Raw genomic sequence first — 115,343 nt, forward strand, 5'->3', positions numbered from 1 at the left:
TTCTTCAATTGGAACGGAAACAGCTCCCGGTATATGCGCAGTTTCATATTCATCTCGTGGCCGTACATCCAGAAGTGTGACTTCCCCTTTTTCCATCCGCATTGCCAATTCTTCCATTGTGACTCCTTCAACATCTGAGAATTGACCCAAAAATTGCTCCTTAATATGCTGAACTTCAATTAACTGCTTTTCAGACAGGTCATACAGTGAATTTAAAAAGTGCAAAACAGATGAATCAGAAAGTTCATAATACACAAAGTTTCCCTGCTTTTTGGATTGAACCAACTTAGCCTGATATAGAGTTTGTAGATGCTGAGAAACATTGGCAACGGACATCGAAGTCATTTTAGATAGAACTTCAACTGATTTGGGTCCTTGTATGAGAATATCAAGAATTTCCAACCTTTTCGGGCTGGACAAGCATTTTCCGATCCGTGCGTATTCGGTGAAAAGACCATCTTTGAAATCTCGTTCGTTCACCATCAAACACCCCATTAATTAAACTATTCAATTAACTTCTTTAATGATGAAATTATAAATCTTCCTTTTTTTCGTGTCAATTCTGAAATATATTCAGTTTTCACGCAAAAAAAGCCAGCTGCATGAGCTGGCAAATATCCATTTTCTCCTTTATTCCACTTTCAGACTGACTTCTCCCTGTAACTCCCCATCCGCTGAGGCTTGAAGCAACAGCTCACCAGCCACATCCCCGGATTGTACAATCACAAGACATCTTCCTCTGTGTGTTCGTCTCTCTTTCCCCTTGTAGGGTTCATCACTGGTGAGATCTCCATTGTCTATTCCAAGGATACGACCATCACCATGCAGTTCAAAGCTCAAATCAACATCCTGGTTGGGTACAACAATCCCATGTTGATCTATAACGGTTACTTCCACATGAGATATTTCATGCCCATCAGCAGGGAGAATCGCCCGATCAGCCTCCAATTTTAGTGCATAAGGAAGCCCAGCGGTGGTCAGTTCATGCTCACAAACTTGCTGATTCCCATTACGGCCTATAGCTCGGATTTTGCCTAGTGTATAGGGAAGCTCCCATAGGATTAAATGATTAGAGTAATGGGTCAACTTTCTCTCACCGTATGATTCCTCGTTCACGATCAATTCTACGCTCTCACAATTGGTAAATGTAACCAACCGTATCAGTTTTCCTGCGTATTCAGGAAATGTCCAGTGATCTTCCATAGTCGGCGATTTCCAGTGCATTGTCCATGTGGGATTATATTCCGATTTCATATGATCGTTAAATACGGCTATGTGCACAACTGGCTGATCAGACCATAGACTTTGTTGGAGATAAGATACAGGTTTGCGGAACCCACATGTGTCGATCAGTCCGGAGGACCATCCTTTAGAGGGGTAGCTTGTTTCTCCCAAATAGTCTATTCCACTCCAAACAAATTGACCGATCACATAATCATGATTAGCAACATCAAACCAGGGATTCAGGGACAAATAACCTTTAACCCGGTTATCTTTACCCCGATAATATGGGAATGTCTCTGTTCCAAGGATAAGTGTATCCGGCATGGCTGCTCTATAGTGCTCATACCACTGCTCCTGATAGTTCAGCCCTAGCACATCCACTCGTTGTGCCAGCAGCTTGGTATGCTCCACCTTGGCCTCGATCGGACCATCACGCAAGCTGATTGGTGTATTATGCGGCTCAAGCGCACAGGTAACAGGCCGGGTTGGGTCTTTTTTATGGCAAAAGGCAACGAGTTGCTCCAGCATGTTTAGCATGGACGGTTGGCCTTGGTTCTCCACTTCATTACCAACGCTCCACATCAAAACACTAGGATGATTCCTGTCTCTAACAAGCATGGCCTCCAGATCCTTTTCCCACCATTCATCATATAGATGCTCATAGGAAAGAGATTTCCATTTATCAAAAGCCTCATCAACCACCAAAAAACCCATCTGATCACATAAGTCTAGTAATTCGGACGCCATAGGATTATGAGCAAAACGGATTGAGTTACAGCCCATTTCCTTCAGCTTCTCTAGCCTTCTCTTCATTGCTGTATCATGATAAGCAGCTCCCAGGCAGCCTAAATCATGGTGAATGCACACTCCCTTCAGCTTCAAGCTGCTTCCATTCAACAAAAATCCTTTTTGAGAATCGAGGATCACTTTTCTTATACCAAAAGGGGTACGATAACGATCCACCTCAGTATTGTCGCAATAGATCGTCGTTTGGGCTTCATAGAGCACTGGATGGTCCGGTGACCATAATTCCGGCTCTAAAACTCGTGTTTTCTGCTCAATTTCCTCTGATTCTAAGCCTGCAAGGATTACTCGGTTTTCAATTTTCCCTTTTAGTTGTCCCTGTGAATCCAATATTTCAGTCATAATCGTACACTCTACGGCATGCACATGATGATTACTTACCTGGATTCTGGCACTCACCTTGGCTTCATCTGGTGAAATTTCAGGTGTGGTAATATAAGTGCCCCATTCGGTTATGTGAAGATAATCCGTATAAATCAGCCAGACATTACGATAAATACCGGCCCCTGAATACCATCTGTCAGGTGGAAGAAGCGTATTGTCCACTTTGACGGCAATTACGTTCTCCTCATCCCACCGAATATATGGAGTCAAATCATACTGAAAGCTAACATATCCATAGGGCCGCTTGCCCACAAAATGCCCATTGAGCCAAACCTCACTATTACTGTGAATGCCATCGAATTGTATGTATACGCGCTGTTTTGGAGAGGAGGGCTTCACATTAAAATGTTTTCTGTACCACCCGACGGACCACCTGGGCAAATAAGCTTGATTGCCGCCATACGGCATATGTGGATCAAACGATTTTTCAATACTCCAATCATGAGGGAGATGAAGGTCCCGCCAATGCCCATCGTTATAATCTGTCTTCTCAGCACCTGTGTAGTTGCCCTCTACGAATTTCCAATCTGTTCTGAACGGCATAATCACTCTGCTTCCCATTATCTTGCCTCCATTTCATAAAGTAGATGAACGGATATAAACAACAGTGCGGGATGATCATCATAGGTATGTTCTCGCTTACAATATTTCAAACACAGGGCGATCCTCAACAAAGTAGACGGGGAGCGTTGGAAATTGGAGGGAAAGTGTATCAGCAAGATACTTCATACCAGACGCTTCACTCTCAGCATGTCCCAGCATGATAAGTGCTTTATTTTGCCTTTGATAGACAGCGTCTTTCACATATTCCGGTGTTTCCCATTCGGGCCCTTCACCAGCAATGACCAGGTCTACATTTTCATGTAGAAATAATGGTATGGCTAGTTCACCACCTCCCCTATATCCGACTAAAATTCCCACTCGTTCACACGGCATGGATACCTCGCCAGCTACTCGTACATAACGAATATGAAGTTTGGCTTTCATATATTCAGCGATCTTCTTAACTTCCATAGCCGGAATAGCCAAAATGGCGGAAGAGGGCTGCTGTTTCACAACGTAAGGATGCCAATCAAGCGCCTGAAGAAGTCCAACCATCACTCCATCTGGCTGATAACGGTGTATGGTGTCATGAAAACGATAAATCCCTACGCCTGAGTCGGCGACCAGGCGAGATTTGTGCAAATAGACAGGATCATGTAGTAAACATTCCTGGATACCGTGATGGCTATAATACATACCTTCATGCGTAATAATAAAATTCGCGCCAAGCGAAATAGCTTGTTCTATTACATATTGTGACGCGCAGAAAGCGGTTACAATTCCTTGAATCTCAGTATCCCTAAGCTCTGGGTTAAGCAGATCTACGGTCGTATTGGGTATGTCTATTCCCTTTGTCAGATGAATCACCATCTGCCCCATAGTCATGATCATACATGTATCCCTCCCCATGAAAAATATGTATCAATTGTACCATTTTATTCTATCATGGGGCCTATTATTTCTAGCAAAACAGCCAGCTCCAAGGGAGCTAGCTGTTTTTGCGAATGCATCTATTTTTTTATTTCAGAACTCCCAAAATGGAGTCGATTCGCTCTTTTGCTCCTCGCCAAGATGCCATGACCGGGAATGCATATTGCTCTCTTGCTCTCAAATTCCATGGATGAGGAATACAAAGCACCTTCTTCCCGTCCTCCAGCGCAGGCACTAGATTATGGGGACCATCATCAATCAGGAGATCATAGTTAATCAGATTCTTTCGTTTACATGGGAAAAAGTTCTCCATCGGAATGAATGGCATATGCCTTTGAAGCCAATTCCATTTCTCCACGACGGTTTTTGGTTCTGCCGCTGTCACAATAATGACATCAAAAGCATTGCAAAGCTTCTCCATTTCTTCTACAACATACTCGTCATACAGCTCAAGTTCCTCAAACAAACCCGGTCGTCCATAAAATACATCATGTGTGCTTTTGGGATGACGTAGATGATCGGTGTTCCAATCTAACATGTCTTCATAATGAAGCGGATGAGTGGGAAATTCACTATTGTTATGGTATATAGCCCGTTTGACGAGATGACAGATCGTATCGTCCATATCGACTGCTATGATTGGTTTTCTCATCATCTGCCCCTATCTATTCTGGTAAAAGTATTACGAGAATATCATACAACAATTTAATACCGGGGTGAAGCTTGGCATGGGCTATACTGTCGGTTCCTCAGATGACTTCTGATAGGCAACCAAACATATTGTTAGGTTAGTTTATATTCAACAAAGCAATCATGAAAATTAGTTAGGTTTTATTTTAATATTTTTAGCTAAATTACCAACGTAAAAAATCAAGAAAACACATCATAATAGAGAAAGAATCCGTCATAAAACCTTTAAAAATCACACTTTAATAAGATTTCCATACAGATATACTCCAAAATAAAAATAAATCAAAAAAATCAATTGAATAACAAATTCACAAATGATAGAATAACGAAAAATAACTCCTTCAAAAATGGAAGCGCTTTATTATGTGTTTAGCTTACTGCTATTTACATACTTACATACCTACTCCACCTCTATATAGCAGGAAGTTGAATAATATATTTTAGGGAGGAATAAAAGTGAACGCATTGTTAAGAAAAGCATTATTCTCTGGACTCGCTGGTCTGCTTATCATGATTGGTTTGGGGGGATTCTTCTCCAAGGCGCAAGCTGCTTCAGGATTTTATGTAAGCGGTACCAAGCTGTATGACTCTACAGGCAAACCGTTCGTTATGAGAGGCGTCAATCATGCTCACACTTGGTACAAAAACGATCTTTATACTGCTATCCCAGCAATTGCTAAAACAGGTGCTAATACAGTCCGAATTGTCCTTTCTAACGGAAACCAGTACACCAAGGATGACATTAATTCCGTGAAAAATATTATCTCTCTCGTCTCCAACCATAAAATGATTGCTGTACTTGAAGTTCATGATGCTACAGGTAAAGACGACTATGCGTCTTTAGATACAGCAGTGAATTACTGGATTAGTATAAAAGATGCTCTGATCGGCAAGGAAGATCGGGTTATCGTGAACATTGCGAACGAATGGTATGGCTCTTGGAATGGAGGCGGTTGGGCAGATGGGTATAAGCAAGCGATTCCCAAGCTAAGAAACGCAGGTATCAAAAATACGCTCATCGTCGATTGTGCAGGCTGGGGACAATATCCTCAATCTATCAATGACTTCGGTAAATCTGTATTTGCAGCTGATGCTTTGAAGAATACGGTATTCTCCATTCATATGTATGAGTTTGCTGGTAAAGATGTTCAAACGGTTCGAACCAATATTGATAACGTTCTGAATCAAGGGCTCCCTTTGATTATTGGTGAATTTGGCGGTTACCATCAGGGAGCAGACGTCGACGAGACAGAAATCATGAGATACGGCCAATCTAAAAGCGTAGGCTGGTTAGCCTGGTCCTGGTATGGCAATAGCTCCAACCTTAATTATCTTGATCTTGTGACAGGGCCTAACGGCAATCTGACCGATTGGGGTCGCACCGTGGTAGAGGGAGCGAACGGGATCAAAGAAACATCGAAAAAAGCCGGTATCTTCTAAAAAGACAATAAGAATATAAAAAGGCTCATGGTTGAACGACCATGAGCTATCTATTTTTAATACTTTGTACTAAAGTCTTCGCTGAGCGCTTCTGATCTTGCATTCCCTGATTTACAGGGTGATTTTAATTTCATACACAGGTACGATGCTGACCGTGCCAATATCCGCGATTCGTTCCTCCGCAGTCTCTTTCCAGCCAGCCATGGTCGTATTGCTGTTTAGAACCTTGCCCTTTCGAATTGGAGCAACGTATACGTACATCCCTCGCTCGATAAGCCGATGTTCAAATGATTTCAAACCTATTTCCCAGGTTGTGTGGTTACAGAAATTATCGTGAATCAGTTCACCGTCAATAAATGCATAACCAATGTCTCCCGTATAATCGATACGCAACAGAGCCTCTTTGATCCCATTGAGGGCATTTATTTCGAAATCAAGAACGAATTTATCATGGTTCACCCTTTTCAGATTAAATTGTATTTCTTTCTTAGGAACCCTTAACAGATACGTTGTAAATAATTTACTTTCTGTTGTTGTAAACAACTCTCCACCAGATATAGATGTGATTAAGTCGTCAAAATCCGGGAATACACTCAGTGCTACAATCTCCTGATCTGTTGATTCCAGTCTTATCTCATCTTCGGATACAAGTAAATTGGCACTCGTCAAGATAACTCTGTCCCGACCTTGCAGGTTAACCTTCCAAAACTCCAAGCTTTGTTCATCAGTCATCGTGTAGATGGCGACTTTTAAGCCACTTTCAAATACCAGGCGGATAAGACTCTCTTCCTCTTCAGCAATCTGAATGATCGTATTCCCATCCAATTGTTCTATCGAACCTTTGTCGATTGTGGCACTGATGATATCTTTTGACTCCAATGCATACGTTCCTTTCATCCCGTCCGGTACAAAGAAAAAATAATATATTTCTCCTTCCTCTTCTATCCTTGTTATCAGCTGTGCTGTTGCATATTTGAGCTTTATTCCATCCAAATTGAGGTTAAATGGCAATATAGCGAAGCTATCACGTCCTAACGTTAGTTCACCTTGACTAGGGATTACAATCGTTTCCTCAGCCAGCTCGATGCTTACATTAAAATCGCACAGGTCATGATTTTCAACATGGTCCTGGAAATTATTTAGAAACAGGTAGCCTGACCCGGCACTGGAGCGCACCGCATATCGTAAGGTATCCACATCATAAGGGTTCATTCGGGACGTGTCCTCTGGCAGTATAGTCTTCGTCAGAGAGAATTGCTTTTGAAATGTTGAAAGAAAATAATGCTGCAGCTTTGTTCTTCGGTATGACTCCCTGATCTGACCAAATTCTCCGATCATGGCATTAAAATCATAGGATATTTTAGGTGTAGCCAGATCGTTTGTGAACGGGTTAACCTTACCTCGAGGATTGGAACCCCCATGATACATATAGTATCCGATCAGGTTACAGCCTTCTGCAACCTTCATGACTGTCATCGCTGGAACACTACGATAAGGAAATGCAAACCGGTATTTATAAAATTGAACCATGCCGCCACCCATTTCGCAGCAAGCGTACGGATAGTCTTCCGGGGCGTATAGGGGCTCAAAATTGTAGCTCTGCGGAATCTTGTTATTATGCTTGTCTCGGAAAATGTATTCCGGTGTCGCAGGATGCTCGTCCTTCCCCTCCAAACGTCCCTCTTCGTAATAGATCCACGGCCAGTAGGCATACCCGCCCCATAATGGCAGCATATCAGGAACAGGCGTTGTCGCTCCTCCCCAGCCTGTGCATGTATAGATCGGGGTATCAATCCCTGCCTCCAAGGCTATTTCTTTAAGCTTTAACATATGTGAATTACCGTCACTCCCAGAGTTTAACCACATATCATTAATTCCTACAGTCAATCCCCACTGAGCAGAGGAATGATGATGCTCGTTTTCGATTTGAGTGCCGATGATCGGCCCACCCTCCTTATATAACAGCCCTTTAACCTGAATACCGATTTCGTTATACATTCTTCTTGTATAGAACAGATACCCCTCATCATTAGAACGAACCTCAAATGGGCGGCCGAATAGCCAATCCGGTATACCGCCGTTTCGGATTTCGCCATGATTGAAGGGTCCGATCCGGATAATGACATATAGCTGATGTTTGCCGCACAACTCAATGAAATAGCGGAGGTTTTTATTCCTGCTCCAATTAAAAATACCTTCAACTTCTTCATGTAGATTCCAAAAAATATAAGTAGCAATGATATTGACGCCACCCATTTTTATTTTAATAATTTCGTTTTCCCAATAGCGTTCATCATAGCGTGTATAATGGAATTCACCACAAATCCCGAAAAAAGGCTCTCCATCCTTCTCCATAAAATAGTTGGTGAATCCGATTTGTTCTCCCTTTGGATTGGTGCCGCCAAGTTTAAGATGTCCTTTCACAATCTGCTTGTGATCATCTTGGACTGTAATTCGATAGTTTCTCATGAAGTTCACTCCCCTCACTCATTCATATTGAATGACACCGGCTATCTTAGAGACAACAGGTTGTCTAAGAAAGAAACTCTAATCCGAATTTAGGATAAATTGGTTCCACTTGCGCTGCCAGGCTATATCATTCCAGAATGGATGATGCGGAGCACAGTTGGAGCAGAGGGTCATTCCCCAGAACCCTAGTGCCATTCCTTTTCGCAACACATATTCGGCTATATATTTACCGACTGGACCTTCTTCAAATTGGGCATACAGCGGCGTATAGCCTACATAACCTTCTCCTATGACAATTGGATTACCGGAATGACGGGTCCATTCATAAATCTCTTCCAATCGGGAGTCGGCCTTCTGCAACATGGCCATTTTATGATCCCCGTACCGATCGTACAAAAATAAATCCCATTGATCCGGATCTACCCAGTCGTGCAAATAAATAAGCCTCATGCCAACGGGGTTGCCTTCCATCCGCCAATTCTGCTCTGGAGGTAGAATCCATTCTGCAAATGGAGGGGCTTCTTCCCTCAATAGGGATTTGACGAATGGATTGGGGAACGGAGCCAGCTCATCATCAAGCCCTGCCGCTTCCATAAGCTCATTCAGCACCCCTTTAATATAAAGATGAAAATGGGCCACCTGCATATTGCGCGCCACGTAAGCTTTGGGGTAGGCTTCATTTAACGTATAGCTGGCTGTCATCATCATATCTGGATGGCATTGGCGAAGATATTCAATCGCTTCTTCTACATAGGGCTGCATTGCTTCAACAAGCGCTGGTATGTTCGTTTCCGCTATGCCCATAGACGTTCCGACAGCGTTTAACTGCCCAAATTCCACTTCGTTATGCAACTCTGTATAGACAATCCGATCCCTATAGCCTTCTGCTGTAACAAAACGAATCAACTGATCCATTGATTTGGCAATGGCCATGAATCTTTCCTTAGGAGGGATCGCAGCTAATTCATCTCTAAGCTCAGTATGAGCCAGGAAGCTCGGACTCTGCTGATATTCCCAAGAGGATAATATAATGTAACAGTTGTGTGCCTTGGCCTGTCTAAACAGCTCGAGCAAATGAGCATGCCCATCCAACACTGCGCCGCCCCGACAGTTATACCAGCGCGTACGCTGGCCCACTTTCCCAAGGCTCGCAAACTCCAAGGAGCCAGTACGTTTGCCATCCGCCGTAAACAACATGAAGGGCATGGCGCATATTCGGATCGTATTGTAGCCTCTTTCGACTGCTTCCTGAAAACGAGCTTCCAGATCGCTGTAGGGCTCCCCCTCCTGGGTCATGGTGTACCAAGAGAAGTCCCACATCGTAATCGTCAATTTGTGCGGTACATTTCTCATCAGACTACTCATGTGAACTCCCCTCCCAGCCCCAGTCCATAGGGTTCAATGCTCCTTAATCCCCAAGCCTTCCGCAGCCCTTCTATAGCCTGTTCAATCTGTCCAGTTTCCTGCATGCTCAATTCATCACTCCCTCATAGTCACTCATATACAAAAGCTTACAAGTAAGCGATATTACAGACAATTGACAATCCACTGTTTATGATGGACTATATACGTATTTCATCATTAGAGCCGCTACGGCTGGGAGATAAATAGATTATGAATAAGAAAGCCGATGAATTTGAGCGTAAAAAGGTATATGTCCTTCCACCCTATATGCTGAATAAATTAAAAACAAATCCGCTTACAAAGAATTTATATATTACGGATATAGGCTGCTTCAGCCATGCCCGCCATCATTTTCGTGAAAGAACACACGGCTGTGACTCGCATATATTCATTTACTGTGCGAGTGGAAAAGGCTGGGTGCGAACCGAGGATAACCTAACCATTGTCCTGAAAGAGCGGAGCTTTGCGTACATTCCTAGGGACATGCCGCATACTTATGGGGCTGACGATGAAGATCCATGGACAATTTACTGGTTTCATCTTCAAGGGGATCAAATGGATGATTTTATGGCGTTGTTTGAGCCGTTTAAAATGTATATTTCAATGGCCGCCAGTGATGAAATCAAACTGCTGGAGCTATTTCATCAGTGTTACGACCTTTTACTGAACAAATCATACTCCATGGTACATTTAGTTCAAGTGTCGCAAACCATCCGTTATCTGCTAAGTTTTGTTGTATCTGTTGCATATCGCAAGGAAGACAGCACATACCAGAGCCATGTCGATAAGGCCACACGTTATATGGGCGAACAATTGGAATCTACCGTTTCACTTGATGAGCTGAGCCGGCATGTTCAGGTATCCAAGCAGCATTTAAACTTGATATTCAAGCAATCAACCGGCTACTCTCCTGTCGATTACTATTTAAGAATGAAAATTCAGAGGGCCAGTCAGCTCTTGGATTTAACGAATGCTTCTATTAAAGAAATTAGCATACAACTTGGTTTTAGGGACCCTTATTACTTCTCCAGGCTATTCAAAAAAATAATGGGCTGCTCTCCTCTGGATTACCGACATAATTTAAAGGGTTGATTCATAGATGATCTCCTCCCTACACAGATCATTTACGGATAAAAGAGCAAGGTCTATACTTAAGTTCAAAAAAGGAAGTTTTGTATGCTCCTAACGTTGAATCGAAGACTAAATGCAGCTATGCCGCTAATTACACCCATCAGCATTCTAATCGGCGTCCTCATCGGTACGCCGTTGTCCCAATATACCGAGCTTTCTCCCTGGCTGTTTGCATTCATGACCTTCGCGGGCAGTATCGGTATGGGGTTCAAGGATTTTATCCATGTGATCAAGCATCCTGGTCCGCTGATTGCCTGTCTGTTTATTCTTCACCTAGCCATGCCGCTTCTCGCCATGATGTTTGGGCATCTGGCTTTCAGTGATGATCCTTATACGATTACTGGACTGATTCTTGGCGCGGCTATCCCTACCGGCATTTCCAGCTTTGTGTGGGTCAGTATCTACAAAGGCAATACAGCGCTGACATTGGCGATCATTCTTATTGATACAATTTTGGCCCCGTTCGCCGTACCCGGCATCATGTCTCTGTTGATCGGAGCGAATGTGCAGCTTGATACCTGGGCGATGATGCAGAGCCTGTTCTGGATGATTGTCGTTCCTTCACTAGTTGGCATGGTGTTGAACGAATGGACCAAAGGAAAGATTAAGCAGGTGTGGGGACCTCGGCTGAGCCCGTTCTCCAAGCTCGCCATGGCTCTTGTCGTCATGATTAACGGATCTGTCATCGCACCTTACCTGGTCGATTTTAATCTCAAGCTTGTTGGAGTATGCCTCTCCATCATTATCCTTGCCTCCACTGGATATGCGATTGGTTATCTCATATCAGGGCTGATGCGCTGGAATAATGCAGACCGTACGGCGCTTGTCTTTAACGGCGGCATGCGCAATATTAGCGCGGGGGCTGTGCTTGCCATTACCTACTTCCCGGCTCCGGTAGCGCTGCCCGTTGTACTCGGGATGATTTTCCAGCAGTCCACGGCATCTCTGGTCGGATTTCTGCTGAGTCGCCGCGACCGCGTCAACGCTAAGAATAAGCGCAGTACGGTCTCTGCTTCTTAAAATCGAAGCGGTTCTAATTATCAATAAAAAAGCCGCCAATATGGTATTATCCCCTTCTAGTAGACAAGAGAGAAAAGACATCTGTTAAGATGGACTTAATCTTGTTGAACGGAGGGGATTTTTCATGGCTAAAAAGGGACAATCATTCCGGCAATACTCCTTAGATGTAAAGATGGAGGCAGTCCGGTTGGTGAACGAAGAACATATGAGTATTCGTGAAGTGACGAAACAATTGGACATTCGTAATAAATCCCAAGTGCAAAGCTGGGTGATGAAACATCGAGCGGGGGAGAACCTCCAGCCAACGACCACAAGGCAGGGACGACCCAAAACGAAATTTTCCAGTATCGAAGAGGAGATGGCGTATCTACGGGCGGAGATTGAATATTTAAAAAAGCAGTATCCAAATCTACACAAGGAGTGACGAGGAAAGAAGCGAGGTTTGAAATTATTGAGGGAATGCGAACACGATATTCGTTGAAATGGTTACTTGAATTAGCCCATGTTTCTCGGGCAGGATATTATAAATGGAGAAAGAATCAGCAAACAACCCAGCAGCGTAAGCAAGAAGAAGAGCTTCTGGAATCGCATATGTTGTCGATCCACCGGATCCATCCCTATTTTGGTTATCTGCGGATGACCGTTGCTTTACGTAGAGAAGGTATCTTGGTCAATCACAAAAAGGTATACCGCCTAATGAAGAAATTAGGGATCCGTTCCGTCATTCGAAAGAAGCGGCGCTTTTTTGGCAAACAGGCATCTGTGGTAAATGCCAACCGATTAGATCGACAATTTCAGGCAGATTCTCCTTTATCCAAGCTGGTTACCGATATTACATACATACGAGCTGGAGAGCGGTTTGTATATCTCTCTGTCATTCAAGATCTGTTTAACAATGAAATCGTGGCTTGGCGTCTTTCGGAACGAAATGACCTTGCTCTAGTTAGCGAGACCCTAGACGTTCTAAGTAAGAACGTGAACATGGAGGGTGTCATTCTCCATTCAGACCAGGGTTTTCAGTATACCTCCAAGCCGTTTAACCGCAAACTTAAGCGGCTTGGCATGCTTGGGAGCCATTCAAGGCGTGGAAATTGCCTAGACAATGCCTGCATAGAATCCTTCTTCTCCCATCTTAAAACAGAGAAGATTTATTTAACGAAACCCGGAACCCTAGCGGAGGTAGAACAACACGTACGGGAGTACATTTCTTTTTATAATGAAAATAGATTTCAGAAAAAATTAAACAACCGTTCCCCGATTGAATACCGAGAAACGGTTGCTGCTTAAAGATGTCTTTTTAGTTCTGTCTACTTGACAGGGGTATGACCAATATGGCGGCTTCTTTATGATTACCTGTATCAATCCTCACTCATTACCTTATTTAGTTTTTCATAAACAGACAATAAGGACTCTCTTTCTTCTTCGGTTAGGTTTTCAAATAGTTTTCTTCTAAGCTTTCGTCCTTCTTCCTGCGCTTTATTTAGCATTTCGTCACCAGCGTCAGTTATTTGCAGGTACACAATCCGCCGGTCCTCCTCATCCGCCACTCGGACAATTAACCCTTTTTTCACAAGCTTTCCAGATAGATGGGTTAATGTCGGAGGAGTTAGCCCCAATAATCTGGCCAGATCAGAAGGGCGATACTTTCCGTAACTATTTAGATACGAAAGAATAAGGATATGTGATATCCCTAGATTCTCATTAAACATTTTATTCCATCTAATTAATAGGTTGTTGGTAACTTGGTCCATAGCATGAATCAACGTAAATATATTTTGTTCTTTCATTAACACTCTTTAACCTGCTTTCTCAAATAAAATAATAACCCCCTATATTGTATAGGGGGCTTGTATAAAAGTCATTCTTTACTGAAAGAAGGTCAGGCATATATCCTTTTCCAGTAAAGTGAATCCTAATTTTATTGGGCAGAAAACCCACCGTCAATAACAAGCTCCGATCCCGTAATGTATGAAGACTCGTCCGAAGCCAAAAACAAGGCAGCGTTAGCTACATCATCAGGTCGACCAAGCCGATGCAACGGAGTCGCTTGAATTAAGTGGGTCAGCATTTCCCTGGATGTGCTGAGCGCTTCAGTCATTGGTGTCTCGATAATGCCCGGAAAAAGCGTATTTACACGGACTCCAACCCGGCCAAACGTTGTTGCCGCAGCCTTCGACAAAGCACGTACAGCACCTTTTGAAGCGGAATAATGATTAAATCCCTGACCGATTTGAGCGGTGTAAGAAGAAATATTAATAATAGAGCCACTCTTTTGGGCAGCCATATACGGAGCTACATGCTTAATACCTGCAAACGGACCATATCCGTTAATCGTCATCAGTTTATGCCAGTCATCTTGGTCGATATCCTGATATCCTTTTTCAGAAGTTATTCCTGCATTGTTAACCAGAATGTCAATTTTACCGAATTTAATGTTCACTTCTGCGGAAAGAGCCTTCCAATCCTCGTCAGAAGAAACATCCAGTTTCATTCCGTACACATTCGTTTTCTTACTAGCCCGTTCTAGAGCTTGATCATTGATGTCTGCAGCAATAACTACAGCTCCCTCCTCACTAAAGAGGTCAACCATCCGTTCTCCTATCCCTGATCCTCCGCCTGTGATAATAGCAACTTTATCTGCCAGTCTATTCATGTCGATATCTCCTTTTATCATTATCAATCTGCTCAAATCCTATATATTTAGAGACATTATTTAGATACCTAAATATTAGATGTCTAAATTATATTCCTTTTGTAGTCAACATACTACTGCTGCTTTATCCCAGCTGTATGGTTAGCAGAGGAATGCTGGGCTATGTAGAACGGACTAATATTATCTCTACTGGATAATAAAAAGCACCGGAGATTTCTCCGGTGCTCCTGCTTCTAAAGTATTTACCAACTCACGGCTCTTCGCTGTTCCTCAATGTTTTCTTAGGTACTCCGTCCAGTCCATATTCCTCATCATATCTGTGAGTAACTATTATAACTGATACAATCATCTTTACAATGATTTTAAATGTCCCCGGTAATATTAAATTAGTGGTAGATTTTCCCTCTCCATACTTTCCATTGGTGTATTAAAATCATTAGGAACGAAGATAATGCCTTTCAACATATTGTTCTTTATCTGGTATGCTTTTGATCAGTCTACTTTACTGTTTGTGAAACTGGTTGGGCAGGGCTAAACACTCGGTCAAAGCGGCGCATCAATCCTTCAAGCGGACCAACAGGAAGCTTAGCAAACAACAATCCCAGCAGCAGTGTTGTCACTGCGATCATTACGTCGCCGAACGGGACTCCGTCCAGACTGTGCCCAATCTTTGTCAGATCGAGAATCCAAACCACTACAAATTGAATGGCATACATGGTCAGAGCCACACGGCCGACTGCTGCGAAAGGCATTAATACAGCGGAAGCCTTTTTCGATACGAGGCACGCAACTCCCATTACCAGAAATGAAATCCCTAATCCTATCATCGTCTGGAATGTCGAAGCGGTGTGTGGAGCCGTTCCCAAAAGGAGCTGCCACATCGGTGTCTCCGTATTAAGAGGCCAAATTGCGTACACATCCGTCGGTTGTACAGGAACAACTCCTTGCACACTTATCAGCCATTGTTCAAAGTGAAGATTCCAATTCGGAAGTATAAAAGCGGCCAGTGCTTTACCAATAACAAGCATAACGATACCACTGCCTGCGAGTAAGAGAGCTGTGCGTAATCTGGTGAGATCAAAGCGGCCAATGGCCATACCGGCAACAAACGCAGGAGTCAAGGCGAGAGCAGACATCGGACCTCCCGCGATATCACTAAGAAGATAAGCTTTCGAGAAAATGCTTGATCCAAGAATCATTAGCGGTGGGGCTGTCACGAGCAAAACTGCTGCTGTTGTAACAATGGTGCGGGTCGAACGGCGAAATAACATTAGGGCCAACACAAACATAGCTGCATAGGCAGGCAGAATGATGCCATATGAAGTGTTCAGCATAATTAGCAAATACCCGATAATATCAACAAATACGGCGCGTGCCAGCATTCGCGCACGGAAAGCGGCCGTATCCGCTCCCCGTTCCATCATGCGCTGTGCCATAATGGAATAAGATATACCCCCGCACAATACGAATAATAGTGTCGTGTTTCCGGAAACAATCGCAGAAACGTTTGGGTTCGATCCGAAGTGCTGCAAATACATTCCCAGCACCGCCATTCCTCGTACTGCATCAAGTGCTACAAGACGCCCGGTGCCCCGCCTTCTTTTCGACTCTTCTACAGAGCTTCGAGAAGGAATATCGGTTTGTGTAACGTCGTAGGATGAATTGGATATACCTGCTGTATCTACTTCTTTTTCATCTAATTTATTAGCAACCGTCTTTTCATTTACTTGATTTTCATTCAATTGGCTATTTACGGAAAAGGCTCGTATTTTGATATTGGCCTCTTCCTCATACTCTCTGACGGATCTGTTTATCAGTTTGATACTGCTTAGCAACTTGCATTCCTCCTTGAAAATCCTGGACTCGTATTTTTCATCAACCCGCATGTACAGGATGATGTTACGCTATAGTCCAATATATCCTGCAGATGTCGCTAAAGTTTGATCAAGTTGTAAACAAAATGTCACAGTAGGCGAAACCGTTTTATCGCGAAAACAGCCTTATTCACAGTTGATCACTGGAATAAGGCTGTTTGCAAAATTACTTAGGATTTGCTGGGAACAGCATTAAAAATGGAATTGGCCAGCAAACGGAATTGTTGCTGCGAATGAGCGCCATTGGTTAGATCGTTAGAGAAAACAGTAATATTCTTTTTGTTTTCCTTATAGGTGAAGGCCATAATCTTTCCTCTTGCAGCATCGTGACCTGGCCACCAGCCCGCTTTGAAGAAGTTTTCTTTATTACTAATGGTTGCAAGAATTTTTGCAGCTTTAGGTAGTTTCGTAATGTAAGAACCTGTAACGGTGTAGAAGTATTCTTCGTTATCGTAAGGGGCTGTAATCACATGATCCTGTTTGACATTCGCTAGGAAGACCCCTTCGTATCTTTCCCATGTCGGTCCAGCAAACGCAAATTGAGGAATCCAGTTTTTCACGTTACCCATCCCCATATTTCCATAAGCAATGTATGGTTTCCCTTTCTCGACAAGTTTATCGGAATCGAATGTATTCACCAACACATCGGCATGCTGCTGATCATCGGTCACTTTAAAACCGAGATTTTTGAGCACATAAGCCGATTCGCCGAGAGCGGCTACCGTAGAAGGTTTAAGAACTTTACCAACGGATTTGTTATTGCCGAATGCCGTGACATCAAGATAGTATTTCGAGGCCAGCGGGTTCAGATCATCATAGGCGACTGCAAAGTCACCCGCTTCATATCCTGTTCCGCTTTTGGATAGCATCGTAACCACTTTGCCGGCTTTAAGCAATTCATTAACGGTTTTGATGGCATCGTTATTGGTGTTTCGGATTAACACATAGGCAGAATGATTCGGCATTGGTGTGGCCGGGATCGATACGGAAGTCACCTGAGAAGTTTTGCCCGCAAACACGCCGGCTTCTCTAATCACATCACGTTCAAATCCTCGCATGACGGGAAAGTCCTGCACAATCTCGCCAGCTACGGAAGCATAATCTGAGACGTTAATACCATCATATAAAACCATGTTTGCGATGCCGTGTTTAGCCTGATGCATATTTATGATAAATGAACCCGCGGGGTAGGTCTTGCCAGCAGTACTTACAGCCTCTGTCGAGCGTTCAACCGTTACTCCATTGCGGATAAGATACTCAATCATCCGATAGGCTTCCAGCGGATTTTTTTGAAGACCTTTATCGATCGGCAAAACGTAATACTCAGGAAAAAAATTCTCATTACCGTGACGGGGGCGACCAATGACTTGATTTTTTGCATTGACTAGATACCGATCTACGGATCGATCATCGATATTGTTAATTCCACGTTCATATACTTTTAGCTGGTTCAAAAATAACTTTTCTTTCTTTTGCATAACAAAATCAGTTGCTGCAGCGACACTATAATACAATGCTTTGGTCGACTCTTCATTCGATTCAGGTGTTTCCAGCGTATGTCCCATTGCACCATGGTGCATGGCGAAGACAGCTGTATAGGCTGGAGACGCATCGTCCCATCCTGAAGAAGTCCCCTTGGAAACATATTTAGGATTTTCAACTGTTTTACGATGTTCTTCATAAGGAATATGGTAGTAATCATACTTCGTGTTTGCTATACCTGCTTCACCCATCGCTTTGGCCTGTTCTACCATGTTATCCATAAGTAGATCGTACTCAATATTCGGATCGTGAGGCGGTGTGGTAGGCTCAATCAGAAAATTCTTATCAAACCCATGCAGATCTAGGAAAGAAATGGGCGACCACTTGGCGATTTGCTCTGTGACACTGCGTGTTTCAGGCTGGGTTTGATATGAATTATCCCGATTCAAGTCAAAATATTCAGCATTAGAACGTTCGGTATGAACCCTTCCATCCGGGTTTTCCGTATACAGGAACAGAAAAAACACATGATCAAGCGCATCGTCCATATTCAGAGTTACCGTACTCGATTTTCCATTGGACGACGTGGTCTTGTACGTAACATTTTTATCGAGAGCCATGGTCTTAAAATAATTGATAATCGCATCGAAGCCCGGCGCTTCATTCGGATGAATATTGTTGATCCAGATGGGCACTTGATAATCTCCGAATGCACCGGATTGAATATCGTTCTCCAGCTTTGCAGGATCATTCAGCATGGCAGGATGAGTTACATTCTGATATTTGTCAATCGTTGCTTGATCTTTGGCAACCACAGTCATATACATATCGCGGCCTTCAACGGATTTGCCGATCGACATCGTTTTAATGTATCTGTTGTTTTTTTGAGCTGCCTGTGCCGTAATCGTATCAATCTCCGGCTTCAGTTCATCATAGGTACGGAAGCTGTCGTACGGGACCAACTTAATGGGAGCCTGGGCAACGGTTTTGCCGTTGACTGCGGCAGCCAGTTCATAGGTTCCCATCAATGAGGCGTACAGTGGACGCTGCAGACTCGGTTCGGCAAGATCCTCCGTACCGTAAGTAAGACCAAAATTGATATTGGCAGTGACTTCTCCGTTGTCTGCTTTGACCTGAGTAACGGTGATTAAGGGGGCGCCATTGTAATCGTGATCCTTGTACGATTTCCATTCCGATAATGGCTTGCCACCATAAGTCCACCTTATTTTCTTTATACCGGCACCCTTCGGAAGCTTAAACCTAGCTTTAATGGTTCTTTTCTTCGTCATGGATGCCAGATTGTTATCCAATTTCAGTGTCGGGGTATTTTTAACCTGCGCTGAAATTGTTTTTGTTGGTTCATTCTTATCGTTCAACAACGTGCTTTTTGCGCGTTGCGCAGCCTCGGCCATAACTATGTGTGGAGCAATGATTTCCAGAAGCATGGCGGCGGATACAGTTAACGCCAAGCAGAGCCTCATCATCGGTTTTGTACTCATTCTTTTTCCCCCTATGGATAACCTGAAGACCCTGTTATGCTCTTCTTTATTTACCAAGAGCACTTACAGACTACTATCCGGCAAATTATGATTTTATATATTGTCCAATCCTATTCAAGATCTGTTTTCTGCTTCTGCCCGGAAGGATTGTCTGTCATCGAATGAGAAGCGTCGGAGTTTATGGTACTTTGCACAAATTGCTTCAAATCAGTTCGACTTTTTACATCCAGAACAGCCGCTTTGCCCACATAAGTTTCTTTTAATAGCTTCATTGGCGGTATTTGTTCATTTCCCTTTAACGTACTTTGATACCCTACCGAAGCCAAATTCCACATATCGGAGACTGACAAATTGGTATCGATATACGGACTGATTTCCTCTAGAATGGAAGGAAGCTTCATAATGGAAGTCGTTGTTTTGACCTTCTCGGCTAATGCCGTAATAAATTGGCGCTGTCTTTCTGTTCTAGAATAATCGGACATGGCATCATGACGAAAACGGACATATTGAAGCGCCGTTTTGCCGTTGAAATGCTGCTGTCCCTGCTTTAAATTAATATCGTACTCATGCAGATCGGCCTTGCTTTCATAGTACATATCCTTTTCGACATAAAAATCGAGTCCGCCTACAGAGTCTACGAGTTTAATAACCCCCTGGAAATCGGTATATACATAAAAATGAACAGGCACCCCCAGCAATTCGCTGACTGCTTTCATCGCCGTATCCGGCCCATGCGTAACAGCGGTGTTGATTCGGTTTTTGCCGTATCCGGGAATATCCGTATAGGTGTCACGCAAAATCGAAAACACATGGATATGCTTATCGGTAGGATTCAACGAAACGACCATCATGCTGTCGGATCTGGGTACCTCGCCCTTGGCGCTTCCACGGGCATCCACACCCATCAGCAAAATATTGACAGGCTCGGTTCCCTCCCATTCTGGAGTTTCCAGAGCTTCGGTATTATCGGTGCTTACATTAATGAACGGGGAGTTTGCCGGAGCCTTATTAAATCCTTCCAGCCCTTTGTAAATCGAAAAGAAATAATAAAAGATAAAGCTTACAGCAGCGACCACAAGTAACAATGTTACAATCAATATCCTCTTTTTCCTCTGTGTCATATCATTCTTCCTTTCCGGATGATGAACGCGCCTGTCCCTTCTGTATTTAAGATTTTTGCAAGGCTGCTACGAGGAGTGAAGTGTAATATCGGCTACCATCTGGTTTTAAATGGACGCCATCTTTATAAAAGTATTCATCTTTGCCTACACTGGCTGAATACCAGTCCATCACGCTGACGTTGCTAAACTCATCGGCGACCTGTGCAATCGTGTCATTCACCGTGTTTTGCCATCCTTTCGGAACCCGGGTGGTGACCAAGATTACCTGTCTGGCTCCAGAAAGGGATTGCAGTACGTCGTGCAGTTGGTCTTTGCTAAACGGACCGTTGGTGCCGAGTTCGATAATGACTTGGTCTCCCAGTTTGCCTTGGACGGCTAATTCATTAATGACTTTTACAGCTTGAGACATCTGCCGGCCAACCTTGCCGTCTACCGTCATATTCGGAAGCTGCTCTTTTAAATAAGGCTCAATTCCGACCGTAACCGAATCTCCAATCATCGTGACGCCCTCGCCGTTTAAGGACGCGGATGGTTGAGCTTGTTCTCCGCTGGTACTGGAAGCCCTAGGCTTTTGTGCAGCAGGCTGCATCGCATCAAGATTGTATAGAGAAGAATCCTTGCCGCGTGGTTCGTTATCATCCGAATTTTGCTTTGAATGTAGATGGAGCCCTATGGCTCCTATGACGATAAGAAGAATCATAAAAACCCATAATGCCCTCACTTTTCCGACATTTTTTTTGTTCATACCTAGTTCATCCTTTCCTTTAACATGCTAGTAGGTTTTATCCTGTTTGATAGCATCAATCAAAACCGAGGCATAATACTGAGCTCCTTCTGGTTTCAGATGAACACCATCGTCATAAAATAGATCGTTGCGGTTTTCGCTGGCCGAATACCAGTCGATAAGTCGTACATTTTGAAATTCACCAGCAATTTCACGCAGATTGTCATTTACGGTATTCTGCCATCCTCTCGGTACTCTGGTCGTTATCAGATAAATTTGCCGAGAATCCTGCAATGAAGCCAGCAAGGAATGCAGTTGACTCCGGTTAAAAACACCGTTTGTACCGAGTTCGATAATAATTTTATGGCCAAGTTTGCCCTGTGCCCGCAGGTCATTAAGCACATCCTTGGCCTGTGACATTTGTCGTCCCACCTTACCATCAATGACAATACCAGGGAACTGCTTTTCCAGAAACGGGGCGGCATCCAGAATGACGGAATCCCCAATCGCTGTGACCCCACTTCCTTCAGCCAAATGGTCTGTATTTTCAGCAGAATGATTGTCATCGGAACAACCACATTGCAGTTTTTTTGTCTGGACGGGCTTCTGGCTTACAGTTACTGGCGCATCAAGTACGGGATCCTTTTTCCATGATGTCAGGACTAGAATAATGGCGATAACAATTACAACAAGACCTAATTGGTTGCCATCGGCCGACCTGCGGAGTGATTTTAGGTTGGTCCAAAAGGTCCCGCGACGGATAGGCTCTTCGATGTATTTGTAAGAAAGCCCCCCCGTTATGAAGCTGGCCGTTACTTGCAGAGCAATACGCATATAGTTGGCATCTTCGGTATTTACCACCGGACCTGACAAAATAATGATTGGATAATGCCATATATACAGACTGTAAGATCGCTTACCGATCCAGCTCAGAGGCCGGCAGCCGAGCCATCGTTCCAGTCGGTTGGCCGGATGAACAAGTACAGCAATAATAACTGCAGTAATGAGTGATAAATAAAGAAAACCGCCGCGATACAGCGAATCATCAAACTGGTTGGTCTGACCGATCATGATAAACAGCATTACAATGCCCAGCACGCCAGTCATATCCAGCATGGTCCGTGACGAAGAGGATACATTTTCGCTCAGTCTCCAGCTGGGCCAGATTATCGCCAGAGCCGCTCCGATCAAAATGGCAAACACCCGCGTGTCCGTCCCGTAATACACCCTGCTCGGATCAGCTCCGGGTTCGTGTATAACGGCCATTGCTATGGCAGATACGATAGCGCAACCCAGAATGAATAACATCAGTCTGCCTCGTTGCGGTGCAAAGCACAGACCGATCAGTAAAATAAGTGGCCAAATTACGTAAAACTGTTCCTCAATGGAAAGCGACCAAAGGTGTCCGATTGGGGAAGGCGGGCCAAAGCTCTCAAAATATGAAACATGATGAAAAATGAGATACCAGTTGTTTACGTAAAAAAGCGAGGATACAAAATGGCCTCCCAATGCCTGCAGCCTGGAGAAATCGGTAATTAAAAGCCACAATGCCACTACAGTCAGCATAAAGATCATTGCCGGCAGTAGTCTGCGCATTCGTCTTATCCAGAATTGCACAATGGAAAAACCGCTGCGTGTCCTCCACTCATAAAGGATCTGGTCCGTAATCAGATATCCCGACAGGACGAAGAAAATCTCCACCCCCAGTAGCCCACCCTCTGCCCATCTGAAATGAAGATGATAAGCAATAACAGCAAGCACGGAGATAGCCCTTAGCCCATCCAGACCGGTCATATAACGTTTTGTTGGTTGATTCAGGTGTAAATTCCGGTTTCCATTCACTATGGTCCATTCCTTGTCCTTATAGGCTATTGATCTTGCTTCATTTACTATAGAAAAAAGATGTCGCGAAAGTTTGATCAACATGTAAACAAATTGTCACAACGGTTGCAAAAAGAAAAACCTTATTCCGGCTGAACAACCGAAATAAGGTTTAGTTTTTGACATATACAAATATGGCGATCATAATTGCTATTTCAATACAATGATCAATGACTCCTCGCTAGGAGAATCCGTTGGGGAAGTCTGCAAGGAATCCAATTTTTTTTGTCCTTGAAGCAGTACACTTTTATTGTTCGGATTCCAGTACATATGCTTCGGCACAATTCCGCGATACACCGGTTCGTTGTACAGTATATTTCTTCCCTGCACCTTGCCTACGTAAGTGATATTTTGATCATACACGGTGTATGCGATATTTTTCCTGTCAGGCGAGAATTCAAAATCAAGCACTTTTTCTAGAATGACAGAGAGCTCGCCGTTTCGCTGATCATATTCGTACAATGAACTATCCTTTCCGAGAAACACAAACTGGTCGTTATTCATCCAGGCTACTGAATCTCCACCAATCTGACGTTCATATTGAAATTCAATATTCTTCCCGGAAACCTTCCCCAGGGTTAGTACCTTGTTCTGACCTTGTTTTGCACGCAAAAACTGCAGCAGTACGCTGCGGCCATCATTTGCAAGATTAACACTCAAAAGGGTGTCTCCCTTTACGATCCCTTTTAACTGATACTTGCTGGAAGTTTGAGACCCCATATCGTAGATATATAGGCTATCAGCTCCGTTATCAACCAGATTTTCTACCAGGTAGCCGATATACGAACTGTTAGCCGACCAGGAAACATATTGTACATAAGACTCGTTCCTGGTGCTGATCCTGTCTATTTCCCTTTCCTTGCCATCCTGTAAGGAAATAAGCTTTAAGGTTGTCTCCAAGGAAGAAGGGGAAACTTCGCAAATATATTTCCCATCGGGAGAAAGTATCGTATTGGAAGTTACCTTGCCGATTCCGGATATGACCTTGCTCTGCTCATACGGATAAGTTAAACGTTCCAACGTACCTCGCTTCAGTATGGTCATGGCTCCGAACGATGCGATGACGGCATCTCCAGACGACCAGCCCAGCAGTTGACCCCTATTTGCAAAACGCTCTGGAAGCCGATATATTTTTTGGACCTGAAACGGACGAGAGCTTTGATCGGCATTGGAAACTTCATTACTATCGGCGATGACAACGGTCTCTGTTTTTGGTTCTGAAACGCATGCTGACAGCAGTAATACTACGAGAGATACGACCACAAGCATTACAAAATGTTTATATTTATTGCCCATTATTTATTCTCCGTTCCGTGCGGTTTCCAGAGCATCAAATTCCACCGTAACGATGGTTTCATTTTGCTCGTTGGTAATCATGATGGAACCCGAAAATTCTTCAACGATGGATTTCACAATGCTAAGCCCCAATCCTACACTGCCTTCTTCTGCGCTGTCGGAATGAGCCAGATAAAATGGCTGTAACAGGCGTGACAGATGTTCTGCCTCAATCGGATCGCTTGGATTTCTGAAGATCAGGCGGATCTTTTCTTCTGCCCGTACTGCTTTTACAGATACTGCCGAAAACGGCAAACTATATTTAATCGCATTATCTATCAAATTGATGAACATCTGTCTAATTCTGTCCCCATCAGCCAACATGAACAATTCCTCATTGATCTCATATTCAATGGTCTTTTTATAGCGCTGCGCTCGGATCATCATCGATTCACACACATCCTGCAGGATTAACCCAATATCCACCCGATCAAGCTCCTTGAGCATGATATTTTTGCGTGAGACTTCCAGCAGTTTTAGCACCATCGCATGCAGGCGCCTGCTCTCCTCGATAATATGATTCATTCCTTTGTCAAAAAAAGCACGGTCTTTCTCACCGTTCAGCCTGATCAACTCCGCATATCCCAGAATTGAGGTTAATGGCGTTTTCAGTTCGTGAGTAATATTGTCAAAAAAGCGCTTTTCCTGCTGGTGAAGCTGCTTCAAATGGTCCCGGTCCTTCTCAATAATATGGATCTGTCTACTGATTTGATCAATCATATCGTTATAATTCTCAGCTAATCGGCCAATTTCATCCTTGCGTTTAAAATGAAGACGGATATCCAGATTCCCGTTTTTCACCTCGGTGGATGCTTGCGTCAATCTGGTCAGCGGGATGGTAATATGCCTGGAAAGAATATAGGAAAACAGAAAGGCTGCCGCAAAAATCGCTAGGGCCATATAGAGGGTAATCTCCCGAATCTGTCCGGTTTGTTCGTAGAGTGAGCTGAAATCCTTGTAAAAACGCAGTATGCCCACCTTTGAACCGTCTATAACAACCGGGTAGGAGAAGAGGACTGTCGTCTTATTACGATCATAAGTAATGCTGTACGCTGTATTGCCACCAATCGCCTGCTGCAGATCGCTTTGCATTTGCTGCTGAAACGGGGAGTTGTCCGGGGCATACAGCAATTTGCCTTCCACCGTATACACGCCAATACTGCTGTTCGTGGTATGGTTCAGATCAGTTGCTATCTCCTTGGCAATTCCTCCAAAATACAGCTCATTGCTGCTGAAATGGTTAATCAGGAACGCTTGGCGCACATAAACATTGCTGTTATTTTTCAGTCCGACCAGTTCCGAGGTAACCAGGTTCTGATTGCTTGTTCGGATAAATTCCTTGACGGTCTGATTAAGCACGACAAAAGAAAGCGAAAAGATCAGAAAAAAACCGATCAGAAATTTGATGCTGATTTTGCGTATCATGCTTATTCACCCATTTTTTTAAATTTGTACCCGATTCCGAAGACGGTAGCAATGCATTCGGTGTCATCCAGCTTTTTGCGGAGTCTCTGGATATGCGTATCAACTGTACGTGTATCTCCAGCAAAATGATAACCCCATACCAAATCAAGCAGTTCGGAACGTGAAAAAGTTTTGCCCGGATGTTTAACCAGCATCATAAGCAGGTCAAATTCCTTGGGGGTCAGTTCAACGGGACGACCTTTTTTTTGGACAAGTCGTTCTTCTTCGATCACCTCAATGTTTTTAAACCGAATGACGGCTTTCGTTGTTTCCCTGTCGGGGCTGCTCGCCTGCTCCACTCTGCGTAAAATGGTTCGAATGCGTGCAACAACTTCACGCAGATCAAAAGGCTTGGTAATATAATCATCGGCTCCGAATTCAAGACCGAGAATTTTATCGGTAATATCCGATTTAGCGGTAATCATGCAGATCGGTATGTTATAATTCGTAGTCACCTTTTTACAAATGTCTAGGCCGCTCTGGTCAGGCAGCATCCAGTCCAGCAGCAGCAAATCGGGCTGAAACGACTGCAGTTCATGCATTCCCGCTGCTCCGCTGGCCGCTGTGCATGTCTGGAACCCCTCCATAGAAAGTCCGTACGATAGCAAGTCGGCAATCGGGGCATCATCTTCAATAATAAGAATCTTTGCTTTATTCATCGTAATCCTCATCTCTATTTTTAATACGACAGGTTTAGGACATCGCCCATTATATTAATCAATCAGGGAAAAACAATCAAATGTATATCATGAATAACGAAATCTTCGTCTGATGTGAAAGTGATGTGTCCGATGTTTTCAATCCATACCTCTACTGGATAAGATACGGCCTCTTTTCCGTTTTAAAAAAAACATTCTCTTCCTTTATGCACAATGATGAATAGACCATGCTCATCCCCTATGGGAGCAAAGTTTTCAGATGACTCTCCAAAGTTCGGTATCCCCAGTTCATTTAACTTTTTCACTGCATTTGGAACGTTTTTCGAAACGATACCGATCTCACTCACCCCGATCAAATCCTTCATCGAAAATGAATAATCCTTTTGGTTTTTTATATTATGCCTAGCAATGAATTCTACGATATTTCCTGACGGGTTCTCAAAATAGAATGAATGAGAATTCCAAAAATCGAAAAACACTGCATCTTCGTGATCCTCTTCAATAAGACTGATTTGAGAAGATACCTTTTTTTTCGCTTCTGTAAATTTATTCTCTGGAATGTTGATGGCTATATGATAATAAGGCTTACCATACTGCACTAAAATCGATCATCCGCCTTTTTGAAGACCACTTGCGTGTAGCCCATATAAACCGTAAATTCATTATCATCCGCAATTAAATAATTCAATTTGGAGTAAAATACCTTCGTATCTTCGAATTCATTTATCCACAAAACAACTTGTTAAATTTCATTTTCATTCCTCCTATAGATTAACAGGAACTCTATGTCAAAATGATTGAGGTTATACAAACTTTTGATATTAGTGAATTGAAATAAAATTTGGAGAGTGGTTGTAACAAAGAGACTCATTTCTCTTTATATATGTGAAGGCAATACGGCATTGCAGAAAACTTGGGAATGGTGCTCTGTCTATGATTCCTCCTTATTGTTCTTCTACTAATATTAATTTCAGGAGTGATTATTATGGCAAATTTTTCTTTAGGCACAGATGGAGCAAACCTTATCAAAAAACATGAGGGATTTTCCTTGAAATTTTATGGAGATCCTTATGGGTATCCAACAGTTGGATGGGGACATTTGATAACAAAGTCTAAAGTTTATACTAAGAATACAACAGGTAATCCCAATGATTCTCTTCTCTCTCAAGTACAAGCTGATGCTCTATCAAAATCTTTAAATTTAGGTTATACTTCACCAATTTCTCAGTCTAAAGCAAATACTTTTTTTTCTAATGATACTGCAAGTGCTGTAGCGGCAGTAAATAACTTGGTACTTCCTAGCGGTCATAAATTTTCACAATCTCAGTTTGATGCACTTGTTTCGCTCACTTTTAATGCAGGTCCTGGGGTGCTAAAAACTAATGATGTAAAAGCTATGCTTGCCAATGCGCATATATATCCAACTTTTGTTGGTCCACTTTCACAAAGTCAAATTGATACTTGTTCAAAATTAGTCAGCAAAGCATTTTCATATGATAGAAATTTACAAAAAAGAAGAAATGAAGAAGCAACTTTATTTTGTAAAGAAAGGAAGTATACTCATAAATATCCAGTATATACACTATAGTTTAATCATTATACGACATAAACAAGAAAGGTCAGCCTAAAGGCTGACCTTTCTTGTTTAAAAAATTATATTCACAGGCATTTTCAGAATCGCTTATAGGATATACTTACCTTCCTGGATATTTTCTATTTTATTAGCACAGAACTTATTACATAACCTTAATTCATTTAATCAGTAATTTTTTTAAGTTCAAAAATAGTTGCCTCTGATAACAAGATAAGCCTATCGTTATTAACAACAAAAAAACTTACACTTACAGGTATGCTAAGTTTTGTAGAAGGGTCACTTATATCTATTGCTTTTACTACATCATTTATATTTAAGTCTGGGATATCTATTTTATATAATCTATAAAAAGAGTCAGAGTTATGGCATGTCGCTGTAATCTCATATAATGGGTTTTTTAATTCATATTGATAATTACTATAGTTTTTAAGTCCTTTTGATGAAAAAAAGTCTTTTTTGATTATAATTTCGTCTCCAATAAATTTTTGCCCTGTTGGATATTCAGAAGCATCATTATATGAATTTGCAAATCCTAAAAGCTTCTCAACTTTCCAAGTTCCATAGAAATATTTTTCAGTTTCACTATCCAGACTTATACGTTCTACAGTACAATATTCGGATGTGTTTTTTGGAATAATAGACTCTTCCGTTTCAGGTTTAGGCTCACTAGAAGTATTTGGATTTGATGTCGTGTCAACATTTCCACAAGCTGATGCTAGCATCAACACTATCATAATACAAGCCAATAATGTTTTTTTCATATCTCACACTCCTACTATAAAGTTATGTTTTCGCATGTTTACTCGCTTGCTAACTGAATTAATCCCCGTATGGATTAAAATCTCCTATTCCATCGTTTTTATATCACCATGTGCTAAAAGCTACTTCCATACAGCGAGTAATCCTTCACTGCTGTATAACAAATGGGGTGATACTTTTTCTTTATTTTCCGATGCCTTTATCAGTTTTGCCTCAGTATTTTGTTCCGGTTGAGTTGTTACTTGTTTACTGGGAGGCTCACTCGCACCTCGCGTAACCATTGTAGGCTTATCTGACCCACATTCTGAAAGCAAAACTCATCTACCTAGCAGAAATTATATCAGAGCAATTGAAGCGATGAATGACATAAAATTAACATTATTTATGAATAAGGTTAACTTTATGTTATCTAAACACAAACAACAATACGCCCATATTGAACCTACCCAAGTCATTTTTTTGTTGGAAAATTTCAGGAAATCATCCTGTCGTTATACCTCAGGACACTGATTGTTAAGACGCTCATGTATACCGCAATCGGGGTAAGCGAACTCATCAATATTCGGCTGACGGACATTGATTTTCATTGCTGCCAAATTCGCATTAATAACGGAAAGGACTGCAAGGATCGCATTGTTCCATTTTCCCGCAGTCATTTAAAGAAGTACTGGCCATGTATGTTGACGCGATGAAGAAAAAACAGGCAATGTATCTATTTGAGTCATCGTGGAAGAAGAAATATACGGATCGAGGTATTTGGAAAATTTTAGCCAAGTATTCGGAAGAAGCCGGTCTTACATAAAACCTTACGCCACATAAACTACGCCACTTCCTACTAACCTGGCTGAAAAAGAAGAGAATTGACGACGCACTCATACAACCGTACTCCGGCCATGAAAGCCGCAAGTCATTAGAAATGTATTCAAAGCTCGCCATTACCGAAACACAAAACAAGTACAACGAGGTTATCAAAAAAATTCCCAATCTAACCCATACGCTTGCACTTGGTGACAGCGACGCTGGTATTATCCCAACACGTGAATGAGGGATATCCCGTCAATTTCATTTATTTAAAGATACGCTATTTTTTTATTATTACAGAAAGGTCCCCTTCAAAAATTTTTTGAGTCGTATGATTAAAAGTGGATAAATTCACAGTTACAATTCCTGTATTCTTTCGGTTATCTTCTAGATTAATGACTTCAACAACTACATGTAACTCATCATCAGGGTATACAGGTTTCATAAATCGGATATTATCCATAGCAGTACCAGCCACTACATCCTCACCGTATAAACCACACTCTACCCATAGTTTAAATGTTAGAGCTAATGTTTGGATTCCTGAAGCAATAATTCCTCCAAATATGCCTTCCTGAGTTTTCTTCTCATCCAAATGCATGTACTGAGGGTCAAATTCAGATGCGAATTCTATAATTTTTTCTTTGGTTACTTTTATAGAATCAGTCTCGAACCGCTGCCCTACAAAGAATTCATTAAACTTCATATTACACCTCTCGAAACGGATACTTTTACATAATGACTTCCGCAAAATTTAATTATCAATAAGAAATTTATTCTCTAGCTAGTATGTTTTTTGGAGCTTTTTGGCTTGGTCAATTTGAAGCTATGATGCACCATATCGTGAATTTCATCTTCTGGTAGATCACCATCTAATATTACTGTATTCCAATGTTCCTTGTTCATGTGATAACCAGGCTTTACCTCTTCAAACGCTTTTCGCAAAAAATCAGCATGATCAGGGTTGCATTTTAGGTTGACGCAAAGATGCTCATCATGATTGTATATCAAGGCAAAAATTTTTTTGTTCCCTTGATGTCTCATCGCAGTCCATCCGTCTCCAAAAGGGTGATCTTCATATGAACTTGGATATGATAAGCAATGCTCAATAATTTCTTCTATTGTCATGACGAATTACCTCGATTTCTATTGGATCTTCTATGCATTAAACGCAATTAGCTTTCTTTGTGGCTTGCATACCATGCTGAAATCTCTTCCATCCGTTGTTTAAATTTCATTTCAGATCCTTGTATAGTGGGGTGGTAATATTCCCGTCCGATGAGAGAATCTGGCATGGTCTGCATCATTGTTAATTTTTCTTGTGTATCATGGGCATATTTATAACCTTTCCCGTAATTCAGTTCTTTCATCAACTTAGTCGGAGCATTTCGTAAATGCAAGGGAACAGGTTCATTTACGGAATGCAGGGCGTCTTTTTTGGCAGCTCTATAGGCCAAATAAGCTGCGTTGGACTTCGGGGCCAAGGTGAGATAAATGACAGCTTGGGTTAGATGTACATCGCACTCTGGCATACCAATAAACTGACAAGCCTGGAAGACAGCTACTGATATCTCCAAAGCTCGGTTATCTGCTAAACCAATGTCTTCACTTGCAAATCTGACCAATCTTCGGGCAATAAATAATGGATCTTCTCCGGACTCCAACATGCGCGATAACCAGTAAATTGCAGCATTAACATCACTATTTCTCATCGCCTTATGCAAAGCAGATATGATGTTATAATGTTCCTCACCATTTTTGTCATATAATAATGACTTGCGATTTAACATTTGTACTAAATCATTTTTATTCACTACAATGGCTCCATCTGATTTTTTCCTGTGTAATACAGCCATTTCTAGTGTGTTTAAAGCTTTTCTGGCATCTCCATCGCAATATTCAGCAATCGCTGATAGAACGCCTTCTTCGATCTCGATTGATTGATTATTAAACCCTTTTGGGTTCGCTAATGCTTTCTGTAATAGCTCTAAAATATCTGCATGATTGAGCGGATGAAGCACAAACACTTTACTACGAGAAAGCAAGGCTGAATTCACTTCAAACGATGGATTTTCGGTTGTTGCTCCAATCAATATAATGCTTCCTTTTTCCACATAAGGCAGAAAGGCATCCTGCTGTGCTTTGTTAAAACGATGAATTTCATCAATAAATAAAAGTGTTTTCTCACCTAATTGCCTGTTTCCTTCAGCTTCTTTCATGACACTACGAATATCTTTGATACCGCTAGTCACAGCGCTAAAATCAATAAATTTAGATTGGGTTTGATTGGCGATTATTTTAGCTAACGTTGTCTTTCCCACTCCTGGTGGCCCCCAAAAAATCATAGATGAAACTTGATCATTCTCAATCATTTCACGTAATACTTTTCCGGGTTCAAGCAAATGTTTTTGACCTACAAATTCTTCTAAATTTTGTGGACGTACCCGATTTGCTAAAGGCCGCCCCTGATCATACTCGTCATCAAATAAAGATCCTTGGATCATAAAATCACTTCCTTAAACAACGCATTTTAAAAGAGTTCATAAGATAACATTAATATATAACTACAATTAGTGTTTTATTCAATTATGAAATATAGTAGTAGACACTCGAGTAAGTTAATAATTTCAAAGATGCTGCTGTCGAAATTCTGCAGGCGTACAACCTGTTTCACGTTTGAAAAATTTACTAAAGTGGGTTGCTTCCTTGAAGTTAAGTTTTTCCGCAATGTCACTAATAGAATAGTCCGTATGCATTAACAGACGTTTTGCTTCAAGATTAATCCGGGCCGAAATGAAAGCCTTTGCACTTATTCCAACTGCTGCCATAGTTGCTCGAGTTAGAGTTTTTTCCGTGCAGTTTAGACGAGTAGCGTATTCACTGACATGGCTCAACTTAGCGAAGTATTTTTCAACGAGTTTCTGGAAGCTTATAAAACGCAGCGATGTTTGAGAATCTATTGTTTCATTCATCCGTTTGCATTTATTAAGAATACTAAGCCAAGTTACAAATGCGTAGAGTTGGTAACGCAACAACATATGAATATCTTCTTCTGTCCCTTCAATCAACAAGTCTTCGATCATTTGTTCGATAGAAGCGATGCTACGACGCAACTCATTATGATTTAAATTTAGAATGCTTGGTAGCCTTCCAAAATCAAAAGCTAGTTTAAGCTCATTTAATGTTGATGTGTTAGGTATAAGAAACTCCGAACGAAACAAAATAATCCAACCATCCCAATTCTCATCATGTCCGAAATTATGAACTTGACCTGGGGATATGGCAAGAAAGGTTCCTGTGCTACAGGAAATCGGCTCAAAATCGACCCATTGTATACACTCACCTTGAGTAACACATATAAGCATATAGAATTCATATCTATAAGTTACACTCATCCTTTCTTTGGGTGTCCGTTGTTTAAGATCAGAGACTCGAAAAATTTCTACATCGTATGGATAAGGTAGTACAGGTTGATATTTAAGACGTTCTATATTTCTTTTCTGCTTTGATATGCGAACCACTACATAAACCTCCTATACTACAAATGTAGAATGTCCGAAAAGTATCATTTATTTTCCCGCTTTTGCCTTTATCGTTTGTGTTGAATGACCTAAAATGATCATATCATTTCCAACATCTAAAAAAAAGGAGTAAAAAAAATGAGTGTAAATATCAAAGAAGTAGCTGAAACTGTATTGAATATAGAACGCGCCAATAATGAACGGTGGAATCAAGGAGACTGCTTTGGGTACCTGGATAGTTACAGTGATGATATTTCATACTTCGATCCTGTGACTGAAAAACTTATTGTAGGTAATTCAGCGGTGAGAGAACATATTTTGTCACGCTATAAAAATCCTAATATTATTCGGAGTGAATATCTCAATCCCGATGTCGCTGTCAGTGAAGCTGGTGATTTGGCTGTGTTGAGTTATAATTTACACAATTACGTAGCAGGAGAAGATGGACAAGAAAAACTCCAAAAATGTTGGAATACTACTGAAGTTTTTCGTTTAATTAATGGCGGATGGCGTACAGTACATTCCCATTGGTCTTTTGTCCGCCATCCTGGGATTATATCGGGTCTCGATGCGTTCTAAATACACACACCTTTTACTATAATTAATGAAAACTCCCTTTATCAGTTGAACTGGTGGAGGGAGTTTCTGTTCATTCGGAATTTCATTTATGTAAATATTTAAAATGAAGGGGTATCTAACATGCAGATTGATAATACGATGGCAAAAAAAATTTTGAGCGAAACCAAAGGAGCATCTACTGTTGGATTTACTCACTCTTTGAATCCTTTCAGTGGTTGTGCTTTTGGATGTAGTTATTGCTATGTTAGAGAAATGCCCATTCAAAAATATAAAGATATTCCTTGGGGAGAATGGATTGATATTAAACTTAACGCTGTTGAAAACTATAGTAAAGAAATTAATAGTCTTCGCCGAAGAAATAAACCTATCAATATATTCATGTCTACTGCTACAGATCCATACCAACCCATCGAGCGTAAGGTTGAGATCACAAGAAAAATATTAACGGAGATGATTGAATCTCCACCGGATTTCCTTCAAATCCAAACAAGAAGTCCTCTGGTGGTTAGAGACCTCGATATACTATTAGAATTGCAACAACGTTGTGAATTATTAGTTTCTATGACTATTGAAACAGACCGAGAAGATGTAAAGCGACTTTTTGCACCTTTAGCTCCAGGGATCAACCAGCGCTTAAAGGCTCTTAGAAATGTCCATGCAGCAGGAATTGCTACACAGGCATCCATTTCTCCTCTTTTGCCCTTCACGCCAGATTTCCCCAAAAGATTACAGGGGATTGTTGATCGAATATATATTGATTCGCTGAACATTGGAGATGGTTTAAAGGGGAAGCGATCCGAGCAATTGGGTATGCCTTTGTTGTTTCAGCGAAATGGGTTTTCTAAATGGTATCAGCCTGATATTCATTTAAAAACGAACAACTATTTTAATAAATATTTTGACGAAAAGATTATATTCTTATCTTCTAGTAGAGAGTATCCTCTAAAGGGGAAAATATGTACAATTGATTAATCTACAAAAAAATGGGACAGTCATATTCTCTATTAGGAGATTCAATTGATGAAAACTCAATATGTTTTACATACACAAAGAGCAACTAAACAGGCTGCTCTTTGTGTATGTAAAATAATTTAAATTATAGAATTACCGTCCAGATTGGAGTTTCGAACGGTTTGCTCCACCATGAAACGGACTTGGCCATCGAGGTGCATTATACGGATACAGCCGGTTACACCGATCAAGTCTTTGGTTTAACGCATTTGCTCGGATTTCCCCAACAGGAAAAGATTCAAAAGATTTTGACTTGTTATGCAATTTATATTCGCTCTGATTGAAACCTAAGCATTCACCCTCTGAATTTAATAAAAAGCCCGATGATACGTGCTCATCGGGCTTTTTATTAAATACTTATTATGAAGAGATATTCTTGTTATCCGTCATTAATAATTAGTATACAACTTTATTGTCTGTACACAACCTTCTTATATTCGGACACGTTTTCTTAATTTTTTAAATCTTATAAGCCTTCATTGCTTTTCTTAGCTCTTTGAATGAAGGTCGTTTCCCGTACATTAAGACACCCGTACGATAGATCTTTGCGGCCAACCAACCGAACAACAAAATGGAAACAACCAGAATGGCAAGTGACAGCCAGATTTCCAGCAAGCTCGCCCGTTCCAGACCAATCCGCAACAGCATAACGGTAGGAGAAAAGAATGGAATGTACCCAGCCACCTTAACGAAAATCGTATCAGGTGCGGCGATATTGAAGATACCGATATAAAAGGCTGCCAGTGACAGCACGGTAATTGGCATAATGGCCTGCCCCAACTCCTCGGTACGGCTAACAATGGAGCCCACCGCAGCGAACAGTACTGCATATAGAAAGTAGCCAAGGATGTAAAATATGAGACCATATCCTAGCACCGCGATATTCAGTTGCGACAGATCCAGCCCGGCAGAGCTAAGGATCACATTATTATGCGGCAGCATAAGATTGGCACACACAACGGCTGCAAAAACAGCAATTTGCAGCAGACCAACCAGGAAGATGCCGATAATTTTCCCAAACATTTGGGTCAACGGCGAAACACTTGTGATGAGAATCTCCATGATCCGTGAGCTTTTTTCCGATGTTACTTCTGCAGCAATCATATTCCCTGTCATCATGGAAGAGGTGAAGAATAATATCATCAATACATAGACCAAACCATAGTTAATCATTGAGGTTTCTTTTTCCTCTGTCCCTACAGCTCCCCCTGGTTCAGATGGACTGTCTACTTCTTTGCTATCCACCATTACAGGTGTACTGATTTCACGAATTTGATCGCTGGTCAACGATTTATTGCCCATAATAGCCTTGACCTTTGCTTCCTGAAGTCCCGTTTGCACCAATGTGATTACAGCCGGAGATGGCTCTTTTTCTACAGAGACGTACTCCACTTTGGGAAATGTGTCTCCCTTGGCGGCAGGCTCCGTAAACCGCACGTAACCTTGCAGCTTCCCATTTTTCAAGGCTTGCTGCATTGCTGGCGCTTGTACGCTGTCATAACGTACCCAGATGGCTGCCGGGTTGGACTGCTCCTTGGTAAACTGCTCCAGCTGATTCGCCACTTCTGTCTGGCTCCCGGCAATCAGCCCCAAGCGTTGATGCTCAGCTGCCGTTGTACCGGAACCTCCGGCCCCTTCTCCTTTAAACAAAGAAATCAAATATGGCAGATTCATGCCAACCGTAATAAGCAAGGCCAGTACCAGTGTCGTAATGATAAAAGATTTGGTCCTCGCCTTCTGACGAAACGTAAAACCGATCACCGTACCTAGTCTATTCATGGGAATCCCCCACCTCTCTTATGAAAATTTCGTTGAGCGTAGGTTCCTTGATCTCAAAATGCTCCACATCCGTTTGCCCCAACGCTGTTTGCAAAATTAACTTCGCCGCATCCGGCTGCTCAATATGCAGCATCCAGCCACGATCCATATTCTCTATGCTGCGTACGCCTGGCAGCTGTTCCAGCCCACTCACTTCTCCCGTAGTGATGAGACGAACTTTTTCACGTGGATAGCGGCCTTTAATCTCTTGCACACTTCCTTGCACCACAGTATTTGAGCGATGCAAAATCGTAATATGTCGGCACAGTTCCTCCACATGCTCCATACGGTGGGTTGAGAATAAGATCGCTGCCCCATCATCCCGTAATTCCTTCACCGTATCCTTAAGCAATTCGACGTTCACCGGGTCTAGTCCACTGAAGGCCTCATCCAAAATGAGCAGCGTTGGGCGATGCACAACCGCGGCAATAAAGCCCATTTTTTGCTGATTTCCCTTGGATAGCTCCTCAATCCGCTTGTCATAATATTCCGGCACTCCAAAGCGCTCCAGCCAGTAGCGTAGGCTTTTGTCTGCCTCCTTGGCTGACATTCCGCGTAGCCTGCCCAAATAGTTAATTTGCTCGCTCACCTTCACCTTGGGGTACAACCCACGCTCTTCGGGCAAATAGCCCATTGTCCGCTGAAGCTCCTTGCTGTAGGGCTTGCCCTCATATTGGATGCTTCCCCCGTCAGGGTAAATCAGACCGAGCACCATGCGCATCGTTGTCGTTTTGCCTGCTCCATTGCCTCCCAGCAGTCCGTAAATCTCGCCGCCGTTCACATTCAGCGATATTCCATTTACCGCCGTATGGTTCCCATATTGCTTCACGACCTTTTCCAATTGCAGCATACTCATGATTGTTTTACCCCTTCCTTCTCCATAAATGTCTCTGCATTCGCAGATATTTGTCCTGCAGACCAATATACTAAAATATCATCCAGTTCCAGACGCCGCACACGGATAGGGCGAATCCCCGCTTGTTCCAATATAGCACTGGCCTCCCCGGCTGCTAGCGTTATAATTCGCTGTAAATTCCCATCACTCTCCGTCTCTACAACTCCCGGAAGCTCCGATGCCTCCTCTGGTGTACCTTCAAACCACATTTCCTTGCCATTTTCGAGCAGATGGTCTTTTTCCAGTTTGCCAAGCAGCCTGCCATCGTGCATCAAGACAATATAATCCGCCAAACGCTTGATCTCGTCCATGATATGGGTAGCAATAATGATCGTCGTTTTGCCGTTCTTCATACAATCCCGCAGTTCATCTAGCATGATTTTCCAGGCAAAAGGATCTAAACCTGATGAAGGCTCATCCAGCAGCAACACACGAGGGTGTGGCGCCAAGGCAGCAGCCAATTCAAATTTCCGACGCTGTCCCTTGGACATACGCGATAATTTCGTATGTGATGGAACCTGAAAGCGGTCCATTAAACGCTGAAAACGTGTTTCATCCCAGCCGGGATACCACAATGCTCGAAAAGCCGCTGCTGCTTCTGCCGTTAATCGATCCTCCTCACGAACCGGCTGCTCCGGTATATACCCAACCCATTGTCGTGTATCTGCCGGCATGCCGTCGGGGTATGCTTGACCGAACCAACGAATCTCACCGGAATCCGGATGAACAAGCTGAGTCAGCAAATGAATCAATGTGCTTTTCCCTGATCCGTTATGTCCAGCCAAAGCGACCACATATCCTGGTTCAACCGTTAAATTAATCGGCCCAATATTCCGGTTACCCCGGGTTTTATAGACCTGGCTCATCTCAATAATTGGTGCTTTCCTCTGTATTTGCGTAGGAACTTCCACATGATTGTTCACAGCTGTCACTCCTTCACCTGGACTTCATACCTTCTTTTCACCATTTCTGCAAAAAGCTCCAATAATTCCTGCTCTGTCATCTGTACAGCGATGCCTGTGGCAATTGCCGTTTCCAATGCCTCGGTCACCGCTTTAAGGCGGTAACCTGAGCGCATATCATCCTCGACCAGAGCGACAAAGGTGCCCGTTCCCTGCCGGGTACGTAACAAGCCTTCGTTCTCCAAATCCTGATAGACCCGCCGGACGGTGATTACACTACAACGAAGCGTCCCCGCAAACTCACGAATGGAGGGAAGCAGCGTTCCCGCTGCAATTTGTCCGGTTACTATGAGTGAACGAAGCTGCTTTTCAATCTGCGCATACAGCGGTTCCGCGCTATTCTCATCAATTTGCACTGGAATATTCACCTGCTTTCCCCCCCTTTTTTGTTATTTTTGTACACATACTACTAAGTTAAGTTCCGTTTCATGAGTTTACGCTGTGTCACCCGATAGGACACTGACATAGCCAGAACTCCTGCTAACAATGCTCCCCACATCACCGGGGACAACAGCAACCATTCCTTACTGTAAGAAGCCGTTATCGATACCAGATTGGCCCCACATACTCGAGCTATAATCGTAACCATCCCGCACATTAGCATGATCACAATAGATAGCCAGAAGTACTCTTTTCCTCTTTTCAAAAATTCCAAGTGAATATAAATGGCTTGAATGAGCATTCCGTAGCCTATCCAGGTCAGAGCAAACGATACAAAGAAACCTGTGCTGGCATATACCCGAAGCGTACCTGACAACGTAAACAAAAGAGCAAAAAATATCACACTATTCGCAACAAACGCCAACACCGCCTGTTGAATTCGACTCATAATTACCGCTTTCATCGGTATAGGCAAGGTGCGGAAAAAGGCTAGCATGTGCGTATAAGAATCTTCCTGCAAATATTTGAACGCTCGACGGTTATAAATGAACCCCAAAAACGGAATCAACGTCAGCATGATGAAATCAGCTACTGGACTCAAGGCTGCATGCTCACCCCATTGCACACTTACTGCAAAACTCATGGTAAATCCCAAATACGCAATAAACAGCAACGTCCATAGTGCTGCATATGGATTCTTGCGAAAATCCTGACGGGTAATCATCCATGCTTGCTTCATGATCGTCATTTTCTTATCCTGATCCCTTCTGCACTGCCTGTGAATAACGACCTCGTTCGCTCTTCATTTCGAAGGTGTTACGACAGTATTCAGTGTTATTACTGTATATATCCTTATACACAGTATATAAACCAAGATTTACAGTTGTCAACCACCTGAACAATATTGTGCGTACAATCACAATAGCTCGTTTGGACCTATGCTACTCTGTAAATGAAAAACGTTCTCAATCAAGGGGATGAACAAATGGATAAAATATTGCATTGGGATGAGTCCATATTTAACCTTGTTAATCGTCATCCTGAAGTGAAGGACATTATGGTAGAACTAGGTTTTCACGATATTGCCAAGCCCGGTATGCTCCAAACCGCAGGACGTTTTATGACACTGTCCAAGGGAATTGCATTGAAGAAAATAGGTATAGAAACTGTGCAGCAGACGTTTATGCAACATGGTTTTACCATTCAAAAATAAAGGGGTTAACGATCATGAGCGAGCTAATTAACAACCGTGAACATACAGCACAGGAATTAACGGAGCGTCAGCGAACACTGAAGGAAATTATTAAAGAACTACATGCTGGGAAAAGCGTGGAGGAAGTCAAAGCGCGTTTTGCAGAGGCTGTTGGTGGAGTAAGTGTGGCAGAAATTTCAGCGATGGAGCATGCCTTAATGACTGAGGAAGGAATTCCGGTGTCGGAAGTCCAACGCCTCTGTTCCGTTCATACGTCGATATTCAAGGGGTCTATTGAGGATATTCACCGTCCTACAGGACCTGAGGAACAACCTGGACATCCTGTTCACACCTTTAAGCTGGAAAATCGTGAGATCGAACGGCTAGTCAATTTTAAGCTGGCATTGCATGCAGAGCAATTTCAAAAAGAAGACAGTCCCAAGGTTATTTACAAGCTGCTTGAGGATTTAAGTCTGCTGATGGATGTAGACAAACACTATAGCCGCAAAGAAAATCTAGTATTTCCTTATCTAGAACGTTATGGAATCTTTGGTCCAACCAAAGTAATGTGGGGAGTGGACGACGGCATTCGCGCCGCAATCAAGGATGCGAAGAAGCTGCTCACCGAATATAACGGAGATCGTGAGCAGATCGGGAAGGCGCTTGCCCATATCATGAGCGAAGTGAATGAAATGGTATTCAAGGAAGAAAATATTTTGCTGCCGATGGCACTCAGTAAGCTGACCGAGGATGAATGGCTAAAAATAGCCCGGGAAAGCGAGGAAATCGGTTTCTGCCTGACCGCTCCTGAGCGTGAATGGATACCTGAACGGGCAGAGGAGCCTGTAGAAGCCCTTGAGCAAAAAGAAGACACTTCTGGCACTCCGCAAGGGTTCGTGCGATTTGAGACAGGGATTGTATCTGTACAACAATTGGAACTGCTGTTGAATCATCTGCCTGTGGACCTGACCTTTATCGATGAAAATGATGTTGTTCGCTATTTCTCTCACGGTAAAGAACGGATCTTTGCCCGCACAAAGGCCGTCATTGGTCGTACCGTGCAAAATTGCCATCCGCCGCAAAGCGTGCATGTCGTTGAGAAACTGCTGGAGGATTTTAAGGCCGGCCGCAAGGATGTTGAGGATTTTTGGATTCCAATCAAGGACAAATTTGTCTACATCCGTTATTTTGCCGTTCGGGATAACGAAGGACGCTATCTGGGAACGCTGGAATTCACGCAAAACATCGCTCCTATTCGCGCCTTGGAAGGACAAAAACGTATTCTATCGGAATAGCAGCCAGCCGTAAGCCACCATGTTCAGGTTTTTGCCACCCATATTTATAATATGCTGTTCTACTACAGGCTTGGCCCCCAGTCTTTCATAAAAAGTACACGCTGGATTATCTGCCAGCACCCACACCATGACAGAGTGAATATCCATACTATTAAAATGTTGAAGCAAGCGTAGAAAAAGTCTTTTGCCGAGCCCTAAACTATGGTATTCACTCAAAACATAAATAGCCGTGATCTCTCCCCATACGGGGGATATTCCCCTGACTTTTCCGGACCTCCACTCACAAATCCGATAATTTCCCCCTTTTCATTTTCAGCAACATATACGAGGTGACCGTCTTCAGTAGATAGATTCGCATTCCATAATTCTATTCTTTGCTCATAGGAAAGACGTTCCAGAACCTCGTCAGGCATGATATCTTTGTATGTCGTTCTCCAGCAGTCTACGTGCACCTTGGCGATGTCTTCGGCATCTGATATCATCGCTTCCCTGATCATCATGTGGGTTCCACTCCTAGTTTCCAATATTATGCCTCCTATTATATCGACGATCCGAATCTCGATCTATGATCTATAACAAGAAGCTCATTGTTTAGTGAAGTGGATAGGCCATCCTAAAAAACTTACCAAGAGAGTCTTATGCACACGACCCGCACATTGGACTCCCTATGGCACAATACTCTTTTACGAGGTCAAAATATAAGGACCGTTCTTTGTAATCGCAATGGTGTGCTCATATTGAGCGCCCCAACTGCCGTCTGCTGTGCTGATGGTCCAACCATCATCCCCCCAGAGCACCGCGCCTTCGGGTCCGAGGGTAAATACCGGCTCAATGGTAATCACCATCCCTTCGCGCAGTGGCAATCCTGTTCTAGCACGACCGTAGTGGAGAACGTCCGGCGGTTCATGCATTTGGCGGCCGATCCCATGCCCGATCAGAGATTTGACGTTACCGTACCGCCGCCAGCCTGCCGCTTTTCCCACCGCATGCCCGATATCCCCTAATGTCCTGCCGGGGCGGGCAACGTCGATGCCTCGCATTAGCGCCTTATGGGTCTGCCGCAACAGCTTTGCTACCGGCCGGCTGATGTTACCCACTGCGTAGGTCCATCCCCGGTCAGCCAGCCACCCGTCCTTGTTGACCACAATGTCGATGGTCACAATATCCCCGTCATGAAGCACCCGCTCCGAGGGAAAGCCGTGACATACCACCTCATTGACCGAAGCGCAGGTAGCATAAGGGAACCCTTTATAGCCCTTTTGTTCAGGCGTAGCTCCACGCTTGCTTAGAAATTGCTCCACCCAAGCATCGATTTCAAGCGTTGTGATTCCCGGAAGAATACGACTTTCCAGCGTACGATGGCAATCTGCCAAAATACGTCCGGCCTCCCTCATGTAGCCGATTTCCTCCGGTGTTCGTATCGCTATTTCTATTGGAATCCGCCTCCTTTGAGCATACAAATTCACTAAACCTATCCCATTGTATGCAGGACGGACACAAAAAAACCGTCTCCTCTGTGGATAGACGGTTTATAAAAGTCGTGTTTCTAGTTGTTCGTAAGCGAACCCTTAAGATACTGAAGAATTTATGCGGCCGAGTTCGTTTTCCACCACCATGGTCAACTCTTCCTCATACCCTCCTGTTATCCGGTATTTTCGCACATATTCCTTTACAAATTTTTTGGGATCCTTAGGCCGGAAAATTCGAGTCATTTCCCGCAGACTTTCCTTAACTTCATTATGACCTTTCGTTGCCATGTAACTCCCTCCCAAAACGTTGAAAATAAGTGCTCCGTTGAAGAGAATGCCGAAAAGTATTGATGTCCTTATGCAGTGAAGTAGTATGTCTAGTGCAGCTTAGGTCGGGAATGCCTTATGCGAGGCATGTACCTGACACTATTATTAACCGATTTTCTTTTGGCTGAATCACTACCCCATTATACCATATTCAGATACAGCTTTCAGCTTTCCAGTAAATTTACATTGATTTTACCTATCTTTTACGCTTCATATCATTTGGAGTTCTCAATTAGCTGCTGCATAGAGGTATACCTTATTTATCGGCTTTTGGAGCGTATGTGTTTGGGGTAAAATAAATAAACATAACAAGGGGGGAAAAGGATGAGCCGTTATGCTCCACTGTTCACTGCACCTGTTGCCCGTCTGTCTGCGCTGAACCTCGGAACTTGTGAAGAGGAAGACATCGATGCCTCCCTACTTGATCAGGCAGACCACGAAATCCGAGCCAAATTTCCGAAAATGCATAGCTTTCTGCTGCTTCGCCACGGCAAGCTGATCTGGGAACGCTATTACAACGGTCATGAAGCAAGCTCCCTGAACGATTTGCGTTCCGCAACCAAAAGCTTCACTTCCACGCTCGTCGGCATTGCTATGGCACGTGGGGATATGCCCGGACCAGAGACCGCTGTGCATAAGTTGTTGCCTGAGTATTTACCCAAGCGGAAGGAAACACTGCTACAACGGATTACAATTCGTCATCTGTTGACTATGACGTCAGGCTTGTATTGGCAGACGGGCAAAAAGCTCGGTGAAGCCTTTATCCACCGTTTTCATCGCAGCAAAAGTTGGCCGTCCTTTGCCCTACGCTTACCTGTACAGGAGGATCAAATTGGGGTATTCCAATATCGCAGTGTGGATTCACATCTGTTGTCCGTTCTGCTCACCCGTTGCTGTGGGATTGACGCCTATACGTATGCTCTCCAGCATTTATTCGAACCGTTAGGGTTCGGGAGAAGTGGTTGGGCACAAGATCCAGAGGGCTACACCATGGGCCACATCGGACTGTATCTGACGTCGCGAGACATGGCTAAATTCGGCGATTGCTGCCTTCATCAAGGCATCTGGAATGGCAGAGAATTGATTCCAGCCGATTGGCTGCATGAGGCGACGCAGCGACAGATTGAAGGCTATCCGGAATTCGGAGATTACGGATTCCAATGGTGGACTGGACGACTCCACGGCATTGATTATGCCTGTGCACACGGACATGGAGGACAGCAAATTTATCTGATACCGGAAGCGAATGCAGTCGTGGTATTTACAGCAGACAGCAAGGTAAGCCGTTGGAAAAACCCACGAACACTGCTAGAACGTTTCGTTTTGCCAGCCGTATCCTCCCTCAACTTGGAACGTTCCTAAAATGAGCTACATGTGCTTATTGAATATAGGGGGCTAAACAATCATGGAAGTCTCAGCACCGAAAATTCTAATATTATACGCCAGCTACGGGGAAGGCCATGTGCAGGCCGCCCGGGCAATCATGGATAGTCTGCGAAGACTCGGACACTGCGAGGTACAACTACTCGACCTGATGGCTGAATCACATCCCTGGTTGAATGGGCTGACCAAATTTGTATATATGCAAAGCTTCAAAACCATTCCACAGCTTTACGGCTGGGTCTATAACATCACGCGCGGTATGCAAGCTAAATCGGCCTTTGGCCATGTGTTGCATTCATTCGGAATGCGTCAACTTGCTCTCACACTGAAAAGGGAGTTGCCGGATCTCGTAATCCATACGTTCCCGCAGCTCGCTCTCCCGGCGTTACGCCGCAAAATGGGAATGAATTTGCCTATTGTCAACGTGGTTACAGACTTTGACCTGCATGGGCGCTGGCTACATCCCGATATTGATCGCTACTATGTAGCCACTGAGGATCTTCAGCAGGAAGCCGCACAGCGAGGAATACCTATCGAACGTATTGCCGCGACCGGGATCCCGATTCACGCTTCTTTTTATAACCTATCTGTCAACGAAGTCCCTGATCAGCAACAGGTAATCCCACCGTTACAAACTGAGACGACCACGTTGCTCATTATGGCAGGTGCATATGGTGTGTTATCCGGCATACTGGATATCTGTCGTCATTTAAGCCGACTTCCGCAGCTACGACTGCTGATCGTCTGCGGACGCAACCAGCAACTAAAAGCAGAATTGGATGCGCTGTATGCGGACCACCCCGACATCTACACCTACGGATTCGTGGACTACGTCCCGGCACTTATGCGAGCAAGCAATCTGGTGATTACAAAGCCCGGTGGTATCACACTCTCGGAAAGCATCGCATCGGGTTTACCTATCCTGGTGTTCAAACCCGTACCCGGACAGGAGCTAAATAATGCTCTGTATCTGCAGCAAAAAGGAGCTGCCCGCATTGCTCGCACAACAGAGGAACTGATTCAACATTGTCTGGATCTGATCTCCACCCCCTCTCTTGCTAAGGAAATGAAGCAGGCGATTGAGTTACTTCGCAAACCTCATCCCGCAGACCAGATTGCCGAGGATATTTTACTGCAGCTTGTGGATAAAAGAACCTCTGTCCGGACAAATTAACGAAGAATAAGCCAGACGGAGGGGATACCAATGGAACACAAAGGAAAGGATTTACTCCCACTAACGGGTGAAAAGGTAGAAGTGGATGGTATTTATGTGGATGAGGATGGACATGAGCAACATTTGCACAGAGGCCAGCACTTTCCCGCTGATGTTGTTTTGGGTACTTCCGAGTGGAAAATGACCGAATATGCCTTTGATAACCATCACGAAGGACGTACCGATGAACGACTTATCCCCAAAGAGGATGACAAGAATAAAATGGGTAAAATCACGCACCCACGCCGCCATTTAAAAACTGGTGATCGATAATTACGGAAGTATATCCACAATTACACCCAATATGTTGATAGTTTGTGGACAAACTGTGTGCAAAGTATGAATTATCGTAATATTATCTACAGATTGTGCACAATTTGTGTATAAATCATGTTATTTCTGTGGATAAACATTAATATGCGGTGGATAAAGTGTATACAACATGTGCAAAACATGTGCAATAACCGTTTAAAAGGCTGAACGAATTCTTTTCGTTCAGCCTTTTTCGTATTTTTATACACATTCTCTAATTCATTTTTTTACCGAGATCGGGTATGTTCGAACGAGAACATCGCTCCCGGAACGATGAGTTGCCCAAACAGGACTCTATCCCATTAACGGAGACTAATCAAAAATTCGCAAATAGCGCATAGAGGAGTGTAAAATAAACGGGGACGAACAGAGTCAAAAGAAGGAATTACCGAAATGTAAAAAGAGTAGGGGTGATCCGAATGGCATCTATTAAAATCCTTTCACTTAATGTCGGCATGCCCAAGCAGATCCAGTTTAATCAGAAGGACGTTTCTACGGGGATATTCAAGTCGGCCACAGATGAATATTTGTATTTATCTTATCTAAACTTCGAAGGGGATGGGCAGGGCGATCTAGTTCATCACGGGGGTAAAGAGAAAGCTGTATGCGTCTATCCCTACGAGCACTATCCGTTCTGGGAAAATGAATTGCGGAGACCGCTCGATTACGGCGCGTTCGGGGAAAATTTAACGATAAAGGGTTTGCTAGAATCCGACGTTTGCATTGGAGACGTCTTTAAGCTTGGCAAAGCTATCGTTCAAGTTAGCCAGCCGAGACAGCCTTGCTACAAGTTGTCCATCAAGTACGGCGTACCGGACATGCCATTGAAGGTACAGCAAACAGGCTACACGGGATTCTACTTCCGCGTTCTGGAAGAGGGAGTTGCCTCTAAATCCGACGGACTATCCCTCCTTCATCGCCATCCGAAAGCAATTACGGTTTCATTTGCCAATCGAATTATGCATCAAGAGAAGGATCATATCGAGGGTATTAAACAAATTCTCGAAGTGGAAGAATTGTCCGTAAACTGGAGAAATACGTTTCTAAAACGTTTGGCGGGAACCGAAACGGATTCTCGGGAAAGACTATCAGGCAATTCGTAAGGTGGAAGTGGTTCAATGAGTTAGTATGTTTTGTGTAGAGACAACTTTTTTACCGAGATCGGGCATATCCTTCAATCCTATCCTCATAGCTTGTATAGTACGGAGACTTAGCTTGAATCTTTTATAAAGGAGGATATGCCTGACATGTCAGTCTATAAGTCTTCCACAGGATTGGATGAAAATATAGCAGCTGTCCTGTGCTATTTGTTCGCCTTTATTGGCGCGCTGGCCTTTGTCATGCTGGAAAAGAAAAGCCGATTCGTATTATTTCACGCACTGCAATCCATACTTCTTTTTGTAGCCCTCATGATCGGACATGTGCTGGTCGGATTCATTCCGCTACTCGGTCCTTTCCTCGCTTCCCTGCTAACGCTGGCAAGCCTTGCCTTGTGGATTATCTTGTTAATTCGTGCGGGACAAGGAAAGTGGCTCAAGCTTCCTTGGATAGGCGATCTGGCTCTTCATCAAGCTCGGCAGTTATGAAAACAGCAAAAAACCTTGATCCTAAGCAAGGAATCAAGGTTTTTTATGTTTGGGCAGTTCATTTTTTTACGCTAGCTTCTTCTGTCATATATGGATGTGTCCCAGCTTATCTGGATTAACCATTAAATAAAAATTCTGAATATGCTCCCCGTCCGGTGTCAGTATGAGGCATAAGGTTTCTCTCACTTCACCGTCTTTCAGAAATGCCAGCTGAACCTCACCATTAATGACGGTGTGGACCACATCTCTTTCTCGTAAAACGGTTAATACCCGACGAGAGGTCAACAGGGCGAGAACGCCTTTGCGTACAACCATCGGCCTCATCACTGTATGCACATTACCTCCACCATCTGACACGAATATAGGTTGTTCAGCCAGTAGTTCCAGCATAGCAGTCACATCGTAGGCGAGAAAAGCGGTTGTAAAACGCTCCAGCAGTTTTACCCGGGAAGAGTTATTTATATTAGGACTGATTGGAGCTTCAGGAGCAGATTCTCCGGAAGATAGAATACGACGGGAACGACTGAACAACTGCCGACAGTTGCTCTCGGTCTTGCCCAGTAATTCTGCAATTTCTTTATAATCATATTGAAAAGCTTCTCTCAGCACAAAAACAGCCCGCTCTATCGGTTTTAGCTGCTCCAGCAGAACCAGAAATGCGTAAGATATCATATCTTTACGTTCCAGCCAATCGGCAGGGAGGTCTGCGCTCTCACCCAGCGGCTCAGGCAGCCACTGTCCTACATATGTCTCTCTTTGCTTACGCGCAGAATTCAGTAGATTCAGACACCGATTCATCGTCATTTTGGCTACATAGGCTTTGGGATTCTGTATATCATTCAGGGGCTTATTCTCCAGCTCAACAAAACAGTCTTGAACGACATCCTCGGCATCCGTAACCGTTCCAAGCATGCGATAAGCAATGGCAAAAGAATATTTGCGATATTTCTGATACAGCTCCTCCAGACTTACATCCACCGATTCTTGTTCAATCCCTTGTTCTTTGCCAGTCAAAGTGTAGCCCCCTGTTCATTAAAGACTGCCTGGATACATCCCGGTCGCTATGGCAATCCGGTTCCAGCTGTTGATCACATTAATTGCGGTAATCAAATCTACATACTCTTCCTCTGTAAAATGTTCTCTGACTCGATTATACAAGTCTGTGGGTACCCCTTGCTCTGAAATATGAGTGACCGCTTCAGCTAATTCAAGCATAGCACGTTCTTTTTCTGTGAACAAAGGAACCTCCCGCCATAAAGCAAGCTGCAAAATGTGGTCAGCATAATCCCCTAGTTTTAGCAAATCCTTTGCATGCATATCAAGACAATAGGAACAGCCATTGATTTGGGATACTCTAATTTTCAGCAGTTCGTACAATACTTTGTCTGTAAAACGACCGGAAATATATTTTTCCATCTCCATCATTGCCTTGAATGTACTAGGACTCACTGCTCTGTGGTTAAATCTTAAACTCACGATACATCGCCTCCATTATTGGTTTACATACAGAAGACAAATGAACATGTGATTTTGTGACAAAGTGCAATACATCAATTTGGAATTGCCCTCAATTGACATAGCATGTATTATAGATAAATGATTTTATGCAAAGAAGGTGTGCACTCACATGAGTGAAAAAGTTTTTATTAAAGAATTTAAAGAATTCGCTGTACGGGGTAACGTGATTGACCTCGCGGTCGGTGTTATCATTGGTGGAGCGTTTGGCAAGATTGTTACTTCTGTGGTAAACGATATTATTATGCCTCCGATTGGTAAACTTCTGGGCGGTATGAATTTTCCAGACTTATATGTAGCTTTACAAGCTGCCGACCCTCTAAATGCTGACGGTACACGCAAGACTTTGGCACAAGCCAAAGAAGCAGGGATTGCGGTCCTTGCCTATGGTCAGTTTATTAATGTCCTGCTAGATTTCCTCATCGTGGCCTTCTGTGTGTTCATGCTCGTCAAAGGGATTAACATGCTGAAGCGCAAAGAGGAAGAAAAACCTCCTCAGGAAAAAACAATCAAGGAGTGCCCACATTGCCTGTCCGAAATCCCTATAGCTGCTACCCGCTGTGCACATTGCACTTCCAAGCTAGAGGGATTCGTTGAAGCACGCTGACTCGAACTACATTCCTATGAATAAAACAAACGGCTTAAGACAGTGTATCGTCTTAAGCCGTTTTTAGCATGGCTCTAAAAATCATTAATTGAAGTTGGTGATAATACCCCGAGGTCTGACTGGCAAACCTTCTGCGTACAGATGGGAGACATCACCGAAGCCAACGCAACGGGGAACTGCCCATTCCTTGGAGCGTTCATCAAACAAGATGGTGGTTACGGAGCTAGGCGGCATCCAAAAACCGGACCAGACCAAAGCCAACGGTAGTTCCAACAGATGTGCAAGCCAGGTTAGCCCGAAGCCGCCATGACAAAATACGGCTACCCTGTCTTCCGTGTGCTTCAGAATTCGGTACCTGCCCTCCACCCGCTCAAAGCCTTGCCGCTTCAAAAATTCATCAGAATGAACTTTCAGTTGCTCGAAGGTTTCAGGACTTTGCGTCCCCTGATAATAGGAAATTTCCTTCCAAGAATCATGAGTCGGCAGAGGCGACCCGGAACGAATCACTTCACCAGGCAAATCCCAATGGGAAAGACGACCGTATGGAGTATCCTCCAGCTTTAGAGCCAGCTCCTGCGTCCAGTCCTCCACTTCATAAGTCATACCGAGAGAGTCGGCGGTGTACCGCATCGTATCCAAGGCCCGCCCCAAAGGAGAGACGTAAATACGGTCCAGTCCGTGACTGGACAGCCGTTTGGCCAATGCCTTGGCTTCCAAATGACCCTCTGGCGTGATGGTGTTGTTAGGATAATCGGGGTCTGCATGTCGGATAATATACAATCTCATTATTTGTTCTCCGTTCCTATGAATGGCGACAGGATCGCTTTATCTCATTCCAACAGTGAGTTTTCCTAATTTTTAATGCTTATTCAGCAAGCTTTCCAAAATCGCGCGCAAATCCCTGTCTTCCTGATAAACTTCCTCACCCGTATCCAGCTCAATTACCCGGATATATGTATAGTTCGCTCTGGCATCGACGGGTTTAAAAATCAATTCCTCGGGATTGTCTGGACGCACATCATAGCCCATATTCTTGAACATATCTGTTATTTGATCAATCCCCGGCTTGCCTCCGCTTTCCAGCATAATCAGCCCACGCAGTTCCTTGGGCTCCTCTGGATGCATAACTCGGAAATGTACAATACATTCCATGTAAAATCGCTCCTTTCAATCATAAAGCTATGTTATGGCGCAAATCCCCATGTTCCCAGCATACCCCAAAAGCTACTCCGCATTCCACATCGTCCATCATATCGTCAGAACGGAAAACACGTTATACTGTAAAGTAGACTTTGATTTTCTGCATATTATAGGAGGAATCACGATGACTAGCGAGCTTCTGGATATCTACGACGATGAAGACAACCCCCTCGGCACAGCCTCCCGACAGGAAGCACATGCCAAGGGCTACTGGCATCATACCTTTCACTGCTGGCTGGCACGAGACACCTCGACAGGCCGCCGCTTGCTATTCCAACAGCGTCAGGATACAAAGGACACCTTTCCCGGATGCTACGATATTACAGCCGCCGGGCATTTGACTTCAGGCGAAGATATGTCCCAGGCGGCTCGCGAGCTGGAGGAAGAACTAGGCATTTATGTTCCCTTTACCTCCTTAACACCACTGATGACCGTTCGGTATGAAAGTAAAGGTACCGCACAGGGCACCTCTTTTTGGGATCGGGAGGTCAGCTCGGTGTTTGGACTGCTGTCCAACCAGCCCCTGGAAGCCTATTGTCTCCAGCAGGAAGAAGTAGCCGGACTGTACGAAGCAGACCTTGACCAAGCACTAGCCCTGTTTGAAGGCCATATTCCATTTATCGAAGCCCAAGGTATTACGTCAGGGCCGAACCCGGAAAAAACTCGCCGCCTGATTACACCGGATCAATTCGTGCCTCATCAAGCGGGCTATATTACATCTGTATGCCGGGCCCTGATGGAACTTCCCTCCCAGTAATCCTTATACTATTCTCCGGCTGACATATATTTGCCGATAATGCTTTCATACCGCCAGCCATATCGGGTCGACAGCTCGCTGCCCATATCATGCTCCAGCTCATACAGAATAAGATCCTGAGCAAAATGATCAAGCAGCAAACCTGTCATCACCGGATGCTCGGTAATAAGCGCCTGTGTCGGGCAATTCTCTCCCCGCATACCCAGCATGCACCAACGCCGATCAATAACAAAGGAAAACTTACGCCCTGACGGTTCCTGTCCGTCTGTACCAGACGCACGCGGTAGCCACGGTCCCAACATACTTTCTCCGTTGTCGCAGGACCACAACAGACGCACACCCCGACTCTCGGCTTTTTTCAACGCTTCCCGCAGCAGTTCGGCTTCCTCGCGCCACAAATCCAACACAATCTCATGCTCTGCCCGTTCCAGCTCGCGTGTCAGACTTTCCAGCACCTTCCGGTCACCTTCCACGTTGTAGAAGGTCGGCTTGGCTGGTTCTGTTCGTGGCATCTCCTTCTCCACCGCCAGCAGGGACTCCCGCATCTGCCCTTCGATCATCCGTGTCAGCTCACCCGGTGGCAGCATGCTGTAGCGTACAGGCTCTCCCGCACTCGCTCTGAGATATCCCTGCCCGGCCAAACGCTGCAAAGCTGCGTACACGTTGGAGCGCGATGCCCCCAAACGCTTAGCAACTTCATAGCCGGAAGCCGCATTTTGTCTCGAAAGCTCGACCATCACCTTGGCTTCCATCTCCGTAAAACCCAGATTCCGCAGATGTTGCAGCAAACGCTCCATATGTTCTGTTCCCCTATGCTGCCCGGCGTTATATCTGTGTCCTGCGGCAGCCTGTTCGGCTGCGTCAAATCTGTTCAGCTCCACAGCGCGGGCACCATTTGGAGCCTTTGGGTAATTCCGCTGTGCAGATTTGGCATTTTACATTTTCGCGTATTTGCGTTGACGGTGTTGCCGGCTTCTCTGCCCCCGAATTGTTGGCCTTCCAATATCGAATGCGCTCGTCCAGCTCCTCCTGACGCTCCCGTTCACGTTCCAGTTCTTCAAGACGATGGTGTTCTTTCTCCAGTTCTTCCTGACGACGGCGCTCCCACTCTTCATCGAATGCCGCTTTTTCTTCCGGAGTAAAATCAGACACCGTGTAATTGCGGTCTGATTCCGTTGGATCGTGCGTTTCATACCGCTCATCCTGTTCATGCCGATCGATTACTTCATCTTCTGCATACTCCATGTAGGCAGGCACAGCATCCTTCGCTGCCTCAGGCTTGCGCAGATCAAAAGAATAGGCGTCTGTTGGTACCTCTTCCCGCACGGCCGCTACTTGCTTGGAGGCAGCCTGCCCTCCATTTAACTTGCGTCCGCATTTGGGACAAAAGTTCGCATCCAGCGGCACAACTGCACCACAGGTACATAAATGGGCGTTTTTCAATTCTGCAATTCTACTGCGCAGCTCATCAATTTCATCCTGAAGCTCATCACAAGCAGTAGACAACTGTGTCATCTCGGTTTCAGCCACTGACATATCGGATGCCCGGTAGCCTTCGTAAAAGATTTGACCCATTCGTAAGAAATGAACATCCATTTCCTGCTGAATCGTTGTAATTTGCGAATTAATCTTACTAATCTCGACAGCATGCTGCGCCTTTTCTGTTGCGCGATTAGCGCCTTCCTTTATGCGTTGAATCAGCTTCATCGTCATTTCCTCCCCATATCCAGCCGGATTTCACTGTACCGTCCGTATATCCCAAAGTTTTTTTCTGTTGGCAAGCCTCGAACTCCTGTATAATGGAATGCGGTCATATCGCCTGTTTGAGGCTATAGGCATTGGCGTCAACCTATTAACGTTCTGACGCTCCTGCTCTAGATCCGCATGAATTCAGCATCATTTTTAGTCCATTCGCCTTGTTCTTATCATCAACTAAAGGTGACTAGAACTCTATCATACCAAAAACTACCCCCATTTGTGAAAATGGAAGATTTTAAGAACGAAAGGGGTTTCAGGATCATGAACCCAAATCCTGCATTTTACCCCCGACCTATCGGGGTTCCTTATTCAACGACGAGCCCTCAGGCACGTCGAGCTTCTATGGATACCAGTATAACGCTGGTACCCGACACCGACCAAGACGCGGCTTATTTTCGTGCTATAGAGAACGCGGGCATTCATCTGAACCGCCCGCAGATTCAGGCTGTACGCCATGGTAAAGGCCCCCTTCTAACCCTGGCGGGGGCTGGCTGCGGTAAAACTACGGTGCTGGCTGCCCGTGCAGGCTACCTCATGGCGATGCGGGATGTCCCTGCATCGTCCATCCTGCTGGTGACCTTCACCAGCAAAGCAGCTGCCGAAATGAAGCTGCGCATCGCGGGACTACCCGGTGTGCGACCTGCCGCTGCACGCGCAGTACAGGCGCGTACCTTCCACTCATTCGCTTTGGCGATGCTGCGACATCGCGGTGTGCAAGATGAAGTGTTCGGTGAAACACAGGCCCAGCATACCGTTATGAAAATGATGCTGCGCCAGCTTGGACTGAGTGAGGCTTTCCAGCCGGAAAGCCTGCTGTCCGCCCTCTCCGCCTGGAAAGCGGAAGGCCGTAGCGCAGATGAGCTGCCGGAAACCATACGCGAGGAAGCGGATGCCAAACGTGCCATGCTCGCCTATGAAGCGTGGAAACAGGAACGGAGCAAAATGGATTTTGACGATATTCTGCTGCGTGCCTCCGTTCTCCTGCGTGATCCGGATGTGCTTCAGCCGCTTCAACGACGTTTTTCCTATATCATGGTCGATGAATTTCAGGATACGAATGCCCTGCAATACGAAATGGTGCAACGATTGGCTGCGAGGCATCGCAATCTGATGGTCGTCGGAGATGATGACCAGACGATCTATACCTTTAATGGAGCCCGCCAGGAATCCATTCTGGAGTTTGATAAGGTCTATAAAGATGCAAAGGTCATTACTCTTGATATTAATTATCGCAGTGATGCACGCATTTTGGGGCTGGGCTCCAACATCGTCGCCAAAAATGTTCATCGACGCTCCAAACGTCTTGCGGCTGCCGGACGTGAGGGCTTGCCGCCACAGTTTGCCACCCCATCTGGGCCTGAGGAAGAGGCGGGACATATTGTTACTCATCTGCTCGGGCAGGTAGAAGAAGGTCGTCTTCGCTATCGGGATATCGCTATTTTACATCGGACAGCCAGCGGAAGCCGATCTATTTTTGAGCAATTAATTATGCGGGATGTCCCATTTATTCAGTACGGAGCAGGAGCCGTATTTTACGATCAGTCTCTGATTCGTCCCTTAATGGATCACTTGCGCTTGTCGCTGAATCCCCGCCGAATGGAATCCATTCCAAGTACCCTTGGACCGCTGTATGTCTCCCGTGAGGCTGGGATGGAATGGATTATGCGCGAAGAGAAACAGCAGGCTAAAAAATACCCGCTAATCCACCTCAGCCGCTGGGATCGACTACGTGATTTTCAGCGTGAACAGGTGAAAGAACGCATTCGGTTGATTCGCAGTCTCACTACCATGAAGCCTGCCTATGCCATTCAAGAAATGCGGCGCGTCTTTTATGACAAGTATTTGGAAAGCGGAGATACGGGCGCGTGGACACATTATAAGGAAACGATGCAAGAAAGTCTGGAGGAGCTTGAAACGGCAGCCAAGCGCTTTGACACGGTAGAGGCATTCGTCAACTTTGCGGACGAGCTTTCAGAGCGCCACCGCCAGATGGAATCTCTGCGCAGAGAGGAAGACAGCGATGCTGTTCGGCTCATGACGATCCACCGTGCCAAGGGACTGGAGTTCCCTTGCGTATATTGGATCGGAGCAAGTGAAGGCATCCTTCCGCATAGCTCGGCTCTACACAGCGAGCTGCCAGAGGATCGTCGGGCAGGCGCCGCCCCCGCAACGGCTGTGGATAACGATGCTGCGCTGGAGGAAGAGCGCCGCCTCGCTTACGTGGCCGTCACCCGGGCGAAGGAGCTGTTGTACATCACCTCCCCCGCCTCCAATCACGGCAAGCCTGCCGCCGTGTCTCGCTTCTTGCTGGAAGCCTATGGGGTCACTCCCCCCGAGACTTCCAAGCCGGACACGCGTCGCAGCAGCTTTGGCCAACCGAAGGGTACTTCGGGTTATGGCAGCCGGGCCGGTGGTGGTTCGCCAGCGTCTGGCACGGCAACCCGCGTGAGCAGCAGACCGGGGTCAACCCCAGCCGCCACTACAGCACGGACGGCCTCGGCGACGGCTAGGTCACAGACAGAGCCACGCGTCGATGTGCCTGTGTGGAAATGCACGGACGCCGCCTGCAAGGCGTGGATGCGGCGCGACACAGTAGATGGACGCCGCACCACGGGGGCCAGTGCAGGCACGCCACCGGTGTGTCCGCTTTGCTCCTCCCCGATGACGGAGGGAACGCGCAATATCCCGGCTAGATAAGTGCGAGGCGTGTATAGCCGCTATGAAGCTGTACTTCCACTGCATTCGTCATTTCCAATCCGGCTTGTGCAGACCTGTAATGAATCCAAAAAAGCACTAATGTACATTTTCCCGGCACCCTGCAAAAATAAGTTTTAGACAGACTAAATAAAATAAAAGACGGTAGACTAGGATGTGAGAATAAAATCCTAGCCTGCCGTTTTTTTATATATAATTTTATCTAAGTTAAATTTATAGTTTAGACACAACGCATTCAGGAAACAAGAACAAAAACTGATTAAAGGAGAGAACATATAATGAAACTTTCAGGAAATACAATACTAATTACCGGTGGAAGTACTGGAATAGGATTAGCTTTTGCAGAACGATTTTTAAAAGCTGGCAATAAAGTCATTGTTACTGGACGACGTGAACATGTACTTCAAAAAGCGAAAGAGAAATTGCCTAGCCTTATTACTCATGTAAGTGATTTGAATATTGAATCCGAGCGTATAGCAGTATCGGATTGGGTAACAACCAACTATCCAGAAGTAAATGTGTTAGTTAACAACGCCGGTATTCAACAACGCTTTAACGTTCTAAAAACGGATGCAAAAAACAATTGGGATTATTTCAGTAAAGAAATCACAACTAACATTGAAGCACCTTTCCATCTATCCATGCTGCTGGCTCCATATTTTGCAACAAAAGAAGAGGCGACTATCATTAATGTCACTTCTGGGTTAGCTTTTACGCCGTTTGTGATTGCTCCGATTTATTCAGCAACGAAAGCGGCACTTCATTCATTTACAATTAGCCTAAGACACCAACTTTCTGATACGTCTGTAGAGGTAATTGAAGTTGTCCCTCCGGCAGTGAATACAGATTTAGGTGGAGCAGGATTGCACACGCAAGGAGAACCATTAGATGACTTCGCAGATGGAATTTTCAAAGGATTAGAAGAAGGTAAAATAGAAATCGGATATGGTACTTCTGTGGCTCGCTTACGCATGTCACGAAATGAAGTCGACGAACACGTAGAGAATATGTATAAGGCAACGAAAAATTCAATAGAATAGCTCGCTTATGGGGCTGTCCTTTTGCGGGATTGCCCTTTCCTTTATTTCGCTTTTTATTGATTTACCTTGTAGAATTTGCTGGCACGTTATCATAATTCCCAAATCTCATTTCTCACGATTCGTCTTTATTGAAATAATCATCTGGCAAATGTAGTTCTCGCAAGCAACCGATAAATTTTTCTTTGAAATTCGGATTTTTTTTATATTCCGGCCATACCGCCTTATAGTAAGGCAGCAACTTCTCATGTGGAATAATGCCCCAGTATAAAATCATGTTTTTTAGAACCTGCGGATCACTCCCTATCAACATCTGTTCGATGATCTGCCAGCTTCCCTGCTTGTTTTCGCAACTACGCGCGGCATAGATGGCAGTGGTCTGCATTTTCGGGTCGGCGTGACACAGGAAAGGCGCAAAATTTCGGAGCGTAATCTCACCGTAATCCTCTAAAATATATCCTGCATAACGCAACGTTTCCGGGTCATGAATCCTGTCAAGACTTTGCAAAATCACTGGAATAAATTCCGTTAAATTTGCTGTTTTACTGGAAGCGTGCAGAATCGTTAAAGCTTGCAGAAAATCCCTATGTTCATCCGATTGCAACAATTCCAGAAGATATTTTCTACCCGTGTCAAAAGAAGTTTTGCAGATTAGCCAAACAGCTGTGGTCCGATTTTTTGGGCTTTGCTCCGCAATGTTTTTCAAAAAACCAAGGGTTGGCTGGGCAACTTCCTTAAACTTGAACATTCCATCAAGCGCCTTTGCTTGGATTTCTTCGTTTGGAGCGCTCTGATACATCTGGATCAGTGCATTCTCATCACCCGGCATTCGACTGCCAAACCACCCGATATCATAATCCAAAATAATTTCATCCAGCCAGCGCTCGTACCAGTCCAGAAAGCTGTCTTCATAGACAAAGAAAAAGGGATGATCGGGATGAAAATCGGAGGTGTACACAATTCTCCCCCTGTATTTCCCTTCAAGTACGAGATACATGTCGTATTCGCAGCCTTGGGTACCTATGCACAACATGCCGCCCAGCACCTTATTACGGGCGTCATCGTATTCCTCATCAGGGATGTCCTCATCCTTGGTCAAGGGCTCAATCAGATGGTTCCATTCCTCTTTGGCCATCCCGGGATGCAGAACGGATTTTGCAAGGAGTGCCTGGTGCTCGGTATAGGAAGTTGCCTTTTCAATCGGATAAATTCCATAATAGGGTCCGGCGCCTCCGTTGCCGATGTTTGTTAAAAACAGCGCGTAAGGCTCGGGTAGGATGACTTGATTGTGGGCTTGCCAGTCCGCCAGCTCTTTTGCTGTAAGCTTCTCTTTAACCCTGTACTGATGTGAGGATGCTCCAAACACCGAGAAATCCTTGTCTTTGTGCATGGCCTGATTCAGTTTGTCTTTTATTCGATCCAGTTGCGTTTCGTTCTTCCCAAACCACATATCTGCACCCTCCAGTTGACTTAGCCAGTTTCCTTTATTTGCTTATTCAGCAATTTCATTCTTTATGGGTCTTACCTCTTTACATTGATATGTATCTTTAAGTAAGTTTTTATAATACGGTGGATACTGTTTAATTGAAGTATGAAAAGTGATCGCGCATAAAATGAGTTAACGTATCCCCCAAATTGTGATGCTGTTTCATATATTGGAATAAGATGGCCGAAGTAAGCACGATTTTAGAGTTCTCGATACTGATAATCCAAGACGGTGGCTCCTCAGGATTGTAACTAAATTCGCTAACGATGCCGTATGCTATAGTTTGTCAATCAATAGATAGTTTAAAATCAACAATCGTCTGTTCAGCCGTAACCTCATAGCCTAAGCCCTTGTAAAGTTGTACAGCAGCTTGGTTCTCCTCCATTACTCCCAGATAGACATCTGATGATAGCGTTCTGCCCAGTTTTGTAAGTTGGCTCGTCAAGTGCTTTGCTAGCCCTTTCCCTCTGTGAGCAGGGCTTGTATATATGTTTCCGAGCTCCACGAGCTTAGAATCATAAAAGTGAAAGCCACCTACGGCAATAAAATGACCACATTCCTTGATCCCAAGGAAAGGATATTGTTCGAGTTCGCTCCTCGTAAAAAATTTCATGCCCCCATTTCGTAATAAATCCACTATTTCTGGAACTTCGTTTTCCTTAACTAACTCAGCCAAGTTAGAATCAAGCAGTTTCGATTGATCCATATGTTTCATCGTTAAGAAACGTTGTGGGTTACCCGTTATGAGCCCATGAGACTGAAAAAGTTGTAGGTCACGATCACACAGGATTGTACCACAAACGGTATTTTTCTTAAGTTGAATGAGTTCCTCAGTAAAAGCAATAAGAGCTGAAAAGTTAAGTTTCTCTCGGTTTATGCAGTGGAAAGAAAATGCAGGGAATGAAAGCCCGCAAAAGTATGCTAAGACCCCTGTCAGCTTGTCATCTACATATTGACCAACAAATTTAGCCTGCTCCTTACGTTGGCTTAAATAGCTATAGAATAACAAGTGTTGGTCTCTATGAATCTGGTTCGTTAATTGATAAATAGTTTCGTCGCTAAGCAGTCGATGAGAAATCATGTATTAGTCCCTTTCATTCCCATGTGGGTAATATTCTTATTGGCATAATACCACAAATGGAAACGATCCTTCCCGCTTATCCCATGTAGCCTCTTGAGTTATACATTTCAAAAAATATAAAAATTGTTTGCTATCGAAGTATAAAAATCCATAATTTAAGGATGATTTTCTCCGAAATTCATTGTATGGTTCCTGCCTCGCCTCTAATTTATGATGAAATTAAAGAGAGGTGAGGTCCTAAAAAATTAATGACAAATATTGAAAACGCATACAAACGAAGAAAGAATGCTTAATAATGCAAGCTGGTCCTTAATCACCTGTCATCGATTACTTCAAAGTGTACTTAATATGCACACACTAATGAAAGCGTTTTCTGTAGTATGCGTTGCAGGTCAATCGAGGCGGTAACATCTACTAATTCAAGGAGTGAATAATATGCCAGATCCATGGAAAAGAAGGTCTTTCGGTATTCTCAGCTTTGTTCTCTTATCCTTTTTGTTGGTATCTCTCAGTTTAATTCCAAGCTTAGCAAAAGCAGAATCAGCTCCCTTGGTCACCGGTGTTGAAGACCGAACGGTGATGAATGCAAGTCAAGATTTATCCACTAACGGCAATTCCTCTCCTATAGTCGTCAGCTCCAAAGATGCAATTCTTCAAGGTTACGGTGTAGAAAAACGGGATACACCCTATACCGGCGATACGCTTTATAAAGGCGATGGCTATGTATCCTTCTTTTATGACTATGACCCTAATTCCGGCAAGTCTGACGGGACGGCTACGTTTAAAGTGAACGTGCCTACAGCAGGTCTTTATAGGCTGAGCCTCGGCTACTACATTCCGGTGGACACCGGCTCCAAGGATACCAGCATCAAGGTCAATGGCACCATGGCTGAAAACATAACGCTGGCTGCTCCTCCGAAAGGTGCGGCGGTGAACGAGAAAATGGTAACTAAGATCATGCTGAATGCTGGCACAAACGAGCTGACTTTTTCAAGAGGCTGGGGATATTACGGGATCGAGTATGTGAAGGTTGAATTCGCCAATCTGCCAGCTGCAATAAGCAAAATGGAAGCCGAAGACGGAGCCATTACTGGTGAGGTCAGCATCGAAGCTGCTGATACGGGTTATTCCGGTACCGGTTACGCAGCCTTTAAAGGCACAGGGTCGTTAACCTTTGCCTATAACGCAGCCTCAAGCGGGCTTTACAATCTTGCAATCGGTTACAGTAATCCCAATGGAGACAAAAAGACCCAATTGATGGTCAATGGCCAGACCAGCGAAACATCACTCCCGACAACAGCAAGCTACACAGAGGTATCTGGCGGTAAACTGATGCTGAGTGCGGGAAACAATACCATACAGTTCAATGTCGATTCGGACCAATATCATATCGACTACGTCAAGCTGTCAGCAGTGTCCCCCCCGAAACTGCATCAGATTGAGAAAAAGCCAGTAAACCCGAATGCGACTGCGGAAACCAAGGCACTTATGGGTTATCTCGTCGATAGTTACGGCAGCAACATTCTTTCCGGTCAGCACACTCTTGAGGATGCCCAGTGGATTAAAGACCAAACTGGAAAGTATCCTGCCATATTATCAACGGACATGATGGATTATTCTCCCTCTCGCATCAAACATGGCGCCACCTCAACTGAAGTGGAAAAGGCGATTCAATGGGCCAAAGAAGGTGGAATTGTCACATTCGCATGGCACTGGAATGCTCCTAAGGGACTGCATGATATTCCCGGCAAAGAATGGTGGCGCGGGTTTTACACGGACGCTACTACATTCGACGTTCAATATGCGCTTACTCATCCCGAGTCGGAAGAGTATCAGCTTATCCTACGGGATATCGATGCTATTGCTGCTCAGTTGAAACGCCTCCAAGACGCTCACGTTCCGGTGCTGTGGAGACCGCTGCACGAGGCGGAAGGCAAATGGTTCTGGTGGGGCGCCCAAGGGCCAGGCTCCGCCAAGCAACTGTACCATATATGTACGACCGCCTAACAAACTACCATCACCTGAACAACCTGATCTGGGTATGGAACTCCGAGAGCCCCGAGTGGTATCCGGGAGACGATGTCGTCGATATTGTAAGTGTGGATATCTACAACCAGGCGGCTAATTATAGCCCAAGTATCGGCAAGTATGACAGCTTGGTGAATCTCGTGCAAGGCAAGAAGCTGGTTGGTCTGTCCGAAAACGGCCCGATTGGCGATCCTGAATTACTTCAAACATATTCAGCGCATTGGCTCTTTTTCACCACATGGACAGGCGACTTCATTCGCAACGGACAATATAACTCCCTGGATCATCTCATAAAAGTGTTCAACAGCGATTACGTGATCACGAGGGATGAGCTTCCTCAAGACCTTTTTACTTCCATCAAGAATGAAGCGGAGTAAGGCGCTCTTAACGTGCCCATAACTGTACCGTCCCTCCAGCACCATGAAGCAGCGTAGAAGCCTGTCTCTAAAGAACAGCGGCCACCTCAGAAAGTAACCGGGGTGGCCGCTTTTGATTTATAACCTGAATGAATGCAGTCTATCGCAAACCAATGAAAAAGGACCGTCTCCTCTCCAATTGGAAAGTGGAAACGGCCCCGTTCTTTTATGCGAAACGAGTTAGTTAGTGGACCACAGCTTAATTCGGTCTTGGATATGTTTGGTAAAGGATTGTTCCATTTCTTGTACTCCGGCTTTCTCCAGTTCTGCCATATAGACATCCCAAACCTTGTCGAAGTTTTCCGGTTTAGTCATGACAGCTTCCGGAATCCGTTTCCATGTAATATCCTTCATCTTGGCTCCGAGAATAACAGCCGGATCGTCATTGGGAAGAGGCATCGTATACGCTGCTCCATATGCTCTCGGTTGGAATTCATCTTCCTTCGGGAATAGATCCTTCCAGTGCTCAATCTTATAGGCCTTTAGCACTTCCTTCTCCGACTTGTTATAAGTCGCTGTCAGCAGTTCAGGATAACTACGAGTAAAATAGTTGCCAGTCGAGTCCTTAATGCCATCACCATAATGGACCATCAAGTTCCAATATAGACCGATTCCGGACTCTTTTTGGAAAGCCGCATTGTCATTGTTCATCCGTTCAAGTACAGCCGGAATAATCGTCCGTTTGCCGTCTTTAACTGTGTAATGCTTGCCTTCAATCCCCCAATTATTCAGGACTTGACCCTCTTCCGATGCCAGAAAGTCGAGGAACTGGATGGCACGTACCGGGTCCTTACACTTGCTAGAGATCGAGATTCCATATCCCCCATCAAAGCCAGGAAGCCAGAAGTTGGTGTCCTTATATTCCTTGCTCATGGTGACTGGATAATGACCGTAAGTCTGATCGAATTTGCCCTCCGCCTTCAGCGCATTTTGTCCGTCGCCATAGTCCCATTCCGGATCGGCCAGACCCAGTACGCGGCCAGAGGCCACTTTTGCCTTAAACTGGTCTGTCTTCTGTACGAAGCTTTCTGGGTCCAGCAATCCAATGGCATTCATGTGATTCAACCAGCGGAAATATTCTTTTTCTTCCGGCCGGCGGAAATGATAAGTCGCTTGGTGTGTTTTTTGATCGATGAAGTATTCGCCGTCGTCTGGTCCCCCGGTCGTTTGAAATCCTGAATTCGTGACCTGGTACATATGCCAATCGTCGGCATTTAGGGACAGTCCGATATTTCTGTTGCCATTTTCGTCCGTCGGATGCTTGGTGATATAGTCCTTAATGACTTTTTCGAAATCCTGTACTGTACGGATGTCTGGGTATCCCGCTTCCTTGACGACACGGTGTTGGAGTTTAAATCCTACGTCGGGTTTGATTTTTTCCTCTTCGACAGCAGACCAGGTCGGAATAACATAGATGGATTGATCATCCAAACTGTACTTCGTCCGAACAAGCTTGTCTCCCAGCATTTTTTTGATATTCGGTGCATGCTTGTCGATCAAATCCGTCAGATCAATAATTGCACCAGCATCGACAAGTTTGCCGACATCCGCCTTAGCAGCGATTAAATCAGGATAGTTTCCTGTGGCTGCAATCAATGAAATCTTTTGGACCGGGTCTCCGACAGCAAATTCAGCATCTAGGGTTACTCCGGTTTTTTCAGCGATGACCTTACCGACTTCATCCTTCATGTTATTCCAATTTGTACTGGAGTCTTCCGAAAAATAAGTAAGCGTGATGTCGCCTGTTGTTACGGCCTTGGTAGCCTCAGACGGATTATTACCACTACACCCTGCAAGGGTCGCCACTAAAGTTAGTGACATTACGAAAGGTACGATCATTCTATTTTTTCTTGACTTCATGGAGCTAAACCTCCCCTTATAATGAATGTTGCCTCGTTTTAGCTTTTTACCGCTCCAAGCGTCATACCTTTAACAAAATATTTTTGTAGAAAAGGATAGACGATAAGAATCGGCACGGTAACAATGATGGTGATTGCCATTTTAACGGATTCGGGCGAAACCCGTGCCATACGCTCCGCCATATTGGCAGCGTCCTGGGAATTGGTTGCGCTTGTTGTCGTACTTTGCAAAATTTTCATCAATTCATATTGCAGGGTCGTCAACGATTCGTTGGACCCATTAAACAGATAAGTATCGAACCAAGAGTTCCATTGTCCAACCGCCAAGAAGAGCGCTACGGTCGCTAATGCTGGTTTGCAAAGAGGAAGAATAACGCGCCAGTAGATCGTGAAATCGTTGGCACCATCCAGCTTAGCTGATTCCTGTAACGCATAAGGCAGACCATCAATGAAGGAACGAATAATGAAGACGTTAAACGCACTTACAAGGCCCGGTAAAATATAGACGGCAAATGTATCAATTAAATGCAATTCCTTCATCAGGATAAAACCTGGAATTAACCCTCCGGAAACATACATGGTAACAGCAAGAAAAATTGAGATGAACCTTCTGGCTTGAAAATCACTTCGGGCAAGCGTATAAGCGAGCATCGAGCCGCTGACCAAGCCCGCTACAGTGCCAATGACGGTCCGCAGAAAGGAGATTTTGAATCCAGTGATTAACCCCTCATAGGTGAAAATCAAATCGTAATTTTTCAAAGTAAATTGCCTTGGCCAGATGGTGATTCCACCTCTAATGGTGTCCACCGAATCGTTAAAAGAGATAGCCAGCACATTTAAGAACGGGTAGATCGTCAGAACGGTTACCACAATCATGAAAACATAAACAACTACCTCTAGGATTCGGTCTTGTGGTGATTTAGACTTAAGCTTGTTGTTTAATCCACCGACCGGCGTAGTGCTTTTGACAGCCTCCATGTCTATTCTCCTCCTTACATAATGCTCTCGTTGGTATAGCGCTTAAAGATTCCGTTAGCCGCAAACAATAGGACCAGGCTTATCACCGAATTGAAGATATTAATGGCCGTCCCGAAAGAGTAGCGTCCCATCGCCAGACCATAATTAAGCGCATACAAATCAAGTACTTCAGAGTAATCGATGACCAGGTGATTGCCCAACAAAAATTGCTTCTCGAATCCCGTACCGAGCAGATGGCCAATAGACATAATCAGGAGAATGATAATGGTCGGCCGGATCCCCGGCAGCGTAATATGCCACATTTGCTGGAATCGGCTAGCGCCGTCCACCCGTGCAGCCTCGTATAATTCAGGACCAATACCGGCGATGGCAGCCAGATAAATAATAGCGTTCCACCCCGTTTCCTTCCAGATGTCTCCGAAAGTTACAACCCACCAAAATAATTTACCTTGGGCCATAAACTGGACTGGCTGATCGATGATGCCTAGACCCATGAGCATATCGTTTACGACACCGCCATCCGCTGAAAGCATTTTGGTGACAATGCCTGCAGCAACCACCCATGAAACAAAGTGCGGCAGATAAGATACAGTCTGAACAAATCGTTTTACAACCTGAATACGGACCTCGTTGAGCAATAGAGCAAAGACAACCGGTACAATAAAACCAGCGACCAGTCCCATAAGACTCATAGCCAGCGTGTTCCGCAGTACTTGGTAAAAATGATCATCTTGGAACAAAGTACGAAAATGCTCCAAGCCCACCCACTTCTGTTCAAAAAAACTCAAACCGGGTCTGTATTTCTGAAATGCCATTGTCCAGCCCCATAGCGGCAAATACTGAAAGATGAAGACCCAGATCACAAACGGAATGGACATATAATAAAGATACCTCTGGCTTTTAAATACCTTCCAAGCATTCCGCTTCGGTTTTTTGTATACGTTTTCCGAATTCGCTGTTACCGCTTTCATTTTTTTCATCCCCTCTCTTAAATCCATCATAAAACAGAGGAGAGTCAGAGCCCATACAACGGATTTCGGGAAAAATCATTCACAAATTATGGATTTCTATATTCCGACGGTGAACAGCCTTCGTACCTTTTGAACTTGCTGTAAAAGTAGTTAACACTTGTATAGCCGACGCTTTCAGCGACTTCGTAAACTTTCATTCCCTGGTCCAGCAACTCCTTTGCCTTGCGGATACGGACTCTGTCCAGATAGGTGTTAAAGTACTCCCCAGTCTTGTTCTTGAATAGCTGACCCAAATAGGCAGTACTATAGTTTAGTAGTCCAGCCAGCGTTTCCAGCTTCAGGTTGTCTGTATAATGACTGTGAATGAAGTCGATCATTTTTTTGAATTCCTGCTCCTTTCCACGAGGTTCGGAGTCTTTCGCCAAAGCTAGCAGGAAACGGTAGGTCTCTTCCAAAAGATCATGTAAATGATCATGCTGGTATATCCCATTCAAAAAACGGGAAACTTCCTCCGTCTCTTTCAACTCGATACAGAAACCCGCGGTCAGCTTGTGAATGACCGCATTGGACAGAAAGAAGAACGACTCTTTGATCGACTTCTCATCTTGCCCCTGTTGGAGAAAAAATGCTGCCGCCTCGTTCAACAATGGAAGTATTACAGTCTGGTTCCCTACTTCCAGACTGTAATACAGGCGGAAGATGAATTCCTCCATCGTTTCTTCAGCTTTATCAGCAGATAATCGGGGGGAATCCAGCGCAGGAGAAAAGAAAGGATACGGACCTAGCAGTCGGTTCTTCTCACTGAAAAAGGATTGTTTTACCGCTTCCTGGGCCTTTAAAAAAGATTTACAAATATCTTCAGGAGCAGATACTGCCCCTCCGGTTGCAGCGACGAACCTAACATTATCCGCAGCATTACGAATCTCATTGTGCAGAATTTCACGCCGTTCTCTTCCGCGCAGCGGCGCGTTGAGCAACAGGACTGTATACGGAGGGATTACTGTGACAAGCCCCATCATCTGCCCCTCGATCTTTGCCTTTAATCCATTCGAAAGCTGGTATGCGACATCGGAACGGTCTACTTCGGAAACACGCGGGTAGACGACCACGACTTCGTAGCTGGTCCACAACAAATCCGCTTCTATTGCTTTACTTCTCAACTTGGCGGGATCTTCAGTTTTCTCTTGAGGGACGAGCAGACTGTGCAGGTATAAATCGCGATTAATAACCTCTCTCTTACGCCACTCCTCTTGAAGGCGCTCCTCTTCGATTCGCTCGCGTATCCGTTTTATACTGGACGTCATTTCATCAATGTCGACCGGTTTAAGGAGATAGCCGAACACCCCGTATTTAATCGCTTGTTTGGCATACTCGAAGTCGGCATATCCACTGAGGATTATAAAATGCAAATGATGACCACCGGATCTCAAGTGCTCAATCAACTGTAAGCCATCCATAACCGGCATGCGGATATCGACAATTACGACATCAGGAGCTTTTTCCTCGATGACTTCCAATGCTTCTTTTCCATTGGCTGCCGTAGCTGTAACGATACATCCGAGGCTTTCCCATGGAATCAGTGTTTGAAGCCCTTGACGAAGCTTCGGTTCATCGTCAACGATGACTACCTTAATCATTTGGTTTCACCTCCAGGTATGAAAAACTGAATACAAGTGCCTTTTCCAGGCTCGCTCTCAATATGTAAGGCACTAGAGGTCCCATATAGTAAGACGAGACGATCATTTACGTTTCGTAGTCCAATTCGCTGGACCTCCTGTTCATGTACAGATGCAGCAAGCTCCGCTTGTACAAGGACGAGACGATCGTCCGTGAAACCGGCGCCGTTGTCACATACTATAACTCGAACCCCCTCTGGGATTTTCTTAACTTTCACTTCAATGACAGCTCCCTCTGCTTGATTATCCAGACCGTGTACAATAGAATTCTCCACCAATGGTTGAATAATCAGAGGTGGAACCAGTGTTTCCTCCAAATCCGGATCAACCATTAAGCGATACTCCAAACGGTCTTCATACCGGAATTTTTGAAGATCAAGATAACAGCACACTTGCTCAAGCTCTTTACGCAGTGGAATCTTGTCGTTACCGGCCTCCAGACTGCTGCGCAACAACGCGCTCAACTGCCATACGGCTTTAGCGATATCGTCCTGTTGGCGAATGTGGGCCTCCATTCTAATGGACTCTAGAGAATTGAAGAGAAAATGCGGGTTGATCTGGCTTGCCAGCATTTTGAACTTGATCTCGTTCTGTCTCTGCTCCACCAGGTTTTTCTGACGATTCGTTTCTTGAACCTCCTGGACCAAATGGTTTACGTTACTGACGAGCGCGTTAAATTCCCTCGATAGTAGACCAACTTCATCTTTTCCGTCGATATGGAGATAGGTTTCCCACGAGCCCGCCCCTACTTGGGTCATATGCTTGCTCAAGCGGAGAAGCCTTCTGGATAATAGCGAAGCAGAAGCATAGATAAGTAAGGCTGCAAATATTAGACTAGCTGTGATCACGACTCCGCCGAGCCATATCACTTGATTAGCATCTCGGGTAATTTCAGAAACGGTAAAAACGGAAATAATGCGAAGTCCATTCCAGCTGTTCTGTGGAGTTAGATTTGCGATCACCACTTTCGATGCTTTTCCGTTAATGAGTGTGTTGTAACTTCCTTCCTGTTGGAAAAGTATATTTTCGTCGACATGAATTTCAGAAAGATTCTTCCCAAACAACTCTGCTTCATTGGACGCGACAATCTGATTCCGGTTATCCACGATCAAGGTAGGGAACGATTCCTGATTCAGGATTGAATTTAATTGGCGCTTGTTAACATTTATGACCAGAACCCCTTTGCGCCCTGGTGAATTTACTGAGAATGATCGAATCAGGCTGAGATAATCGGCATTGTACCTCTCATCCTTAATTAAATTCCAGCCAACCAATCCTTTCTGCTCTATGGCCTCCTTGTACCAACCTGCGGTTGTGATTCTTTCGTCCGGCTGGATAAATTCCCAATTATTAAGTGCTCCAGGATTAGGGACATAGACACGGATGCCGGATATCTCTTTGTACAATTGGAGGTAGTCACGAATACCTGTATACTCCCGGTAAGCCTGAATGACTTCGATGTAGCTGTCATACTTTTGGCTGGCCACCATTTTCATCCGATTGTCATTGGTTAGCCGATACGAGATGTCCAGCGGCACTTTAATCAGTTCTTCTGTACGATTTTGGACCCGCTCGACGTTGTTGGATGCTTGCATAAAGGCGTCCTTAATGACGGCCTCTCGAAGCTTCCCAGTCAGAAACAGGCCGCATAACAGCAAGGGAAGAACAGCTACCGAAATGAATGTAAGCGTCATCTTCTTTCTCAGTTTCATGTCATTCATCATTCGTATAAAAAACATGGCTTGTCCTCCCCAATCAGTACGCTGATGCGCGCAAAATGCCCCTTTTATACAAAAAGGGGCATGCATAACTCAGTCGATTGTTTTCTATCTTTCGCCAATTGTACTGTTGTACTGATCCTTTAAGCCTTAAGCCTTGTTGGACCTTAATGCCCGAAGCCTGAACCATCCACTTTCATAGTCTTTCTGTCTGTAGACAAGAGGTAGGCCCAACTTCATAAGCCGATCCCCCCCATGGATAGACTTTTGCCCGCTATTTCCTGACTGAACCTCATATTCGAGCTCTGGATTTAGTCCGTCAAGGCGCAGGGCTCGCCAAGGCGCGTTTGGGACAGCCATCACTTGGAAATAGTAGACGATGGCATCCTCTTGGTCTTCAGAAACAAACATCCAAGCCGATTCGTTATCTTCAAACGGGCTCTTTAGGCGATACAAGTCACCCTTCTGTACTAAGCCACGTATCTGCTTATATACTGCGATTTGGCGTTTGACCGTCTCTTTTTCCTCATCGGTGAATTTCGTGAGATCAAGCTCATATCCAAAATTTCCGGACATGGCCACATCACCTCGAAAATCAAGGGGGGTTATGCGTCCAACTTGATGGTTCGGAACTGCTGACACATGCGCTCCGGTGGCGCTTACAGGATAGACAAGGCTAGTTCCATATTGAATCTTCAGGCGTTCCACCGCATCGGTATTATCACTAGTCCAGACTTGAGGCATGTAGTAAAGCATGCCTGGGTCAAAGCGTCCTCCGCCACTTGAACAGCTCTCGAAAAGAATATGCGGGAAATCGGTAGTGACGCGCTCCAGCAGCTCATACAATCCAAGAACATAGCGATGGGCAGTCTCAGATTGGCGCTCCGGCGGCAGTTCGGCGGAACCAATTTCCGTCAGACAGCGATTCATATCCCATTTCACGTACGAGACTGGGGCGCTGGAGAAAATGGCAGCCAGCGAATCGTAGATGTAATCGCGTACTTCCTTGCGAGTATAGTCCAGCACCAGCTGCCATCTGGCTTCGCTGCGCCGCCGTCCTGGAACGTGAAGGCACCAATCTGGATGCTTCCGGTACAGCTCACTGTCTGGGGAGATCATCTCCGGCTCGAACCAGAGCCCGAATTTAAGCCCCAATTGATTGATACGTTTCGCGACATCAGCCAGTCCGTCTGGCAGCTTCCGACGATCCTCGTACCAATCACCGAGAGACGAATTGTCAGAATCCCGTTTTCCGAACCAACCGTCATCCAAGACAAAGAGCTCGATGCCTAGCTCTGCCCCCTCCTTCGCTATCGATACCAGCTTATCTGCATTGAAGTCAAAATAGGTAGCTTCCCAGTTATTGACCAGAATAGGGCGTTCTTCATCCCGATATTTCCCTCGGCAAAGCCGAGTTCGATACAAGCGATGATATGTACGCGACATTTCTCCCAGTCCTTGACCAGAGTATACCATAACGGCTTCTGGTGTCTGGAAGCTCTCTCCTGGGCTCAGTAACCATGAAAAGTCAAAGGAGTTTACGCCAATGCTAAACCGGGTAGAGCCAAATGAATCTAATTCCGCTCCAGCCTCAAAGCCCCCGCTGTACACAAGGCTAAAGCCGAATGCCTCACCATGGCGTTCAGTTGTCTCCTGCGTGACCAATGCAGTAAAAGGATTAAGTTGGTGACTGCTCATGCCCCTTTTACTATCAATTCGGGTTTCACCTTGAAGGATCGGTTTGCGGGTAATATTCCCTTCCCGTGCCCATGCTCCCGAAAGATACATGAACTCTAAATCGCTTTTCCCTGAGAAATCGACGCTGGCACTTAGCGCACGGAGGAGTCGAAGACTTTGTTCCCCCTCATTACTTAGACGAGCCGAACGAGCGATTACGTTTCGATCCGCAAAAACAGTATAAAGAAGAACCACTTTAAGACCTGAAAAGGCATCTTTTAATTCCAGTTCCAACGTATCCGCTTCAGCTTCATTCTCGGTATATACGGCCGGAAGACCTGGTAAAGATGGCTTTCCCTTAATAATCCGGTAACCATCGTACTTTAATTCCGTGATGCGAGTTCCATCCTCAAGCTCTACTTGATACGCCGGGGTACGGAAGTCCCCACTTCCATACTGTGGGTATTCTTGCGGCAGCCGATCCAATCCAGCCGTCGTAGGAGTGTAAAGCAAAAGATCAGCCATGGGCTCACGGTGCTTCAACCTGTCTCCCCAGTATACATGCACAGGAAATCCATCGACAATCTGAATAATATAACTCATGCCCGACGACTGCAAATGAAACAGCCCCGGTTGCTCTTGAACAATGATACCCATTGGGAAAATAACCCCTCTCATAAATAATAATCATCAGAGTTCCACACCTAAAAAGGTACTCAGAAGAAGTATTTTGTAACAACCATCAACTAAGTTCATATGGTGTAAAGCTTGATAAGATCCAACAATATAGCAGTAGGTTCTACAGAAATCATATATTAATTTTAGATATGAAGTACATGGCATGGTGCTCACTATTTATGTTATAATGCTTGATAATTTACATAAGGAGATTTTACCGTGATAGAGTATTTGCCACGTAGTAAACAGCACTCTGAATTGTATCTAACTCAGTTTGGCATAGAGAAATGCATACCCAGTCACTTTTTCGGACCTGCTATAAGAGATCACTATTTGCTCCATTATGTTTTGGACGGAGAGGGTACCTTCGAGGTTGGCGGGTTCAGTTATCGCTTGCGGAAAGGACAGTGGTTTCTAATCTGCCCGCGAGTCATCACTTATTATCAAGCCGATGCCGTAAATCCTTGGTCTTATTGCTGGTTTGGCTTTAATGGGACACTGGCAGAAACACTCCTCAAGCAAGCAGGCCTGACGATGACGTCCCCAATCCTCTACTTTGAAGGAGACCATTTGATTTATCAGTATTTGCAGCAAATGAACGAATCAAGTGGATGCCATAAAGCTCGGGAAACTAGATTGACCGGGCTGCTTTACTTAATGTTATCGGAGCTTATAGAGTTCAGTCCGGCAGCGTCCTCCGACCAAAAAGAAGGTCGGGCAGAAATTTACGTTGAAAAAGTGAAAGACTTTATCGAAATGAATTATGCTCAGAAAATTACCATTGAGCATATTGCACATTTTATCGGACTCAATCGGAGCTATTTATGTTCGTTATTTAAACAACGAGTAAACACAAGCATTCAAGATTATTTGATTCGCTATAGAATCAATAAAGCCTGTGAAATGATGGGGAACGCCGAACTTTCGATAGGCGATATTTCCCGTTCAGTCGGCTATAATGATCCTTTGCTCTTCTCCAAAATTTTTAAAAAGGTAAAGGGATTCTCTCCCAAGCATTACCGAGCCGAAACCCATGCTCAAATCTAAAACGACTACTGAAATTACAAGTAGAAGCCTCTAACGAACAAAAGAGGTCAACCAGAAAAACGGGACTGACCCCCGTTTGTGAGACAGGGATCAAAACACCTTCCAAGTTTAAGCAGCCAGTTGTCGGAAATGAACCGGCGACTGGTTGTTTAGTTTTGTTTGAATGCGAATTGAGTTATAGTAAAGGATGTACTCTCGAACGGTCTGCTCGACGATTGCCGTCGTCGTACAGGTTAAACCTTCGAGGTAGAACGTTTCAGACTTTAGTGTGGAATGAAACGATTCGATGGGGGCATTATCAGCAGGCGTTCCCTTACGGGACATGCTCATGGTAATGCCTTTTCCTTTTACAGCTTCCTGGTAGGCCAAGGATGTGTAGACGCTGCCTTGATCGCTATGAAGTATTGCACCTAGTAGAGATGGCAACTGACGAAGGGTATCGAGCACAAATGCGGTGTCCTGCTTGTCAGCTATACTGTATGCCACAATCTCTCCGTTAAACAAGTCTAAAATACTCGACAGATACAACATTCTTCCTCCAAATGGCAAATACGTAATGTCCGTTACAAGTTTTTGCATAGGCGTATCTGCTTCAAACTGTCGCTTTAGCAGATGCTCCGCGATATGAATGGGTTGCCCAGTGGGTTTCCGTTTCTTCGCTTTGACACGACATTGCAGCCCTTCACGCTGCATAATCCGTTGCACGCGTTTGTGGTTTACTGTATACTCCCTCCGAAGCAAGGCGGTGATTTTCCGGTATCCATAACGATATTTATGCTGGATACAGAGTTCGCAGATTTTCTCTACCAAGTGGTCCTCAAGTTTGCTCGCATACTCCGCCTTCCAGCGATAGTACGTGGCGCGAGAGATTCCTATCCATGCACAAGCTTGCTTCACACTCACTTCCCCTCGGATCGACTCTATCCACTCCATTACGATCTTTGACGATACCTCCTCTCCAGTACCCTGTACTTTTTTAGCAACTCTAGTTGTTGTCTCAAAAACCTGTTCTCAGCTTGGACCTTCTCTAATTCCGAAGTGTATTCGGGTCCTTTGCCGTAGCTGTATTGTTTACCTACAGGCTGCTCTAAACGGTTTTGCTCGCCACTACGGTACCATCTCATCCAAGTTTCCACTTGTGTCTTGTTTCGTATGTTTAATTGCTCCATGATTTCTTTGACTGGAATACCAGCCATTCTCATTTCAATCGCCTTCATTTTAACCTCTAATGGATAACTGACTCTTGTTGCCAACGAAAAAACACCTCCAAGGTTGTCTCCATATCTTACGACATGGTTGCATTCTCTTGAAGGTGTTTTGATTTGTCTCACGTTAAGGGGTCAGTCCCAAACTGGTTGACCTCTTTTATTTATTTTGCGGTTTGCCCTTCCAAATAAGAAACAGGTTCTTTAACCTCTACTTTGGTACCGCCAAATTCATCCTTAATGTACTTTTGAGTATCCTCGTTATGATAGAGATCCGCTAATTTTTGTAGTCCCTTATCGTTTGCCTTATCCGATGAAGTTACCAGAACGTTAATATTGTTCTTTGTTGCCTGACTGATCTCTTCGTGGAACAAGGAATCCTTCAGTACGTTCAGACCGCCTTCTAAAGCAATCGTGTTCCCGATCAACACCAAGCCTACATCCTGAATCACGCGCGGACCTGTTTTGTCGTCGATTAGTTCAAATTTCAGGTTTTTAGGATTACTAGTAATATCATTGACTGTACCTAAAGCATCATTAAAGTCAGCTTTAAGCTTAATTAAACCGGATGCTTCCAACAGCTTCAAACCTCGTGCTGTATTCGCCGGATTGTCCGCCAAAGCCACCAACGCTCCGTCAGTCACTTCATCGATGCTTTTGAACTTTTGCGAATAAATCCCCATCGGCTCCAGGTAGGTAGTGGCTATCGCCTTCAAATCGGCTTTGCTCTCTTTGTTATAGCTCACCAGATACGCCCACGATTGGAATGCATTCACGTCCACATCGCCTTGTCTAGTCGCATTGTTCGTTTCGATCCCACCGTTAATTTCCTTTACTTCAATATCCAGCTTGGCATCCTTGGCGGCCTGGGATTGGGCAATATGCTTCCAAATCTGCGCGTCAGACCCCATGGAACCAATAACTACTTTTTGCGTTTCCGCACCGGAAGCGGAGCTGGAGCCATTACTGTCTGTGCTTTTATTACCGCATCCTGCGGCTACGAGTAATAAACTAATCCCTAATAGTAAAACGAACGATTTTTTCATGTTGTTTTCCCCCAGATCATGCTAGTATGCTAGTGCATCGTCATTCCACCTGTAACATTAATCGCTTGTCCTGTCATATATGCGGAGAGCGGACTTGCCAGAAACAACACCACATTGGCGACATCCTCTACCTCAGCCGTTCTCCCCAAAGGTACCTGCGAACAATCTTCTTCATATATATCCTGGGCGGTCATTCCGCGAATAACGCCCCCTTCAATCCGCTCGCGATGCTTCATCGGCGTTTCTACGATACCTGGACAAACCGCATTTACCAAAATTTGATGCGGAGCAAGCTCAATGGCCATCACCTTGGTCAAGCCGAGAACCGCATGTTTGGATGCACAATATCCGCCCATGGCCCGATATCCATTTTTACCAGCCTGCGAAGCAATTTGGATAATTCGCCCCGGTTTACGCGCATCCACCATTTCCTTGGCAAATCGTTTGGACGCTACATACAGCCCAGTTGAATTGATCGAAAATACTTTTTCCCAATCAGCCAACTCACTATCAATGACATAATCCATCGTAGAAGTACCTGCGCAGTTCACTAAAATGTCAGGAACTCCCGTTTCGCTGATTAGCAGATTGCACCATCTTTCGATATCATCCGGTTTGGATATGTCCAATTGAGTTTCAACCAACTGTGAATTGACCACTCTATACGGCTCTTCATAAGAAATATCAGCAGAAATGACTTTAGCTCCACTCTGAATGAAAAGCTCTACAATCCCCTTGCCTATACCTGACTTGCCGCCTGTCACTACTGCTGTCTGATGAGATAAGTCTATTGAAATCATAGATTTTAAAATACTCTTTTGAAAGGATCGCGGCTAATGCCAGCCTCCAACACAATCTTCACATATTCCTGTGCTGAAAAAAGAGAATGATCCTTATAGTTCCCGCATTCCAAAGCAGTAACAGCCGGAACTTCTGTCGTTTCCAGAATTCTTTTCAAGGTTTTTTCCAAAGCAAGTGCAATTTCCTCAGGCTCGTGTTCATTCCATAAAATCAAGTAGAATCCCGTTCTGCAGCCCATAGGAGAAATATCAATAATGCCTTTGATTTCGTCTCTCAGATACGTTGCCAATAAATGCTCCAGCGTATGTACAGCTGCTGTTGGCAGTGCGTCTTCATTCGGTTGCAGAAATCTCAAGTCATACTTTTGTACCGTGCTTCCTTTTTCATCATGCTCTACTCCTGCTGCTCTTACATAAGGAGCCTTTACAATCGTGTGGTCTAATTGGAAGCTTTCTACTTTTGCCATTTTTCTCATCCTCATTTTCTGTAATTTTTATTTTTAGTCTAATGACGACTACTCAACATTTGTGCTATTTTTTTAAAATTTAATGCTTTAAATCAGCATTTTTGCAATTATACATCGGATTACTCGGTTTTACCACTATAATTATTATTTTATTTCTCATTTCTTTGTCCGTTTCTCCTTTGCCTGTACGTTTTGACATAGTGTACAATATATACGGTAATCCATCTTTACGAAATAGATCGAGGACATCGTAAGCCTCATTTAGGAGAATGCTCTGTGAATGAACCGGATTGGAAGCACTTGAATGCTGTCCCTTTGCCCTTGCAGGAATTTCAGCTACAGCTGGACCAGAACAGTGTTGACGCCAAGCAACTAGAGGAATGGAAAAAAATCCCCGTCCTTTATCAACTAGCTCTGGAGGAATTAAAGAACAAAATTAAGCTGATCCAAACGGAATGGAAGCTGATAGATGGTTTTAGCCCGATTGAGCACATTAAAACCCGGATCAAAGAACCCCACAGCATTGTGGAAAAAGTTCGGCGCAAAGGGCATGAGGTCACCCTGGACAATATATTGCGTGAAATTCATGATATCGCAGGCATGCGTGTGGTATGCGCATTTGTCAAAGATATCTATCGCCTGATGGATCACCTCCGCACACGGGAAGACATTCGCATACTAGAGGTAAAGGACTATATTGCCCATCCTAAGCCCAACGGCTATCAGAGCCTACATGTTATTGTGGAAATTCCACTGATTCTGTTTGAGGGCACACGCTGGATTAAGGTCGAGATTCAATTGCGCACATTGGCTATGGATTTTTGGGCCAGTATGGAGCATATTTTGTACTATAAGTTTGATAAGAAAGTACCCGAACATGTCGTTAACGGATTGACCGAAGCTGCACGTGCAACCTACGAACTGGATCAGAAAATGCTCAAGCTGCGCGGGGAAATTTTATCGCTTAGCGAGGAACAGAATGTGGAAGAGTCTCCAGGGAAACGAGCTGAAGAGTCAGCTTTGAAGACACTTTCCCTCCCTGCAGATCACGCCACTTCTCGGTCGCAGACTTGCTAGGCACGCAGGCACAGGATAACTAAACCATTCAATCGAGGCTGTTCCCCCTTGTGCTGGAACTTAGGAACTTATGTATAATGTATAAATAAAGAGCCGTCAAAACCACTATGATCATGGTTTTGACGGCTCTTTTACACTTTTTTTCAATCAAATCAAATATTACTGCTTCTCATGAATCTCTGTGCTGATTTTCTCAACGATGTCCGCAATGCTGAATGACCCCAGATCGCCTTCGCCCCGTTTGCGCACTGCTACAGTACCGGTTGTTTTTTCATTTTCCCCGATAACGAACATGTATGGAACCTTCTCCAATTGCGCTTCACGGATTTTATAACCAAGCTTCTCATTCCGAGTATCCACTTCGACGCGTAGACCCGCTTTCAGCAACGCTTCCTGCACCTCATTGGCAGTCTCGATATAGTTCTCGGATACAGGCAACAGTTTCGCATGAACAGGAGCCAGCCACAATGGGAATGCACCTGTAAAATGCTCAGTCAGGATGCCCATGAAGCGGTCGATTGAACCGTAGATAGCACGGTGAATAACGACCGGACGGTGCTTCTGGTTGTCCTCGCCCACATAAGTGAGGTCGAATTTTTCAGGCATTTGGAAGTCCAATTGGATCGTTCCGCACTGCCAGCTGCGTTTGAGCGCATCGAGAATGTGGAAGTCAATTTTCGGACCGTAAAATGCTCCATCTCCCGCATTAATACGGTAGTTGATGCCCAGGTGATCCAGCACGTTTTGCAGAGCTTGCTCCGCTTGATCCCACAGCGCTGGCTCGCCCATAAAGTCATCTGGACGTGTGGACAATTCCACTGTGAAGTCAAAGCCAAACACACTATACATTTCGTTAATCAGCTTGATTACGTCCGTAATCTCTTTTTCAATCTGACCTGGTGTAACGAAAATATGCGCATCATCCTGACAGAATGTACGAACACGCATCATACCGTTCAGCGCGCCGGACAGCTCATGACGATGCACTTGTCCAAATTCGGATATACGAATCGGCAGATCGCGGTAAGAATGAAGTTCATTTTTAAATACAAGCATATGCCCTGGGCAGTTCATCGGTTTCAAAGCAAAAGTAGTTTCATCTACTTCGGAGAAGTACATGTTTTCCTTGTAATGCTCATAGTGTCCCGATTGTTCCCACAGACGGTTGTTCATCATCAGCGGTGTACGTACTTCCTCATAGCCATGCAGACGTTGAATGTCACGGGAGTAATCTTCCAACGCAGTACGCACAACCATACCTTTAGGCAGGTAGAACGGCATGCCAGGTGCTTCTTCGGAGAACATGAACAGCTCCAGCTCCTTACCCAGCTTGCGATGATCGCGTTTTTTTGCTTCCTCCAGCAAGTGCAGATGCTCATCCAGTTGTGCTTTTTTAGGGAAAGCTGTTCCGTAGATACGTTGCAGCATCTTGTTGTTGGAATCGCCTCTCCAGTATGCACCCGCTACACTTAACAGTTTGAAAGCCTTGATACGGCCAGTGGACGGCAGATGCGGGCCACGACACAGGTCAAAAAATTCGCCTTGATCATAAATCGTAATTTCCGCTTCTTCTGGCAAATCACGGATCAGTTCCAGCTTCAATGGATCTTCCATTTCACCAAAAATACGAGTTGCTTCCTCACGGCTAACCACACGACGTGTAATCGGCAGATTTTCCTGCGTGATCTTCGCCATTTCCTTTTCGATCTTCGCCAGATCGTCAACGGACAGTGGGTTTTCGATATCAATGTCATAATAGAAGCCGCTGTCGATGACTGGACCAATACCCAGCTTCACATTTTTCTCACCGTAAATGCGTTTGAGCGCCTGGGCCAGCAAATGCGCTGTGCTGTGACGGTAAATTTCCAGACCATCTGCACTGTCCAGCGTAACAATTTCAAGGTCAACGTTCTGATCCAAAACGGTGTTCAGATCGACAGCCTTCCCGTTTACTTTACCTGCTACTGCGTTTTTTTTCAGCCCGGAGCTGATCGAACCCGCCACGTCGGCGATAGTTACGCCCTGCTCGTACTCACGTACGGCTCCATCCGGCAATTTCACTTGAATACTCACGATTAAAGCCTCCATTTCAAATTGTGTGCTATATCAAAATTGAACGCAAAAAAACGCCTCTCTCCCTCAAGGGACGAGTGCGTTCAGCTCGTGGTTCCACCCTAGTTCGGCCCGCTGCTGTACATACATTCATGTTCATCAAAACATGCTCTGCACGACCTGCGTGGCCCTCCATTGGTATCCGTTAACGGGGATAAATCGGTGGGCGCTTACTGATGTCACTGCCAGCTTGCACAGTTACACGTTCAACGTCACAGCTACAAAGGGGTAACTTCACATGCGGTTGCCGGAAAAGCTCACAGCCTCGTCTTTTCTCTCTGAACGGTCCTTCAAGGAAATCATGTCTTTGGTCAATGCCTTGAATATTACTATATGCTACAGCATTATAGATCAAATTCGCAGGTATTTCAAGTGGACGTTTATGTAAGTTTCTGTCTTATTTATCATCCGGCTATGAAGACGAATAGGCCTATATTTACACCCCATTAAAAACACTGTAGAATATTTCTCATCTAGACGATACCGTACAGAAAGAAGGCGAAAGAGATACCTAAGATCATTGTCACAGAAGAACAATGGATTCAAAAAGGAATGGAACGTTTTGAACAGGGCGGAATTGATCAACTCATTGTTGAAAAAATGGCTACTGCTTTAGGGTGCAGTAAGAGCAGTTTTTATTGGTATTTTAACAATCGCAGCAGCTATATTCGACAGATTGTAGAGACATGGAAGGCACAGACGACACAACAGGTTATTGCCGCGTCCATCACCCATGCTGCTATAGATGAGCGAATCCAAGAGTTGCTAACCCAGATGTTTGGCAAGACAAAACGGGGCGATTTTCTGTTTTATCTGCGCAAGCTGTCATTGAAGGATGATAGTTACCGTTCCTTGCTCAATGAAGTCGAACAGATGCGAATGGAGTTTATGAAAGAGCTTTTAGTCCAGAAGGGAATGCAGCCAGAGAAAGCCTCTCAGAGGTCATGGATGTTGTACCATTACTATTTGGGTTGGTATGAGCGTCACAAGCAAGAGACGTTAAGTGAAGAAGCCATTCAGCAGCATATTCATATGATTTGGACAGAGTGGATTTCAAATTAAGGAGGATGTGAGATGTTGGAGCTACTTACATGGGCAGTTGGCGGAATTCTATTTGTACTGAGCGGCATGCATTTATATTGGGTATTCGGCGGACAAAAAGGTGCTAAGGCAGCGATCCCAAGCACGGGAACGGATTTGCTTTTTAAACCCTCCAAAATAGGGACGTCGATTGTTGCCATTTTACTAGCCTTAGCCGCTTGGTTCGTTTTGGAGTTAGGGAGAGTCGTACCAATTCAGTTTTTCCATTTCTTCTATTTCTACGGTGCAGGCTTGTTGTCATGTTTATTTATTTTACGTTCTATAGGAGATTTCAAATGGGTAGGGTTCTTCAAGAGAAAAAAAGGAACGGTTTTTGCAAAATGGGATACTGTGCTCTATTCGCCCCTTTGTTTTCTCTTGGGAACAGCCATTTTAATGATGATGCTTTTGCGTACGGCATAGCTTAAAGCTGATCTTTACCCGATTTGTTTCTTTCGTACGTCTCCACCAGTTTCTTTCTCAGTGAAATAGTACAGTAAAGCCAGCACAGGCAAAATGACTCCAATCAGAGCGCTGAAATTCCAACCACCCAACGCATAAGACCAACCGCCTAATGATGATCCAATCGCTCCACCTATGAAAAAGATAGACATGAATAATCCGTTCAGACGCCCTCTCGCTTCACTTCCCAAGGAGTAAATAACACGTTGCCCCAGCACAAGGTTTCCTGATACAGCCATATCCAGTGTAATCGCAGAAATAAAGAGAAGGATGAGCGCAGCCGTCGAATGACTTTGGAAAATATAGATGACCAAAAAGGACAAGGCGGCAATGACCATAGCTAGCCCGGTTAAACCTTTGCTCCAACCTTTATCAGCCAATCTCCCGGCAATCGGAGCTGCTATTGCGCCCCCTACACCTACTAGAGCAAACAGTGCAATTCCTTGCTGGGACATGCCGAAATCATCCGCCAAGCGTAGAGGAACAACCGTCCAAAACAGGCTGAAAGCACCAAATAGGCAGGCTTGATATAAGGCACGGCGGCGCAATGCAGGCGTTTGTTTGAAAAGAGTACCTAGCGAGAGAATCAGTTTACTGTAAGATACCGTAGGTACAGGCTTGCGCTCTGGAAGAGCCCGCGAGAGAAGAATCGTCAACAATGTCAGAACGATGGCTGACATAATAAATACGGCTTGCCATCCCCAAATGCTGGTTATGAAGCTTGCCAATGGACGTGCGAACATAATGCCTAGCAGGAGTCCACTCATGACATTCCCGACAACCCGGCCGCGCTGTTCTTCGGATGCTAAATAGGTAGCGTACGGTACCAGTATTTGGGCTACTACAGATCCAACTCCAATGAACAAGGATGCGGTCAGGAACGACGTGGCATTGGGGGCAAAGGCAGCAACAAGCAATGCACAGACTGTAATGATGAGCGATACGACCATGAGCCGTCGATTTTCAATAATGTCGCTAATGGGTACGATAAACAGCAGTCCCACAACATAACCGATTTGAGTTAAAGTGACAATGAAGCCCGCTGTTGTGGAAGAAAGGCCCATCGCTACATGAATAGGTCCTACCAGGGTTTGAGCATAGTAAAGGTTGGCAACAATAAGGCCGCATGCCGCTGCCAACAGAAACATCATCCAATTTGAAATACGGTTACCTTCTACGGCTTGTTGTTCTCTTTGCATGATAATCCTCCTCAATAATTTAAATACTGAACGTATAGTTCTTTAATTCGATAATCAAATAATATACTGAACGTTTCGTTTTGTAAATAGGCAAATTCAACTTTTTATTCTTACCTGATATTTGATATACTGAACGTATAGTTTATTTTAATGTTTTCTTATATCTATGTAAGAAGGTGAGCATTCCAGTGCAGAATAAAAGAGGACGTCCGCGTAATGTCGAGTCGCAAAAATCTATCCTTACCGCCTCTTATGATCTACTGTTGGAACAAGGCTTTGGGGCTGTTACGGTAGAAAAAATTGCTGAGCGAGCAAAAGTGAGCAAAGCCACCATATATAAATGGTGGCCTAACAAAGCTGCCGTAGTCATGGATGGTTTCCTGTCAGCTACCATGGCAAGATTGCCTGTACCCGACACGGGTCGTGTACTAGACGATATTCTCATTCATGCTACGAATTTAGTACGGTTTCTAATCAGTCGAGAAGGTAAAATTATTACGGAGTTAATTGGCGAAGGGCAACTTGATGCAGGGTTGTCAGAGGCATACCGAACCCGGTATTTTCATCCACGGCGACTTGAAGCCCGGCATCTTATTGAGCGGGGAATAGAGCGTGGGGAATTGAAGGAGCATCTCGATGTTGAATTATGTATCGATCTCATTTATGGGCCGGTTTTTTATCGATTGCTGGTAACCGGTTATCCATTAGACGATGCCTATGTACGACAATTAGTCATGAATGCGTTCGAAGGGATTAGCTTGGACTGAATTGCGAATGCCATATAGCGGGGCTGGCAGCCACCACAGAGTATTCTCCGTGGTGGCTGCTTATTTCTTTTTTCCTTTTTCTTTTTTCCTTTTTCTTTTATCTGCCGATCCTCTATGCTATCTCTGCTTTATTTATTCGTCAGGATCTATACTAATCTTTTGCAGTAAGTCGATCAGAAGGTCCTCTTCCTCTTCGGATAAATTGTGGACAAGACCGGCATTGAGCTCGTCCAGTATTGCTTGTAGGACAGGAGCGAATTCTAATGCCTTGGCCGTGGGAGACACAAGTTGAGAACGTCGATCATTCGGATCCGTTTTACGTTCAATGTAGCCTGATTCCTCTAATTGTTTTACAGAGCGTGCCGTGGTTGCCTTATCAAATTTAAGTTCATTCGTCAGCTGCTCCTGCGTAATACCTGGCCGCTGCAAAATAATCTTTAAAAAACTGTGTTGCCCCCCACTGCCGATTCCGTAAGGAGCCAGTTTTTTGGACAGTATTTTTTGATTTCGACGGTACAGGTGGGAAATTAGCTTTCCAATCGGTTTTTTTCTCATCAAATTCACCTCATTGGCTTGAAAATGGCAATCCCCAGCTGGGACCAAAACAAAGTTTACAATACTATTGTTGCGCACGCAACTAATTTACTGTACACTAGAACCGTTCATTTAGTTGCGCACGCAACTAAAGAAAGAGCTGCCAACGATAAAGAGGTGTTCATAATGAGTTCAACTGCTGCAACCTATCAAGAGAATATCGAAGTTCAGAAGAAACGTTGGATGATTTTAATTGTTTTAAATCTGTTTACGTTTATGTCCACCTTGGATGGAAGTATTGTTAATATTGCTCTTCCTGTGTTGTCTCGCACGTTACATTTACCTGTGGCACAGATTGAATGGGTGACAACCGCCTATTTAATGGCGATATGTACCGCAATTTTATTTTTTGGCAAGCTAGGGGATATGGTCGGTAAAATCAAAATATTCAAAATCGGCACCATCATATTCATTCTTGGCTCCCTATTGTGCGGTCTTAGCTCTTCACTCTCCCTATTGCTGATTTCGCGCATCATTCAGGCAATTGGAGCATCCATGACCATGGCGAACAGCCAAGGGATCGTAACAGATATCTTCCCGTCTACTGAACGGGGCAAAGCGCTTGGCCTCATCGGAACCTTCGTTTCTTTGGGTAGTATCGCCGGGCCGAGCTTGGGCGGTATTATTGTCTCCTCGCTGGGTTGGCAATACATTTTCTGGGTCAATGTACCGATAGGCCTGATCGCTGTCTTTCTGGGCTGGAGGCTTCTGCCTAAGGATCTGATCAAGGTGAAGGATAAGATCGACATTCCTGGCAGCCTGGTGTTTGCTATTTTTATTCTCACTTTATTCGTCGGATTGTTGCTGGGACAGCAGGTCGGGTATGGAGACCCACGTATTATTGCTTCGCTGGTGGTGGCCGTAGTTGCTTTTGCCATATTCATTTGGTTGGAATTGCGTCGTCCACAGCCGCTGTTACAGCTCGCTCTATTCAAAAATCCGTTGTTTTCACTTAGTATTTTGTGTGCTTTTCTGGTGTTTGTCGCTAACTTCTGCTTTAACATCATTTCGCCTTTCTATGCACAGAATATGCTGAACTTGTCGCCTTTTTATGCCGGATTTCTGCTGATGTTGTTCCCCATCTCTATGGTTATTGTGGCCCCGCTCAGCGGCGCGCTGTCCGATAAAATCGGGTCTGAACTACTCACCTTCGCCGGGCTGGTCGTTATGGTCGTTGCCCAAATTGGATTAGCGGAGCTGCATGCAGGTAGCTCCATCCCGCTCGTCGGTCTGTGGATTGCCATGCTGGGTATTGGCAGTGGTTTATTCCAATCGCCGAACAATTCGCTGATTATGTCCAAGGTACCCCGCACACAGCTTGGCTCAGCCGGAAGTGTTAATTCACTGGTGCGCAACGTCGGGATGGTTGTAGGGATCACGCTGGCCACAACCATTCTCTTTAATGTTATGAGTAAAGAGGCTGGTTATCGAGTCACCGGATTGGTTCCGGGTCACCCTGAAATTTTTCTGGAAGGAATGCATGTAGTCTTTATGACGTCTGCCTCCATCTGTCTTGTATCGGCATTGTTAACAGGCTGGAGGCTGATTGGGGCAAAACGGGCAAGAACGCAGCAAGAAAAGAGATAGAGCCTTCAGGATGCCAAACAGGCTAATTATAAAAAGATTACTATACTATCTCCTTATACTTCTACTAAACGTCCGTTCTCTCTCCAGGATTGCAGTATTTTCTCAAGTACCCACTGATTGTTGTATCCGTCATCGAACAATGGAGCTCGATCCACGAACTCCCCCCTTGCCAGCTTAACAAAATCGCCATCGGCTGTATGATTATAGATTGGTGGAACAGCCCAAGTCTCGTATTCGGCATCCGGGTGTTCTAGGTCACGCAACACAATGCGAATACTTTCCGGATTATTGAGACTTGCGTGCAGCGTACCGAGTTCGCCGTAGATATCCACTTCGATATCGTGACGTTTGCCGATGGCATTTTTGTGAGTGATGAAGGTACCCACAGTATTATCGCCAATGATGCCATGAAAGGCGGCGAGATCTTCCACATCCACTTTTACAGGCAGACCCGTGACCGGATCGGGCCGCTCAGGTGTAATGATATGTAGCAGCGCCGCGACGCTTTTAAATTCACCAATCAGAAAACGGGCCAGATCAATAATATGTGAGGCCGTATCCCCCACTACTCCAGAGCCGGCCTTGGCTAAATTGTGTCGCCATGTATACGGATGCTGACGATACGGTGAAAATGCATCCATTAGATAACGAAATTGAATATTATAGATTTTGCCCAGCTTGTGCTCATCCAGCAGTTGCTTGGTATATTGGAAGGCCGCGCCGTAGCGATGCTTGTAGTGAACCAGCAAAGGCACCGGATTCGCGGTATACAGCTTTTTCAACTGGCCTGCCTCCGACCACGTGAGTGTCAATGGTTTCTCTGCCAGTACAGCTTTGTGTTCTTCCAGCGCAATACGAATAATGTCAAAATGCACATCATTGGGTGTCAGCGACAGAATCGCATCTACCTCTGGGTCACGGATTAATGCTTCATAATGGGAGTACCGCTTGGAGGCAGGCAGTTGCAATTGCTCTCCGATGGCTTGAAGGCGGTTCGCATTTACATCACTAACGGCCACAATCGATACCCCCGACATGCTGTGTAATGATCTGATGTGATATTCAGCGATCAGGCCCAAGCCGATGATACCCATCCGAATGGGTAGGGTTGGGGAGGTAGAGGTACTCATATGTTCAGAATTCCCTTCTCTACAATTTGGTTTGATATCTGGAGCACATTCCTTTTTGCTATGCAGTATCACCCGTACCTTTGTAGAATAGTCCCCATCAGAAGTGATCATCGTAAGTTTTACTTCCACAGACAGATAGCAGACAGTGAATACAATTCCCCATAAAAAAAGGATCTGCAGCTCCGTGGTCCGGTTTTGCAGATCCTTTATGCTTCTTCTTTATATCGACTACATCGACTACATCAAAAATGTACCTACGACAAAAGATACCCCGATGATGATTGAGCGCAACAGCTGTGCCAGAGCTACATTGCCTTTGGCAATTTCCTCGCACACCTTGGTGCGCGGCGTCACCAGATCAAAAATCACATACACCAGGCACAGCACCACAATGCCCACGGCCGACCAGGTCAGCATATCGAGCCATGAATGGCTGCTATACGACACCATTCCCACGATGATACACAGACCTAGCAGCTTTGCCCCCATATAGATGCCTGCCGCTTCATTGCCGCGTGCGATTTCCTGATTATCGTTATAACGTGTCAGCAAGCTGAACACAAAATAACCTACGATTAAGATGGCAAACAAGATAAGCAGGCCGATACCTACATTGCCCAATGCGTTGCCCAAACTGATATGAGAGTCCAATTTTTTTCCTCCTTATGATACTTGTGAATAGGAACAGATCTGTTCGAATATTTTACATTTCACAATTCAGCTTATACAGCGGGTGGATTAGAAGGTTCGTTGGCAACGGCGGCAGCGCAATAGTAGGCCATATCGCCTGTTACCTTTTCACCGATTCGCGGCAGAACCCCCGCAAAACGCCCCCCGATCACGAATATGCCTGTCAGTACATAGCCGTGAAATAGCCCTTCCTCGGTCTGCAACTCTGCGCTCTGCATGGGCCACAGCCGCTGATAAATCTTAGGCTGTCCCTCGTAATAAGCGGCAATATGTGCGGCTTCCTCCTGTTCAGGTGTTAGTGGAGCATCAGCTTGATGATGCAGATCAGGCTGGTCAGCCTTCGCATTTTGGGCCACTCCCAAGACACCTTCCAGTCTCTTCTCGGGTTTAGGCTGCTCAATCAAATGCGTGCCTTTACCCTCTCGGCCCCATATGCCTTTGGCGACATAAGGCTCTTTATTTTGCAGAAACACGGATGGCTCAAAATATGTAGGTAGCAGGTAGGTTCGTATCACCTCCAGCTCCCGTTCGTCAAACAAACGAAAACCGCAGAACGCTGGTGTCTGTTCATTGCGCTCGTACAGCGACCATACGGTTGCGGTGAACCCTTTGCTCTGCGTAATGATATGCTGCGGCGGATTGATTAGTCCTATTTTTCCGTCTGCCACCATATCCATTAACGCCTGCCCCACCTCAAGCCCTGTGTCCTCTTCCCGATCTTCAATCAGATATTCCAGCGGATACAGGCGATAGAGGATGTGAATCTGCTCTCCACGGTGATACAATCCTTCATTCGGGATAATTTCCAGTTCTTCCAATGGCGCATAAACCACTTCAAACCCGGCTTGTTCACATAATCGCATGATATATTTGGTATTCGTCTGATCCTCGATATGCCATTCATAGCAAGTGAAATACACCTTTGTCCCCAAACCCTTACGACTATAAAAATGAATGAGCTCCGTCAAGGCAGACTGAATCGCCTCATCCATTCCTGATGAGGGTCCATGTAAATCAATGTCATCCCCTGACATTCCCTCACAACGCAGCACTTCCAGCAGCTTTCCTTCGAGATAAGCCACCTCGGGAATCCCGGTTGGGGTATCGGTGTTATTCTCAATGCACTTGATCCCCGCTTCCCCCACAATCCAGTCCTGTCGGGTGATCCCATCTGGCGCGGCTTCCATACGTGCAGCACGCAGCAAGCCTGGATGAATCCCCAACCGCTCCACCAGATATTCATCCGGCATATAGCGCTGGATAAATTGCTGAACCTTGCGATAAATACGATGTACCGCCTCAGAAGCAGCCTGAAGCTCTGCCAGCTCGCTTTCCCGATACACCGTTAAGGCCGGCACGCAATAGGACTTGCCGTACATGCGATGATACGGAATCATATGGCTGATTTCACCCTTAAAAAGCTCGTCATGTTCATAAGGTAATTGCCGAATCGTACGCATGCTCATCTTAACCCCCAGAAAAAAAGCCGCTGCGTGAGCCACTGCTGCCAAAACCACTGTGTGAACTGGAAGATGAGGACGAGCTTTTGCGATAAGAGCTGGAGGAAGAACGGCTGCTATGATATGAGGAGCCTCCACTATAATAGGTCGATCCGCCATAATAATACCCGCTGCTGCCTGAATCCCGACAGGCCGTTTGCTCTGATACAGGGAGCTCGTCGCAGTCATAATACTCGTCATCACCGCAACCCGTCAGAGCGGCCGGGACAGCCAACATCAGGGCAAAGGCCGCCATCCGTGCACGAGAGCCGGGCTTGGATTTCATGGTTTCCCAAGAATGCTCCATCACAGATCGACCTCCTTCACAAACAAATGCACCTTTTTCAACTGAGGGTCCAATACCGAATATATAAATTCGTATGTTTTGCCACCCAATACCGTATAGTGATCCAATAGCCGTTGGGCTAGGTCTAAGGTAAATACCGAGCCTTCCCGCTGATCCATGCTACGGAACGCAGGCTCATGCCATACCCAGTACAATGCGCTGAACGTGGACGTATAGCCTCCTTCACTGGCTAGCACGAGGTCCGTGATCGACGCGCCGTAAGGCTGTGCACGTTCCCCTGTAAATTCGGTCACATAGACGGAATGATCCGTATGCTCCTCACTTTCATTCGAGGTATGCGCCCATAGTTTGTCATGGAGACGCGTTGCGTCTACAAGCTTGCGCAGAAACAGCTCATCTCCCGATACGGATTCCCGTGTCAGGCTGCGCAGTTCCTTTTGAGTGTCTTCTGACCATTCGCGATACGTTAATGAATAATAAATGATGATTCCCTTCCCTTCCTGTACGCTTCTGTCATGAGGTTTACTATAAATTCAAGCTTCTGTCGTCGTTCACTATACGAGATTCTACCTTGAAAAGGTTCAATTTGGAAGAAAAATACGACAAAAAGCCGCAATCCCCAGGATTACGGCTTGGTTGTAGCGCCTATAGCTTGATATTGTTTTCGTCGAAATATTCCTCCAGCGTCAACCCTTGCTTGGCTACATCCTCTGCAATGTCTACTCCCACATAACGGATATGCCAAGGCTCGTACACATAGCCGGTCACATCTTCCTTACCCTGCATATAACGAATAATAAATCCGTATTCCGGTGCATGTTGTTCCAGCCATTGACCTTCCTTGGAAGCTCCGAACGATTGCTCCAGCACATTGCCTACGCTGGGGCTGGATACGTCAATGGACAATCCCGTCTGATGCTCACTCGTACCTGGTACAGCGCTGACTTTAGAGGCATATTCCTGCCCCTTTGTCTTTACATTGTTGTCGAAAATAGACACCTGACGCTTATAGGAACGGTATCCCGATACCGCACGCAGCTCAATGCCGTCCTTTTTCGCACCGTCGAACAGCTTCTCCAGTGCCTCTGCCGCTTCCTTACGCAAATGCCGCTTCTCATGCGGTCCCTCAAAGGAAAAAGGCACCTGCGGCTCTACCAGATCATCCGGGACGTAGCCCACAGGCAAGCTGCGCTTTTTGTTCACCACGACTGTATCCGAAGTCGCATTGGTGACAACCGCAGTTCCATCCTCTTCCTTAACTGTGGCCTGCAGTGCACTTTGGCTTCGCAACGCCATCACAGGATCAGCCTGTCCACTTCCTGTATCCGCAGAGGCTTGTCCAGCGCTAGTACTGCCATTCCCCGCATCCGTCTGGGTGGAAGGCTGTACATTCTCCTGTACCGTTGTGGATGATTTTAATGGCTCACTTTCCTGTCCACCTGCTCCTCCTTGCTGGCAAGCTGCCAGCAATAGCCCTGGCAAGATCAGCCCCGGAATGAGCGCTTTGGTCCATCGCTGAGATGTGCGCGTCTGTTGTATATGTCGTTTCATGCTGGTATCTCCTCCAATATTGCAATTGATACATGACTTGCAGTGACTTTTCCGTTCCCTCATTGTAACTGAACTTTGGACACTCTTCGAAGCTGTTATCCTATCCAATGAGGTTGAACAGACTCGAAAAAGAAAGCATATACCCGAATTATTACGGATTATGACGTTTTTGCGGGATTGCAGCCTGGGCTCGCTCGGCTACCCGTTCACGTATGAGTTTCAATGCTTCTTCGGCACGGGGTAACCCTGGCAGCAAGGACGTAATATCGGTTTCCTTTTTGGAAGCAAGTTTCTGCGGTAGGCGGATTTCAATGGCATGAAAGCCTGCTCCGGGACGATGTAACGCTCCTTCAGCTGCAGATTCTGCAATCCACTCGCTAATCGCTGCCGTTCCGCTGCGTCCGCCCTCCGCGCGTGAGGTAGGCTCAAGCGCGGGGGATGTTCTCTGCATATGGGATAACTCTCCAGCCCAAGCACTAAACACGTATTCCAGCAGCTCTTCCTGCGTCATTCCGATCAACGCCGGACAGTGTTGTGGCTCGTTTTCCAGTCCGGCCTGAAGAGCTTTCTTCACGTCTTCGACTGCACCCACTCCATTCTCTCTGCTTGAGATGGCGGTCTCAGCTGCGAGTTGAACAATCTCATCCAGCGACAGGCAAGCTTCCCCTTTCAGAAGACGGTAGATGTCCAAAGGCTCCGCTTTTAACTGCTCCAGCCATGCCCCTCGCTGTTCCAGGTTCAGTACAGGCACTGGGCCAGTCCATTGAACGGGATGTGCGAAAGGTACACCCGTCGATTTACCTTCCAGACCATTGCCGTCTAATTCCACGATCCATCGACCGTCAGTTACTTTCAGCTTCACTCGCGGTCTCGTCATCGCCTTCATCCTTTCTCTGCTCACTCGATCCATACGTCATTTTGCAACGCAATCAGACCACGCAGTTCATCATCAGACATTTCGGTGAGCCAATGTTCTCCAGAGCCGACAACCTGCTCGGAAAGGGCCTTTTTGCTCTCGATCAGCTCGTCGATTCTTTCCTCCAGTGTTCCCTGACAAATCAGCTTGTGCACTTGTACATTGCGACTTTGGCCAATACGGAATACTCGGTCTGTCGCCTGATTTTCCACCGCAGGATTCCACCAGCGATCATAGTGAATGACATGGCTGGCACGCGTCAAGTTCAGACCCACGCCACCTGCACGCAAGGAAAGTACGAATATATTCGGTCCTTTTCCCTGCTGGAAGTTGTGAACCATTTCGTCCCGTCTGGTTTTCGCCAGTCCTCCATGCAGGAAATATGGCTCTTCTCCCAAAATCTTGGCCAAACGGGATACCAACAGTTCTCCCATCGACACATATTGGGTGAAAATCAGCGCCGATTCATCGTTCTCGCGAATGGTTTCTACCAATTCCAGCAGTCGCTCCATTTTACCCGAGTTTTCGGTTTTACTGCTGTCAGCACGGCCTGGGATGATCAAACCCGGATGGTCACAGATTTGCTTCAACTTGGTCAGCGATGACAGAACAAGCCCCTTGCGGGCCATACCGACCTGCCCATCCAATGTTCCCAATAATTGATCCACCACACCGCGGTATAATCCGGCCTGCTCTGGTGTCAGTACACAATAGGACTTCAACTCCAGCTTCTCTGGCAAATCCTTGCGAATATCCGGATCGCTTTTGAGCCGACGCAGCATGAACGGGGAGACGAGACGATGAAGCTCACGCAACGCGGACCCCCGCTCCTCTCCTGCCAGACTGTACCGCTGGCGGAATGAAGATGCCGTACCGAGGTACCCTGGATTCAGAAATTGAAAAATAGACCACAGCTCGCTTAGCCGATTCTCTACCGGCGTGCCCGTCATGGCAATTCGATGCGGGGCGGACAACTTCATGACGCTTTGTGCCTGCTTAGTGCGTGCATTTTTTATATATTGCGCCTCATCCAACACAATGGAAGACCAGTAGACCGCAGATAAATCGCTGCCGTCCCGGCCCGCCAAATGATAGGTAGTGAGGACGATATCATACTCTCGTACATTTTCCTGAAACAGCTCACCGTGGAGTCGCTGGTTGCCATGGTGAATATAAAGCGACAAATCCGGTGAAAAACGCTTCAATTCCCGCTGCCAGTTGCCAAGCAAAGACGTCGGACAGATAATTAACGCCGGACGCTGATCATCTGCGCCGATGCCCCCATCGAGCAAACAGGTAATAACCTGAATCGTTTTACCCAGCCCCATGTCGTCCGCAAGGCACACACCAAAGCCCAATCCGCGCATCGCAGCCAGCCATTGAAAGCCGCGCTCTTGATACGGCCGTAGTGCACCATGCAGCGTCTCCGGCACAGGCCGCGGCTCTACGGAACGGAGTACCCCGCCCTCAGCCAACGAGGCAAGCAATCCGGCGGATTCCGCGCCAAAGATGGACAAGCCCTTCCACGAGGCCTCGCCTGCACTTTCATTTTCCGCAGCCAAATGCATCCATTCGGACAAGCTCATTTCACCGTTTTCTCCGCGCTTGATAAACCGCAGCACCTGACGAATTTCTTTGGGATCTACCTCAATCCATTCCCCTCCGAGACGTACATAAGGCAAATTGGCCGCGACGATGCTTTCCAATTCCTCCATCGTCAAGGTCGTATCCCCCAGCACAGCCTCGGCATCAAACGAAATCATGCGGTTAATGCCAACCGACGATGTATCGGCGATCACACCATCTGGCTTGGCACCCTGCTCTGTCGAGCGCATTTTAAGCCGCAAGCCTGCACGTCTTCGCCCCTCCCGGCTCCAGCGTGAAGGCATTTGCACAGTGATACCATTCTTTTGTAAAGAAGGTACGGCTTCCGTCAGGAAGCGGAAGAACATCTCCGGCTCCAGGGTCAGTCCCTCGGGATAAGGGCGGTTTAATGCTTCCTGCAATATAGGTGCCGCTTCAGCCGCCTGTCCAAGCCTCGTCAGCAGTTGCGCCTGTACTTGACGGTACACAATTTCACCGCGAACCAGATCACGTTCCGGATATGCCCACAATGCCAAAGCAGGCAGTCGTAATCCGGGCTCAGCATCGCTTTCTGCCCAAAAGGTAATGCGCCATTCCTGGATACTCTCTTCCAAAGAAGGCTCCAAACGAAGGCACAGACGCAATTGCCCTTCAATGGGTTCCTTGGCTTCCCGTTCCGTTACAGGCATCGTGCTTCCCTTAAGAGAGGACGCCTGAAGAACCAGCTCCTCCATCTCAGCAGGCGTTCCCTGAATCGCAACCTGGCGCGAACCTGTCAACAGACTGTTCCACCACAGCTCCGCCAGTGGTGATCCTCCGCGCCGATAATCTGCCCGATATCGTCCCAGTTCACGATCTGACGCAGCCAGCACCGAGGTCGTTTCTGCATGAACGACCGCACACAAGAAGGAATACAGCACCATTCCAGCTGCATCCTCACGTGTTTCTGGCTCCTTGCCCGCAAAAACGGCCGGAGCTGCCATACAAACAGCCGGCATCGCAGCTGCCAGCTCATGAAAGCGGCGGATGTCCTCCTCTTCGCGAAGCCGAGGAATCCACACTCCTACCGCCGCATCCGGGCCGCGTCGTCGCGGTCCAGATGGACGCGCCTCTGTAAGTGATGGCACGATTTCGCCCCGCTGCATCAGCTCCAGCGCAAAATAAGCAGCCTTTTGCCAATATTGCATTTCCTCGCCAAGCGTAATGCCTGATGCCGCACAGCCCTTCTCGTCCATGCGAGTCAGCAGAGCCATCGTCTCGCGGGGTTCCAGCGCGAGACCCTCCAGCGTACGCCCCAGTATGGAACGTCTCTTGCCACCTCTGCCTGCGGTTTCCACGCGAGCAATGTTAGGTATCCGCACCTCGGCAAGACGCAACGCAGCCTGCCGAAACGGCCGAAGGTCTCCCTTTAGCGTCAGCCTGCGAATTACACTGCTCCACGCATCAATACGTGGTTCCGACGTCTCACCAGAAAAGCAAAAAAACACATCTCCGAGCCATATTCCATAAAGCGGTTGATTCATATCTGTCTCCCGTCCAGCCTTTTGAATTATTACTCTTCATCATATACGAAAACGGGCTCATTTCAAAACTTTATCACAAAAATAAATGGAAAGTCATACGTTAATAACCTTAAATATTCATGTGATTAACTATAAGCACTGCCTCTTATTCTTCATCATCCTTCAGATAAGGATTCAGGCTGTTTTGCAGCAATTTCCTGACCAGCATACGCAGTTCTTGCGGATATACGACCTCGGCTTCTGGCCCATACTTTAACAAAAGTCTGGATACATACCTAAACTCTTCAATGGGGATATGTCCGTGCCATTCCTGACCCAGGCCTTCCTGATGGGAGACATTGTGGAAGAGGGCATCTGATTCGGCCAGCCTAGCACCCAATGCGGTAAATTTTATTTTGGACGGAATTCCTACACGGGAATCCTCTGAAGCCAACCATGCTTGAAGGGTCGGGAGGCTGTCCAAGGTTTCATCTAGCATCGTGATGGTGATCACCCGATCTGAACGGTACAGAATGATGCGGTCTTTGTTATGCGCTGGCATATACCAATATCCGTGATCAAAATAAAGCCCAATCGGATATACCTGGGTCCACTTTGCCCGGGAAGCGGAGCGGTAGTGCATGTTCACCCTGCGCTTGTTTAGTGCAGCCTCCAAAATGAGCGAGGTGTAGGGTGAGTCTGCGTGAGTAGGTATCATACGAAAAGAAATGTAATCCTTTAATTGGTCAATGCTGTCCTGTACATCCTGGGGAAGCTCGGCATAATAATGCTCGGACAAATGTCCACGAACCGATCCAAAAGGGATATCCGGAATGTCTTCCAGCAGTTGCAGCATGAGAAAAAGACCCAGTGCCTCGTCGCGCGCAAGATGAAGGGGAGGAAGAAGCCGATTGGGAAGTGCCCGGTATCCGCCATGAGGGCCCGTCTCGGTATACAGGGGCAACCCGGTTTGCTGCAGATAATCGAGATCTCTTTGTATCGTTCTGACGGAGACGCCAAAGCGTTCGGCCAACTCACGCGCCGTATATTTTTTTCGGGAATCCAGTATCCTCATAAGAGCAATTCTGCGTTCGTTCATAAGGTACTCCTCTAATCAAAAATAAAGTTTAGACGATCATTTAACTACGACAAAGTATGTCATAAATAGATTGTAACATAGAGATAAAAAGGAGTGATGAACGATGAAGGATTTGAAATCAAATGAAGTAGTGCTGTATATCGCCATGAGTCTCGACGGGTATATTGCGTTGCCTGACGGGTCGGTGGACTGGCTGTATGATGTCAAAGGAGATGGCGGGGACAATGGATACGCTGATTTTTACGATACTGTAAGTACAGTGCTGATGGGCAGGCTGACGTATGAGGAAGTGTTAAAGCTTTCGGATGATTTTCCTTATGCCGGAAAGCCGTGTTATGTACTCACCCGGTCATTGACGGAGCAACAGCAGGCACCACATGTTACATTTACGGACGAGGCTTTGTCTGAACTGGTTCCGCGTCTACAAAAACAATCGGAAGGTTTGGTATGGTTAGTAGGTGGGGGTCAGTTAGTTCAGGCCTTCATGCAGGCTGGGCTGCTGGAAAAGGCGATCATTGCGATCATTCCCAAAGTACTGGGACAAGGAATACCCTTATTCCCAGAAGGAACGCTGCCAAGTACTTTTGAACTCCAAGAAATCGAACGCCGCGGGGATATTGTTCTACTTCATTATCATTTATAATTATGTTCACAAAAAAACCTTCGTATGCTCAGGATCATGCAATCTCCCTGACATACGAAGGCTCTACTGCGTATTTCATTTCATTATTTGGTCTTTAAATTATCCCATGTTCTCTGGAAATCCTCGAACAGCTTCCCGGCATCCGATTTACCTGCCACATAGGCTTGCATCTGACTTCCGAATTCTTGCTGTGCTCCTTCAGGATAACGGCTAAAGAACCAGCCCAGCAGTTTATTTTCCTGACTATATTTCACTACTTCGGCACCCAGTTGGCCCATATCGGCCTCTTCCCCTTTGATGCTCTTGAACGCCGGAATGAACTTAAACTCCTTGGTGATATACTTTTTCCCCTGCTCGGATGTCACTATCCAGTTTAAGAACTCTTTGGCCTCAGCTTTGACAGACGAATTTTTATTAACCACCCAGTTATTGGCAACCCCTACAAACAGCTTATCTCCGGCTGTTGCGTCTTCACCAATCGGCATAGGCAGGATACCCAGATTCAGCTTCGGATTAATTCCATCAATTTGAACCTGAGTCCAGTTCCCTTGCTGCATCATGGCAGCTTTGCCAGTGGCAAAGTTCGTTACCTGCGTATTGTAATCAGTCGTGAGCGGCTTCGAATTGCCATACTTGAGCGTCAGATCGAGCAACTTAATCCATTCGGCGAATACAGCATTGCCTGGAATTTTGGCTGTACCATCATTCAGTCCCTTGACGAAGGCCGAGGGGTCTGGCTGATTGGCAAATGCCACATTCAGCAAATGATTACCCAGCACCCAAAACTCCTGGTATCCATTGGAAAAAGGTGTGATCCCTGCGGCTTGCAGCTTTTGCGCAGCAGCCTCCAGCTCGGACAGCGTTTTAGGCGGCTCGGTGATTCCAGCCTTTTTGAACAAATCCTTGTTGTAGATAAAGCCGTACCCTTCCAGATTCATTGGCTGACCATACAGCTTGCCATCCTTGGTCATCGGTTCTTTGGCGACATCGACCACATCACCAACCCAAGGCTGGTCGGACAGGTCCTCCAAATATTCCAGCCACGTATCCAGCTCACGATAACCGCCGACATTAAAAATATCCGGCTGTTCGCCAGAGGCAAACTTGGCCTTCAACGCCGCCCCATAGTCACTCCCCCCGCCTACGGTCTGAATGTCGAGCTTGATCCCCGGGTGAGTCGCTTCATACTCCGCCTTCATGCGATTTAGCGCTTCTGCAATCTCTACTTTAAACTGAAAAATGTGAATGGTTTTTTCCTTCACTTCCTCATTGCCTGCATTTTGTCCACCACTGCTGTTACAGCCCGCCAAAACCAGAGCAAAGGCAGCAAAAAGCAAAATCAGTGCTTGGGCTTTCTTTTTAAAAGTATGCGTTTTCATATTTATGTTCCTTTCTATTCTAAATTTCAAAGTGTTCTCCGTTTGCGGAGTGGCACACCGTGCACATGTTTTCAGTACATCCCACACTCAGCCTTTGACCGAGCCTGCCATGATACCTTGTATAATATATTTTTGCATGGCTAGAAAGAACGCGATGACTGGCAAAATACCCAGCACCAGAGCTGGCAAAGCCAAATCCCACTGCTTCGTGTATTGTCCGAAAAAGGCATAGGTTGCAATCGGAATTGTGCGCAATTCAGCCTTTTGCAGTACCAGAGAAGGCAGTAGATAGTCATTCCAGATCCAGAGTGTATTCAAAATAATAACCGTTACCATCATGGGCAGCATCAACGGATATACAATCCGGAAAAACACCCCGTAAGGCGTGCAACCGTCCACTGTAGCTGCTTCTTCCACCTCAACAGGCACACCTTTGACGAATCCGTGAAAGAGAAAGATGGACATAGGAGCCCCGAATCCCAGATAACAGATTACCAGACCACTAATACTGTTCATTAAATCCAGCGTACTTACAACCTTGACCAAAGGAATCATCACCGATTGGAAAGGAATGACCATCGCAGCCACGAACAGGCTGAACAGTACCCGATTGTAACGTGTTGGACGCCGAACCATTCGATAGGCAGCCATTGAGCTGATCAGTACGAGCAGCAGATTGCTGACCACCGTAACCACGAGTGAGTTCCATAACGCTTCGGGAAAACGCGTAATACTCCAAGCTCTAGCGTAGTTGCTCCATACAAAGGTTTGTGGCCAGGCCGCAGAGTCAGTGAGCAGGTCACCAAAGCTTTTGACTGAATTCACGAACAAAAAGTAAAACGGGACGAGGAATACCAATGCGACGAGGATCATCACCAACTCAGTCGCCCATGTCCCAACGCGGTAGCGATTGTTTGTTTCCATTTACGATTCCACCTCCCGGCTTTTCGTCAGGCGTACCTGAAGGCTCGTAACGAGAGCAACAATGATAAAGAAAATGAGTGCTTTAGCCGTTCCCAACCCATAACGATTATTGACAAACGCTTCATTGTATATATTGAGCGCCACTGACTCTGTAGAACCAAAGGGACCACCCTTCGTCAATGACAGGTTGAGATCGAACATTTTAAACGACCATGATATCGCCAGGAAGAGACATACCGTAATGGCAGGCATGATCAAAGGCAGTATAATCGACCGCAAGATTTGCATCCGACTCGCCCCATCAATCTCGGCTGCCTCCAGCATATCCCGGGGCACATTGGTAAGGGAAGAGATATAAATCACCATTAAATATCCGGCTGTTTGCCAGATAAACACGATCACAATGCCCCAGAAGGCCGTGATCTCATCTCCCAGCCAGGACAGGTTGAAGAAGGATAACCCCGTACTCTCGCCGATCGCTGCAAATCCCTTGACGAAAATAAACTGCCAGATAAAACCGAGCAACAGACCTCCGATCACATTAGGCATGAAAAAAATAGTTCGAAGCACATTTTTTGTTTTTAGCGGCTTGGTTAGAAAATACGCCAGCAGAAAACCAAAAATATTGGCAGCTACCACTCCAATCACCGTAAAACGGACGGTAAACCAAAACGCTGTCCCGAATTTGTCATCATTAAATAAAATGTGACTGAAATTATCCAGCCCGACCCACTTTGCCTGATTGGCTACCCCATTCCACTCTGTAAAAGAATAGTACATTCCTAGCATGAAAGGGATTACAATAATGATAACGAAAAATAACGTCGATGGCCCTACAAAAATCCATTGCTGGAGCCATTGCGACGACTTGGCGCGATTCAAACCGATCCCCCCTTTGTTCTCTTTGGTGTCTGGAACGCTCCTCTACGGCATCCTTGCAAGCAGTGTGGACGTTGAATCCGTATGGATATGCGATTCACATGTTCATTATGTCGAATAAGCGCTCTGGAGAACACGCAAGATCGTGAACCATTAGGGGGGAAAATATTGACCTCTGGCTTGCCTTGAATTGTGAAAGGAGCTACCTGCATGAAATTTCATAGCATTCGTTCTCGTCTAATCTGGTTTCTACTCATTGCGGTTACTCTTCCGTTGCTGCTTTCAATGACCATGACCTTCATCCTCACCAAGCAATCCTTACGGGAACAGGCCACCCAGGAAAACGAACGGCTTATTTTTCAGGGAATTACGAATCTGGATAACTATTTACAGGGATTAAATCGTGCATCGATCGGAGTCTATAATGACCCTCATTTTCTGCGCAACCTGGCTAAAATTCCGGATGATTACCGGGCCGTTGCCGAGATTTACACCACGCTGCAAACGATGATGAATGCTTCCTCAGGCATTGACCAGGTGTACTTGCATTCGTTTGAGGCTGGGCAATCTACACTGATTACCAGCACAGTCCCTCTGCGGGAATTCAGGCTGGCTCCCTTCACTGGCTCTATTCATTACGGTCCTTCCGGGCTGTTCATTCAACCCTCGCACATAAAGCATTTGTACGGCTTTTCAGCGGTTTCCTATGCGGAGCACGATACTAAGCGGCGGGTATTTACACTCCACCGGGCGATTCGGAACATTCCTTCTTCAGAGACGCTTGGGGTACTGGCTATAGATGTGGATCTGGAGCCGCTGCGCAGTATTTGCCGTCAATTGTATGATGCGGATACAGAGGAGTTATTTTTAATCGATCGGAACGGGACGATCATATATAGCGGAAAAGAATCCACCATCGGAACACACTGGGAGGAATCTGACCTGCTCAATCGAATTTCTAAAGAAGGCGAGCACGGTGTAATTGAGGATGACACAGCCCTGCACGTATATGGCAAACTGGATGCCAACCTGTCAGGCTGGACGCTCGTCAAGAAAATCCCTCATCGGACGCTTTATTTACGGGCTACCCAACTGACCCAGATCAATGCGGTCATTACAGGTGCAGCGTTGCTGCTCGTTATTGTCGCCACGCTATGGATTTCGATAAAAATTACGGAACCTATTAAGCGGCTGACTCGCTACATTACCCAGATTCAGTCCGGTCAGTTAGATGTAGACATCCGAGCCATGGGCAACGATGAGATTGGAGTGCTGTCGCGTCGCTTCAGACAGATGATGGATACCATCAATAACCTCATTTTGCAGGAATACAAGCTGGAACTGGCTAACAAGACGAACCAGTTGAAAGCGCTTCAGGCACAGATTAATCCTCATTTTTTATATAATACGCTACAGTCTATTGGAACACTGGCTCTACAGCATGAGGTGCCGCGAATCTATTCTCTGCTTTCTTCCCTTGCCAAAATGCTGCGCTACAATATGCGGGATCACACAGTTGTAACACTCAAGGAAGAAGCTGAGCATGTAAAACAATATCTTGATTTGCAAAAAGAACGCTTCGGTGAGCAATTAGAGGTCACCTATCAGTGGGATGATGAGGTTCTGAATGATCGGGTGCCTAAAATGATTCTCCAGCCGTTGGTGGAAAACTACTTTAAACACGGTGCCGATCCCCGGCTGGGGCCTGGTAAGATTCATATTACAGCCTGCCGAATCCGGGAAGGCATTGTGAGGATTGAAGTGGAAAATAACGGCGCGTCGATTCCACCAACCGAGTTGGAGCAGCTCCAGCAAATGCTGAAACGTCCGCTGAAAGCCCACGAAGAATCAGACACTAGCGAGCAGAACTCCATTGGTCTTCGTAATGTTCTATTACGTATCCAACTTCACTCGGAGGATGGTTCTAATACCCTGTGTGTAGACAATATTCTGCCTCATGGCGTTCGTTTCACACTTGAAATTCGCACCGAGCCCCATACAGAAAATCATATTAAGGGAGAGTGATCTGTCAATGAAGGTCCTGATAGTGGATGATGAAAAGCATGTACGTCACGCCATTCGGATGCTTGTACATTGGGAAGCTTACGGTGTGACCGAGGTGATTGAGGCTGAATCGGGCGATCAGGCGATTGAGGTCATTACCGCACTTTCCCCGCCCGTGGTACTCACAGATATGCGAATGCCTGGTAGAGATGGAGTAGCCTTGATGGAGTGGATTCAGGCGAATTCTCCAGCTACCAGAGTCGTGGTGGTCAGTGGCTATGATGATTTTGAGTTAGTTCGGCAGGCCATTCGCCGGGGAGGTATGGACTATATTCTTAAGCCTGTAGATCCGGTAGAGATCAATGAGGCGCTCAGTAAAGCTACTCAAGCTTGGCGGACAGCGGAGCAAGACCGGAACAGGCAGACCATGCAGGCTATGGAGGTCAACCGGATGAGGCCGCACTATGCTGATAAACTCCTGACCGAGCTCATTTCCGGTACATCGCTCTCCATCACGCCTTTACGTGAGGAGCTGCGTCTCCCGCCAGCTATTCAGGTATGTAATGCGGCAGTGATGAGTACCACTCAACTGGATGCCGATATACTCGACAAATATAAAACGCGTCGCGCGCTTCTAGGCTTTTCCCTCATGAACATCTGCAACGAATTTCTGGGCACCTCTCAGACCGGAGTTGCATTCCGTCATCTGGAGCGTACGGACGAAATTATCCTGCTGTATTGGGGCGAGCCGGCTCGTTGGCCAGCGCTCTTGCAGGACATTCACGCAGGGATCAGAACGGCGCTGCGGTGCTACATGCACATTGGAGTTGGTTCTTTCGAAACCTTTCCCGCAGGGGCAGCCACAGCCTACCAAGAAGCACGGCAAGCGCTCTGGAAACGGGATATGTTGCAGAACACTGACTGGATGCACGAAAGTTCTCCGGCCCGGCAGACCGTTCGTCTTCCCCAGTTGTCTGAAATGGAAGAAGAACTACGGCTTAGTGCGCTCAGCTGTAATGCCAGTCGCGTATCTATGGCGGTAAGCAGCTGGATGGAAGCCGTAGCCGTACTGCCTTCGGTTACAGCAGAGCAGCTAGCCGGCTGGAATCAAGAGCTGGATTGGATGCTGGCTCGCTGGCTGAATGACAGACCTGGAGATACCGAAGGCGAGGAACTGACGGATGAGTCGAGCACCATTCCTGCCTTGCCGGTCGACAATCGCGGCATGCTTTCCCTGCCTTTGTGGAAAAAACAAATCGAAAATCGATTGCTGGCAGCTGGTCAGGCACTTACACCAAGCCATAGCCCAAACAACCCGACGATCCGTGATATTGCCCGCTATCTGGATGCTAACTATGACGAGGACATTTCTCTACAGGATATAGCAAGCCGCTTTTATCTTAGCCGAGAATATATTTCTCGTAAATTCAAGCAGGAGTACGGGGTTAATCTATCCGATTATTTGTGTCAGATCCGGATGGGCAAGGCAAAGCTGTTACTGCTGAATGATAAGCTGCGGCTTCATCATATTGCCGGTATGGTCGGTTATCAGGACGAGAAATACTTTGGCAAGGTGTTCAAAAAGCTTGAGGGAGTCACGCCTGGCGAATTCAGAAGACGCCATTCTGCAAATCCTCAGCCGTCATCGCATATAACACATGATCTTCCCACACACCATTAATCTTTAAATAGTTGAGAGCCAGCCCTTCGCGGCGAAATCCCGCCTTGTCCATCACGCGATGGGAGGGCTTATTTCTTGGCATGACTCCAGCTTGAATACGGTGTAATTCCAACTCATTCAAGGCATAGTGTACAATATCCTTCACTGCGGAGGTAGCATAGCCTTGTCCATGATATGCAGGATCTACGAGGTAGCCCAGATTGGCATTTTGGAAAGGACCTCTGGCAACACCTGACAGCTCCATTCTGCCAATCAGCTTATTATTTTCCACCAAAAAAAGTCCAAACGTATATCCCTGTCCGGCTTGTGCCGCTTCTAAACCGTTGGAAATCAGGCGCGCCTGTTCTTCCAGCGTAAAATAAATTTCAGGTCGTTCTGGCTCGTACGGCTTGAAGAAATCAAAATTTTCACGTCTGATCTCCAATAAATGTTCAGCATCACTTACTTGTAACAATCGAATCTGTAACCCCGGATGGGTGGACCTCATCGAAATCATACCATTCGTTTCATAGAACATTATCATTACCTTCTCTCTGTGTTATTCCTATGTAATTGTAATTCACGGTCACGAGACAAGAAAATACCCCAGGCGCATGAACGCAGCCTAGGGTATTGTTATTTAGAATTTATTCGGTTACAGGCATCCAGCCAGGAATAGTCGTCAGCGCACCCCACAAGTAGTCAGGAATAACCAGCTCCTGCTGGGCTTGCTTGGATAATGTCGTGCGAATAGTATCTTCTGTGCCGTTTTGCACTTTCTGAACCCATTGCGGCTCCATCAACAACGGACGTCCCAGTGAAACAAGCGGTACACCTGTCTCCAGTGCTGCAAGCGCCTCATCCGGTGTATTCAGTGAACCAACGCCCATGACTGGCACACGGTTCCCAACCTTCTCATGGATGAGAACCGTACGTGACCGTTCGTCACTACGGTCACGGAACGAACCGCCGAAGAAATGATTTACGGAAATGTGCAGGTAATCCAGCCCTTCATCTGCCAGGCGGTCTACAAGCACCATCGTATCATCCAGCATGATGCCTGGCGTGTGTCCTTCCTCAGGAGACAAGCGGTATCCGAAGATGAACGGACGCTTCGCATGTTCTGCGATCACTTTCTTCACTTCGTGAACAACCGCCAGCGGAAAGGTCAACCGTTTTTCAAGGCTTCCTCCCCATTCATCCGTACGAATGTTGGAATGCGGAGAGAAGAACTGCTGCACCAAGTAACCATTCGCTCCGTGAAGCTCTACACCATCATAGCCTGCTTCAATCGCACGGCGAGTTGCTTCGCCATAGGCACGGATGACACGGTGGATATCGTCAGGTGTCATTTCACGCGGCACAGGTGCGCCTTCTTTTTCCTCGGCTACTGCGCTTGCACTAATTGGTTGTCCGTCTGGAATCTGATCCGGCGGACACAGACGGCCACCATGATAAATTTGCAGGATCGCTTTCGCGCCCTCCTGATGAATCGTATCGGCCAGACGACGCAGGCTAGGAATCATTTCATCCTTGTCCGCGCCAAACTCATTAACAAATCCTTTACCATCTGGAGTTACATACACACAAGCGGTAATAACCGCTCCCACACCACCGGAGCGTTCACGGTAGTATGCCAGTTCCTCATCACTGACTTCGCCATTTTCGTGGGAAGCAAAGTTAGTCATAGGGGCCATCGTAATGCGGTTCTTCAATGTAACACCGGATGGCAGGGTAAAAGCTTCAAATAAAGGATTATATTTCGGATTCATTCGTTCTCTCTCCTTCAGTTTAAGTCAGAACAGATCATATAAGGCTTTTGAGCATGAAACGATTGCGAATACGAATTCGATATCATTTTTCTTCCATGACAAAGCCTATCTACCGTGCTTACTTAAATACAGTGGTTATAATAACCACAGTATAATGATCCGCCCCTACAAAGTCAAATCTATCCTTTCTGATCTCCCTTAAACTGTCCGAAAAACCCGAATTTCAGCCACTTGTCATCAGCTATTGACAGTCGCTTATTTGCCTCCGGCTATGCTATCTTTCTCCTCTCGGCGGGAGAACCAGGTCGCCAGCAACGAGCCGGAAATATTATGCCACACGCTAAAAATCGCACTCGGTACAGCAGCAATCGGATTAAAATGAGCTGCTGCCAACGCAGCGCCCAGCCCGGAATTCTGCATTCCCGTTTCCAGCGTAACGGCCTTACGTTTGGAAAGATTCATGCCAAACAGCTTGGCAAACCAATATCCGAGCAGAAAGCCGATACCGTTATGCAAAATAACCACAGCAAAAATAATCGGGCCTGTCTCCAAAATCTTGCCTTTGCTGCCTGCAACCACAATAGCCACAATGAGTACAATTGCCAATGTTGAAATGAGCGGCAGCGCCTTAACACTCGCTTCCGCCTGTTTGCGAAATAGCGACTTGACGATTACACCCAGCACAATCGGGACAATAACCACGATGAGAATATCCATGATCAGCGACTTTGCATCAATATTCATCCAGCGTCCGGCAAGCAGACTAATCATCGCCGGGGTCGCCAGTGGAGCAATCAGCGTCGACACTGAAGCAATCGATACGCCAAGCGCCACGTCGCCTTTGGATAAGAGCGTCATTACGTTGGATGCAGTTCCACTCGGGCAACAGCCGACCAAAATAACACCCACCGCAATATCCGGTGGAAGCTGTAATACTAATGCCAATACAAAAGCGAGAAATGGCATGATCAGATAATGCCCGACCACTCCTATAGCCACATCCACTGGACGCCGGAATACTTCACGAAAGTCAGCAGCAGATAAAGTCAGTCCCATCCCGAACATGACAATGCCCAGAAATAGCTGTATGTATCCTTTCAACCCTGTAAACGCCGTAGGAAAGAAAAATCCCAAACATGCAAACAAAAGCACCCAGATGGAAAAGGTCCCACCTACAAATTTACCTGCTTTCTCTAATCCTCTCATTCTACTAATCCCCTTATTTCTATATAAGCTGAATTTAAGTAAATTCACATCGGAAGCATCTTCCGTCTGCGTATTAGCTCCCCAATGTGAACTCTTCATTCAGCTCATATAGTGCTTAAAATTTTTACCATTGTACTACATATGAATGTATATACATACAACTTTTTATGATTATATTGGGTTCAAGAAACTTTTTCCCGTTCGGACATATTTGAAAGCAAAGTGGGTATATTCATAGTAGAAGATAGTGACCAGTCGGTCATTTTGAACATCATTCGTTGAGGAGGAGTTATTCCTATGTCACGAAGCCATCCGTATAAATGGTGGAATATTATCGCATTCATCGCTGTCGTTCTCGTTAACATTCTGGCTTCTACACTTCCTATTGGCGGAAGAAGCACTCCGGCTGTATCCAACATGTATCCTACCTTAATTACGCCAGCAGGTTACGCTTTTTCCATCTGGTCGGTCATCTACGTGCTGCTCGCCTGTTTTGCCGTGTACCAAGCTACATCTACAGGGCAATCCAAGACAAGCGTTCAGTCTATCGGTATTTTCTTTATTTTGAGCTGTCTCTTCAACATCATCTGGATTTTCCTATGGCAGTATGTATACGTAGAGCTGTGCGTGATCGTCATTATTCTATACTTGCTCTCCCTATTCATCGTATATACACGTACCCGTACACCGCAACCAACTCGCGGAGAAATGTGGTTCGTCAAGCTGCCTTTCAGTCTGAACCTCGGTTGGGTATCCGTTGCTACCCTCATCAACATTGCAGTAGCACTGGAAAAGAATGAATGGAGTGGCTGGGGGCTCAGCGATACGATATGGGCGATCATCATCCTGCTTATTGGCGCCGCATTAGCAATCTTGGTCAGCTTTCCTTATCGTGACAGCATCTACCCGCTTGTATTTGTATGGGCCTATGTCGCTGTCGCCATCGAGCATCCGAACAATGAAAATGTACGGCTGGCTGCATGGATCTTGTCGGCAATCATCCTGGTATACGCGCTATGGCTATTTTTTGCCCGTAATCGAGACCGGGATTAAAGTCAACGAATATAATCTCCTAACAAGCACAAGCGAGCATGGGTCTGAATTATTTAGCCCAAGCTCGCTTGCTTCGTTTTTTATTAAATATGATCAGGCATAGACTTTAATCAAATCTAAAAGCTTGCTTGTCGATTGATCAGTATTTATTTTCTCCATATTACGAATGTAATCCGGCCTTTTTTCATACAAACGAAGAATCATGTCGACAAATCGTTCAGATTCCAGATCTTCTTCTTCTAAAAACTCACACAAGCCTTGTGCTTTAAATGATTTTGCATTTAGAATCTGATCTCCCCTGCTGACTGCCTTTGAAAGAGGAATCAACAGCATAGGCTTGCGCAGCGTCAAGAATTCAAAAATGGAATTTGAACCTGCCCTGGAAACAACCATATCTGCCATCGTCATTACATCCGCCAATTCATCGTTTATGTATTCAAATTGCTTATAACCATTCGTACGAATAGATTCATTCACTTGGTCCTTACCACAAATATGCACGATTTGAAAATGAGCAAGCAAAGCCTCTAAATTTAACCAGACCAGCTCATTGATCTTCTTGGAACCTAAACTCCCACCCATGATGAGCATGATGGGCTTATTTCGAGTAAAACCGCAGTAGGCCAACCCTTTAGCTGCCTTCCCCTCTTTTAGTTCATCTCTCACAATAGCACCAATATACCGGGTATTATTTGAGCGAAAATATTCAGTTGTTTCAGGAAAAGTAGTACAAATTTCGGTAGCAAACATGCTGGAAATCTTATTCGCTAATCCAGGAGTAAGATCAGATTCATGGATGATGACGGGGACTTTGTTCAGCCACCCAGCCAATACCACAGGAACAGAAACAAACCCGCCTTTTGAAAAAATAATATCCGGTTTTTCTTTCTTTATAATCCGGTATGCTTGAGAAATCCCCTTTAGCACTTTAAACGGGTCCTTAACATTATTCCAGTCAAAATATCTACGTAGTTTCCCAGTTGCGACACTAAAATAACACACATCTTCTAGCCCCGAGATCAAATTCCTTTCAATCCCTTGTTCTGAGCCTATGTATTGGACACTCCAATGTTGTTCCAGTAAGTGAGGAATCAAAGCTAGGTTTACTGCTACATGTCCTGAAGAGCCTCCACCAGTGAACATTATTTTTTTATTCATCATCTCCACCTCCACTTTGTATACAAAGAACAACACATATTACATTCAAAACAACCGGATGCCACTATAGTAGTGACACCCGGTTGTCATGCAAACTATATATTTTATGAACAAACCTTGCCAACTATTCGCCCTTCAGTGCAATGACTTCAATCTCCACCAGTGCATCCTTAGGCAGACGAGCTACCTCGACCGCACTGCGCGCTGGATACGGTTGCTCAAAGAAAGAACTGTACACCTCATTGACGCTGACAAAATCGTTCATGTCCTTCAGGAATACAGTCGCTTTCACAACCTGGTTCATGTTGCTGCCTGCTGCTTCCAGAATAGCTTGTACATTGCTCAAGGACAGGCGAGCCTGCTCCTGTACATCCTTGCCAAACTCACCTGTTGCCGGATTCAGCCCAAGCTGTCCTGAGGTGTAAATAAACCCGCCTACCTCTACCGCTTGGCTATAGGGTCCGATCGCACCGGGTGCTTTTTCAGTAGCAATTGTTTTTTTCATAAGGGTTGGATTCTCCTTCCTGATACTGGTTCACCGTATTATAGCATGTGAAGTCCAAAGCCACTATTCCGTGCGACGGTTTGCAATGGTGCTACATTTTTTTATTTCCGCTGTAACCTTTAACGCCCATGTAACATCTAATTCCTGTAACCTGCTACACAATAGATTGTACAAAATCAAATTACAGGTACAAGTACAATGATTATAGCTAGTAGTATAGACGGGAAAGGAGTACCATCCTTTGAATCTCGAAACAATTTTACACCAAGCAAGGAATGGGGACCGCAAGGCGTTCGTCGCCTTGATGAAACATATGGAATCCGATATGTATGGCATGGCGCGTTCCATTCTTCGCAGCAATGAGGATTGCGCGGACGCAATGCAAGAAGCGATGCTCAAAGCATACAAGTCTCTGGGTGAGCTACGTGAACCTCGCTATTTTAAAACATGGCTGCTTCGTATTCTCATTAATGAATGCCATCTCATTATCCGCAAGCAAAAACGGGTTGTACCCGTCGCGGAATTTATAAAGGAACCGTCCACCTCGGGCGGATACGAAAAAATCGAACTGCGCGAGGCCATCGACCATTTGGAGGAATCCATGCGAACCGTGATTTCCCTGCACTATTTGCGCGATATGCCGATCAGGGAAATATCAGAGTTACTGGATCTATCAGAGGGTGCCGTCAAAACACGATTGCACCGTGCTCGCAGAACATTAATGGACCTGCTACAAAATCGCGGAGAAAGGAAGGTGACCTTTCAATGAATCCTTCAGGGTTTGAAAACCAGGATCAAGAGCTGGATGAGAAATTACAATTGGAAAAGGAAAACTTGGAAGCAAAAATGGTAGTAATCCCTGATTTGGTAAGGCAACGCCTAGATGCATTTTATGCACAAATGGAATCGGATCTGGAACTGCTACCCAACCGCCCATCCTCCCATCTATCCGTTAAAAGGTTTTTTCGGGGAACTGCAATTACCGCTGCTTCTGCAGCGCTCATTGGCGTTATGATCATTGGCAGCGCCTTTGTTTCGCCTACAATGGCGGAGTCATTGAAACAGGTCCCCCTTGTTGATAGTGTGTTCAAGCTAGCTGGGGATCTTGGGCTGCAAACCGCTGACCAGAAAGGGTTGGCCACTTCCGTAAACCTTAGTGTTACCCATAGCGGTATTACATTGAAGGTACCTCAAATCATATTTGACGGGACACGCTTGGTCGTGGCGTTGGAAAAGAGTGGTGGGGATTCACCACATGAACCCCTGTATCCAACTACCAATACGCAAGGACAGGAAGAGGATATGGTGGAAAAAATAGACCTGTTCATCAATGGGACGTCGGTCAACAGCAACAGTAGCGCCTTCAATCTCATGTATGGTCGTCCGGGCAAAGACAATAATTCTATGCTGATTGCGTATATGCGTGACCCTGCCAGTGGTAAATCCGCCTTACCAGATCAGTTTGAGCTAGAGGTATACGCAAAGTTAAAAGGTGTACCCGAGCCGTTCCGCATACAAACCACGGTTCACAAAACTAAAATAAATAACAAGATACTTCAGCCGCAAATGAGCAAATCTAATCCGTATCTTGCATTTACGGTAGAAAAGTTAGAAATTACCCCCATCACAACCAAGATCACAACGTCATTCAAAATGCTGACCGATATTGCACATATGCCAGATGAGTACACTGTAGAGCGTGAGTACAATAATATGAAGAACGGACACACGATCCAGTACAGCAAAAGGGAATTGGATATACTCGATTATGCTGTATTCGACGAGCAGGGAAGAGAACTTCAATTGCTGAGCGGTTCTGGAGTTCCCCATACCCAAGAACGTGACAGCAAAATGATCACACTGTTTACTCCTTTTGTGGGCACTCCCCAGAAGATCATCTTCAAGCCGTATATCTTGCCAACCCAACCAGGAGGTAGTGCCCTACTCGATGCTAATGGCAACTGGCCACGCCATTACATGGATGAATTAGAGATTACGATCGATGTACCGCAAAATACAAACCACTCATAAAACACGAATAACGCTGCTGCTACCCGAGTCATTGGGCAACAGCGGCGTTATTGTCATTTTCTAATCCTAAGCATGGTTTTATACATTGTCATCAGGAGTCGTTCCTGTACCAGCTTCCTCATCATCGGAGGTTAGTTCCGCACCGATGACCCGAATGATGTCGTTCGGGTAAATATGTACGCCGCTCGCCTGCGCGAGAGCAATTCGGACCATAGCTCGTGCGATGAACGAAGCGGGGATAGCGCGGTAGGAAGCGAGCCTGCCTGTCATCAGGCCGTCTAGCGCCTTCATGACAACCGTGGCGGCGGCTTCGCCAAAACGCCGTTCAGACCTCGCTCCCAAAATGAGCGATGGACGGAACAAATGCAGTGCAGGCAGCCCGATCGCAGCAAGCGCCTCTTCAGCTTCACCCTTGGTGCGGTTATAAAACACACGTGAATCCGGATCAGCGCCCATTGCAGAGATCGCAAGCATTTGTACCGCTCCAGCTTCTTTGCCCAACTGGGCTGTCAGAACGGGATAGTCCAGATCCACCTGTCGAAATCGCTCCTTGGATCCCGCCTTTTTCATCGTTGTCCCAAGGCAGCAAAACACATCATCTACCCCTTCGAGGGCGAAGGCCGACTTCTGTGGTTGTTTCCAGTCGATTAACGCCTGCTCCAGCTTGGGATGCTTGATGTCCAATGGACGCCTGCCCATAACCATGACGCGGGTGTATTCTTTTTGCACCAGCAGCTCACGTACAACATAACCCCCGACAAGCCCTGTGCCACCCACAACGACCGCTTTACGTTCCATATATACCTCCTAACGCTCCTTGTTCCCATGATTGCGATCAGGTTAATTTAAACGGCTGTTCGTCCGCCTCCTTGCTGTCGGACGGACACATAGGCAGGTACAGGGAAAAAGTACTTCCCTTGCCCTCTTCACTCTCCAGACGGATAAACCCGCCTAACAAGCGGGAAAAATCACGGCTGATGGACAACCCCAGCCCGGTTCCACCATATTTACGATTAATCGAACCGTTCGCCTGCTGGAATGCCTCAAAAATAACATGCTGCTGAAGCTTGGATATACCGATGCCTGTATCTTTTACAGCAAATACAACCCAATCTCCCTCCTGGCCTTTTCGATCTAAATGCTGTGTGCTAATTTCCAGCAATACACGTCCTTTATGAGTAAACTTAAAGGCATTGGACAATAGATTGCGTAAAATTTGCTGTACTCGTTTGGAATCGGATCGGATTTCATCCGGTATATGTTCATGCACTTTCAAGTTGAATTCCAGGTTTTTATCCTTCGCTGTGACTTCAAAATGCATCATCATCCCCTGCGCAATCTCACGCACACTGACTGGCTCACTTACGATTTCCATGTGCCCAGCCTCGACCTTGGATAAGTCCAGAATGTCATTGATCAGTTGGAGCAAATCATGCCCCGAGGCATAGATTAGATCACTGTACTGGTATAGCTCGTCCTCATCCAGCTCTTTTCCCTGCTCGTTGATAATCTGTGCCAGGTTAATAATACTGTTAAGTGGTGTACGTAACTCATGCGACATCGTTGCCATAAAATCCGATTTATACTGGGAAGCCATCATGAGCTGCTTGGCGCGTTCCTCTAAAATAACCTTTGCCTTCTGCAACTTATCACGCTGCTCTGACAATAACTCATTCGCCTGCTGAATCTGATAGTTTCGCTGCTGCTCCATCTGAAAATCACGTAATATCAGTGCAAATAAAAAGCTGAGGATCACGCCGATAGGCAGTGTAAGAGGAACAACCTCTGCTACATAATAGCGCCAGGGAATGACGCCCAGGAAAGCAATATTTAACGTATTTACAATATTAACCGCTAAAATGGTTACGGATGCCTTAATAATCAAGCGCCAGGTGGAGCGGCGCATCCAGTAGTTCAATCCGGCGCACAATACGCCCAAAATGCTCATATTCAGAAAGCCAACCCATGCCGCCATATTCAGACCGAAGGAAAATCTTGTGAGACCGATCGCTACCCCAATAATAATTAGCGTGTAGGAACGGGGATACACCAACGCTGCGATAATTAGCGGAACAAAACGCAGATCAAAAATAACGGTTTCATTGAAGTTAAAACCAAAGCAAGAGCTGACCCATCCGCCAAATACCACCAGCAACACCGAACTGACATATTTGAACCGCGTAGACGTACGACTCAAACCATATTTATAAATCACGTTCGCCACATAGGCAACAGCAATCAGCATCCCCAAATTCATTAGAAACATCATTGAAAATTGCATGGATTCACACTCCCATTGCGCAAGAAATTGGATGCCAGGCCTATGCTAGCCGATTTTGCCTTACTCGTACATCATAACATGAAGCCCCATCTTTCGACATATCCAAAGAGGCTTGCGTGTGTGTATAAAAAAAGCGAACCGCAACGGCTCGCCCTAGTGGGAGTATCTATAGAGTCAGCTTAGAATGCCTTTGTTCCGGCGCCACTCCTTGACAAATAATTCGGCAAAGTAAGGGTCCCACTGGGTTCCTTTACCCTCTTCCAATATCATAACCGCCTTCTCTTCCTTCATCCCTTTCCGATAAGGGCGATCCGACGTCATCGCATCATAGGCATCTGCTACGGCTATGATTCGCCCAAATAGGGGAATATCTTCCCCGGAGAGCTGATCAGGGTATCCCTTGCCATCGTAACGCTCATGATGAGAGCGCACCCCAGGCAGATAAGGGGCCATAGCATAAGCCGGCTCCACTTGCCGAAGAATACTCTCCCCCATAACCGGATGCATTTTAATCTGGTCAAACTCCTCGTCCGTCAGCTTGCCATCCTTAAACAGCACAGCGTCAGCCACACCGATTTTACCGATATCATGCAGCAAGGCTGTTTTACGCAGCAAGTCAAGGTCCGTCTCGCTCAAACCGCCCTTTCGCCCAATGAGTACAGAGTATTCAGCCACGCGCAACGAATGTCCTGCGGTATAGGCATCCCGCGCATCCAGCGCTGCAGCCAAAGTGGCAAAATAACTGTCTAATAGCTGACCGTTCTTTTCCTCTCGTTCCTTCAGGCCCTCGATCATCATGTTAAATCCTTCGACCAGCTCCGCAAATTCGTCTGAATACAAGTCACTGGCGTTACTGTTCAGGCGGCCTTCCTTCACTTCATTCATTTTTTCCAACAAGTGATGGATGGGCTGTTCGATCTCACGGGTCAGCAATCTTCCCCCCAGATAAGCAAAAGCTACACCAAATATTAAAATCGTACCCGCCCATGCCCAATAGGAGCCGGAATCCGTCGCTTCCAAACGTTCCAGCCGAATCTGTGTAGCTAAACAAAACAGAAACAGAGGAAAAGCACCAATTAACGTTGCACTTAACTGAAACTTATGCCGCAGTGATAGCAGAACTCGACCTCGCAGGGACAAGCTCAATCCATATTGCTGGTAGGTCCGATCTCGAATTTCCTCCAGTAGCGGTTTGATTGCTCTCATGGTCAGAAAAAATTCAACCAGTGCATGCATGGAAGCGACCAGACAAGCTCCTATACAGGCGATTCCTACATAATAAAAGGGAAAGGTAAGTTGGCCAGTATGTATCATCCATAATGCAATAACGGCTGCCGGGATAGAGAAGCCTAACAAATGCGGCCCAACAATACGCAAAACTGACAAATTAGGCAGATGGTGAACCCGAATGTACACCGCTTCTACATCCTTGAGCGTCTCCTGGTTTCCTTGAAAAAAACGATGAACAGGTCTTAAATGCATTCGAAACACTATGGTTTCACAAACAATCATAATGACGCTGGAAAATGCAACAATTTTGACAAGACCCAGAAGCTCATAGTGGGCTACATTTAACGTGGAAAATACAAAAATCATACATACCAGTAGTACAGCAATAAATGAACCTATAATATAGTTCAGGATAACATGCTGAATAAAGCGCTTATAGATCGGCAAAATGCTACCCCTCTTTTCATCCGTACGCTCATAAGATATCTTTGTATTCAATATCGGAGTCCAGCCGTCAAAAGTTAACCTTCTTGCTTGAGCAATTTGCATAGATCTTAGGAAAATAACACTAGCGAGCGGTCCGCATCGGATTGCGGCTTTCGCAGGGCACCTTGGTCTGGCAAAGTCCGCAGCCGGCACCCGATTTAGCCTCACCGCCGTTTAACACGGCCCACTTTCGGGATTCCTCACCATACACAAATTTCATGCAGGCGATTTTGTCATGACCACCTTCCTTGCTGATAGCCTGCACAGGGCAGCGAGTAATGCACACACCGCAAATGCCTTTGCTGCACAGCAGGCAGTTTCCGGTATGGCTCAGGTTCGAGGACACTCTGACATCAGGCGGCACCTGCAGATCCGTTACTACAGACAGCAGACGGATGGCAATTCCTTTCTCGGTGATAAAGCCA

General features: G+C 45.5%; 103 protein-coding genes and 3 pseudogenes (2 of these 106 only partly in view). 34 read left to right on the top strand and 72 right to left on the bottom strand.

Features of this window, described 5'->3' with window-relative positions; all coding sequences use genetic code 11:
* The 4 genes from BN1546_RS08155 to BN1546_RS08170 all read right to left on the bottom strand — a co-directional run.
* Positions 1-480, bottom strand: partial view of an ArsR/SmtB family transcription factor gene (locus tag BN1546_RS08155; RefSeq protein ID WP_013369284.1) — the 5' portion only. It extends 186 nt beyond the left edge of the window; only the first 480 of its 666 coding nucleotides appear in the window; its start codon is at positions 478-480; the stop codon falls past the left edge of the window.
* Between the two features lie 150 nt (positions 481-630).
* Positions 631-2,973 carry a glycoside hydrolase family 2 TIM barrel-domain containing protein gene (locus BN1546_RS08160; protein ID WP_090737034.1) on the bottom strand — a complete coding sequence of 781 codons (2,343 nt, stop codon included), beginning with the start codon at positions 2,971-2,973 and terminating at the stop codon, positions 631-633.
* A gap of 78 nt (positions 2,974-3,051) precedes the next feature.
* A complete protein-coding gene (locus tag BN1546_RS08165; RefSeq protein WP_090737036.1) occupies positions 3,052-3,846 on the bottom strand; it encodes a Nif3-like dinuclear metal center hexameric protein in 795 nt (264 codons plus the stop codon).
* A 127-nt stretch (positions 3,847-3,973) separates the two neighbouring features.
* On the bottom strand, positions 3,974-4,537 hold the full coding sequence (locus BN1546_RS08170; RefSeq protein ID WP_025675578.1) for a 5' nucleotidase, NT5C type: 564 nt from the start codon (positions 4,535-4,537) through the stop codon (positions 3,974-3,976).
* A gap of 494 nt (positions 4,538-5,031) precedes the next feature.
* On the opposite strand from BN1546_RS08170, the gene BN1546_RS08175 reads away from it, so the two are divergent.
* Positions 5,032-6,015, top strand: coding sequence for a glycoside hydrolase family 5 protein (locus tag BN1546_RS08175; protein WP_090737038.1), 984 nt, complete (start codon positions 5,032-5,034; stop codon positions 6,013-6,015).
* Positions 6,016-6,126: 111 nt separating this feature from the next.
* Here BN1546_RS08175 and BN1546_RS08180 read toward each other — a convergent pair whose 3' ends face one another.
* Both BN1546_RS08180 and BN1546_RS08185 read right to left on the bottom strand, forming a co-directional pair.
* Positions 6,127-8,484, bottom strand: a complete 2,358-nt coding sequence (locus BN1546_RS08180; RefSeq protein ID WP_090737041.1) for a beta-galactosidase — start codon at positions 8,482-8,484, stop codon at positions 6,127-6,129.
* A 78-nt stretch (positions 8,485-8,562) separates the two neighbouring features.
* Positions 8,563-9,849, bottom strand: coding sequence for a cellulase-like family protein (locus BN1546_RS08185; RefSeq protein WP_090737043.1), 1,287 nt, complete (start codon positions 9,847-9,849; stop codon positions 8,563-8,565).
* A 249-nt stretch (positions 9,850-10,098) separates the two neighbouring features.
* Between BN1546_RS08185 and BN1546_RS08190 the strand changes: the two genes are divergently transcribed.
* The 3 genes from BN1546_RS08190 to BN1546_RS08200 all read left to right on the top strand — a co-directional run bounded on the left by BN1546_RS08190 (position 10,099) and on the right by BN1546_RS08200 (position 13,326).
* A complete protein-coding gene (locus BN1546_RS08190; RefSeq protein WP_090737045.1) occupies positions 10,099-10,980 on the top strand; it encodes an AraC family transcriptional regulator in 882 nt (293 codons plus the stop codon).
* An 84-nt stretch (positions 10,981-11,064) separates the two neighbouring features.
* Positions 11,065-12,039: a bile acid:sodium symporter family protein gene (locus tag BN1546_RS08195; RefSeq protein WP_090737047.1), complete on the top strand. Its 975-nt coding sequence runs from the start codon at positions 11,065-11,067 to the stop codon at positions 12,037-12,039.
* 124 nt (positions 12,040-12,163) lie between these two features.
* Positions 12,164-13,326, top strand: a protein-coding gene (locus tag BN1546_RS08200) for an IS3 family transposase (protein ID WP_369690576.1) whose coding sequence is annotated in 2 segments (ribosomal slippage) — positions 12,164-12,428 and positions 12,428-13,326 — 1,164 coding nt in all. Because the reading frame shifts where the segments join, the coding sequence is not laid out codon by codon here.
* 71 nt (positions 13,327-13,397) lie between these two features.
* Here BN1546_RS08200 and BN1546_RS08205 read toward each other — a convergent pair.
* From BN1546_RS08205 to BN1546_RS27790, 11 genes are all read right to left on the bottom strand, one after another.
* Entirely contained in the window at positions 13,398-13,826 is a 429-nt protein-coding gene (locus BN1546_RS08205) for a MarR family winged helix-turn-helix transcriptional regulator (protein WP_090739142.1), read from the bottom strand.
* 131 nt (positions 13,827-13,957) lie between these two features.
* Positions 13,958-14,692: an SDR family NAD(P)-dependent oxidoreductase gene (locus BN1546_RS08210; RefSeq protein ID WP_090737049.1), complete on the bottom strand. Its 735-nt coding sequence runs from the start codon at positions 14,690-14,692 to the stop codon at positions 13,958-13,960.
* A 497-nt stretch (positions 14,693-15,189) separates the two neighbouring features.
* Positions 15,190-16,527 (bottom strand): DUF418 domain-containing protein, encoded by a 1,338-nt coding sequence (locus BN1546_RS08215; RefSeq protein WP_090737051.1) that lies wholly within the window; start codon positions 16,525-16,527, stop codon positions 15,190-15,192.
* A 209-nt stretch (positions 16,528-16,736) separates the two neighbouring features.
* A complete protein-coding gene (locus BN1546_RS08220; protein WP_090737053.1) occupies positions 16,737-19,547 on the bottom strand; it encodes a M14 family metallopeptidase in 2,811 nt (936 codons plus the stop codon).
* 110 nt (positions 19,548-19,657) lie between these two features.
* Positions 19,658-20,668 carry an LCP family protein gene (locus BN1546_RS08225; RefSeq protein ID WP_090737055.1) on the bottom strand — a complete coding sequence of 337 codons (1,011 nt, stop codon included), beginning with the start codon at positions 20,666-20,668 and terminating at the stop codon, positions 19,658-19,660.
* Between the two features lie 46 nt (positions 20,669-20,714).
* Complete coding sequence (locus BN1546_RS08230) at positions 20,715-21,413, bottom strand: SGNH/GDSL hydrolase family protein (RefSeq protein ID WP_090737057.1); 699 nt, start codon at positions 21,411-21,413, stop codon at positions 20,715-20,717.
* Between the two features lie 27 nt (positions 21,414-21,440).
* Positions 21,441-23,234: an acyltransferase family protein gene (locus tag BN1546_RS08235; protein ID WP_090737059.1), complete on the bottom strand. Its 1,794-nt coding sequence runs from the start codon at positions 23,232-23,234 to the stop codon at positions 21,441-21,443.
* Between the two features lie 189 nt (positions 23,235-23,423).
* Positions 23,424-24,569, bottom strand: coding sequence for a hypothetical protein (locus tag BN1546_RS08240; protein WP_090737061.1), 1,146 nt, complete (start codon positions 24,567-24,569; stop codon positions 23,424-23,426).
* A 3-nt stretch (positions 24,570-24,572) separates the two neighbouring features.
* Entirely contained in the window at positions 24,573-26,033 is a 1,461-nt protein-coding gene (locus BN1546_RS08245; RefSeq protein WP_090737063.1) for a sensor histidine kinase, read from the bottom strand.
* Between the two features lie 2 nt (positions 26,034-26,035).
* Positions 26,036-26,731, bottom strand: a complete 696-nt coding sequence (locus tag BN1546_RS08250) for a response regulator transcription factor (RefSeq protein ID WP_090737065.1) — start codon at positions 26,729-26,731, stop codon at positions 26,036-26,038.
* 182 nt (positions 26,732-26,913) lie between these two features.
* Positions 26,914-27,330, bottom strand: a complete 417-nt coding sequence (locus tag BN1546_RS27790; protein ID WP_255305276.1) for a VOC family protein — start codon at positions 27,328-27,330, stop codon at positions 26,914-26,916.
* Between the two features lie 386 nt (positions 27,331-27,716).
* Here BN1546_RS27790 and BN1546_RS08260 point away from each other — a divergent pair, with 386 nt between their 5' ends.
* Positions 27,717-28,319, top strand: a complete 603-nt coding sequence (locus BN1546_RS08260; protein ID WP_058830555.1) for a lysozyme — start codon at positions 27,717-27,719, stop codon at positions 28,317-28,319.
* A 167-nt stretch (positions 28,320-28,486) separates the two neighbouring features.
* On the opposite strand, the gene BN1546_RS08265 is transcribed toward BN1546_RS08260, so the two are convergent.
* The gene (locus tag BN1546_RS08265) at positions 28,487-29,086 is read right to left on the bottom strand and encodes a hypothetical protein (protein WP_064964317.1); all 600 of its coding nucleotides are present in this window, start codon (positions 29,084-29,086) and stop codon (positions 28,487-28,489) included.
* A 522-nt stretch (positions 29,087-29,608) separates the two neighbouring features.
* On the opposite strand from BN1546_RS08265, the gene BN1546_RS27270 reads away from it, so the two are divergent.
* Both BN1546_RS27270 and BN1546_RS27795 read left to right on the top strand, forming a co-directional pair.
* A complete protein-coding gene (locus BN1546_RS27270) occupies positions 29,609-29,776 on the top strand; it encodes a site-specific integrase (protein WP_165084255.1) in 168 nt (55 codons plus the stop codon).
* Between the two features lie 167 nt (positions 29,777-29,943).
* The gene (locus tag BN1546_RS27795) at positions 29,944-30,129 is read left to right on the top strand and encodes a hypothetical protein (protein WP_255305572.1); all 186 of its coding nucleotides are present in this window, start codon (positions 29,944-29,946) and stop codon (positions 30,127-30,129) included.
* Positions 30,130-30,165: 36 nt separating this feature from the next.
* Here the strand turns inward: BN1546_RS27795 and BN1546_RS08275 are convergent, their stop codons facing one another.
* The 4 genes from BN1546_RS08275 to BN1546_RS08290 form a co-directional block, all read right to left on the bottom strand.
* The gene (locus tag BN1546_RS08275; protein ID WP_013369260.1) at positions 30,166-30,591 is read right to left on the bottom strand and encodes a MaoC family dehydratase; all 426 of its coding nucleotides are present in this window, start codon (positions 30,589-30,591) and stop codon (positions 30,166-30,168) included.
* Positions 30,592-30,665: 74 nt separating this feature from the next.
* Positions 30,666-31,013 carry an MmcQ/YjbR family DNA-binding protein gene (locus BN1546_RS08280; protein WP_013369259.1) on the bottom strand — a complete coding sequence of 116 codons (348 nt, stop codon included), beginning with the start codon at positions 31,011-31,013 and terminating at the stop codon, positions 30,666-30,668.
* 47 nt (positions 31,014-31,060) lie between these two features.
* Positions 31,061-32,389 carry a replication-associated recombination protein A gene (locus BN1546_RS08285; RefSeq protein WP_090737067.1) on the bottom strand — a complete coding sequence of 443 codons (1,329 nt, stop codon included), beginning with the start codon at positions 32,387-32,389 and terminating at the stop codon, positions 31,061-31,063.
* A 123-nt stretch (positions 32,390-32,512) separates the two neighbouring features.
* Positions 32,513-33,406: a helix-turn-helix domain-containing protein gene (locus BN1546_RS08290; protein WP_090737069.1), complete on the bottom strand. Its 894-nt coding sequence runs from the start codon at positions 33,404-33,406 to the stop codon at positions 32,513-32,515.
* A gap of 138 nt (positions 33,407-33,544) precedes the next feature.
* On the opposite strand from BN1546_RS08290, the gene BN1546_RS08295 reads away from it, so the two are divergent.
* From BN1546_RS08295 to BN1546_RS28480, 3 genes and pseudogenes are all read left to right on the top strand, one after another.
* Entirely contained in the window at positions 33,545-33,985 is a 441-nt protein-coding gene (locus BN1546_RS08295; RefSeq protein ID WP_090737071.1) for a YybH family protein, read from the top strand.
* Between the two features lie 120 nt (positions 33,986-34,105).
* Entirely contained in the window at positions 34,106-34,957 is an 852-nt protein-coding gene (locus BN1546_RS08300) for an SPL family radical SAM protein (RefSeq protein ID WP_058830559.1), read from the top strand.
* 149 nt (positions 34,958-35,106) lie between these two features.
* Positions 35,107-35,217: pseudogene (locus BN1546_RS28480) on the top strand (Tn3 family transposase); the annotation flags it as partial.
* Positions 35,218-35,455: 238 nt separating this feature from the next.
* Here BN1546_RS28480 and BN1546_RS08310 read toward each other — a convergent pair.
* From BN1546_RS08310 to BN1546_RS08330, 5 genes are read right to left on the bottom strand one after another with little or no spacing between them, the layout of a single operon-like run.
* Complete coding sequence (locus BN1546_RS08310) at positions 35,456-36,775, bottom strand: ABC transporter permease (protein WP_058710944.1); 1,320 nt, start codon at positions 36,773-36,775, stop codon at positions 35,456-35,458.
* Positions 36,768-37,670, bottom strand: a complete 903-nt coding sequence (locus tag BN1546_RS08315) for an ABC transporter ATP-binding protein (protein WP_025675799.1) — start codon at positions 37,668-37,670, stop codon at positions 36,768-36,770. Before BN1546_RS08315 ends, BN1546_RS08310 begins: the two co-directional genes overlap by 8 nt.
* The gene (locus tag BN1546_RS08320) at positions 37,667-38,632 is read right to left on the bottom strand and encodes an ABC transporter ATP-binding protein (protein WP_013369245.1); all 966 of its coding nucleotides are present in this window, start codon (positions 38,630-38,632) and stop codon (positions 37,667-37,669) included. Before BN1546_RS08320 ends, BN1546_RS08315 begins: the two co-directional genes overlap by 4 nt.
* A 5-nt stretch (positions 38,633-38,637) precedes the next feature.
* On the bottom strand, positions 38,638-39,039 hold the full coding sequence (locus BN1546_RS08325; protein WP_013369244.1) for a GntR family transcriptional regulator: 402 nt from the start codon (positions 39,037-39,039) through the stop codon (positions 38,638-38,640).
* 41 nt (positions 39,040-39,080) lie between these two features.
* On the bottom strand, positions 39,081-39,800 hold the full coding sequence (locus tag BN1546_RS08330) for a hypothetical protein (RefSeq protein WP_025675800.1): 720 nt from the start codon (positions 39,798-39,800) through the stop codon (positions 39,081-39,083).
* 237 nt (positions 39,801-40,037) lie between these two features.
* Between BN1546_RS08330 and BN1546_RS08335 the strand changes: the two genes are divergently transcribed.
* The gene (locus tag BN1546_RS08335) at positions 40,038-40,265 is read left to right on the top strand and encodes a DUF1858 domain-containing protein (RefSeq protein ID WP_090737074.1); all 228 of its coding nucleotides are present in this window, start codon (positions 40,038-40,040) and stop codon (positions 40,263-40,265) included.
* Between the two features lie 14 nt (positions 40,266-40,279).
* On the top strand, positions 40,280-41,539 hold the full coding sequence (locus BN1546_RS08340; RefSeq protein WP_090737076.1) for a DUF438 domain-containing protein: 1,260 nt from the start codon (positions 40,280-40,282) through the stop codon (positions 41,537-41,539).
* Here BN1546_RS08340 and BN1546_RS08345 read toward each other — a convergent pair.
* From BN1546_RS08345 to BN1546_RS08355, 3 genes and pseudogenes are all read right to left on the bottom strand, one after another.
* Positions 41,528-42,039 (bottom strand): annotated as a pseudogene (locus BN1546_RS08345) (N-acetyltransferase family protein). The gene BN1546_RS08340 and the pseudogene BN1546_RS08345 overlap by 12 nt on opposite strands.
* Positions 42,040-42,222: 183 nt before the next feature.
* A complete protein-coding gene (gene map, locus BN1546_RS08350; protein WP_013369239.1) occupies positions 42,223-43,005 on the bottom strand; it encodes a type I methionyl aminopeptidase in 783 nt (260 codons plus the stop codon).
* Between the two features lie 102 nt (positions 43,006-43,107).
* Positions 43,108-43,296, bottom strand: a complete 189-nt coding sequence (locus BN1546_RS08355) for a hypothetical protein (protein WP_007428354.1) — start codon at positions 43,294-43,296, stop codon at positions 43,108-43,110.
* Between the two features lie 363 nt (positions 43,297-43,659).
* Between BN1546_RS08355 and BN1546_RS08360 the strand changes: the two genes are divergently transcribed.
* The 5 genes from BN1546_RS08360 to BN1546_RS08380 all read left to right on the top strand — a co-directional run bounded on the left by BN1546_RS08360 (position 43,660) and on the right by BN1546_RS08380 (position 47,829).
* Positions 43,660-44,697 carry a serine hydrolase domain-containing protein gene (locus tag BN1546_RS08360; RefSeq protein WP_058830564.1) on the top strand — a complete coding sequence of 346 codons (1,038 nt, stop codon included), beginning with the start codon at positions 43,660-43,662 and terminating at the stop codon, positions 44,695-44,697.
* Positions 44,698-44,740: 43 nt separating this feature from the next.
* Complete coding sequence (locus BN1546_RS08365) at positions 44,741-45,892, top strand: MGDG synthase family glycosyltransferase (protein ID WP_090737078.1); 1,152 nt, start codon at positions 44,741-44,743, stop codon at positions 45,890-45,892.
* 30 nt (positions 45,893-45,922) lie between these two features.
* Positions 45,923-46,204 (top strand): hypothetical protein, encoded by a 282-nt coding sequence (locus tag BN1546_RS08370; protein WP_019686045.1) that lies wholly within the window; start codon positions 45,923-45,925, stop codon positions 46,202-46,204.
* Between the two features lie 458 nt (positions 46,205-46,662).
* The gene (locus BN1546_RS08375; RefSeq protein ID WP_025675807.1) at positions 46,663-47,346 is read left to right on the top strand and encodes an MOSC domain-containing protein; all 684 of its coding nucleotides are present in this window, start codon (positions 46,663-46,665) and stop codon (positions 47,344-47,346) included.
* 144 nt (positions 47,347-47,490) lie between these two features.
* Positions 47,491-47,829, top strand: a complete 339-nt coding sequence (locus BN1546_RS08380; protein WP_040102217.1) for a DUF4870 domain-containing protein — start codon at positions 47,491-47,493, stop codon at positions 47,827-47,829.
* 84 nt (positions 47,830-47,913) lie between these two features.
* On the opposite strand, the gene BN1546_RS08385 is transcribed toward BN1546_RS08380, so the two are convergent.
* Entirely contained in the window at positions 47,914-48,843 is a 930-nt protein-coding gene (locus BN1546_RS08385; RefSeq protein WP_058830566.1) for a sigma-70 family RNA polymerase sigma factor, read from the bottom strand.
* An 18-nt stretch (positions 48,844-48,861) separates the two neighbouring features.
* On the bottom strand, positions 48,862-49,305 hold the full coding sequence (locus tag BN1546_RS08390; protein WP_016819535.1) for a carboxymuconolactone decarboxylase family protein: 444 nt from the start codon (positions 49,303-49,305) through the stop codon (positions 48,862-48,864).
* A gap of 151 nt (positions 49,306-49,456) precedes the next feature.
* Between BN1546_RS08390 and mscL the strand changes: the two genes are divergently transcribed.
* A complete protein-coding gene (gene mscL / locus BN1546_RS08395; RefSeq protein ID WP_090737080.1) occupies positions 49,457-49,951 on the top strand; it encodes a large conductance mechanosensitive channel protein MscL in 495 nt (164 codons plus the stop codon).
* Between the two features lie 84 nt (positions 49,952-50,035).
* On the opposite strand, the gene BN1546_RS08400 is transcribed toward mscL, so the two are convergent.
* Together BN1546_RS08400 and BN1546_RS08405 are read right to left on the bottom strand one after the other, a co-directional pair.
* Positions 50,036-50,737: a histidine phosphatase family protein gene (locus tag BN1546_RS08400; RefSeq protein ID WP_090737081.1), complete on the bottom strand. Its 702-nt coding sequence runs from the start codon at positions 50,735-50,737 to the stop codon at positions 50,036-50,038.
* Positions 50,738-50,809: 72 nt separating this feature from the next.
* Positions 50,810-51,103, bottom strand: coding sequence for a hypothetical protein (locus BN1546_RS08405; protein ID WP_090737083.1), 294 nt, complete (start codon positions 51,101-51,103; stop codon positions 50,810-50,812).
* A gap of 172 nt (positions 51,104-51,275) precedes the next feature.
* Between BN1546_RS08405 and BN1546_RS08410 the strand changes: the two genes are divergently transcribed.
* Complete coding sequence (locus BN1546_RS08410) at positions 51,276-51,908, top strand: NUDIX hydrolase (protein ID WP_013369229.1); 633 nt, start codon at positions 51,276-51,278, stop codon at positions 51,906-51,908.
* An 8-nt stretch (positions 51,909-51,916) separates the two neighbouring features.
* Here the strand turns inward: BN1546_RS08410 and BN1546_RS08415 are convergent, their stop codons facing one another.
* A complete protein-coding gene (locus tag BN1546_RS08415) occupies positions 51,917-52,705 on the bottom strand; it encodes a TrmB family transcriptional regulator (RefSeq protein WP_090737085.1) in 789 nt (262 codons plus the stop codon).
* Between the two features lie 64 nt (positions 52,706-52,769).
* The gene (locus BN1546_RS08420) at positions 52,770-53,615 is read right to left on the bottom strand and encodes a zinc ribbon domain-containing protein (RefSeq protein ID WP_019686039.1); all 846 of its coding nucleotides are present in this window, start codon (positions 53,613-53,615) and stop codon (positions 52,770-52,772) included.
* A 312-nt stretch (positions 53,616-53,927) separates the two neighbouring features.
* On the opposite strand from BN1546_RS08420, the gene BN1546_RS08425 reads away from it, so the two are divergent.
* Positions 53,928-56,363 (top strand): UvrD-helicase domain-containing protein, encoded by a 2,436-nt coding sequence (locus BN1546_RS08425; RefSeq protein ID WP_090737086.1) that lies wholly within the window; start codon positions 53,928-53,930, stop codon positions 56,361-56,363.
* Positions 56,364-56,659: 296 nt separating this feature from the next.
* Positions 56,660-57,421, top strand: a complete 762-nt coding sequence (locus BN1546_RS08430) for an SDR family oxidoreductase (protein ID WP_013369224.1) — start codon at positions 56,660-56,662, stop codon at positions 57,419-57,421.
* 112 nt (positions 57,422-57,533) lie between these two features.
* On the opposite strand, the gene BN1546_RS08435 is transcribed toward BN1546_RS08430, so the two are convergent.
* Together BN1546_RS08435 and BN1546_RS08445 are read right to left on the bottom strand one after the other, a co-directional pair.
* A complete protein-coding gene (locus tag BN1546_RS08435; RefSeq protein WP_090737088.1) occupies positions 57,534-58,868 on the bottom strand; it encodes a hypothetical protein in 1,335 nt (444 codons plus the stop codon).
* A 322-nt stretch (positions 58,869-59,190) separates the two neighbouring features.
* Positions 59,191-59,985 (bottom strand): GNAT family N-acetyltransferase, encoded by a 795-nt coding sequence (locus BN1546_RS08445; RefSeq protein WP_090737090.1) that lies wholly within the window; start codon positions 59,983-59,985, stop codon positions 59,191-59,193.
* Positions 59,986-60,564: 579 nt separating this feature from the next.
* Here BN1546_RS08445 and BN1546_RS08450 point away from each other — a divergent pair.
* Positions 60,565-62,390, top strand: a pseudogene (locus BN1546_RS08450) (glycosyl hydrolase).
* Positions 62,391-62,609: 219 nt separating this feature from the next.
* On the opposite strand, the gene BN1546_RS08455 reads toward BN1546_RS08450, so the two are convergent.
* The 6 genes from BN1546_RS08455 to BN1546_RS08480 form a co-directional block, all read right to left on the bottom strand.
* Positions 62,610-64,289, bottom strand: a complete 1,680-nt coding sequence (locus BN1546_RS08455; protein ID WP_090737092.1) for an ABC transporter substrate-binding protein — start codon at positions 64,287-64,289, stop codon at positions 62,610-62,612.
* Between the two features lie 38 nt (positions 64,290-64,327).
* Positions 64,328-65,266, bottom strand: coding sequence for a carbohydrate ABC transporter permease (locus BN1546_RS08460; protein WP_090737094.1), 939 nt, complete (start codon positions 65,264-65,266; stop codon positions 64,328-64,330).
* Between the two features lie 14 nt (positions 65,267-65,280).
* A complete protein-coding gene (locus BN1546_RS08465; RefSeq protein WP_025675673.1) occupies positions 65,281-66,237 on the bottom strand; it encodes an ABC transporter permease in 957 nt (318 codons plus the stop codon).
* Between the two features lie 86 nt (positions 66,238-66,323).
* Positions 66,324-67,874: a response regulator transcription factor gene (locus tag BN1546_RS08470; protein WP_090737097.1), complete on the bottom strand. Its 1,551-nt coding sequence runs from the start codon at positions 67,872-67,874 to the stop codon at positions 66,324-66,326.
* Complete coding sequence (locus tag BN1546_RS08475; RefSeq protein WP_090737099.1) at positions 67,871-69,652, bottom strand: sensor histidine kinase; 1,782 nt, start codon at positions 69,650-69,652, stop codon at positions 67,871-67,873. Before BN1546_RS08475 ends, BN1546_RS08470 begins: the two co-directional genes overlap by 4 nt.
* Positions 69,653-69,781: 129 nt before the next feature.
* The gene (locus BN1546_RS08480; protein WP_090737101.1) at positions 69,782-71,965 is read right to left on the bottom strand and encodes an alpha-galactosidase; all 2,184 of its coding nucleotides are present in this window, start codon (positions 71,963-71,965) and stop codon (positions 69,782-69,784) included.
* A gap of 240 nt (positions 71,966-72,205) precedes the next feature.
* Here BN1546_RS08480 and BN1546_RS08485 point away from each other — a divergent pair, with 240 nt between their 5' ends.
* Positions 72,206-73,033: an AraC family transcriptional regulator gene (locus BN1546_RS08485; RefSeq protein WP_058830578.1), complete on the top strand. Its 828-nt coding sequence runs from the start codon at positions 72,206-72,208 to the stop codon at positions 73,031-73,033.
* 108 nt (positions 73,034-73,141) lie between these two features.
* Here the strand turns inward: BN1546_RS08485 and BN1546_RS08490 are convergent.
* The 4 genes from BN1546_RS08490 to BN1546_RS08505 form a co-directional block, all read right to left on the bottom strand.
* A protein-coding gene (locus BN1546_RS08490) for an IS3 family transposase (protein WP_090737102.1) occupies positions 73,142-74,286 on the bottom strand; the annotation gives its coding sequence in 2 pieces (ribosomal slippage) (positions 73,142-74,013 and positions 74,013-74,286; 1,146 coding nt in all).
* 116 nt (positions 74,287-74,402) lie between these two features.
* On the bottom strand, positions 74,403-75,284 hold the full coding sequence (locus BN1546_RS08495; RefSeq protein ID WP_013369211.1) for a MetQ/NlpA family ABC transporter substrate-binding protein: 882 nt from the start codon (positions 75,282-75,284) through the stop codon (positions 74,403-74,405).
* Between the two features lie 29 nt (positions 75,285-75,313).
* Positions 75,314-76,084 carry an SDR family NAD(P)-dependent oxidoreductase gene (locus BN1546_RS08500; RefSeq protein WP_013369210.1) on the bottom strand — a complete coding sequence of 257 codons (771 nt, stop codon included), beginning with the start codon at positions 76,082-76,084 and terminating at the stop codon, positions 75,314-75,316.
* Between the two features lie 5 nt (positions 76,085-76,089).
* Positions 76,090-76,551 carry an S-ribosylhomocysteine lyase gene (locus tag BN1546_RS08505; RefSeq protein WP_013369209.1) on the bottom strand — a complete coding sequence of 154 codons (462 nt, stop codon included), beginning with the start codon at positions 76,549-76,551 and terminating at the stop codon, positions 76,090-76,092.
* 276 nt (positions 76,552-76,827) lie between these two features.
* On the opposite strand from BN1546_RS08505, the gene BN1546_RS08510 reads away from it, so the two are divergent.
* On the top strand, positions 76,828-77,628 hold the full coding sequence (locus tag BN1546_RS08510) for a GTP pyrophosphokinase (RefSeq protein WP_025675679.1): 801 nt from the start codon (positions 76,828-76,830) through the stop codon (positions 77,626-77,628).
* A gap of 159 nt (positions 77,629-77,787) precedes the next feature.
* Here the strand turns inward: BN1546_RS08510 and thrS are convergent, their stop codons facing one another.
* Positions 77,788-79,701, bottom strand: a complete 1,914-nt coding sequence (gene thrS / locus BN1546_RS08515; RefSeq protein ID WP_025675680.1) for a threonine--tRNA ligase — start codon at positions 79,699-79,701, stop codon at positions 77,788-77,790.
* A gap of 591 nt (positions 79,702-80,292) precedes the next feature.
* Between thrS and BN1546_RS08520 the strand changes: the two genes are divergently transcribed.
* Positions 80,293-80,802: a TetR/AcrR family transcriptional regulator gene (locus BN1546_RS08520; RefSeq protein WP_049825397.1), complete on the top strand. Its 510-nt coding sequence runs from the start codon at positions 80,293-80,295 to the stop codon at positions 80,800-80,802.
* A 12-nt stretch (positions 80,803-80,814) separates the two neighbouring features.
* Entirely contained in the window at positions 80,815-81,243 is a 429-nt protein-coding gene (locus BN1546_RS08525; protein WP_013369203.1) for a DUF3995 domain-containing protein, read from the top strand.
* 14 nt (positions 81,244-81,257) lie between these two features.
* On the opposite strand, the gene BN1546_RS08530 is transcribed toward BN1546_RS08525, so the two are convergent.
* A complete protein-coding gene (locus BN1546_RS08530; protein ID WP_025675682.1) occupies positions 81,258-82,481 on the bottom strand; it encodes an MFS transporter in 1,224 nt (407 codons plus the stop codon).
* Between the two features lie 188 nt (positions 82,482-82,669).
* Between BN1546_RS08530 and BN1546_RS08535 the strand changes: the two genes are divergently transcribed.
* Positions 82,670-83,248 (top strand): TetR/AcrR family transcriptional regulator, encoded by a 579-nt coding sequence (locus BN1546_RS08535; protein ID WP_025675683.1) that lies wholly within the window; start codon positions 82,670-82,672, stop codon positions 83,246-83,248.
* A gap of 132 nt (positions 83,249-83,380) precedes the next feature.
* On the opposite strand, the gene BN1546_RS08540 is transcribed toward BN1546_RS08535, so the two are convergent.
* Positions 83,381-83,803 (bottom strand): MarR family winged helix-turn-helix transcriptional regulator, encoded by a 423-nt coding sequence (locus BN1546_RS08540; RefSeq protein WP_025675684.1) that lies wholly within the window; start codon positions 83,801-83,803, stop codon positions 83,381-83,383.
* 165 nt (positions 83,804-83,968) lie between these two features.
* Between BN1546_RS08540 and BN1546_RS08545 the strand changes: the two genes are divergently transcribed.
* Positions 83,969-85,429, top strand: coding sequence for an MFS transporter (locus tag BN1546_RS08545; protein ID WP_025675685.1), 1,461 nt, complete (start codon positions 83,969-83,971; stop codon positions 85,427-85,429).
* A gap of 53 nt (positions 85,430-85,482) precedes the next feature.
* Here BN1546_RS08545 and BN1546_RS08550 read toward each other — a convergent pair whose 3' ends face one another.
* The 9 genes from BN1546_RS08550 to BN1546_RS08590 form a co-directional block, all read right to left on the bottom strand.
* Positions 85,483-86,559: a Gfo/Idh/MocA family protein gene (locus tag BN1546_RS08550; RefSeq protein WP_058830584.1), complete on the bottom strand. Its 1,077-nt coding sequence runs from the start codon at positions 86,557-86,559 to the stop codon at positions 85,483-85,485.
* A 237-nt stretch (positions 86,560-86,796) separates the two neighbouring features.
* Positions 86,797-87,210 carry a DUF350 domain-containing protein gene (locus tag BN1546_RS08555; RefSeq protein WP_016819503.1) on the bottom strand — a complete coding sequence of 138 codons (414 nt, stop codon included), beginning with the start codon at positions 87,208-87,210 and terminating at the stop codon, positions 86,797-86,799.
* Positions 87,211-87,281: 71 nt separating this feature from the next.
* Complete coding sequence (locus tag BN1546_RS08560; RefSeq protein WP_090737104.1) at positions 87,282-88,715, bottom strand: glutathionylspermidine synthase family protein; 1,434 nt, start codon at positions 88,713-88,715, stop codon at positions 87,282-87,284.
* 1 nt (position 88,716) lies between these two features.
* On the bottom strand, positions 88,717-89,055 hold the full coding sequence (locus tag BN1546_RS08565; protein WP_013369194.1) for a hypothetical protein: 339 nt from the start codon (positions 89,053-89,055) through the stop codon (positions 88,717-88,719).
* The gene (locus BN1546_RS08570) at positions 89,055-89,348 is read right to left on the bottom strand and encodes a hypothetical protein (RefSeq protein WP_013369193.1); all 294 of its coding nucleotides are present in this window, start codon (positions 89,346-89,348) and stop codon (positions 89,055-89,057) included. Before BN1546_RS08570 ends, BN1546_RS08565 begins: the two co-directional genes overlap by 1 nt.
* 352 nt (positions 89,349-89,700) lie before the next feature.
* Entirely contained in the window at positions 89,701-90,606 is a 906-nt protein-coding gene (locus BN1546_RS08575) for a M15 family metallopeptidase (protein ID WP_090737106.1), read from the bottom strand.
* A 151-nt stretch (positions 90,607-90,757) separates the two neighbouring features.
* Entirely contained in the window at positions 90,758-91,483 is a 726-nt protein-coding gene (locus tag BN1546_RS08580; RefSeq protein ID WP_058830588.1) for a hypothetical protein, read from the bottom strand.
* A 20-nt stretch (positions 91,484-91,503) separates the two neighbouring features.
* Positions 91,504-94,629 (bottom strand): DEAD/DEAH box helicase, encoded by a 3,126-nt coding sequence (locus BN1546_RS08585; RefSeq protein ID WP_090737108.1) that lies wholly within the window; start codon positions 94,627-94,629, stop codon positions 91,504-91,506.
* 145 nt (positions 94,630-94,774) lie between these two features.
* Positions 94,775-95,707, bottom strand: coding sequence for a helix-turn-helix transcriptional regulator (locus BN1546_RS08590; RefSeq protein ID WP_090737110.1), 933 nt, complete (start codon positions 95,705-95,707; stop codon positions 94,775-94,777).
* Between the two features lie 103 nt (positions 95,708-95,810).
* On the opposite strand from BN1546_RS08590, the gene BN1546_RS08595 reads away from it, so the two are divergent.
* Positions 95,811-96,350, top strand: coding sequence for a dihydrofolate reductase family protein (locus BN1546_RS08595; protein ID WP_040102242.1), 540 nt, complete (start codon positions 95,811-95,813; stop codon positions 96,348-96,350).
* Between the two features lie 83 nt (positions 96,351-96,433).
* Here BN1546_RS08595 and BN1546_RS08600 read toward each other — a convergent pair whose 3' ends face one another.
* The 3 genes from BN1546_RS08600 to BN1546_RS08610 all read right to left on the bottom strand — a co-directional run bounded on the left by BN1546_RS08600 (position 96,434) and on the right by BN1546_RS08610 (position 99,535).
* A complete protein-coding gene (locus BN1546_RS08600) occupies positions 96,434-97,729 on the bottom strand; it encodes an ABC transporter substrate-binding protein (RefSeq protein ID WP_040102243.1) in 1,296 nt (431 codons plus the stop codon).
* A gap of 87 nt (positions 97,730-97,816) precedes the next feature.
* Complete coding sequence (locus tag BN1546_RS08605; protein WP_013369186.1) at positions 97,817-98,653, bottom strand: carbohydrate ABC transporter permease; 837 nt, start codon at positions 98,651-98,653, stop codon at positions 97,817-97,819.
* Positions 98,654-99,535: a carbohydrate ABC transporter permease gene (locus tag BN1546_RS08610; RefSeq protein ID WP_013369185.1), complete on the bottom strand. Its 882-nt coding sequence runs from the start codon at positions 99,533-99,535 to the stop codon at positions 98,654-98,656.
* Positions 99,536-99,742: 207 nt separating this feature from the next.
* On the opposite strand from BN1546_RS08610, the gene BN1546_RS08615 reads away from it, so the two are divergent.
* Both BN1546_RS08615 and BN1546_RS08620 read left to right on the top strand, forming a co-directional pair.
* Positions 99,743-101,557 carry a sensor histidine kinase gene (locus tag BN1546_RS08615; RefSeq protein ID WP_090737112.1) on the top strand — a complete coding sequence of 605 codons (1,815 nt, stop codon included), beginning with the start codon at positions 99,743-99,745 and terminating at the stop codon, positions 101,555-101,557.
* Positions 101,558-101,564: 7 nt separating this feature from the next.
* Entirely contained in the window at positions 101,565-103,217 is a 1,653-nt protein-coding gene (locus BN1546_RS08620; protein WP_090737114.1) for a response regulator, read from the top strand.
* Here BN1546_RS08620 and BN1546_RS08625 read toward each other — a convergent pair.
* From BN1546_RS08625 to BN1546_RS08635, 3 genes are all read right to left on the bottom strand, one after another.
* Positions 103,147-103,734: a GNAT family N-acetyltransferase gene (locus BN1546_RS08625; protein ID WP_090737117.1), complete on the bottom strand. Its 588-nt coding sequence runs from the start codon at positions 103,732-103,734 to the stop codon at positions 103,147-103,149. The two genes, BN1546_RS08620 and BN1546_RS08625, sit on opposite strands and share 71 nt — an antisense overlap.
* A 109-nt stretch (positions 103,735-103,843) precedes the next feature.
* The gene (locus tag BN1546_RS08630; RefSeq protein WP_090737119.1) at positions 103,844-104,968 is read right to left on the bottom strand and encodes an NADH-dependent flavin oxidoreductase; all 1,125 of its coding nucleotides are present in this window, start codon (positions 104,966-104,968) and stop codon (positions 103,844-103,846) included.
* Between the two features lie 255 nt (positions 104,969-105,223).
* On the bottom strand, positions 105,224-106,174 hold the full coding sequence (locus BN1546_RS08635; protein WP_013369180.1) for a bile acid:sodium symporter family protein: 951 nt from the start codon (positions 106,172-106,174) through the stop codon (positions 105,224-105,226).
* A gap of 297 nt (positions 106,175-106,471) precedes the next feature.
* Between BN1546_RS08635 and BN1546_RS08640 the strand changes: the two genes are divergently transcribed.
* On the top strand, positions 106,472-107,227 hold the full coding sequence (locus tag BN1546_RS08640; RefSeq protein ID WP_090737121.1) for a tryptophan-rich sensory protein: 756 nt from the start codon (positions 106,472-106,474) through the stop codon (positions 107,225-107,227).
* Positions 107,228-107,320: 93 nt separating this feature from the next.
* On the opposite strand, the gene BN1546_RS08645 is transcribed toward BN1546_RS08640, so the two are convergent.
* Together BN1546_RS08645 and BN1546_RS08650 are read right to left on the bottom strand one after the other, a co-directional pair.
* Positions 107,321-108,385 carry an undecaprenyldiphospho-muramoylpentapeptide beta-N-acetylglucosaminyltransferase gene (locus BN1546_RS08645; protein WP_176702364.1) on the bottom strand — a complete coding sequence of 355 codons (1,065 nt, stop codon included), beginning with the start codon at positions 108,383-108,385 and terminating at the stop codon, positions 107,321-107,323.
* A gap of 124 nt (positions 108,386-108,509) precedes the next feature.
* Positions 108,510-108,890: a RidA family protein gene (locus tag BN1546_RS08650; protein ID WP_090737126.1), complete on the bottom strand. Its 381-nt coding sequence runs from the start codon at positions 108,888-108,890 to the stop codon at positions 108,510-108,512.
* Positions 108,891-109,131: 241 nt separating this feature from the next.
* On the opposite strand from BN1546_RS08650, the gene BN1546_RS08655 reads away from it, so the two are divergent.
* Together BN1546_RS08655 and BN1546_RS08660 are read left to right on the top strand one after the other, a co-directional pair.
* Positions 109,132-109,659, top strand: a complete 528-nt coding sequence (locus BN1546_RS08655; protein ID WP_014599431.1) for an RNA polymerase sigma factor — start codon at positions 109,132-109,134, stop codon at positions 109,657-109,659.
* Positions 109,656-110,921, top strand: a complete 1,266-nt coding sequence (locus BN1546_RS08660) for a DUF4179 domain-containing protein (RefSeq protein WP_090737128.1) — start codon at positions 109,656-109,658, stop codon at positions 110,919-110,921. The genes BN1546_RS08655 and BN1546_RS08660 overlap by 4 nt, the downstream gene beginning before the upstream one ends.
* A gap of 78 nt (positions 110,922-110,999) precedes the next feature.
* Here the strand turns inward: BN1546_RS08660 and BN1546_RS08665 are convergent, their stop codons facing one another.
* From BN1546_RS08665 to BN1546_RS08680, 4 genes are all read right to left on the bottom strand, one after another.
* Positions 111,000-111,719, bottom strand: a complete 720-nt coding sequence (locus tag BN1546_RS08665; RefSeq protein ID WP_090737130.1) for an NAD(P)H-binding protein — start codon at positions 111,717-111,719, stop codon at positions 111,000-111,002.
* 37 nt (positions 111,720-111,756) lie between these two features.
* On the bottom strand, positions 111,757-113,202 hold the full coding sequence (locus BN1546_RS08670; RefSeq protein ID WP_090737132.1) for an ATP-binding protein: 1,446 nt from the start codon (positions 113,200-113,202) through the stop codon (positions 111,757-111,759).
* A 174-nt stretch (positions 113,203-113,376) separates the two neighbouring features.
* Positions 113,377-114,879, bottom strand: coding sequence for an HD-GYP domain-containing protein (locus BN1546_RS08675; RefSeq protein WP_025676220.1), 1,503 nt, complete (start codon positions 114,877-114,879; stop codon positions 113,377-113,379).
* A 121-nt stretch (positions 114,880-115,000) separates the two neighbouring features.
* Positions 115,001-115,343, bottom strand: the end of a protein-coding gene (locus BN1546_RS08680; RefSeq protein WP_090737134.1) for a (Fe-S)-binding protein. Its footprint extends 536 nt past the window's final position; 343 of the gene's 879 nt are visible here — the last part of the coding sequence; its start codon lies beyond the right edge, outside the window — the gene reads right to left on this strand; it ends in the stop codon at positions 115,001-115,003.

Origin of the sequence: Paenibacillus sp. Mc5Re-14, assembly GCF_001049835.1 — a bacterium.
Lineage (GTDB): Bacteria > Bacillota > Bacilli > Paenibacillales > Paenibacillaceae > Paenibacillus > Paenibacillus polymyxa_C.

What these genes read in the sequence shown, in the direction of transcription:
- BN1546_RS08160 (WP_090737034.1), bottom strand. Translation starts at nt 2,973, where the DNA reads ATGGGAAGCAGAGTGATTATGCCGTTCAGAACAGATTGGAAATTCGTA.
- BN1546_RS08165 (WP_090737036.1), bottom strand. Translation starts at nt 3,846, where the DNA reads ATGATCATGACTATGGGGCAGATGGTGATTCATCTGACAAAGGGAATA.
- BN1546_RS08170 (WP_025675578.1), bottom strand. Translation starts at nt 4,537, where the DNA reads ATGAGAAAACCAATCATAGCAGTCGATATGGACGATACGATCTGTCAT.
- BN1546_RS08180 (WP_090737041.1), bottom strand. Translation starts at nt 8,484, where the DNA reads ATGAGAAACTATCGAATTACAGTCCAAGATGATCACAAGCAGATTGTG.
- BN1546_RS08185 (WP_090737043.1), bottom strand. Translation starts at nt 9,849, where the DNA reads ATGAGTAGTCTGATGAGAAATGTACCGCACAAATTGACGATTACGATG.
- BN1546_RS08190 (WP_090737045.1), top strand. Translation starts at nt 10,099, where the DNA reads ATGAATAAGAAAGCCGATGAATTTGAGCGTAAAAAGGTATATGTCCTT.
- BN1546_RS08195 (WP_090737047.1), top strand. Translation starts at nt 11,065, where the DNA reads ATGCTCCTAACGTTGAATCGAAGACTAAATGCAGCTATGCCGCTAATT.
- BN1546_RS08205 (WP_090739142.1), bottom strand. Translation starts at nt 13,826, where the DNA reads ATGAAAGAACAAAATATATTTACGTTGATTCATGCTATGGACCAAGTT.
- BN1546_RS08210 (WP_090737049.1), bottom strand. Translation starts at nt 14,692, where the DNA reads ATGAATAGACTGGCAGATAAAGTTGCTATTATCACAGGCGGAGGATCA.
- BN1546_RS08220 (WP_090737053.1), bottom strand. Translation starts at nt 19,547, where the DNA reads ATGAGTACAAAACCGATGATGAGGCTCTGCTTGGCGTTAACTGTATCC.
- BN1546_RS08225 (WP_090737055.1), bottom strand. Translation starts at nt 20,668, where the DNA reads ATGACACAGAGGAAAAAGAGGATATTGATTGTAACATTGTTACTTGTG.
- BN1546_RS08230 (WP_090737057.1), bottom strand. Translation starts at nt 21,413, where the DNA reads ATGAACAAAAAAAATGTCGGAAAAGTGAGGGCATTATGGGTTTTTATG.
- BN1546_RS08240 (WP_090737061.1), bottom strand. Translation starts at nt 24,569, where the DNA reads ATGGGCAATAAATATAAACATTTTGTAATGCTTGTGGTCGTATCTCTC.
- BN1546_RS08245 (WP_090737063.1), bottom strand. Translation starts at nt 26,033, where the DNA reads ATGATACGCAAAATCAGCATCAAATTTCTGATCGGTTTTTTTCTGATC.
- BN1546_RS08250 (WP_090737065.1), bottom strand. Translation starts at nt 26,731, where the DNA reads ATGAATAAAGCAAAGATTCTTATTATTGAAGATGATGCCCCGATTGCC.
- BN1546_RS08260 (WP_058830555.1), top strand. Translation starts at nt 27,717, where the DNA reads ATGGCAAATTTTTCTTTAGGCACAGATGGAGCAAACCTTATCAAAAAA.
- BN1546_RS08265 (WP_064964317.1), bottom strand. Translation starts at nt 29,086, where the DNA reads ATGAAAAAAACATTATTGGCTTGTATTATGATAGTGTTGATGCTAGCA.
- BN1546_RS27270 (WP_165084255.1), top strand. Translation starts at nt 29,609, where the DNA reads ATGTATACCGCAATCGGGGTAAGCGAACTCATCAATATTCGGCTGACG.
- BN1546_RS08275 (WP_013369260.1), bottom strand. Translation starts at nt 30,591, where the DNA reads ATGAAGTTTAATGAATTCTTTGTAGGGCAGCGGTTCGAGACTGATTCT.
- BN1546_RS08280 (WP_013369259.1), bottom strand. Translation starts at nt 31,013, where the DNA reads ATGACAATAGAAGAAATTATTGAGCATTGCTTATCATATCCAAGTTCA.
- BN1546_RS08285 (WP_090737067.1), bottom strand. Translation starts at nt 32,389, where the DNA reads ATGATCCAAGGATCTTTATTTGATGACGAGTATGATCAGGGGCGGCCT.
- BN1546_RS08295 (WP_090737071.1), top strand. Translation starts at nt 33,545, where the DNA reads ATGAGTGTAAATATCAAAGAAGTAGCTGAAACTGTATTGAATATAGAA.
- BN1546_RS08300 (WP_058830559.1), top strand. Translation starts at nt 34,106, where the DNA reads ATGCAGATTGATAATACGATGGCAAAAAAAATTTTGAGCGAAACCAAA.
- BN1546_RS08310 (WP_058710944.1), bottom strand. Translation starts at nt 36,775, where the DNA reads ATGAATAGACTAGGTACGGTGATCGGTTTTACGTTTCGTCAGAAGGCG.
- BN1546_RS08315 (WP_025675799.1), bottom strand. Translation starts at nt 37,670, where the DNA reads ATGAGTATGCTGCAATTGGAAAAGGTCGTGAAGCAATATGGGAACCAT.
- BN1546_RS08330 (WP_025675800.1), bottom strand. Translation starts at nt 39,800, where the DNA reads ATGACGATCATGAAGCAAGCATGGATGATTACCCGTCAGGATTTTCGC.
- BN1546_RS08335 (WP_090737074.1), top strand. Translation starts at nt 40,038, where the DNA reads ATGGATAAAATATTGCATTGGGATGAGTCCATATTTAACCTTGTTAAT.
- BN1546_RS08340 (WP_090737076.1), top strand. Translation starts at nt 40,280, where the DNA reads ATGAGCGAGCTAATTAACAACCGTGAACATACAGCACAGGAATTAACG.
- BN1546_RS08355 (WP_007428354.1), bottom strand. Translation starts at nt 43,296, where the DNA reads ATGGCAACGAAAGGTCATAATGAAGTTAAGGAAAGTCTGCGGGAAATG.
- BN1546_RS08360 (WP_058830564.1), top strand. Translation starts at nt 43,660, where the DNA reads ATGAGCCGTTATGCTCCACTGTTCACTGCACCTGTTGCCCGTCTGTCT.
- BN1546_RS08365 (WP_090737078.1), top strand. Translation starts at nt 44,741, where the DNA reads ATGGAAGTCTCAGCACCGAAAATTCTAATATTATACGCCAGCTACGGG.
- BN1546_RS08370 (WP_019686045.1), top strand. Translation starts at nt 45,923, where the DNA reads ATGGAACACAAAGGAAAGGATTTACTCCCACTAACGGGTGAAAAGGTA.
- BN1546_RS08375 (WP_025675807.1), top strand. Translation starts at nt 46,663, where the DNA reads ATGGCATCTATTAAAATCCTTTCACTTAATGTCGGCATGCCCAAGCAG.
- BN1546_RS08380 (WP_040102217.1), top strand. Translation starts at nt 47,491, where the DNA reads ATGTCAGTCTATAAGTCTTCCACAGGATTGGATGAAAATATAGCAGCT.
- mscL (WP_090737080.1), top strand. Translation starts at nt 49,457, where the DNA reads ATGAGTGAAAAAGTTTTTATTAAAGAATTTAAAGAATTCGCTGTACGG.
- BN1546_RS08400 (WP_090737081.1), bottom strand. Translation starts at nt 50,737, where the DNA reads ATGAGATTGTATATTATCCGACATGCAGACCCCGATTATCCTAACAAC.
- BN1546_RS08405 (WP_090737083.1), bottom strand. Translation starts at nt 51,103, where the DNA reads ATGGAATGTATTGTACATTTCCGAGTTATGCATCCAGAGGAGCCCAAG.
- BN1546_RS08410 (WP_013369229.1), top strand. Translation starts at nt 51,276, where the DNA reads ATGACTAGCGAGCTTCTGGATATCTACGACGATGAAGACAACCCCCTC.
- BN1546_RS08415 (WP_090737085.1), bottom strand. Translation starts at nt 52,705, where the DNA reads ATGGAGCGTTTGCTGCAACATCTGCGGAATCTGGGTTTTACGGAGATG.
- BN1546_RS08420 (WP_019686039.1), bottom strand. Translation starts at nt 53,615, where the DNA reads ATGAAGCTGATTCAACGCATAAAGGAAGGCGCTAATCGCGCAACAGAA.
- BN1546_RS08425 (WP_090737086.1), top strand. Translation starts at nt 53,928, where the DNA reads ATGAACCCAAATCCTGCATTTTACCCCCGACCTATCGGGGTTCCTTAT.
- BN1546_RS08430 (WP_013369224.1), top strand. Translation starts at nt 56,660, where the DNA reads ATGAAACTTTCAGGAAATACAATACTAATTACCGGTGGAAGTACTGGA.
- BN1546_RS08435 (WP_090737088.1), bottom strand. Translation starts at nt 58,868, where the DNA reads ATGTGGTTTGGGAAGAACGAAACGCAACTGGATCGAATAAAAGACAAA.
- BN1546_RS08445 (WP_090737090.1), bottom strand. Translation starts at nt 59,985, where the DNA reads ATGATTTCTCATCGACTGCTTAGCGACGAAACTATTTATCAATTAACG.
- BN1546_RS08455 (WP_090737092.1), bottom strand. Translation starts at nt 64,289, where the DNA reads ATGAAGTCAAGAAAAAATAGAATGATCGTACCTTTCGTAATGTCACTA.
- BN1546_RS08460 (WP_090737094.1), bottom strand. Translation starts at nt 65,266, where the DNA reads ATGGAGGCTGTCAAAAGCACTACGCCGGTCGGTGGATTAAACAACAAG.
- BN1546_RS08465 (WP_025675673.1), bottom strand. Translation starts at nt 66,237, where the DNA reads ATGAAAGCGGTAACAGCGAATTCGGAAAACGTATACAAAAAACCGAAG.
- BN1546_RS08470 (WP_090737097.1), bottom strand. Translation starts at nt 67,874, where the DNA reads ATGATTAAGGTAGTCATCGTTGACGATGAACCGAAGCTTCGTCAAGGG.
- BN1546_RS08475 (WP_090737099.1), bottom strand. Translation starts at nt 69,652, where the DNA reads ATGTTTTTTATACGAATGATGAATGACATGAAACTGAGAAAGAAGATG.
- BN1546_RS08480 (WP_090737101.1), bottom strand. Translation starts at nt 71,965, where the DNA reads ATGGGTATCATTGTTCAAGAGCAACCGGGGCTGTTTCATTTGCAGTCG.
- BN1546_RS08495 (WP_013369211.1), bottom strand. Translation starts at nt 75,284, where the DNA reads ATGAAAAAATCGTTCGTTTTACTATTAGGGATTAGTTTATTACTCGTA.
- BN1546_RS08500 (WP_013369210.1), bottom strand. Translation starts at nt 76,084, where the DNA reads ATGATTTCAATAGACTTATCTCATCAGACAGCAGTAGTGACAGGCGGC.
- BN1546_RS08505 (WP_013369209.1), bottom strand. Translation starts at nt 76,551, where the DNA reads ATGGCAAAAGTAGAAAGCTTCCAATTAGACCACACGATTGTAAAGGCT.
- BN1546_RS08520 (WP_049825397.1), top strand. Translation starts at nt 80,293, where the DNA reads ATGGAACGTTTTGAACAGGGCGGAATTGATCAACTCATTGTTGAAAAA.
- BN1546_RS08525 (WP_013369203.1), top strand. Translation starts at nt 80,815, where the DNA reads ATGTTGGAGCTACTTACATGGGCAGTTGGCGGAATTCTATTTGTACTG.
- BN1546_RS08530 (WP_025675682.1), bottom strand. Translation starts at nt 82,481, where the DNA reads ATGCAAAGAGAACAACAAGCCGTAGAAGGTAACCGTATTTCAAATTGG.
- BN1546_RS08540 (WP_025675684.1), bottom strand. Translation starts at nt 83,803, where the DNA reads ATGAGAAAAAAACCGATTGGAAAGCTAATTTCCCACCTGTACCGTCGA.
- BN1546_RS08545 (WP_025675685.1), top strand. Translation starts at nt 83,969, where the DNA reads ATGAGTTCAACTGCTGCAACCTATCAAGAGAATATCGAAGTTCAGAAG.
- BN1546_RS08550 (WP_058830584.1), bottom strand. Translation starts at nt 86,559, where the DNA reads ATGAGTACCTCTACCTCCCCAACCCTACCCATTCGGATGGGTATCATC.
- BN1546_RS08560 (WP_090737104.1), bottom strand. Translation starts at nt 88,715, where the DNA reads ATGAGCATGCGTACGATTCGGCAATTACCTTATGAACATGACGAGCTT.
- BN1546_RS08565 (WP_013369194.1), bottom strand. Translation starts at nt 89,055, where the DNA reads ATGGAGCATTCTTGGGAAACCATGAAATCCAAGCCCGGCTCTCGTGCA.
- BN1546_RS08575 (WP_090737106.1), bottom strand. Translation starts at nt 90,606, where the DNA reads ATGAAACGACATATACAACAGACGCGCACATCTCAGCGATGGACCAAA.
- BN1546_RS08580 (WP_058830588.1), bottom strand. Translation starts at nt 91,483, where the DNA reads ATGACGAGACCGCGAGTGAAGCTGAAAGTAACTGACGGTCGATGGATC.
- BN1546_RS08585 (WP_090737108.1), bottom strand. Translation starts at nt 94,629, where the DNA reads ATGAATCAACCGCTTTATGGAATATGGCTCGGAGATGTGTTTTTTTGC.
- BN1546_RS08590 (WP_090737110.1), bottom strand. Translation starts at nt 95,707, where the DNA reads ATGAACGAACGCAGAATTGCTCTTATGAGGATACTGGATTCCCGAAAA.
- BN1546_RS08595 (WP_040102242.1), top strand. Translation starts at nt 95,811, where the DNA reads ATGAAGGATTTGAAATCAAATGAAGTAGTGCTGTATATCGCCATGAGT.
- BN1546_RS08600 (WP_040102243.1), bottom strand. Translation starts at nt 97,729, where the DNA reads ATGAAAACGCATACTTTTAAAAAGAAAGCCCAAGCACTGATTTTGCTT.
- BN1546_RS08605 (WP_013369186.1), bottom strand. Translation starts at nt 98,653, where the DNA reads ATGGAAACAAACAATCGCTACCGCGTTGGGACATGGGCGACTGAGTTG.
- BN1546_RS08615 (WP_090737112.1), top strand. Translation starts at nt 99,743, where the DNA reads ATGAAATTTCATAGCATTCGTTCTCGTCTAATCTGGTTTCTACTCATT.
- BN1546_RS08620 (WP_090737114.1), top strand. Translation starts at nt 101,565, where the DNA reads ATGAAGGTCCTGATAGTGGATGATGAAAAGCATGTACGTCACGCCATT.
- BN1546_RS08625 (WP_090737117.1), bottom strand. Translation starts at nt 103,734, where the DNA reads ATGTTCTATGAAACGAATGGTATGATTTCGATGAGGTCCACCCATCCG.
- BN1546_RS08630 (WP_090737119.1), bottom strand. Translation starts at nt 104,968, where the DNA reads ATGAATCCGAAATATAATCCTTTATTTGAAGCTTTTACCCTGCCATCC.
- BN1546_RS08635 (WP_013369180.1), bottom strand. Translation starts at nt 106,174, where the DNA reads ATGAGAGGATTAGAGAAAGCAGGTAAATTTGTAGGTGGGACCTTTTCC.
- BN1546_RS08640 (WP_090737121.1), top strand. Translation starts at nt 106,472, where the DNA reads ATGTCACGAAGCCATCCGTATAAATGGTGGAATATTATCGCATTCATC.
- BN1546_RS08645 (WP_176702364.1), bottom strand. Translation starts at nt 108,385, where the DNA reads ATGAATAAAAAAATAATGTTCACTGGTGGAGGCTCTTCAGGACATGTA.
- BN1546_RS08650 (WP_090737126.1), bottom strand. Translation starts at nt 108,890, where the DNA reads ATGAAAAAAACAATTGCTACTGAAAAAGCACCCGGTGCGATCGGACCC.
- BN1546_RS08660 (WP_090737128.1), top strand. Translation starts at nt 109,656, where the DNA reads ATGAATCCTTCAGGGTTTGAAAACCAGGATCAAGAGCTGGATGAGAAA.
- BN1546_RS08665 (WP_090737130.1), bottom strand. Translation starts at nt 111,719, where the DNA reads ATGGAACGTAAAGCGGTCGTTGTGGGTGGCACAGGGCTTGTCGGGGGT.
- BN1546_RS08670 (WP_090737132.1), bottom strand. Translation starts at nt 113,202, where the DNA reads ATGCAATTTTCAATGATGTTTCTAATGAATTTGGGGATGCTGATTGCT.